Origin of the sequence: Plectonema cf. radiosum LEGE 06105 (assembly GCF_015207665.1) — a bacterium.
GTDB lineage: Bacteria > Cyanobacteriota > Cyanobacteriia > Cyanobacteriales > Nostocaceae > Rivularia > Rivularia radiosa_A.
In genome coordinates, this window is the sequence record NZ_JADEWL010000011.1 from 1 (window position 1) to 99,547 (window position 99,547).

The 99,547-nt window shown below is 36.8% G+C and carries 91 protein-coding genes and 2 pseudogenes; 40 read left to right on the forward strand and 53 right to left on the reverse strand.

The window, feature by feature from the left end; translation table 11 throughout:
- From cobJ to radC, 3 genes are all read left to right on the forward strand, one after another.
- The coding region (gene cobJ / locus IQ247_RS05285) for a precorrin-3B C(17)-methyltransferase (RefSeq protein ID WP_193917769.1) at positions 1–1,307 on the forward strand (1,307 nt) is incomplete at its 5' end.
- 606 nt (positions 1,308–1,913) lie between these two features.
- On the forward strand, positions 1,914–2,873 hold the full coding sequence (locus tag IQ247_RS05290; protein ID WP_193917771.1) for a phosphoribulokinase: 960 nt from the start codon (positions 1,914–1,916) through the stop codon (positions 2,871–2,873).
- Positions 2,874–3,087: 214 nt separating this feature from the next.
- Entirely contained in the window at positions 3,088–3,819 is a 732-nt protein-coding gene (radC, locus tag IQ247_RS05295) for a RadC family protein (protein ID WP_193917773.1), read from the forward strand.
- A 91-nt stretch (positions 3,820–3,910) separates the two neighbouring features.
- On the opposite strand, the gene IQ247_RS05300 is transcribed toward radC, so the two are convergent.
- Positions 3,911–4,480, reverse strand: coding sequence for an NADPH-dependent FMN reductase (locus tag IQ247_RS05300; protein WP_193917775.1), 570 nt, complete (start codon positions 4,478–4,480; stop codon positions 3,911–3,913).
- A gap of 368 nt (positions 4,481–4,848) precedes the next feature.
- Here IQ247_RS05300 and IQ247_RS05305 point away from each other — a divergent pair, with 368 nt between their 5' ends.
- The 3 genes from IQ247_RS05305 (at position 4,849) to IQ247_RS05315 (ending at position 8,102) form a co-directional block, all read left to right on the forward strand.
- Positions 4,849–5,661, forward strand: a complete 813-nt coding sequence (locus tag IQ247_RS05305) for a carbon-nitrogen hydrolase family protein (RefSeq protein WP_193917777.1) — start codon at positions 4,849–4,851, stop codon at positions 5,659–5,661.
- A 356-nt stretch (positions 5,662–6,017) separates the two neighbouring features.
- A complete protein-coding gene (locus IQ247_RS05310; RefSeq protein WP_193917779.1) occupies positions 6,018–7,163 on the forward strand; it encodes a phosphodiester glycosidase family protein in 1,146 nt (381 codons plus the stop codon).
- A 303-nt stretch (positions 7,164–7,466) separates the two neighbouring features.
- Positions 7,467–8,102, forward strand: a complete 636-nt coding sequence (locus IQ247_RS05315) for a type I restriction enzyme HsdR N-terminal domain-containing protein (RefSeq protein ID WP_193917782.1) — start codon at positions 7,467–7,469, stop codon at positions 8,100–8,102.
- 246 nt (positions 8,103–8,348) lie between these two features.
- On the opposite strand, the gene IQ247_RS05320 is transcribed toward IQ247_RS05315, so the two are convergent.
- From IQ247_RS05320 to IQ247_RS05345, 6 genes are all read right to left on the reverse strand, one after another.
- Positions 8,349–8,732: a type II toxin-antitoxin system RelE/ParE family toxin gene (locus tag IQ247_RS05320; RefSeq protein ID WP_193917784.1), complete on the reverse strand. Its 384-nt coding sequence runs from the start codon at positions 8,730–8,732 to the stop codon at positions 8,349–8,351.
- Complete coding sequence (locus IQ247_RS05325; RefSeq protein WP_322745429.1) at positions 8,725–9,000, reverse strand: type II toxin-antitoxin system RelN family antitoxin; 276 nt, start codon at positions 8,998–9,000, stop codon at positions 8,725–8,727. Before IQ247_RS05325 ends, IQ247_RS05320 begins: the two co-directional genes overlap by 8 nt.
- A gap of 209 nt (positions 9,001–9,209) precedes the next feature.
- Positions 9,210–9,350 carry a hypothetical protein gene (locus IQ247_RS05330; protein WP_193917786.1) on the reverse strand — a complete coding sequence of 47 codons (141 nt, stop codon included), beginning with the start codon at positions 9,348–9,350 and terminating at the stop codon, positions 9,210–9,212.
- An 8-nt stretch (positions 9,351–9,358) separates the two neighbouring features.
- Positions 9,359–9,775 (reverse strand): alternative ribosome rescue aminoacyl-tRNA hydrolase ArfB, encoded by a 417-nt coding sequence (gene arfB / locus IQ247_RS05335; RefSeq protein WP_193917788.1) that lies wholly within the window; start codon positions 9,773–9,775, stop codon positions 9,359–9,361.
- Positions 9,776–9,816: 41 nt separating this feature from the next.
- A complete protein-coding gene (locus IQ247_RS05340) occupies positions 9,817–11,175 on the reverse strand; it encodes a TRAP transporter large permease (protein ID WP_193917790.1) in 1,359 nt (452 codons plus the stop codon).
- Entirely contained in the window at positions 11,168–11,716 is a 549-nt protein-coding gene (locus IQ247_RS05345) for a TRAP transporter small permease subunit (RefSeq protein WP_193917792.1), read from the reverse strand. The genes IQ247_RS05340 and IQ247_RS05345 overlap by 8 nt, the downstream gene beginning before the upstream one ends.
- Before the next feature lie 986 nt (positions 11,717–12,702).
- Between IQ247_RS05345 and IQ247_RS05350 the strand changes: the two genes are divergently transcribed.
- Positions 12,703–13,338, forward strand: coding sequence for a hypothetical protein (locus IQ247_RS05350; RefSeq protein ID WP_193917794.1), 636 nt, complete (start codon positions 12,703–12,705; stop codon positions 13,336–13,338).
- Here IQ247_RS05350 and IQ247_RS05355 read toward each other — a convergent pair.
- Entirely contained in the window at positions 13,325–14,314 is a 990-nt protein-coding gene (locus tag IQ247_RS05355) for a zinc-dependent alcohol dehydrogenase family protein (RefSeq protein ID WP_193917796.1), read from the reverse strand. The two genes, IQ247_RS05350 and IQ247_RS05355, sit on opposite strands and share 14 nt — an antisense overlap.
- A 152-nt stretch (positions 14,315–14,466) precedes the next feature.
- Between IQ247_RS05355 and IQ247_RS05360 the strand changes: the two genes are divergently transcribed.
- From IQ247_RS05360 to IQ247_RS05370, 3 genes are all read left to right on the forward strand, one after another.
- Entirely contained in the window at positions 14,467–14,895 is a 429-nt protein-coding gene (locus IQ247_RS05360) for a winged helix-turn-helix transcriptional regulator (protein WP_193917798.1), read from the forward strand.
- A 311-nt stretch (positions 14,896–15,206) separates the two neighbouring features.
- Positions 15,207–15,404, forward strand: a complete 198-nt coding sequence (locus IQ247_RS05365) for an EamA family transporter (RefSeq protein ID WP_193917800.1) — start codon at positions 15,207–15,209, stop codon at positions 15,402–15,404.
- 82 nt (positions 15,405–15,486) lie between these two features.
- Entirely contained in the window at positions 15,487–17,190 is a 1,704-nt protein-coding gene (locus IQ247_RS05370; RefSeq protein ID WP_228059498.1) for an ankyrin repeat domain-containing protein, read from the forward strand.
- Positions 17,191–17,232: 42 nt separating this feature from the next.
- Here the strand turns inward: IQ247_RS05370 and IQ247_RS05375 are convergent, their stop codons facing one another.
- Positions 17,233–19,500, reverse strand: a complete 2,268-nt coding sequence (locus IQ247_RS05375; protein ID WP_193917802.1) for a slr1591 family oxidoreductase — start codon at positions 19,498–19,500, stop codon at positions 17,233–17,235.
- Positions 19,501–19,871: 371 nt separating this feature from the next.
- On the opposite strand from IQ247_RS05375, the gene IQ247_RS05380 reads away from it, so the two are divergent.
- Both IQ247_RS05380 and IQ247_RS05385 read left to right on the forward strand, forming a co-directional pair.
- A complete protein-coding gene (locus IQ247_RS05380) occupies positions 19,872–20,549 on the forward strand; it encodes a pentapeptide repeat-containing protein (protein ID WP_193917804.1) in 678 nt (225 codons plus the stop codon).
- Positions 20,550–20,791: 242 nt separating this feature from the next.
- Complete coding sequence (locus tag IQ247_RS05385) at positions 20,792–22,129, forward strand: pentapeptide repeat-containing protein (RefSeq protein ID WP_193917805.1); 1,338 nt, start codon at positions 20,792–20,794, stop codon at positions 22,127–22,129.
- Positions 22,130–22,314: 185 nt separating this feature from the next.
- Here the strand turns inward: IQ247_RS05385 and IQ247_RS05390 are convergent, their stop codons facing one another.
- From IQ247_RS05390 to bioD, 3 genes are all read right to left on the reverse strand, one after another.
- Positions 22,315–22,575: a hypothetical protein gene (locus IQ247_RS05390; RefSeq protein ID WP_193917806.1), complete on the reverse strand. Its 261-nt coding sequence runs from the start codon at positions 22,573–22,575 to the stop codon at positions 22,315–22,317.
- A gap of 433 nt (positions 22,576–23,008) precedes the next feature.
- A complete protein-coding gene (locus IQ247_RS05395) occupies positions 23,009–24,238 on the reverse strand; it encodes a M20 family metallopeptidase (protein WP_193917807.1) in 1,230 nt (409 codons plus the stop codon).
- A 149-nt stretch (positions 24,239–24,387) separates the two neighbouring features.
- The gene (bioD, locus tag IQ247_RS05400) at positions 24,388–25,068 is read right to left on the reverse strand and encodes a dethiobiotin synthase (RefSeq protein ID WP_193917808.1); all 681 of its coding nucleotides are present in this window, start codon (positions 25,066–25,068) and stop codon (positions 24,388–24,390) included.
- A gap of 103 nt (positions 25,069–25,171) precedes the next feature.
- Here bioD and IQ247_RS05405 point away from each other — a divergent pair, with 103 nt between their 5' ends.
- Positions 25,172–26,158: a phosphotransferase enzyme family protein gene (locus tag IQ247_RS05405; protein WP_193917809.1), complete on the forward strand. Its 987-nt coding sequence runs from the start codon at positions 25,172–25,174 to the stop codon at positions 26,156–26,158.
- Between the two features lie 817 nt (positions 26,159–26,975).
- On the opposite strand, the gene IQ247_RS05410 is transcribed toward IQ247_RS05405, so the two are convergent.
- Positions 26,976–28,670, reverse strand: a complete 1,695-nt coding sequence (locus IQ247_RS05410) for a serine/threonine-protein kinase (RefSeq protein WP_193917810.1) — start codon at positions 28,668–28,670, stop codon at positions 26,976–26,978.
- 974 nt (positions 28,671–29,644) lie between these two features.
- Here IQ247_RS05410 and IQ247_RS05415 point away from each other — a divergent pair.
- Entirely contained in the window at positions 29,645–30,637 is a 993-nt protein-coding gene (locus tag IQ247_RS05415; RefSeq protein WP_322745440.1) for a ribose-phosphate pyrophosphokinase, read from the forward strand.
- A gap of 167 nt (positions 30,638–30,804) precedes the next feature.
- Here the strand turns inward: IQ247_RS05415 and IQ247_RS05420 are convergent, their stop codons facing one another.
- The 5 genes from IQ247_RS05420 to IQ247_RS05430 all read right to left on the reverse strand — a co-directional run bounded on the left by IQ247_RS05420 (position 30,805) and on the right by IQ247_RS05430 (position 33,513).
- Positions 30,805–30,990, reverse strand: a complete 186-nt coding sequence (locus tag IQ247_RS05420) for a DUF6887 family protein (RefSeq protein ID WP_193917814.1) — start codon at positions 30,988–30,990, stop codon at positions 30,805–30,807.
- On the reverse strand, positions 30,987–31,163 hold the full coding sequence (locus tag IQ247_RS33545; RefSeq protein ID WP_375341214.1) for a DUF6888 family protein: 177 nt from the start codon (positions 31,161–31,163) through the stop codon (positions 30,987–30,989). Before IQ247_RS33545 ends, IQ247_RS05420 begins: the two co-directional genes overlap by 4 nt.
- 125 nt (positions 31,164–31,288) lie before the next feature.
- The gene (locus IQ247_RS05425; protein ID WP_193917816.1) at positions 31,289–31,489 is read right to left on the reverse strand and encodes a DUF6887 family protein; all 201 of its coding nucleotides are present in this window, start codon (positions 31,487–31,489) and stop codon (positions 31,289–31,291) included.
- Positions 31,490–31,850: 361 nt separating this feature from the next.
- The gene (locus IQ247_RS33550) at positions 31,851–31,961 is read right to left on the reverse strand and encodes a DUF6888 family protein (RefSeq protein ID WP_375341215.1); all 111 of its coding nucleotides are present in this window, start codon (positions 31,959–31,961) and stop codon (positions 31,851–31,853) included.
- 133 nt (positions 31,962–32,094) lie between these two features.
- On the reverse strand, positions 32,095–33,513 hold the full coding sequence (locus IQ247_RS05430) for an NADP-dependent isocitrate dehydrogenase (RefSeq protein ID WP_193917818.1): 1,419 nt from the start codon (positions 33,511–33,513) through the stop codon (positions 32,095–32,097).
- Between the two features lie 584 nt (positions 33,514–34,097).
- Between IQ247_RS05430 and IQ247_RS05435 the strand changes: the two genes are divergently transcribed.
- The 4 genes from IQ247_RS05435 (at position 34,098) to IQ247_RS05450 (ending at position 37,774) form a co-directional block, all read left to right on the forward strand.
- Entirely contained in the window at positions 34,098–34,817 is a 720-nt protein-coding gene (locus tag IQ247_RS05435; protein WP_193917820.1) for a GUN4 domain-containing protein, read from the forward strand.
- 302 nt (positions 34,818–35,119) lie between these two features.
- Positions 35,120–35,236 carry a type II toxin-antitoxin system HicB family antitoxin gene (locus IQ247_RS05440; RefSeq protein ID WP_228059500.1) on the forward strand — a complete coding sequence of 39 codons (117 nt, stop codon included), beginning with the start codon at positions 35,120–35,122 and terminating at the stop codon, positions 35,234–35,236.
- A 126-nt stretch (positions 35,237–35,362) separates the two neighbouring features.
- On the forward strand, positions 35,363–36,448 hold the full coding sequence (locus tag IQ247_RS05445) for an ABC transporter ATP-binding protein (RefSeq protein ID WP_193917823.1): 1,086 nt from the start codon (positions 35,363–35,365) through the stop codon (positions 36,446–36,448).
- A 261-nt stretch (positions 36,449–36,709) separates the two neighbouring features.
- A complete protein-coding gene (locus IQ247_RS05450; protein ID WP_193917826.1) occupies positions 36,710–37,774 on the forward strand; it encodes a polysaccharide deacetylase family protein in 1,065 nt (354 codons plus the stop codon).
- Here IQ247_RS05450 and IQ247_RS05455 read toward each other — a convergent pair.
- The 5 genes from IQ247_RS05455 to IQ247_RS05475 all read right to left on the reverse strand — a co-directional run bounded on the left by IQ247_RS05455 (position 37,751) and on the right by IQ247_RS05475 (position 39,937).
- Positions 37,751–38,119 carry a hypothetical protein gene (locus IQ247_RS05455; protein WP_193917829.1) on the reverse strand — a complete coding sequence of 123 codons (369 nt, stop codon included), beginning with the start codon at positions 38,117–38,119 and terminating at the stop codon, positions 37,751–37,753. The genes IQ247_RS05450 and IQ247_RS05455 overlap by 24 nt on opposite strands.
- 229 nt (positions 38,120–38,348) lie before the next feature.
- Complete coding sequence (locus IQ247_RS05460; RefSeq protein ID WP_193917832.1) at positions 38,349–38,684, reverse strand: hypothetical protein; 336 nt, start codon at positions 38,682–38,684, stop codon at positions 38,349–38,351.
- A 243-nt stretch (positions 38,685–38,927) separates the two neighbouring features.
- Entirely contained in the window at positions 38,928–39,239 is a 312-nt protein-coding gene (locus IQ247_RS05465) for a hypothetical protein (protein WP_193917835.1), read from the reverse strand.
- A 2-nt stretch (positions 39,240–39,241) separates the two neighbouring features.
- On the reverse strand, positions 39,242–39,499 hold the full coding sequence (locus IQ247_RS05470) for a hypothetical protein (protein WP_193917837.1): 258 nt from the start codon (positions 39,497–39,499) through the stop codon (positions 39,242–39,244).
- 18 nt (positions 39,500–39,517) lie between these two features.
- Positions 39,518–39,937, reverse strand: a complete 420-nt coding sequence (locus IQ247_RS05475) for a hypothetical protein (protein ID WP_193917839.1) — start codon at positions 39,935–39,937, stop codon at positions 39,518–39,520.
- A 1,387-nt stretch (positions 39,938–41,324) separates the two neighbouring features.
- Between IQ247_RS05475 and cysK the strand changes: the two genes are divergently transcribed.
- Positions 41,325–42,287: a cysteine synthase A gene (gene cysK / locus IQ247_RS05480; RefSeq protein ID WP_193917841.1), complete on the forward strand. Its 963-nt coding sequence runs from the start codon at positions 41,325–41,327 to the stop codon at positions 42,285–42,287.
- A gap of 105 nt (positions 42,288–42,392) precedes the next feature.
- Here cysK and IQ247_RS05485 read toward each other — a convergent pair whose 3' ends face one another.
- From IQ247_RS05485 to IQ247_RS05510, 6 genes are all read right to left on the reverse strand, one after another.
- A complete protein-coding gene (locus IQ247_RS05485; RefSeq protein ID WP_193917844.1) occupies positions 42,393–43,415 on the reverse strand; it encodes a PEP-CTERM sorting domain-containing protein in 1,023 nt (340 codons plus the stop codon).
- A gap of 232 nt (positions 43,416–43,647) precedes the next feature.
- On the reverse strand, positions 43,648–44,799 hold the full coding sequence (locus tag IQ247_RS05490; protein ID WP_193917846.1) for a hypothetical protein: 1,152 nt from the start codon (positions 44,797–44,799) through the stop codon (positions 43,648–43,650).
- Between the two features lie 72 nt (positions 44,800–44,871).
- Positions 44,872–45,885: an endonuclease/exonuclease/phosphatase family protein gene (locus tag IQ247_RS05495; RefSeq protein ID WP_193917848.1), complete on the reverse strand. Its 1,014-nt coding sequence runs from the start codon at positions 45,883–45,885 to the stop codon at positions 44,872–44,874.
- A gap of 78 nt (positions 45,886–45,963) precedes the next feature.
- Positions 45,964–46,227 carry a Txe/YoeB family addiction module toxin gene (locus IQ247_RS05500; protein ID WP_193917850.1) on the reverse strand — a complete coding sequence of 88 codons (264 nt, stop codon included), beginning with the start codon at positions 46,225–46,227 and terminating at the stop codon, positions 45,964–45,966.
- Positions 46,224–46,448, reverse strand: a complete 225-nt coding sequence (locus IQ247_RS05505; RefSeq protein WP_193917852.1) for a type II toxin-antitoxin system Phd/YefM family antitoxin — start codon at positions 46,446–46,448, stop codon at positions 46,224–46,226. Before IQ247_RS05505 ends, IQ247_RS05500 begins: the two co-directional genes overlap by 4 nt.
- Positions 46,449–46,544: 96 nt before the next feature.
- A complete protein-coding gene (locus tag IQ247_RS05510) occupies positions 46,545–47,066 on the reverse strand; it encodes a hypothetical protein (protein ID WP_193917854.1) in 522 nt (173 codons plus the stop codon).
- A 456-nt stretch (positions 47,067–47,522) separates the two neighbouring features.
- On the opposite strand from IQ247_RS05510, the pseudogene IQ247_RS33555 reads away from it, so the two are divergent.
- Positions 47,523–47,735, forward strand: a pseudogene (locus IQ247_RS33555) (type II toxin-antitoxin system Phd/YefM family antitoxin); the annotation flags it as partial.
- Between the two features lie 28 nt (positions 47,736–47,763).
- Here the strand turns inward: IQ247_RS33555 and IQ247_RS05520 are convergent.
- The 12 genes and pseudogenes from IQ247_RS05520 to fdxB form a co-directional block, all read right to left on the reverse strand.
- A complete protein-coding gene (locus tag IQ247_RS05520) occupies positions 47,764–51,198 on the reverse strand; it encodes an acetate and sugar kinases/Hsc70/actin family protein (protein WP_193917855.1) in 3,435 nt (1,144 codons plus the stop codon).
- A gap of 159 nt (positions 51,199–51,357) precedes the next feature.
- Entirely contained in the window at positions 51,358–53,919 is a 2,562-nt protein-coding gene (locus IQ247_RS05525; protein ID WP_193917856.1) for a GTPase family protein, read from the reverse strand.
- A gap of 1,174 nt (positions 53,920–55,093) precedes the next feature.
- A complete protein-coding gene (locus tag IQ247_RS05530) occupies positions 55,094–55,342 on the reverse strand; it encodes a hypothetical protein (RefSeq protein ID WP_193917857.1) in 249 nt (82 codons plus the stop codon).
- A 28-nt stretch (positions 55,343–55,370) separates the two neighbouring features.
- A complete protein-coding gene (locus IQ247_RS05535) occupies positions 55,371–55,811 on the reverse strand; it encodes an ArsC/Spx/MgsR family protein (RefSeq protein WP_193917858.1) in 441 nt (146 codons plus the stop codon).
- Positions 55,812–55,939: 128 nt separating this feature from the next.
- Positions 55,940–56,551 (reverse strand): cysteine dioxygenase family protein, encoded by a 612-nt coding sequence (locus IQ247_RS05540; RefSeq protein ID WP_193917859.1) that lies wholly within the window; start codon positions 56,549–56,551, stop codon positions 55,940–55,942.
- A 133-nt stretch (positions 56,552–56,684) separates the two neighbouring features.
- On the reverse strand, positions 56,685–57,164 hold the full coding sequence (locus IQ247_RS05545; RefSeq protein ID WP_193917860.1) for a hypothetical protein: 480 nt from the start codon (positions 57,162–57,164) through the stop codon (positions 56,685–56,687).
- 224 nt (positions 57,165–57,388) lie between these two features.
- Positions 57,389–57,979 (reverse strand): cytochrome c oxidase subunit 3, encoded by a 591-nt coding sequence (locus IQ247_RS05550; protein ID WP_193917862.1) that lies wholly within the window; start codon positions 57,977–57,979, stop codon positions 57,389–57,391.
- A 182-nt stretch (positions 57,980–58,161) separates the two neighbouring features.
- Positions 58,162–58,920, reverse strand: a pseudogene (locus tag IQ247_RS05555) (cytochrome c oxidase subunit I); the annotation flags it as partial.
- Positions 58,921–59,284: 364 nt separating this feature from the next.
- Positions 59,285–60,679 carry a site-specific integrase gene (locus IQ247_RS05560; RefSeq protein WP_193917864.1) on the reverse strand — a complete coding sequence of 465 codons (1,395 nt, stop codon included), beginning with the start codon at positions 60,677–60,679 and terminating at the stop codon, positions 59,285–59,287.
- 72 nt (positions 60,680–60,751) lie between these two features.
- The gene (locus IQ247_RS05565; protein ID WP_265579666.1) at positions 60,752–61,726 is read right to left on the reverse strand and encodes a cytochrome c oxidase subunit I; all 975 of its coding nucleotides are present in this window, start codon (positions 61,724–61,726) and stop codon (positions 60,752–60,754) included.
- 104 nt (positions 61,727–61,830) lie between these two features.
- Positions 61,831–62,817, reverse strand: coding sequence for a cytochrome c oxidase subunit II (locus IQ247_RS05570; protein WP_193917866.1), 987 nt, complete (start codon positions 62,815–62,817; stop codon positions 61,831–61,833).
- A gap of 320 nt (positions 62,818–63,137) precedes the next feature.
- The gene (gene fdxB, locus IQ247_RS05575; protein WP_193917868.1) at positions 63,138–63,431 is read right to left on the reverse strand and encodes a ferredoxin III, nif-specific; all 294 of its coding nucleotides are present in this window, start codon (positions 63,429–63,431) and stop codon (positions 63,138–63,140) included.
- A gap of 1,160 nt (positions 63,432–64,591) precedes the next feature.
- Between fdxB and IQ247_RS05580 the strand changes: the two genes are divergently transcribed.
- Entirely contained in the window at positions 64,592–66,196 is a 1,605-nt protein-coding gene (locus tag IQ247_RS05580; RefSeq protein WP_322745435.1) for a helix-turn-helix domain-containing protein, read from the forward strand.
- 354 nt (positions 66,197–66,550) lie between these two features.
- Positions 66,551–67,153, forward strand: a complete 603-nt coding sequence (locus IQ247_RS05585; RefSeq protein ID WP_193917870.1) for a hypothetical protein — start codon at positions 66,551–66,553, stop codon at positions 67,151–67,153.
- Positions 67,154–67,196: 43 nt separating this feature from the next.
- Here the strand turns inward: IQ247_RS05585 and IQ247_RS05590 are convergent, their stop codons facing one another.
- The 4 genes from IQ247_RS05590 to IQ247_RS05605 all read right to left on the reverse strand — a co-directional run bounded on the left by IQ247_RS05590 (position 67,197) and on the right by IQ247_RS05605 (position 74,736).
- Positions 67,197–67,874 (reverse strand): Uma2 family endonuclease, encoded by a 678-nt coding sequence (locus tag IQ247_RS05590; protein ID WP_193917873.1) that lies wholly within the window; start codon positions 67,872–67,874, stop codon positions 67,197–67,199.
- Positions 67,875–68,180: 306 nt separating this feature from the next.
- Complete coding sequence (locus IQ247_RS05595) at positions 68,181–69,827, reverse strand: TolC family protein (RefSeq protein ID WP_322745436.1); 1,647 nt, start codon at positions 69,825–69,827, stop codon at positions 68,181–68,183.
- Between the two features lie 72 nt (positions 69,828–69,899).
- Positions 69,900–73,040, reverse strand: a complete 3,141-nt coding sequence (locus IQ247_RS05600; protein WP_265579667.1) for an efflux RND transporter permease subunit — start codon at positions 73,038–73,040, stop codon at positions 69,900–69,902.
- A gap of 304 nt (positions 73,041–73,344) precedes the next feature.
- Positions 73,345–74,736 (reverse strand): efflux RND transporter periplasmic adaptor subunit, encoded by a 1,392-nt coding sequence (locus IQ247_RS05605; RefSeq protein ID WP_193917879.1) that lies wholly within the window; start codon positions 74,734–74,736, stop codon positions 73,345–73,347.
- A gap of 318 nt (positions 74,737–75,054) precedes the next feature.
- Between IQ247_RS05605 and IQ247_RS05610 the strand changes: the two genes are divergently transcribed.
- The 4 genes from IQ247_RS05610 (at position 75,055) to typA (ending at position 78,848) form a co-directional block, all read left to right on the forward strand.
- Positions 75,055–75,681: a TetR/AcrR family transcriptional regulator gene (locus tag IQ247_RS05610; RefSeq protein WP_193917881.1), complete on the forward strand. Its 627-nt coding sequence runs from the start codon at positions 75,055–75,057 to the stop codon at positions 75,679–75,681.
- Between the two features lie 186 nt (positions 75,682–75,867).
- Positions 75,868–76,431, forward strand: a complete 564-nt coding sequence (locus IQ247_RS05615; protein ID WP_193917884.1) for a DUF411 domain-containing protein — start codon at positions 75,868–75,870, stop codon at positions 76,429–76,431.
- Positions 76,432–76,684: 253 nt separating this feature from the next.
- Complete coding sequence (locus tag IQ247_RS05620) at positions 76,685–76,864, forward strand: DUF2887 domain-containing protein (RefSeq protein ID WP_322745441.1); 180 nt, start codon at positions 76,685–76,687, stop codon at positions 76,862–76,864.
- A 193-nt stretch (positions 76,865–77,057) separates the two neighbouring features.
- Positions 77,058–78,848, forward strand: coding sequence for a translational GTPase TypA (typA, locus tag IQ247_RS05625; protein ID WP_193917886.1), 1,791 nt, complete (start codon positions 77,058–77,060; stop codon positions 78,846–78,848).
- A 218-nt stretch (positions 78,849–79,066) separates the two neighbouring features.
- Here the strand turns inward: typA and IQ247_RS05630 are convergent, their stop codons facing one another.
- From IQ247_RS05630 to IQ247_RS05640, 3 genes are all read right to left on the reverse strand, one after another.
- Positions 79,067–79,360 (reverse strand): hypothetical protein, encoded by a 294-nt coding sequence (locus tag IQ247_RS05630; protein WP_193917889.1) that lies wholly within the window; start codon positions 79,358–79,360, stop codon positions 79,067–79,069.
- Positions 79,361–79,502: 142 nt separating this feature from the next.
- Entirely contained in the window at positions 79,503–80,870 is a 1,368-nt protein-coding gene (locus IQ247_RS05635; protein WP_193917891.1) for a DUF2330 domain-containing protein, read from the reverse strand.
- A 57-nt stretch (positions 80,871–80,927) separates the two neighbouring features.
- Entirely contained in the window at positions 80,928–81,767 is an 840-nt protein-coding gene (locus IQ247_RS05640) for an RnfABCDGE type electron transport complex subunit D (RefSeq protein WP_193917893.1), read from the reverse strand.
- A gap of 186 nt (positions 81,768–81,953) precedes the next feature.
- Here IQ247_RS05640 and IQ247_RS05645 point away from each other — a divergent pair, with 186 nt between their 5' ends.
- On the forward strand, positions 81,954–82,643 hold the full coding sequence (locus IQ247_RS05645; protein WP_193917896.1) for a polysaccharide deacetylase family protein: 690 nt from the start codon (positions 81,954–81,956) through the stop codon (positions 82,641–82,643).
- Between the two features lie 25 nt (positions 82,644–82,668).
- On the opposite strand, the gene IQ247_RS05650 is transcribed toward IQ247_RS05645, so the two are convergent.
- The gene (locus tag IQ247_RS05650) at positions 82,669–83,007 is read right to left on the reverse strand and encodes a helix-turn-helix transcriptional regulator (RefSeq protein ID WP_193917897.1); all 339 of its coding nucleotides are present in this window, start codon (positions 83,005–83,007) and stop codon (positions 82,669–82,671) included.
- Between the two features lie 435 nt (positions 83,008–83,442).
- Here IQ247_RS05650 and IQ247_RS05655 point away from each other — a divergent pair, with 435 nt between their 5' ends.
- The 9 genes from IQ247_RS05655 (at position 83,443) to IQ247_RS05695 (ending at position 88,134) form a co-directional block, all read left to right on the forward strand.
- A complete protein-coding gene (locus tag IQ247_RS05655; protein WP_193917900.1) occupies positions 83,443–83,826 on the forward strand; it encodes a hypothetical protein in 384 nt (127 codons plus the stop codon).
- Positions 83,827–83,943: 117 nt separating this feature from the next.
- Positions 83,944–84,327: a hypothetical protein gene (locus IQ247_RS05660; RefSeq protein ID WP_193917902.1), complete on the forward strand. Its 384-nt coding sequence runs from the start codon at positions 83,944–83,946 to the stop codon at positions 84,325–84,327.
- 117 nt (positions 84,328–84,444) lie between these two features.
- The gene (locus IQ247_RS05665) at positions 84,445–84,828 is read left to right on the forward strand and encodes a hypothetical protein (RefSeq protein WP_193917904.1); all 384 of its coding nucleotides are present in this window, start codon (positions 84,445–84,447) and stop codon (positions 84,826–84,828) included.
- A 103-nt stretch (positions 84,829–84,931) separates the two neighbouring features.
- A complete protein-coding gene (locus tag IQ247_RS05670; RefSeq protein ID WP_193917906.1) occupies positions 84,932–85,306 on the forward strand; it encodes a hypothetical protein in 375 nt (124 codons plus the stop codon).
- Between the two features lie 128 nt (positions 85,307–85,434).
- Positions 85,435–85,776, forward strand: a complete 342-nt coding sequence (locus IQ247_RS05675; RefSeq protein WP_193917908.1) for a hypothetical protein — start codon at positions 85,435–85,437, stop codon at positions 85,774–85,776.
- A 207-nt stretch (positions 85,777–85,983) separates the two neighbouring features.
- Positions 85,984–86,325 carry a hypothetical protein gene (locus IQ247_RS05680; protein ID WP_193917910.1) on the forward strand — a complete coding sequence of 114 codons (342 nt, stop codon included), beginning with the start codon at positions 85,984–85,986 and terminating at the stop codon, positions 86,323–86,325.
- Between the two features lie 12 nt (positions 86,326–86,337).
- Positions 86,338–86,736 carry a hypothetical protein gene (locus IQ247_RS05685; protein ID WP_193917912.1) on the forward strand — a complete coding sequence of 133 codons (399 nt, stop codon included), beginning with the start codon at positions 86,338–86,340 and terminating at the stop codon, positions 86,734–86,736.
- Positions 86,737–87,060: 324 nt separating this feature from the next.
- Positions 87,061–87,549 carry a hypothetical protein gene (locus IQ247_RS05690; protein ID WP_193917914.1) on the forward strand — a complete coding sequence of 163 codons (489 nt, stop codon included), beginning with the start codon at positions 87,061–87,063 and terminating at the stop codon, positions 87,547–87,549.
- A gap of 57 nt (positions 87,550–87,606) precedes the next feature.
- Positions 87,607–88,134 (forward strand): hypothetical protein, encoded by a 528-nt coding sequence (locus tag IQ247_RS05695; protein ID WP_193917916.1) that lies wholly within the window; start codon positions 87,607–87,609, stop codon positions 88,132–88,134.
- Position 88,135: 1 nt separating this feature from the next.
- Here the strand turns inward: IQ247_RS05695 and IQ247_RS05700 are convergent, their stop codons facing one another.
- The 3 genes from IQ247_RS05700 to IQ247_RS05710 all read right to left on the reverse strand — a co-directional run bounded on the left by IQ247_RS05700 (position 88,136) and on the right by IQ247_RS05710 (position 91,965).
- The gene (locus tag IQ247_RS05700; protein WP_193917918.1) at positions 88,136–88,582 is read right to left on the reverse strand and encodes a PIN domain-containing protein; all 447 of its coding nucleotides are present in this window, start codon (positions 88,580–88,582) and stop codon (positions 88,136–88,138) included.
- Positions 88,583–88,994: 412 nt separating this feature from the next.
- Positions 88,995–90,263 (reverse strand): murein transglycosylase A, encoded by a 1,269-nt coding sequence (gene mltA, locus IQ247_RS05705; protein ID WP_193917920.1) that lies wholly within the window; start codon positions 90,261–90,263, stop codon positions 88,995–88,997.
- A gap of 355 nt (positions 90,264–90,618) precedes the next feature.
- Complete coding sequence (locus tag IQ247_RS05710; protein ID WP_193917923.1) at positions 90,619–91,965, reverse strand: proton extrusion protein PcxA; 1,347 nt, start codon at positions 91,963–91,965, stop codon at positions 90,619–90,621.
- An 88-nt stretch (positions 91,966–92,053) separates the two neighbouring features.
- Between IQ247_RS05710 and IQ247_RS05715 the strand changes: the two genes are divergently transcribed.
- Positions 92,054–94,234 carry a PD-(D/E)XK nuclease family protein gene (locus IQ247_RS05715; RefSeq protein ID WP_193917926.1) on the forward strand — a complete coding sequence of 727 codons (2,181 nt, stop codon included), beginning with the start codon at positions 92,054–92,056 and terminating at the stop codon, positions 94,232–94,234.
- 66 nt (positions 94,235–94,300) lie between these two features.
- Positions 94,301–94,948: a class I SAM-dependent methyltransferase gene (locus IQ247_RS05720; protein ID WP_193917929.1), complete on the forward strand. Its 648-nt coding sequence runs from the start codon at positions 94,301–94,303 to the stop codon at positions 94,946–94,948.
- A gap of 855 nt (positions 94,949–95,803) precedes the next feature.
- On the opposite strand, the gene IQ247_RS05725 is transcribed toward IQ247_RS05720, so the two are convergent.
- A complete protein-coding gene (locus tag IQ247_RS05725) occupies positions 95,804–96,547 on the reverse strand; it encodes an SDR family oxidoreductase (protein ID WP_193917932.1) in 744 nt (247 codons plus the stop codon).
- Between the two features lie 93 nt (positions 96,548–96,640).
- On the opposite strand from IQ247_RS05725, the gene IQ247_RS05730 reads away from it, so the two are divergent.
- A complete protein-coding gene (locus IQ247_RS05730; protein WP_193917935.1) occupies positions 96,641–97,567 on the forward strand; it encodes a LysR family transcriptional regulator in 927 nt (308 codons plus the stop codon).
- Between the two features lie 1,124 nt (positions 97,568–98,691).
- Entirely contained in the window at positions 98,692–99,297 is a 606-nt protein-coding gene (locus tag IQ247_RS05735; protein ID WP_193917937.1) for a hypothetical protein, read from the forward strand.
- The last annotated feature ends 250 nt before the right edge of the window (positions 99,298–99,547 follow it).

Genomic DNA, 99,547 nt, shown 5'->3' on the forward strand with positions numbered 1-99,547 from the left:
CCCCTCTCCCCATCCCTTCCATCACCTGGCACCCCCGAATACTCTGGGTAGGAATTGGTTGTGAAAGAGGTACATCAAAACAGGTAATTGCACAAGCGATTGATCAAGTATTTCAAGAAAATCAATTTGCACTTGCTGCCATAGCAGGTATTGCCACAATTGATATTAAGAGTAATGAAGTTGGTTTAATAGAACTTTGTCACGAGCGAAATTTACCTTTAAAAACCTTTTCATCAGAAATTCTCCGCACCGTAACAGTTCCCAATCCTTCCCAAGTTGTGGAAAAAGAAGTAGGAACCCCCAGCGTTGCTGAAGCTGCTGCAATTATCGCTGCTAGTCAAATACCCAATGTAGAGACGTTATATATAACGTCTCCCCAGGATATCCCGTCTCTAAAAGTGCCCAAACAAATTTACCGTCCTTCAATCCAAAATCCGTCTTGGAAAGTTTGCTGGGACGGAAACCGACCCCAGCAACTTTCCGCAAAATCTAAAATCCAAAATCTAAAAGGTGCTGTCACAGTTGCAGTTGCCGCTTCGGAAAAAGAATACATCGGTAGAGTAGGTAAATTACTGCTTGTGGGAACCGGACCTGGAAACCTCGACCAAATGACCCCAGCTGCCCAAACAGCGGTAGCTAGCGCCGATGCAGTCATTGGTTATAGTTTATATATTGATTTGATTGCTCCTATCCTCCAGAAACACCAAATTATCGAAGCTTTACCCATTACCAAAGAACGCGATCGCGCTACTCGTGCAATTGAGTTAGCACATTGGGGTTTGAGTGTAGCGGTTATATCTTCGGGAGACTGTGGAATTTACGGTATGGCGGGCTTAGTCATGGAAGATTTACAAGCTAGCGGTTGGGATGGTAAAAGCCCCAGTGTTGAGGTATTTCCGGGAGTAAGCGCCTTTCAATCGGCTGCTGCACGGGTGGGTACACCATTGATGCATGATTTTTGTGCTGTGAGTTTAAGCGATTTGCTTACCCCTTGGGAAGTCATCGTTAAGCGTTTGACAGCAGCAGCAGCAGCGGATTTTGTCACCGCTTTATACAATCCTAAATCCCAAACCCGTACTCAGCAGTTAGTTGCAGCTAGAGAAATTTTTCTGAAATACCGTAACCCCGATACTCCAGTAGCAGTAGTGCGATCGGTTTACCGCGAAGATGAACAAATTATTTTAACTACTTTAGAAAAATTATTAGATGCACCAGTTGATATGTTAACCACCGTTTTAATCGGTAATCAAAGCACCCGTAGTTATGGTGAGTGGATGATAACTCCAAGGGGATATAAAAGATTTTAGATTTTGGATTTTGGATTTTGGATTACTCCTATTCCGCTCCTGATTGTCATCTCTTTTTACCTCTTTGCTCTGCGCTAAGAGCGCCAAGCATCGGTTTTTTTTTATCGGTAATCTTCTGCCGGGAAGGGATTAAGTAGGTAGGCATAATTAAATGTAAGATAGAACCTCACCCCCTTCCCCTCTCCTTGGCAAGGAGAGGGGTGGCTTTAGCCGGGGTGAGGTTTTATATTTAATTTGACCTATTTACTTAATAAGTAGTTACGCAAAATTATATAATTACTCGTGAGTTATGTAACACGAACCCCCAACCCTATTCCCTATTCCCTCCTCAAACAAAATGTTTAATTTATTTTGCACGAGTACTTAATTTATGAGTTTTCCAATTCCCAATTCTCAATTCCCATTACTAATTAATTAATTTACACAATTCGATAACAATCTTTGCACACCATAAATAAGCTTAATAGCGAACGATTTGAGTATTAAGTAAGTGCTTTTCAGCCCAAGTATTTCTTAATGGTTATTGAGTTCTTTCTCATTCATCTCTACAATTAGTAAATTAGTACACAATTTTAAGTTACATTTTCTGCTAATTGAGGGGGTAAAATGGATCGTCCGATTATATTGGGTATTGTCGGTGACAGTGCTGCGGGTAAAACAACTTTAACTAAGGGTATAGCACAGGTATTAGGACCGGAAAACGTCACTGTTATTTGTACGGACGATTATCATCGGTATGACCGCAAGCAGCGTGCGGAAATTGGTATTACCGCTCTTCATCCAGATTGTAACTATTTGGATATTATGCAGCAACAACTTTTACAACTGCGTAATGGGCTACCAATTCTCAAACCAGTTTATAATCATGCAACTGGTAATTTAGATGCACCTCAATACATCAAGCCCAATAAATTTGTGATTATAGAAGGGCTACTGGGTTATTCGACTCGTAAAGCCAGACAGTGTTACGATGTTAAAGTTTATCTAGCTCCTCCTGAATCTCTGCGTGCAAAGTGGAAAGTGAAGCGTGATACTCAAAAGCGTGGTTATACCGAAGAGCAAGTTTTAAGTCAGCTTCAAAAACGCGAACCAGACTCAGAACAGTTTATCCGTCCCCAACGTCAATGGTCAGATATTGTCATTAGTTTCTATCCTCCCAATGATGATTCCGAGCAAAGTAACGGACATTTGAATGTACGGTTAATATTACGTCCCACAATTCCTCACCCAGATTTTATCGAAATTGTCAACTCTGGTAATGGCAATTCCATGTCAGCAATTCGCTTAGATTTAGATCGAGATATGGGTAAACCCGTTGATGTTTTAGAAGTCGATGGACACGCTACATTAGAGCAGGTAAATAGATTAGAACAGATAATCTGTTCCGATATGCCCCATTTGAAAAACGTTTGCGATCGCCAAAGTAATCCAGATTTAGGTAAAGTTGCTGGTACCACCGGAGAAAGTATTCAAAGTTATCCGTTAGCGTTGACTCAGTTGCTGATTACTTACCATATGCTCAAAGCAACACAAACTTCCCAAGAAGGTTTGCAAGTTAAGGTTTAGTTAGTAAGCAGGTGGGTGGAAAATTTATCGTTATGACTTTCTGAGTAGGGAGCAGGGGTTAGGAATAAGCACTCGCAAAATTAATTGTAATTTATTTGTAATTAAAGAAAATTCAATAAAATTAAATATTTTCTGCCATTTAGGTCAATTTTCAGGTTTAAACTGGGATAACTAAAGATAGGTACACCTATCATCGTTATTCCCTATTTTATCTATGACATACTGCCTGAGAATTGCCGATATGGCTGAAAATGAACGTCCGCGAGAACGTTTATTAACCCATGGTGCAAAAGTGTTAGCAACTGCTGAATTAATTGCAATCCTATTAGGTACAGGTCAAGGTCATGGGAAGTTATCCGCTGTAGGTTTGGGACAATATATATTACAGGAATTAGGCAAGCATCAGCGCGAGCCTTTAGCAGTTTTACGAGATATCACCGCTGCTGAATTGATCAAAATTCCCGGAATTGGGCCAGCAAAAGCAACAGCGATTTTAGCAGCCATAGAATTAGGTAAGCGTGCTTTTCAAGCTCGTCCGGGAGAAGGTACATTAATCGATAGTCCAGCTGCTGCTGCTGCTGCATTAAGTCAAGATTTAATGTGGCAACAAAAGGAAAGATTTGCCGTAGTATTACTAGACGTAAAAAATCGTTTACTGGGAACCCAAGTAATTACAATTGGAACCGCAACAGAAACTTTAGCTCCTCCTCGCGATATATTTCGGGAAGTCATACGTCAAGGTGCAACCCGTTTGATAGTCGCACACAACCACCCTTCAGCAAGTCTTGAACCTAGTTGTGAAGATATCGAATTAACCCGTCAATTATTAGCTGGAGCGCAATTTTTGGACATTCCTTTGATTGACCACTTAATACTTGGTGATGGAGAGTTCCAAAGCTTGCGTGAAATTACGACTCTGTGGGATGAGTATCCCCAAGGAGTTTAGTCTAATTCCTAAATTATTTATTATTCTCTATTTCCTAGAAGTTAAATTTAATTATTCACAACTTTTTCTGAGAACGCTTGATTGTCGCAACTTAATTTTCATCGATAGAAACTTCTAATCTTCCATGACGCAATACTGTTGACATCCAAACTAGTTCTTTCATAAATCTTTCAAACCTACGGATATAATTTTCTGCTTCTAATAATTCTCCGGAATCGCTAAATAAATTATTCACATTACTGAAATTCAAATCATAAAAAGTCGTTACCAAACCCAATTCTCGCATTACAGGAAGCAAACTTTGAATTACCCTTGTACCACCGAAAGCTCCTGCTGATACACCGCAAATTCCTACGGCTTTATGAATATATTCTTTTAAATTAGTATCGAGAACGTGTTTAAGTAAACCGGGAAAACTATGATTGTATTCAGGAACTACAATAATAAATCCGTCGGCACGTTCGCAAGTTGTAGAAAATTCTGCATCCTTGATTGATTCTCCAGCGTCATCAATGGGAAATTTTAGTTGACGAATATCAATTAATTCGGTTTCAACATTATGCCATTTTTTAACTTGTTCATAAACAAAATTAGCTACTGGTTCGCTCATTCTACCTTGGCGAGTGGTGCCAAGGATAACCGGGATAAAAATATTACTCATACTTACTTGTTGTGATTGGCGGATATTAAAAAAATATACTTAAATCAATCAAATTGAAATATTTTTTGATTTATGTTCATGTTTTAATATCTGTTTTACTGCAATTATAAATATGATTACTTTTGTTCGGATAAACACTTGGGGTATTTGCCTATGGCTATCGGGAAATATCATACTCACTTTCTCTACCTTCAGGAAGCAATTGCCAAAAAATATTGGATATATTGTATATATTTATAAACAAGAGTTGCTTTTAGTTAGAATAAGTGCAATTAAAAAAAAGACTTTGGATTGAGTTTTACACCAAATGTATTTTATGTTTTGATTTGTAAAAACGTCCGTAAATTCTCTATAAGGTTAATACAACGATGAGTTCTTATTTAGCAGCAGCTATTCAGATGACAAGTGTACCGGATTTACATAAAAATTTGGCACAGGCTGAGGAATTGATAGATGTAGCGGTACATAAAGGTGCAAAATTAGTGGGTTTACCGGAAAATTTTTCTTTTATGGGAGAAGAAAAAGATAAACTTGCACAAGCTGGAGTTATTGCTAAGGAAACTCAAGTTTTTCTCAAAACAATGGCTCAACGTTACCAAGTTAATCTGATTGGTGGTGGTTTCCCTGTTCCTTCCGATGAAAATGATAAGGTTTATAATACTGCTTCGCTGATCGATTCCAACGGTGAGGAATTGTTATGTTATCGTAAGATTCATTTATTTGATGTCAATGTTCCTGACGGTAATACTTATCGAGAATCGAGTACCGTAATGGCTGGGAAAGAACTACCTAGCGTCTACTTCTCGAAAACACTGGGACATATCGGACTTTCAGTTTGTTATGATGTTCGGTTTCCTGAAGTTTATCGGCATCTATCAAAGAAAGGTGCTGATGTGATGTTTGTTCCTGCGGCTTTTACTGCTTTTACTGGTAAAGACCATTGGCAGATATTACTACAAGCCCGTGCTATTGAAAATACCTGTTATATTATCGCTCCAGCCCAGACAGGAATACATTACGATCGTCGTCAAACACATGGACACGCGATGATTATTGACCCTTGGGGTATGATTTTAGCTGATGCTGGTGAACAACCGGGTGTTGCGATCGCAGAAATTAATCCCGCTAGAATTGAGCAAGTTCGTCGTCAAATGCCGAGTTTACAACATCGAGTATTTTAATCGTTATCAACAAAACTATATAGCTAAATTAATTAATATCATGTCCGGATGATTAGTTATTATTCGCTGTTGACTGCTAATTGCTAATTGGTAATTGGTAATTGGTAATTGGTAATGGGTAATTGGTAATTGTTCCCGAACCAACTTTATTACAAGTGTTTAATCGGACATGATATAACCCGGTATCTCTAAGATATGGGTTTTTTTGTTTTTAATACCAATAATTTGTATCAACAAAACAATATTTAAAGAAGCGTTTATTTATTCTTAACTTGAGAGTTTTACTGTATTAATGCCATCGCTTTAAATCAGGGTAATTACGACAACAAGTCCGAATTCTTCTGAGACAAAGAAGTATGAGGTTAATACCTAAAAATCCCGTCCTCGGCTACAGATTTCTAACTTTGATTTGCCCAGATAAATCTCACAAAGTTGTTACTAAGCTGATGCTGGTAATGATTTGTGTGTTTGGTTTTCTAGAATTATTTCCGACTACACAAACTATTGCTCAAGCTGCTAATAATCGCAATGCTTGTATTCAAAATAACGGTTTGAATCAGCAAATTTCTAATTTGCTCAAAACGACTATAAATGTATCCAACTTAGTCAGTAATTCGGATCAGGGTGTGAAAGTTGCGATGCAGACATTTGCTTCACCTTTATCAAGTTATCTCAATAGTAGTGACTTCGATCGAGGTGCATTAGATGTATTTTCCACTATACCATCACCTTTACAGGCAGTGGTTCCTGTTGGTAGGGCGATCGCAATTTCCCTAGAGCCAGGTTTTAACTTCAGCAGTCCGATCCAACGTGTTAGTACTAAAATCGATGACGTTCCCTTGGTGTTGATTTCCGGTGGTAAACCTGTAACTATTCACGCTGATAGTCGCTATCAGTTGGAAGAAGTTGTTGCTAGAAGTGGAATCAATCCTGTTGCTGCGGTTGATGGGACTTTCTTTTCTTTGAAATTCCTCGACTCCAATGTGATGATTGGACCAGTTTACAGTTATTCAACCAAGAAGTTTATCCCTGGAAATAAAAGTGAAAATAAAAAATTAGCAGGTCGTCCTTTGGTTTTAATTAGTCCCTATGCAGTAAGTTACATACCCTTTGAACCTGATAAACATAATACTTTAGAAGGTATACAAGCAGAAATGTCGGGAGTTACCGATGCTTTTGTGGGTGCTGCTTGGCTGGTTAAAAACGGGGAAGCAAAACCCGCGAATTATTTTAATTTTCTCCAAGGAGCCGATGCTACACGCTTCCGGGCTTTTTGGGGGATGAATAAATCGGGTGTTCCTGTAATTGGTATTTCAGCAAAAAGACTTGATTCTGCAAGCCTTGGTAAAGCCTTGGTTAAAGCCGGATTTCAAGATGCTGTAATGCTTGATTCGGGTGCGAGTACCTCTTTAGTTTATAAAGGACAATCTTTGGTAGGTTATGTACCTCGTCCGGTACCTCATGCAGTTGCTTTAATTGGAAACGAATCTGATTGTAATTAAGTTAATTATTTGATTATTGTTGATTTTTATGAGACAGGTCGTAAATGGTCTGTCTTTATTTATGGTGATTTTTTTCTTAATAATTGTTTTGGCATAAACAAATTGACTCATACGTACTAATAAATGAGAAAAGTTTTACTATTGTTTGGGGAAGAGAAGCGAGAAAATATCCAATCGTTGGAAAGAAAATTATCCTTTTGAAAATCTCTTGTATAAATAGTCATATCCCACGCATGAATTATCTTAATGATTATTGGTTTATTTGAATTATCCTAATGTTAATTAGGTCTTATAAAGGGAATTATGATCACAAGTATCGCCATTGCGGAAAATATTACGACACTTCGACAAGTTGAGGAGAAACTGGGGTTAAGCCTCAGTAATGATAGTCAATTTTTTACTGAGTGGATGGCGGATTTACCTATACTAGATCAAGCAGAAGTTTCCAGATTAGAGCAAGTTCGACAAAACTACCTTTACCAAATTTCTGATGGAAGTCTTTTAGAAGAAACTATTAAAATGGTGGTTCTTTCTCCATTACTTGAACTTGCAGGCTTTTATCAGGCTCCATACAGGTTTAAGACTGAGGTATCGGTGGAAATTGCAGCGCAAGGGGATAATGAGGAGATTTTACGGGGAAGGATTGATGCTTTAATTTTACAAGGGCAATTATGGATTGTTTTAATAGAATCTAAAAAAACGACTTTTGATGTGGAATTGGCGATTCCGCAAACTTTGGCTTATATGGCAGCGAATCCCCAATCAGAACGACCTTTGTACGGAATGATAACTAATGGTAGTAGCTATTTGTTTGTGAAAACTTTGGGTCGTTTATACGCTGTTTCTGATTTGTTTTCTACTAGGTCGCAGTATCGTAATAATTTGCATGAAGTATTAAAAATTCTTAAGTGTTTGGGAGGGGTGATTACGCAAGATTAAAATTAATGACTGGGGTGTCGGTCGAGGTATGATCGCCTATTCCTCTGCTTCCTCTGGTGTGGGTGGGCATCATAGTGGTGATAGCTCCGTTAACACTTCGGGCGATCGCACTAATGAAACGATTATTTCACTGTAGCTGTTGGGATTGAGAGAAGATGAAAAGCTTTTGATTGCGATCGCTGTCAATTTTTACCATATTCCCGTACTCAAAAATCTGTGCGATCGTCTTTATATTTTGCTTTTAAACTAGATATTTTCTTTCGTTTCTATATTTTCAACTGATGATTGTTCGTAATCGGCAATAATATCTTTAATTTCCGCAGCCGCAATATCAACTTGTTCGGATTTTGTATAAATAGTGAGCAAAATAATCCCTGTTGCTGTTTTGAGATAGTAAATTAGACGATACCCGCCACTTTTTCCTTTCTGAATATCGCTATTGCGAACCCTTAGTTTAAAAACAGTATAGTTGGTTTCTTGAATTTGGTCTCCTGGTAATTCTCCACTTTCGAGTTGCTCGATAATCGGTTGTACATCACTGCGAATACTGCGATATTTTTTGGCAAGGGTACGTATATTTCGGTTAAAAGTTGGTGATGCGACAACTTCTATTAACTTTTTTTTACTCATCCTCGATTCCATCCCAAATTTGAGAAACAGGGATGGTTTTTCCAGTCATTGCTTCATGCCAAGCTTGACGAAAATCTGCGATAATTTCCTCTTTAGATTTATCCTTTTCGTTGTTTTCTTCCTCTGGGATTAAAACGATTACTTTCACGCGACTCTTTTTATCTAGGGTTAGAGGAGTATCTAAAGCTAGTTGTCCTTGCTCGTCAACAGTTCCCATCACTTCGATCGCTTTCATCAAAATCCTCGCATAAATCTTGGAAATATCCATTGTGCAGATAATTCCTCAATAGATTTTACTTACATTTTATCGCAACGTATAGCGATGTCTAGCGACAAGCATTACGGCTACGCAGCTTTGAAGCTGGTTGTGAGATGGGAATCGCCTATTCCCTTACCAATACCGTAAAAAAGTTGAAGCTTACATCCGTAACAACGAAAACCACATTGCGATCGCTAAACTCAAACATAACCATCCCCTCACCTACACAGACTTACAAGCTCTAGAAACAATGCTATTTTCTGGGGATGCGATCGATCGCAAGCCGCGAACAATTTGAAACCGTCTACGGCAAAGACATCAGCCCATCTAGCTTCGCTAATCGCAATTCTCAGATTCAATCAACAATCTACTCATCACTAACCTTTCCCCGATTAAATTTAATCTGACTGCGCTTCTTTTTAGCATCAACACGTCTTTTTTGCGAACTTGTTGAAGGTTTGGTCGGTTTACGTTTTTTCTTAACGACTACAGCACTTTTAATTAGTTGTTTTAACCTCGATATGGCATCTTCTTTATTTTTTAACTGACTTCTATATTCTTGAGCTTTAATTATAATAATTCCATCTTGAGTAATTCGGTTATCACTTAACTTCAAAAGCTGCTGTTTATAAAAATCCGGTAACGAAGAAGCCTTAATATCAAAACGTAAATGGATTGCTGTAGCAACCTTATTCACATTTTGACCACCAGCACCTTGAGAACGAATGGCACTAATTTCAATTTCGCTATCGGAAATAATCACATTTCTAGAAATTTGCAGCATGAACAGTTATCAGTTATCAGTTATCAGTTATCAGTTATCAGTTATAAATTCTCAACTGGTTTCATCAAAGAAGGTAAAAAGGTGACAATTCCCGGAAACACGATAATTAATCCCAATACAAATAACTGAATCAAAATAAACGGAATCACACCTTTATAAATATCTGTTGTGCTTACTTCTTTGGGTGCAACTCCACGAAGATAAAATAAAGCAAAACCAAAAGGAGGTGTTAAAAATGAAGTTTGTAAATTCGCTCCCAAAAGAACCCCGTACCAAACTAAATCAATACCCAATTGTTGCGCTACCGGAACAAATAACGGTACAACAATAAAAGCAATCTCGAAGAAGTCGATAAAGAATCCTAATAGCAACACTACTGACATACTCACAATTAAAAATCCAATTTGACCACCAGGTAAATTACTTAAAACGGATTCCATAAATATATCGCCGTTCAGTCCACGAAACACTAAACTAAAGGCAGTTGAACCAAATAAGATAAATATCACCATGCTGGTAATTCGCATCGTCGAATCACAAACTTGACTCAATGCTGATAAAGTAAGTTGGCGATTTGTAGCAGCTAAAATTATCGTTGCAACACAGCCTACCGCTCCCGCTTCCGTTGGTGTCGCGAATCCAAAAAAAATGCTTCCTAATACTAATAATATTAAAATTAAAGGCGGTAACATCACCTGAAAAATTTGCCCTGTTAATGCCTTTGCACCAATATTTCTAACTTCTGCGGGTAAAGCTGGAGCAATTTCCGGTTTTAAAAAAGCAATTATTAAAACGTATACAGCAAAAGCACCAGCCATCATCAAACCAGGAATTATCGAACCGATAAATAAATCTCCTACCGAAATATTGCGATCGCCGATTCGTAATTGATCGGCAAGTACTATCAATACAACAGATGGAGGAATTATTTGTCCTAAAGTTCCCGATGCAGCAATCACTCCTGTGGCTAACTTTTTATCGTAACCGTAGCGCAACATAATCGGTAAGGATATCAAACCCATGGCGACTACTGTTGCTGCAACAACTCCCGTTGTGGCTGCCAATAAAGCCCCAACAATTACCACAGCCAAAGCTAAACCACCCCGCAAACGTCCCAAGATAATTCCCATGGTTTCTAAAAGACGTTCGGCAATACCCGTTTTTTCTAACATCGACCCCATAAAAATAAAATAAGGAATAGCTAATAGGGTGTAATTATTCATGATGCTAAAAATCCGCAACGGCATTAAACCAAATAATTGCAGGTCAAAAATTCCTAATACAGTTCCTAATAAAGCGAAAATAATCGCCACCCCACCCAAGGAAAACGCTACCGGATACCCCAAAGATAATAAAACCAAAGCACCGGCAAACATTAATGGTCCAAGCCAATCAATCATTATGATGTTCCTCAGAAACTTGTATATAACCTTTGAAAATGGCGAAGTTTTTGATAACTTGAGAAATTCCCTGCAATATCAACAATGCAAAAGAAATAATTATTGTCGTTTTAATCGGATAGCGGGGCAAACCATCCGGGTCTGAAGAACCTTCCCAAATTGACCAGGAATTAACAACCGCTTCCCAAGAATAGAAAATCACTAAAATACAAAACGGAATTAAAAAAAATAGAGTACCTAAAATTTCTATCACTGCTTTACGACGGGGATTCCATCTACTGTAGAATACGTCAACTCGCACGTGTTCATTATGTTTGAGCGCATAAGCAGCAGCAAAGAAGAATATTAAACTAAAAATGTACCATTGAGCTTCAATATAAGCATTAGAACTTAAACTCCTACCAGTTAATCGTCCTAGATATCTACCGATAACGTTCCATCCACCAATAATTACCATGACTAATACTAGCCAACTGGTAACTTTACCAATGATTTCGTTACAGGCATCAATTACTCGCGACACCTTTAATAAATTCTCCAACACCCACTACCTCAATCAATCTGCGTAAAAGTAGTTTACATCTGATAGGGGAAGATTTATGTTAACTAGTTCGCAATTCTCAACCATGTTAATCTCTGCCTCACCCACTAATCTCCTTCCCTTTGCGATCACGTAGTGCAAGCTCGTTGCTATCGCGCTATTAATCTACTACTACAGCCAATACAAAATCAACAAGGTATTCAATACCTAGCTCAAAAACACATTCCTAAATATCTTCAAGTTCAAATATTTTTTTAATCCTATTTTTATCGAAAGTTAATTTATAAAAAAATAACCGTAAATAAATTAAGTAATTCAAATTAATTTTTATGATATCAAGAAAATAATAAAGTTAAAATAGGTCCAAACAGATTATATATAATTTTTATTTTACATAAAAAGTGATTTAGATAACGTCTAATAAACAAGTTAACTTGGTTAAATAAATGAAAATTTTTGCATTATTAATGACCTTATTCTTAATAAAGGCATTTTTTGTTAATTTTCATTGCAAAATACTGATTTTTTTTCGTGTTCATATGTAGATTCATAACTTTTTCTCAGTGATAGAGGTATTTCATATCACTTTCAAAAGAATGCAACCGTATTTTAACGGAGAGGAATCTCATATTGGATAAATTGGATTTGAAAAAATTGCCCTAAAGAGTTTTATTTAAGAATTAGATATAAATTTGTTGAATTGAGTCCAAAATAAAAGTATTTTATATCACAGAATAAACGATAAAACCGTATTTTTATTGAGAAAAAGCGGGTGTTATATAATTCGTGATTGCCAAAATTGCAACATTGATTACGGAAAAGTATCCGGAGAAAAAAACTATATCTATATTTATGAATCAAACTTAAACCGAAATCAAGCTTTGAGAATATTCTCTGTTGAAAAGATAAAATTATCGCCTGGTGGTATAGAGAAGGGAATTTTATCGGCTATAACCGATTGGTAAATACTATAGATATAAAAGTAAATGAAATTGGGATTAATGTTCAAAGGGCTATTTTTAATAATAATTATGGCGGTAATTGGAGTTTGCTTAAAATTTATCTTTGATAATCAATTAAAAGAAGGGAAAAGGGCTGAATATTGTCGTCAAAGGAAACCACTGATTGAAATCAAGGAAAAAAAATTCGATAAAAACGGAGTAATGAAGCGTGAAGGAACATTTTATAGACAAGTTGCTTTGAAAAATAAATTTGTAGTTTCAGTAGTAATATTTCCGCAAGCATTAAACAGTGAAACTTGGTCAAAAGTGCCACAATCATCAATTAAATATCTTGGAAAGGGAGGAGATGGTGATAGTTTGCGAGAATGGTTAAGTCCGGATTATTTTTATTTACTCGAAGTTCCTGAAAACGCTAAGGGTTTGGCTTTTGCTAGACTCTGTTATCAGAATGGTGATGCAACGGTTTACTCTATCAAAAATTGGAAACAAACAGCAAGTAATAAGATATTAATCAACGGTAACATTCATCTCGAACATACTACTCCCTTACCTAAAATCAATCCTGTTGATATCTTAGTGAATACGGGAAGTAATAAAAAAGATAGTTTGGGGGATGTAACGGAGGTTTATTTTACAAAGGAGAAAATTATAATTCTATAGTTACTTTACCAATAGCTTGTCCGGATTGAGCATAATCATGGGCTGCTGCAACTTCAGAAAAACTAAATGATTTTGGGTCTAGTAGAGGACGAATTTGACCTCGCTCTACTAGTTGAGCTAATTGAGTTAAAATTTTGCCGTGGTGATTTCTATCAATATTATGCAGCATGGGAATTAACATAAATACCAAATGCAGTGATAAACCCTTTGCATGGAGAAGGGTTAAATCTTGAGTTGAAAGAGACACGATAGAAACAACAATTCCATTTAAAGCTGCTGCTTGGAAAGCATTTTGGAGATTATCATTACCTACCGTATCAAAAACAATATCAAATCCTTTGCCATTAGTATGTTGATTGACGAAACTTTCCACAGATTGTTGACGATAATTAATCACTTCATCAGCACCCAACTGATGAACTATTGCAGCTTTTTCTAAATTGGAAACCGTTGTATATACCTTTGCACCACAAGACTTTGCCAATTGTACAGCTATATGTCCGACACCGCCCGTACCACCATAAATTAAAACAGTTTGTCCGCTACGAATTTTAGCCCTTTCAATTAATCCTGACCAAGCAGTAATTGAGACCAAAGGTAAAGCAGCAGTTTCTCGCATACTAAGGGATTTGGGTTTTCTTGCTATTAATGCAGCATCAGCCAATATATATTCTGCAAGCGCTCCTCCCATACCTTTGATACCACCAGCACAACCATAAACTTCATCACCAGGTTGAAAACTATTTACACCTTCACCTACTTTTTCAATTACACCTGCAACATCCCCATGTAAAACCGCAGGAAAATTAGGAGCGATATCCGGGATAATCCCACCACGAATTTTATAATCAACTGGATTAACGCTAGTTGCTAACACTCGAATTAACACATGATTGGGAATAACTTTTGGTATTGGTAAATCTACAACTTTAAATTCTGTTGCTTTTCCAAATTTTTCAATTACTTGAGCTTTCATCGTGGTTCAAAAATATATTACAAAGATTTGTGATTGCTATTTAACTAATTAACATCAAAATTTTTTGAAATAGAAGTATTTACTTAAAAGTGATATACTTACCATTTAGTTAAAATTGAATTATTATACAAATTCGATTAAATATTGCTGTAATGACATCAGAAAATAATTACTCGGCTCTTGCTGCTCTTGAACGTATCGCTAATATAGATATTTTTGATGAAAGTTGTGAAGGACATCAAGCACTTGAGAAAATTGCCAATAAATGGACGATTCTGATTATTTATGCATTAACGCAAGGTACGAAACGTTATGGTGAATTAAAGCAGCAAATTAAAGGTATATCTCCAAAAATGCTGATCCAAAATTTGCGTAATTTAGAACGATGTGGATTAGTTGAGCGTAAAGTTTTTCCGGTTGTACCACCCAAAGTTGATTATTCATTAACTCCTCTGGGTAAATCATTAGTTGAACCGTTGGCTATTTTTGGTGAATGGAGTTATATACATATTCATGAAGTGAAAGCAGCCTGTAGTCGCTATGAGAGTCAACCGGATTCAATAGAATTAAAATTAAAGTAAATAAATTTTGTTTTTCTAGTTTAAGAATTACTTGCGATCGCGATACCATACTTGAGGGCAATTCATAGTTGGTGCGTGAGTATAATTCGTAATTCGTAATTCGTAATTCGTAATTAATGCCCCATAAATTGAATTTAGGGGCTTCGTGCATGGCATAATCCACGGATAAATCCGGGGGCTATGTCCTGACGGACACGCTACGCTAACGGACCTTAAAAATTTACCCGGTGACGCTAACAACTTTAATTCTCTTTACAGTATTTATCTCTCGCGTCACACACCCTACAATTAATTAAGACCAATTATTCTATTTGAGTACAGCTTTAGCATATATCCTTTATTTTCGATTGATTCAAAATATTGGTGTCACAAAAAGCTTAACAGTTACCTATTTAATACCTATCTTTGCTATGCTTTGGGGTATGCTTTTTCTTAAAGAACCGATAACTACATCGATGATTATAGGCTGTTTTTTAATTTTATCCGGAGTGGCGATCGCCAATAATTGATTTATCAAATTACTTAATTGACGTATGTAAAATAAGTAATTAATATTAGTGGATATTTATTATTTATCAATTCTACAAAATCATGAAGATTCACGACTATGTAAGACAGGGAGATATAAACGAAGTTAGACGGTTAATCAGAAAAGGGATTGAGATTAATTGTGTAGATGAAGATTCCGATCACACACCGTTGATGGTAGCTGTAAGTAGTTTGAATGCAAATGTTGATATGGTACGCTTGCTTGTAGAAAATGGAGCCGATATTAATGGGGTGGAAAGTCAATTTCAAGATACCGTACTCGGTTTAGCAGTCAAAGCCGGAAATTTCGATAAAATCCGATTTTTATTAGATGTTGGTGTTGATATTAATTATCGAACACCAAGTGGTTATGATGTTTTGATAGATGTGATGCATGGTAGAGATATTACTCAAGATGAATATCTCATACCAATTTTAAATTTACTAATTGAAAGAGGTGCAGAAGTAGATGGGATGAGTAATTATGGAGAAACTGCACTCAAGGTTGCTTTTTATAATGCCAGATTTGATGCTGTGAAATTACTATTAGATGCTGGAGCGGAAGAAAAACAATTAAAATGGACGCATTTAATGGAAGCGGTTGTTTCTGGAAGTTTAGCAGAGGTGCAAAGTTTACTTGAACAAGGTGCTGATATTTATGATGTGGATTGTTGGAATAGAAATGCTTTTATTTTAAGTTTGGAAATAGGTGATTTATTCAAGGCTAAATTAATATTACGTTTTACACCAACTCGTGATGATTTATTATTCTGGTGGAAATCTCCGCTATTTTATCCGATAAAAAATCATAATAGTAAAATTCTAGAATGGTTAATTGCAGAAGGATTTGATATTGAAGCAACTGACGAATATTTGAATACTCCTTTAATGTTCGCTGCTGAATGTGGTGCTACCGATTGCGTAAAAATTTTACTGGAAGCTGGTGCTGATACAAGTAAAGTTAATAATTACCAAGAAAATGCTTTGAATAAAGCAGCTAATTTAGAAATCGTTAAAATGCTTGTGGTTAAAGGAGAAGATACGAGCGATATTAACAACGAGATGCGAGTATTGTTAACAGGTGTTGGTAATCAAGAATTACAGCTTGAAGAAATCAAGGATAAAACACAAAGAATTCCTCGATATGGAATTAATAACCCAGAAATTATTCAAAACGAATTTTGGGAAGCAATGGTACGTAGCGGTGTAGATGCTTATTCTGGTAGAAGTGATGAGGAGAAGAGGAGTTTTGTTGATGCTCCCCTATGGTGTTATCAAAGATTCGGCAGAAGTATTACAATATTACCCGACGGTAGAATTGTAGAAATTGCTGGAGAACATGAGGATTTTTACGACCCAGATTTTTGTATATATAATGATGTAGTTGTCTTTGATGGTAAAGGTAATTTTCAAATTTATGGTTATCCCAAAGAGATTTTCCCTCCCACCGATTTTCATTCGGCAACATTAATAGATAATTACATCTACATTATCGGCAGTTTGGGTTATCAAAATCAAAGAAACCCTAACCAAACCCCAGTTTACCGATTAAATTGCAATACATTTAAAATCGAAAAAATCAAAACCACTGGAGATAAACCCGGTTGGATAAGCAGACACAAAGCCAAATATCATCCACCATCCCAAATTTCTATAACTGGTGGTAAATTATGGACGATAGTTGATGGTGAAAAAGATTATGTTGATAACTCTTTAAATTACATTTTAGATTTAACCAACTTTAAATGGAATTCCATCATCCCTTAACCTCAGCGAAACTCCGCGTTTCCTTCGCGACACTCTGCGTTTCTAAACTAATCTTATCCCTTCTTCCCCTCCAACCCTACCAATAATCCTAGCTTGCTCATAACCCAACTCCTTTAACTTCCTCAAACAATTATCAGCTTGCTCAGGAGAAACCGCAGCTAATAAACCTCCGGAAGTTTGTGGGTCATATAATAAAGGATAATTAGGATGAAATACCCATTCTTCTAAATTCTTAATATAACTTGCAGCTTTGAGATTTTCCGGATAAAGGGAACTAAAAATTCTTTTTTCTACAGTTTCCCTAGCACCATGCAAAATTGGAATATCATCAAACTTCAAGGTAACTCCAATTTGAGAAGCTTTGACCATTTCTAATAAATGACCAATTAAACCAAAACCCGTGATATCAGTACAAGCAGTTGCACCATATTCTAAAAAACATCCAGATGCAGCTCGATTTGATAACAACATTGATTTTATCGCATTATCAATCCAAACTGCTTTCACTTCCCGACGCATTTGGGCAGCAAATAAAGTTCCTGTACCCACAGCTTTCGTTAAAATTAAAACGTCATTAACTAACATTCCGCTTTTACGTAAAAGTTGATTTTGCTCCGCTAAACCGTTACAAGATAAACCAAACGCTAATTGATTACCTTGAATAGTATGTCCACCAATTAAAGATACTCCAGCTTGATTTAACTGTTTTACAGCACCCGATAATAATTGAAAAAGAGTTTCCTCAATTGTGGAAGATGTACCATAGGGAATAGTAGCTAAAGCTAAAGCACTAGTGGGAATTGCTCCCATTGCCAAAATATCGCTTAAACAATGATTGACAGCGATTTGTCCAAAAATATAAGAGTCATTAATTAAACTAGTAAAATAATCAATCGTCTGCACCATCAACTTTCCCGTAGGAACTTTGACCACAGCAGCATCATCCGGATACCTTAAACCAATAATAATATCTTCTTGTTCCTGAATCGGTTGTGATTCTTGAATTCGCTGTAAAACCCTTTCTAAAACATTACCACCAACCTTAGAACCACATCCAGAGCATTGTAGAGGCGTAGCAATGCTACGTCTGTACGTTAAGTACGTTAAGGAATTTTGGATTGTCAATCTATCATTGCTCATTTCCGGTAAATCACTAAACCGTTTCATAAACTTCCGATCAATGTAATCCTTCCACAGCCATAATAATTTGTGGGGTGGTAAAGTCAACCATCCACGAGTTGCGATCGCCATTCCATCCCCAGTACCGATTAAACTTAAATAATCTTGTTGTGGTTGATAATTTTTCAGAGCTTTTCCTAATAAACTGCGGCGTAAATTCTCAAATAAGGGTTTCCCTTGACGTACTGCAAAAACCCCTGCTTTTGGGCGGGGATAATTTTTCATCGTCGCAATGTCTCCAGCAGCAAACACTTGGGGATGAGATACCGACTGTAAATTATCGTTAACTAAAATAAATCCTCGTTGATCGGTGGTAATTCCCGTTGCTGCTAACCATTGCGGTGCAGAAGCTTGAGTTACCCAAAATATATAATTGCATTTTACCTCCAACCCGGATTCACATATAACATTAAATCTTTCTATATGCTCCGAAGGTGCAACTTGACATACTGTCTCACCCAAATGCAATTTCACATCACGTTGAATTAAAAGCCTCCTCAACCAATTCCCTACAGAAGCATGATGATTAGATAATAAATTGCGATTATTGCGACTAAATAAATGAATTTGCAAATTAGTAGGATGATATCGTCTTAAATTCCCCCACATTGACAGGGCTAATTCTACACCCCCAGCACCACCACCAACAATCCCGATATTCACAGATTTTTGGGGATTGTGCTGAATTTCTTCAACTAACTCATACCACTTTTCCAACAACTTTCCTACAGGTTTCGCAGGAATAGCATATTCTGTCGCACCGGGTACAGAAATTGTTGCGGGAGTAGAACCAATATCAATAGATAATAAATCAAAACTGATATGGGGACGATTTGCACAAATAACTTGATTTTTCTGTAAATCAATACCAATTACAGAATCTATATATAGTTGTGCTTGAGCAAAATTCGCTAACTTGCGTAAATCGATATGACATTGTTCATGAGTATAAAATCCAGCAATATGTCCAGGTAACATCCCGGAATAAGGAGTATCGCTATAATCGGTAATCAAAGTTATCCGAACTCCCGGTAAAGCTTTCATAGCAAACATTTTCAGCGCGATAACATGAGAATGTCCCCCACCAACTAATACCAGGTCTTTAAATAAAGGCTGTATATTATGCTGCATTTTTTTGATTTGAGATTTTGGATTAAAAGCTGATATTTATTAAGTTAAGTAAGTAGATACAAATAAATCGTACTATGTAACAAAATATAAACTCTTCTCAAGGACTTATTTCTACTCCCTAGTGATAACGATCAATTTTTCTACCCACGTACTTAGCAATTTTTCACCCCTTTGTGCAATTTTTTTATATTATCGAATCAAACCGAATTAAACATTTTTGTATTTATCATCATATAGCTAAATAATGATGGTAGCAAAGTGACAGTTAATTCAGTCTAAATCATGTATTCTATAAAATATTCGATAAAAATGTATCAAAAGCAAACCTTGTTACGAAAACTTTGTGATTATATACTTACTCAATATTAATAATGAGAGCATCAGATAACAAAAGTATCAAAAAACGCTTAAAAATCGCCGCAAAAAAAATAAGTAATCCTCAAATAGAAGATAGATTAATCGCTATCCAAGATTTAAAAGAAATAGGTGAAGAACATCCCCTAGAATACGACAATATTATTCAAATTTTGACTAAATTAATTCATATAAATAGGTCATTAAAATTATTTAATCATGATGAAATCAATCCGATAACCGAAATTAGCAGTGATATTCAAATTGCTTTAAAAATCATCACTAATCCGGATATTGATAAATACTTGTGTAGAAATAAGATTGACTTAAGTTATGTAGATATTAGAGGCGCAAATCTTCCGGGAGCTAACTTAGAAAAAATTAACTTACGGCAATCAATTCTTTACCGAGCCAATCTAATTGACGCAAATCTAGAAAATGCTAACTTAAATGGTGCATTACTAAGTGCAGCTAATCTTTGTCATGCAAATTTTACTCGCGCTAACTTATGTGGTGCTATATTAAATGCAGCTAATCTTTGTGGAGCAAATCTTACCCATGCTGATTTGCGTAATGCTAATTTGTTTTTAGCTAATTTGCAGGGAGCGAACTTCGACGGTACAAACTTGGATGGAGCTAACTTAAGAGAAGCTGAGTTTTGCGGTAACAAAGCTACTCATGACGCTCAAAATTGAAAAAAATATTCGTAAAGTTATCAATTAGCGATGTTTCCACAACAATCGCTTATCAGCTATCTACGTAATTTTACCGTGCCAGAGAATATCATTAGGGCATTATATTAGAGACAATCTACTAGCTGTCCAACAGCTATAGCAATTGCAACTTTCGACAGATATTGCATTTTTAGGACAAATGATATACTCTTTAATCCCACTCCTTTCGGTAAGAATTCTGTGTTGTGAGGAATACTGTTTCTATGTCTGCTAAAAAGACAGACGCTCTAACGAATTGGTTGATAGGAATTACAATCTTTTTTTCCGTTTCACCAATTGTTATTTTCACAGCGATTTCAAAAATAGAAGGATTGTCAAATGAAGAAAAAATCGAATATAAAAGTCAGGCTTTAATGACTTCTACCGGATTTTTTCTGGGATTGGCAATAATTATTAATGCTTATTATGGAGCTAAACGCACCATAATCATGGAAAAAAGCTTACTAGCAGCTTACAAAGATAACCAAATAAATCAACAAAATATAGAACTTAAGCAACAAAAGCTGTTAGCAGAGCGTTTTATGAGCGCAATTACTCAACTTGGACACGATAGTGTTGCTACTCGCACTGGAGCTATTTATGCTTTAGAAAGAGTTGCTCAAGAATCGTCTCAAGAGTATTGGACAATTATGGAAATTCTGACAGCTTTTGTCAGAGAAAATCGTATTACTAGCTTTACAAAATTTAAGGCAAGCACTGAAGTCACAAAAATTCCTACAGACATTCAAGCAGCACTCACTGTTATTGGTAGACGAAATGCAAATCAAGATCCTGAAAATAAAAGACTGAATTTAAGGAATGCTCAAATTAGGGGAGTTGACTTGAGTAATGCAAACCTACAACGAGCAGATTTACGCAATGCCGATTTATCTGGAGCTTGTTTACAAGGAACTGATCTGTATCGTGCAAACCTCGATGGTGCTACAATATCGCAATCTAACCTTTATCAAGTCAATTTGCAACAAGCAAGCTTAAAAGGTGCTAATTTAGCCGGTTCAATTATAAATAAAGGTTTGCTCTATGGTGCTAATCTCCGAGATGCTAACCTTTGTGGAGCTTCTTTACGGGCAGCTAATTTAATCGGGGCTAATCTTTATAAAGCTAATTTGATGGGAGCTAATCTCAAAGCTGCTAATTTAGCGGGAGCAAAATTATTTTTAGCTAACCTGCAATCAGCAAAACTCGATAAAGCCAAAATGTATGAAACTGGTTTAATTGGAGCCAATTTACAGCAAGCAAATCTAAGTGGGGCTGATTTGCGACAAGCAAACCTGAATGCAGCTAAACTTCAACAAGCAGAAGTTTATTTTGCCAACTTTTCTAAAGCTTCCTTGAGAGAAGCGAATTTTTCAGGAGCAAATCTAATGGGAACCGATTTTCAGTCATGCATTTTGTACGAAACCAATTTTAGTGGTGCTAATTTAACTGCTGCAAATCTTTCTTACACAGACTGTTACGATGTAAACCTTGAAGGAACAATCCTCAAGGGAGCCAAAAATTTTCAACCCCAGTTACACAAAATGGCTATTGGTGAATATTGACCAATAGGTATTTTACCAAAACTATCCATCAAGAGTAACGTCAAAGATTATTTTTTATTACCAGGGTGCTTGCCACCACTTGTGCTTACCAGTTAACATCTTAAATTAATATTAATTTCCATCTTTTTTTGACTTTCTCTTCATAAAAGTTATGATAATTATTTGTAATAATCCAAAGTTCAAAATCAAAAAGTCATATCATGTTCATAATCCCAACATTTACCATCTTGCCATGTTCTATTAGTATGCTTGCATTCAGATTCGCTATGAATCCAAGGAATTGATGTCGGAAATACCGCAACAGGTTTAATAAATAAAGACATTACAGAGTATATAGTGCAATAACCAGACACTATTAATAAACTCATAATTGTAGTACTAAAGATAATTCTACTAGGAGTCCAAAAAGTAATTTTTGCTCTGGGAGCTTCAAGTCTAGAGCGCATAATTATTCCTTATTTAAATATGATAATGTTTTAAATGGCGTAATATAAACCGCTTTTTAAAAACTTTTTTAATGTCACAATCATTTTTTAATCATGTGCAAACCAATTTTTAAACAACTATTGTAAAACCAATGTTGTCTTTAAATAAAAGGGTTAATTACTTCCCAATATTGACATAAGAATTTCCGGAATTAAAAGCTCTTATCCGTAGTTTTTACTAAATAAAAATACTTGTTATTCTTTTTTTAAAGATTAATCGGTAGACTCTGCACAATCAAGTTATAAATATGTTATACAAAAACTTTTCTCAATTTACAGCCGCATAACTACGGTTTTTAAGTAGATAATTATTACTTACCAGTATAGTATATATCATTAAAAACTACGTATTGGAAATTTTAAGGGGAGATGGGGAGAAATTAACTGTCAACTGTCAACTGTTAAAATATTTTTCTACACAACGGACGAAAATTTCTACTCCCATAGCTAATGCTGTTTCGTCAAAGTTGAAACGGGGATGATGATGGGGATAAGCTAAACCTTTTTGGGGATTTGCTGAACCCAAGAAGAAGTAACAACCGGGAACTTCCTGTAAAAAGAATGACATATCCTCACCACCCATTGTTTGACATTCTGGTACTATCCCCACATCTGTTTCCACAACTTGTTCTGCTACACTGCGGACTAATTCAGCCATGTGGATATCGTTAATTGTGGGTGGGTAAAGTTCCCAATATTCTAAGTCATAACTAGCACCATTAATCTGACAAATCCCCGCAATTATTTCCTGGACTCGCTGCTGAATAAATCCTTTAAAATCAAGATTAAAATATCTTACTGTACCGCTCATTCTAGCAGTGTCAGCGATAACATTCCCTTTAGTTCCTGCGTGAAATTCTCCTACCGTCACCACAGCCGAATCAATGGGGTTGATATTACGAGCGACAATAGTTTGTAAAGCATTGACAACTTGAGCAGCAACAACTACTGAATCAACAGTTTGGTGAGGCATTGCACCATGTCCACCTTTGCCCAAAATTGTACAATGGAATGATTCAACAGCCGCCATCAAGGCACCGGCACGAACACCCACTGTTCCTAAAGGTAGATTATTCCATAGATGTAGACCAATAATTGCATCGACATCGGGATTTTTTAATACCCCAGCTTCAATCATCGGTTTAGCACCACCAGGCCCTTCTTCAGCAGGTTGAAAGATGATTTTAATAGTACCAGAAAAACTATCTCGATGTTGTTGTAAATATTTTGTTGTACCAAGGGCGATCGCAGTGTGTCCATCATGTCCACAAGCGTGCATTATTCCCTGGTGTTGTGAGCAGTAAGACACCTCGTTAAGCTCTTGAATGGGTAAAGCATCCATATCGGCACGAATTGCCAATACTCGATGATTTTGATGGGATTCTACTGGTTTACTACCATTAATAGTAGCAACAATACCCGTTTGAGCAATACCTGTTTGATGTTCAATTCCCCATTCTGTTAACTTTTGGGAAATAAACTTGCTAGTAATTTGCTCGGCAAAACCCAACTCCGGCTTTTGATGAATTAACCTGCGCCATTCGATAATTTGTGGATGTAACGAACGAATATCAAGTCTAACGCTAGATAAATTGGCAGATGCACTTGGAAAGGTAGAAACCATAATAATTTTAGATTTTAGATTTTAGATTTTAGATTTTAGATTAAAAATCTTTAAATATAAATAGAGTAGAAAGTTAAGCATTTTAATTTTTTAATTATTTTTCCCACTAACCTCGTCTCCCCATTCCCAAAGTTCAATTATTAATTAAATTAATTAAATAATTTTTCTAATTGTAAATCGGATGCGACTCGTGCTAATTCGTCTAAATCTAAAGGATTTTCTAAATAGGGTAAACAACCTAAAACGGGGATATTTGTCAAGGATTCAATCAAATCTACTGGTGTCCAATCGCTAATTTGTGCGGGTGTCAAGGGCTGCTGACAATTTAAGATAATTCCTAAAAGCTGTACTTTTGCCTGTTTTGCTAAAGCTACATTTGCGACTGCTTGAGAAATCGCACCCAATTTTACGGGTACAACTAATACTGTAGGTAAACGCCATTCTCCGGCTAAATCGGCGACTGTAAATTCATCCGTAACCGGAGAACCCAAACCTCCTAAACCTTCTACTAAGACGAATTTGTACCTTTGTTGTAATTGAGTAAAAGTTTGCCAAACTATACCTAAATCTACCTCTCTATTTTCTTTTGCTGCGGCTATTGGTGGGGCTAATGGCGCTTGAAAATACAATGGTGTAATCTCAGTGTCAGATTGCGATAGTGAAAATAACCTTTGATAGATTTCGCGATCGCCAATTCCCGATTGAATTGGTTTCATGATTGCTAAACTTAGCTCTTGACGATATTTTTCTAAATAAGCAGCTAAGGCTGTGGTAAAAACGGTTTTACCTGCGTCAGTATCAGTTCCAGTAATAAATAATGTTTTTAGCAATTTTAGATTTTGGATTAATTAAAACGATTAACTATTGTTTCTTCCTTCGTATTAAGTTACTATCACTTACTATCTATTTATCAACATCGTTTTTTTGATAAAGATGCCACAAATTGAAGTTTACGAACGCATCGCCAAAACTGTACTCAATCAATATGCTTTAGTTGACGAAAAAATACAATTTCTAGGTCATAGTGAAAACGTCACCTTTTTTGTCGAAACCGCAACAGAAAACTTCCTTCTTCGTATTCACCAACCAATCTCAGCGTCAACCGATAAGCAATGGCAACGACCAGATATTATCGAATCAGAACTTTTATGGCTTACTGCTTTGTATCGTGATACCGATATAGTAGTGCAAGAGCCGGTACAAAATCAACAAGGTAAATGGATAACACAACTTATAGAAAATGATACTCGAAATATTTTGTATTGCTCGTTATTACATTGGATTGATGGCAATATTAGTGAAACTCAACGAACATCGCAACAAGCTTACCAACTCGGCTTACTAATGGCTCAATTGCATCAACATAGCACTCAGTGGGAATTACCACAAAATTTTGTCCGTCCAATCTATGATCAAAATCGTCTTAATACAGCACTCCAAGCACTTTACCCAGCAGTATCTAATGGCTTGATTTCGATAGAGCATTACCATCTACTGACAACAGCAACTCAGAAGATTAAAAAGGTGATGCAAAGCTTGGAAACAGTTCAAAATTGGGGATTAATCCATGCTGACTTACATGAAGCTAACTATTTATTTCACAACGAGCAAATTCGACCAATTGATTTTTCTCGTTGTGGCTTCGGATATTATCTTTATGATATTGCTCAGTCAATTGACCATCTAATTCCTCAAGTGAGAACCTCATTTTTTGAGGGTTATCAAACAATTCGTAATTTACCCGCAAATTATCTACAGATAACAGAGGGATTTTCGATCATGGCATCCCTAGAGGTTTTTGCTTTTCATGCCAACAATCCCCAACAACATCAATGGCTTTCAGATACCGTTCAATATGTAGCTCAGAAACACGTTCCTAAATATCTTGAAGATAATTCGTTTTTGCTTGATATTTATTAAACTATTTTGTAAATCATTTTACTTAGATTTTAATTTTATCTAAATCTAATTTGCAAAATATTAAAAAGCAAAAATACGTCCAAACAGATTATATATAAATTTTATTTTACATGAAAAGTGACTTAGGCGACATCTAAAAAACCAGGTAATTTGGTTAGATAAATGAAAATACTCTCATTAATAATGGCTTTATTCTCAACAGAATGATTTTTGCTTAAGTTTTATTGCGAAATACTGAACTTTTTTGGTGTTTATATGTAGAGTTGTATCTTTTTCTCGGTAATAAAGGTGTTTTGTGTAACTTCAAAAATAATAAAGCCGTATTTTGACTGAGAAAAACTGAATTTGTTGTAGATTGTGGATATAGCTTGTTGAAGATTAACTAGATTTTAAAAGTTATCAGTTATACAATGGGGTTTAAATAGAACACCATAGTCCGCCCGGTTTGCTGTTCACTGATTTAAGTATTATATTTTACTATCAAAGTAAAAAAATAGTATTTACATTGAGAAAAAGCTGGGATTATATAACTGCCGGATGTCAAAATTGCTGCAAATAAATTTATTTGGAGTTTATTTGGGGATATTGGCGATCGCCAAGCTGACGTTAAGAAAATTAATCTCAAACATTCTACTCCCTTACCACTTTTCCTAATTGTTTCATAATCTTACTGCACTAATAGTCACCTGAATAAATATTGCTGTTGTTTATGAGTTTAGCAATAGAGTGAACCAAATTCGATGGAACTTAAGTTAAAGAAAATCAACCCTGTTTTATTGCTTGAGAATTGATTTTTTTATCGAAAGTACTTTCCATTTCAAGGAGTTGTTGAATCCGACTCAGATTCCGGAGTGGGTTCCACAGTTGGGTTAATTGTTTCGTCTCCGGAAGGAGTTGGTTTGAGTATAGAGGGAACTTTAATTGGTGGTAGACTTAGACCGGGGGAGTCGGAATTTGGAACGTTGTCATCTGATGGTGTCGGTGTTTCTTCTGTTGGTGTTGGAGTCTCTTCTGTCGGTGTTGGTGTTGGTGTTGGTGTTGGTGTTGGTAATTCTGGTTCTCTCAATCGGACTCTCAAGATATATTCAGCTTCTTGAATATCTGGCAGATTGTTTAACTCAATAGTATATTTACCAGTAAAAGGTAACTTCCCTTCATAAAAACTTACCTGTCGGGCAGCATTATCAATTAACTCTTGATTTGGACCTAATACTGATAAAGATACACCATTTTCTTCAACTAATATTGCTGTAAAACTTTGTTCTTCTTGACCGTCAAAAGTGTACTGAATAGTTTGATTAGCTTTCAATGTACCTCTGATAGTCGCTGTATTAGAAAGTCCTAGATTCAAGCGTTTGCTAAAAACAATCGGTTGATTATTAGGTGTTGGTGTCGGTGTGAGAAAAGGAGAAGCAAATGTTTGTGGGGGAGGTGATTGTGTTTGAGAAAGTAATGCATTGCGAATAGTTCTGACCAAAGCCCAAGAACCCAACCCCGCAAATGCTACTACAAGCGCAGCGATTGCTCCTACAGCCAACGGATTATCTACAAGCGAATTTTGTCGTGGTGGTGGAATTACCGGGTCAGGTTGACGACGAGGTGGCTGTACTGGGTCAAGTCTACCACCAACAGCGACCGTCCGCATTCCCGATAAGTCGGGTTTGGCTGCGGTAGGTTGATTTAAAGAATTGAATGCTTCCAAAACTTCCATTACACTTTGATAACGACCACCAGGTTTGTTGCTTAACATTCGATTCAAAATTTGAGCAAATCGGGGATTAACACTCACCCAGCGCTGCCAATTCCAACTTAAAAGGTTGTCATCAAATAATTCCGTGGGTTCCTTCCCAGTCAGTAAAACTATTGCACTTACAGCTAAAGCATACAAATCGCTACTAGGATAAGCTTGACCCGTTTGAATTTGCTCGCTGGGGCAATAACCTGGTTTCCCAACATAAGTTTCAGGAGTAGTAGATCGCGAGCGCAATCGGGTAGCTAATTCTTTTACCACCCCAAAATCAATTAAAACCGGCAATTTATCACTTTCACGCATGATAATATTATCTGGTGAAATATCGCGGTGAATGATTCCCTTACCGTGAATATAATCTAATACTGGCAGTAAAGAACGTATCAACCGCAATACTTCAGCTTCCGTAAAAGCACCACCTACAGCTTTACGTTCTGTGAGTAAATCGTAGTAAGTTTTTCCCTCAACGTAATCCTGTACCAAAAATAAGCGCTGGTCTTGTTCAAACTTTTCGCGAAACTGCGGAATTTGAGGATGTTTAATTTGATACAAAATAGCCGCTTCTCTAGCAAAAAGCTCCTGTGCTTTTTCCCAAGCAGAGGTTCCTGTAGCATTGGGAATTAACTCTTTAATGGCGCAAAGTTCATTAAAACGTCTTTGGTCTTCCGCTAAATAGGTTCTACCGAATCCCCCTTGACCCAAAATTTTAATAATTTTATAACGATTTTGTAATACAGTGTCGGCGCTAATTGGTGGTTGCATAATCGAATGATTTTTATGTCGTTTAAATAGAGAGTAGGGAATTATAACCTTTAATCTTTAACCATTTTGTCTAATTTCCCAATGGGTCAAAAGATAAATCAGCTACCTTTAAGAAAAAATTAAATTTAAGGGAATTAGAGGTAAAGATAATCACTTGTTATTTTTAAAATAGAATATAGATGTATATTTTAGACAGACAATATACATTTAGAAGTATTTTTGTCAATTAATTCGACTCAAGTTAAGTTGGTATGGGTTCCCTTAAATATTGGCTGTAATGCGAGTATTCATGAAAAATCCTCAAATTTACTTTTGTTGGCAAGTAGTTGTAAAGAGCTAAATCGACAAGATTGAAAACTGAGTAAAATCGAGCAATTAGGGTATACACGTACTTGTTTGCCATATATTTGTCGGATTTAGAACATTAAAGCCGATATGCTAGGTTATCAACAAGAGCATTAATATTCTAAAATATTTAATTGGTGTACAATTTAGACGATATAAGTACTTATACTCAAAAATACAAATAGGTTCAGATATTAATACATTAGTTGAGAATTAAGTGAATTAACCAACCATTAAAAGCCTCATGGGATTTAAAGTTATAAATAATTACGAGTCAGAAAAATATAAATTCAAGAAAAATATACTTTAAATGCGATTTTTTGAGTTTTGTAAAATCTGTAAAGATAGGAGGTTAAAGCTCAATTAATATTCATATATAATTTTTCTTTGCAAAAAAAAAACTATAAATAGGTCTGGTTAAACTAGTTGATATCAGTTAAGCTGACAATGGTTTATTTATCATCGATGAGAAGGAAAATTTATAGAAATGGATAGTTTGATGGAGGGATGTCTGAGGATATAAATCAAAGTTTTTGCAGAAATAACAATCAATAATGGGTGACTATTTAAGTTCAGTAAGTAAAATCTCTAATCATAGGATTGCCATGAATGCACAACAAGGGGCTGCTGTGCTGAGTACTGCCACTTTAAAAATGCAACCAGCAGCAAGCGGACCTACAGATAATCATCGTCTGCGACTGTTCTCTGGTTCTGCCAATGTACCATTATCTCAAGAAATTGCCCGTTATTTGGGTATGGACTTGGGACCAATGATTCGTAAAAGATTCGCGGATGGCGAACTTTACGTGCAAATACAAGAATCGATTCGGGGCTGCGATGTTTATTTAATTCAGCCCTCTTGTCATCCGGTGAACGACAATTTAATGGAATTGTTAGTGATGATTGATGCTTGTCGTCGAGCATCTGCGAGACAGGTGACAGCAGTGATTCCCTACTACGGTTATGCTCGTGCAGATCGGAAAACTGCGGGACGAGAATCAATTACAGCCAAACTGGTAGCAAACCTGATTACCCAAGCAGGTGCAAACCGGATTTTGGCGATGGATTTACATTCGGCACAAATACAGGGTTATTTCGATATTCCCTTAGATCATGTTTATAGCGTACCAGTAATTCTCGAATATTTGGCGAGTAAAAACTTGTCCGATATTGTGGTTGTTTCCCCCGATGTGGGTGGTGTCGCCAGAGCTAGGTCATTTGCGAAAAAGCTGAATGATGCACCCTTGGCAATTATCGATAAACGTCGTCAAGCCCATAATGTCGCTGAAGTCTTGAATGTCATTGGTGACGTTGAGGGCAAAACAGCAATAATCGTAGACGACATGATTGATACTGCTGGAACTATCACTCAGGGAGCGCGTTTACTGCGTGAAGAAGGGGCGCGTCAGGTGTATGCTTGTGCGACTCATCCTGTCTTCTCTCCACCCGCAATTGAGAGACTTTCTAGCGGTTTATTTGAAGAAGTAATTGTGACTAATACAATTCCTTTAGATGAGAGTAAACGCTTTCCTCAATTAGTAACACTTTCAGTTGCTAATCTGATTGGAGAAACTATTTGGCGGATTCACGAAGATAGTTCTGTCAGCAGTATGTTCCGTTGAGGAATCAATTTTAAGTGATCAAATATCAAGGATGAAGTTAACGGTTGGTAATCTTCATCCTTTATTTTTTGATTTATTAGGGAAGAGCGAAGAGGGAAAAGTATTTATAATTAAGTTTGTTCTTGAATCTTGACATACCGTACTAGAAGCACGGGGCTTGTATCCCATTATTTTTCGGTCAATCTTTGTTTTAATTCGGCTTCTAATTGTTCATCCGTGCTAACTACTACTCTATTGGGTTTTGCTCTAATAATTGAAAGATAATGTTGAAATGCATCTTCGTCTTGAGGATGGGATTTTATGTATTCTCGCAATTCTGCCTCGGTTAATTGCTTGTAATCGAAATTACTCATTGTAAAATTATTTCTCCATTAGTTAAAATTTCTACTTGGATTGTTTCTCCTATTAGCACCACTATTCTTTGAGTTCTGATGTCAAATCTGGTTAATTCAACGGTTTTAAACAGGTTACTTGTTCTTACGCATAATCTATAGAAAGATTTTAATTGTTCCGGAGTTGGTTCCACTGGCTTAAACTACTCCTTTACCTTTTATACTAAATGCCTGTAATCTAGTTTTCTCATTAATTTTGCATAAAATCTCAAAAATTCTGCTTAAAAAAGTGCGTTATTACAAAAATGACTACTTATGTTTATTTATCCGCTATATGTTGTCGAAAAATTTTCTGCAAATAACTCATATCTTCTAATGATTGAGGTGCTGGATAAATCGGACTATTTGGGTTTCTAAATTTATCTAAATAAAATTCAAAAGCTGTTTTATCATCTCGATTATCCAACATATATTGGCGTAATTCTTCTCTGCTCATTGAGTCAAAATCTGGGGTATTCACTATACAAAACGACCTTCACCATTTTCTAAAATTACTTATTCTATTTCTTCACCAGCTAGAAAATAAATTACTTTTGTCCTTTCATCAAAACTCCTGGGTCTGAAACCCCGTCTTTGAAAGACGGCTTTTTAAAATGCTGGTTTTTAAATGGATATAATCCCAAGAACCAGCAAACTTGTTTAAGTCCCTTCGCCCAACACAACCAAGATGTCCTGTCTAACAGCATCTAACCAATTAGATTTACAGATAGTCCGAACTAGGGAAATATTCAGAAGTGTTTGCCGGGTTGCGTCTCAATGGGCTATTCACCGCTTACGTTGCCCGAATTGGTTCGGACAATCCCCGCACTTTTAGGGCGGGGTTAGTGAACTATCCGAATTAGATTTATAGCTCTATACATACTAGTTATAGAAGTACTAAGAACAAAACAAGTTTTTAGCTGTTCCGCTGTTGGTAGTCCTACTATATTCATGGTAAATATATCCCGAAAATTTAGCCACTATTTTTATTATCCGATACCATTTATAACCTGCAAAGCTTCACAAAAAAGGTGCGTTACGTGCTTACGCACTAACACACCCTACAAGAAAAATAACTCTTAACTCCTAAAACCGTTTAATAATCGCTTCGGCAAACTCGGAACATTTTAAAGGTTCAACTTTCGGTTCCATTAATCTTGCTAAATCGTAGGTAACTTGTTGATTGGCGATCGCCTCTCCTAAACCTTTCTTAATTAGGTGTGCGGCTTCTTGCCAACCCATGAATTCCAACATCATGACACCGGATAATATCACAGAACCGGGGTTAATTCGGTCTAATCCGGCGTGTTTGGGTGCTGTACCATGGGTAGCTTCAAATATCGCTGCATCATCGCCAATATTCGCTCCTGGCCCCATTCCTAAACCCCCAACGATGGCGGCAGCAGCATCTGATAAATAATCGCCGTTGAGGTTCATTGTTGCCAAAATTGAATACTCATCAGGACGGGTTTGAATTTGTTGGAAAATACTATCGGCAATGCGGTCATTAACCATAATTTTCTCTTTCCATTTACCGTTACCATGAGTTTCCCAAATTGAGTTAAGAACTGTTTCCACTTCCTTGACAATTTGCTCTTTCTTGTCTTGTGTCAGGGAATCGTAACCGGGGTCAATCATCCGAGCATTTTCTTCGGGAGAAATATCAGATTTATTTTCCTTGTTGCTCAAAATCCAAGATTCCCGTTCGGTAACGCATTCGTCACGAAATTCTGAAGTTACTAATTCGTAGCCCCAATCGCGGAAAGCACCCTCGGTATACTTCATAATGTTGCCTTTATGCACCAAAGTCACCTGCTGTTTTTCCTTGGGCAATTGCAAAGCTTGTTTGATAGCACGACGTACCAAACGTTGGGAACCAGTTTTACTAATAGGTTTAATCCCAATCCCGGAATCTAGAGGAATTTGTTTTTTACCATGTTCGGGAGTAGCAGGAATCAATTCTTCATTCAACAGCTTAATGAGTTTGTTGGCAATTTCATCACCTTGTTTCCATTCAATCCCTAAATAAATATCCTCAGTATTTTCCCGATAAACTATCACATCAAGTTTTTCCGGATTTTTGTGAGGAGAAGGAGTACCGGGGTAGTAACGACAAGGACGTACACAGGCATAAAGTTGAAAAATTTGTCGTAAAGCTACATTTAAAGAACGAATTCCACCACCGATCGGAGTTGTCAAAGGACCTTTGATAGCAACACCATACTCTTTAATTGCCGTTAAAGTATCTTCGGGTAAATACTGGTAAGTACCGTATAAATCACACGCTTCATCCCCAGCGTAAACTTTAAACCAGCTAATTTTGCGCTTATCGTTATAAGCTTTAGATACAGCAGCATCCAGCACTTTTTGTGTAGCGGGCCAAATATCAATACCCGTACCATCACCGCGAATAAAAGGAATAATGGGGTTATCGGGAACTTGTGGTTCACCGTTCACAAAAGTAATCTTTTCTCCGCTTGTGGGGGGTTTAATTTTTTCGTACATGACACATTCCTTTGGGATTAAACAACAAGATTTTTAGCTTAGTCAATTTCTACCTGAAAAGAAAATTTAGAGTTAGAAAGACTAGCAAATTTTGTTTGATCTTGCTTTTATTAAACTAAGATGCAATTTTTGATGCAATTTTTAAGTTCTGTGTTACTGCAATCATGTAGAGGTGCATTTCTTGAATATACAGCAAAATTGTCAAATAGCTCAACAAAAAGCTAGGCTGGAAAAAAGTTAAGTACTCAGACAAAATTAATTGCATACCAAGATTTTCTTTTCCCTATTCCCTCTTAAGAGTTCCCTGTCTCAACGTCCGCGCCAGCGTCTCCTCCCCAGACAGGAGAGATGAACTTAATTTTGTCCAACTACTTATGAGCATAATTTATCAGTTCGTGAGAAAATATTTTACTAGAAGGGAAAGATACAGGTAAGCTATAGCAGCAGAATATTTTTTAAAGAGGTGTGATTATCCCTCCTTAAACTGGCTATCAGTCCAAAACTGTCTTTGCTTTATAAAAATAGCCGTTTCTAACCCTAAAACTTCTTCATTATTAATTGAATTGCGTTTCACGACAAAAAGCATGACAGACCCAATGATTCAAAACAGTACTAGTAACAGCGATTTCGACTTTCTTCTGAAGCAGTTAATCGCAGGGTCTGAAAAAAAACAGCAGGAATTAGTGGAAAAACTCGCGATTCCTGGAACAGAAGGATTAAAAGTGCTGATGGAGTTTTTATCGAACCGTCGGGATGTTCCAGCAAATGTAGTAGACGGTAAGGTCTATCAAATTCTTTATCAATCGGATTTTACCGAAACTAAAGAATTTTTACAAATTAATTTTCCTCAAGGAATTGTACCGCTGAAATCGGATTGCAATATCGATTACACCCAACTGCAAAAATTATTAGCAAACCAAGAGTTTCAAGAAGCCGACCGTTTGACTCTACAAAAAATGTGTGAACTTTCCGGAGAAGAAGCATTAAAAAGAAAATGGCTATATTTTACCGAAGTAGAAAAATTTCCCATCACCGATTTACAAACAATTAATAATTTGTGGTTAATTCATTCTCAAGGTAAATTTGGTTTTTCCGTACAGCGGGAAATCTGGTTGGGTTTGAGGAAAAATTGGGAAAATCTTTGGGTAAAAATTGGTTGGAAAAACGGTAACAATTGGACTCGTTATCCCAATGAATTTATCTGGAATTTAGATGCACCTAAAGGTCATTTACCTTTGTCAAATCAGTTGCGTGGTGTAAGAGCAATTTCCTCTTTATTGTCTCATCCGGCTTGGGAAAAATGATTAAAGGTTAAAGGTTAAAGGTTAAAGGTTAAAGGTTAGAGGTGTAAGTTGGGGAATATAAGTTTTTCTGGGAATATTTTTACGTATTTATTGTCTAGAAAAGCTGTGTTTTGTAAAGTTTATTAGTATTGTTGCTTGAGCAAAATGGTATCAGAAATTAGCAGTTAGGAATGGTAAATATAAGAATTATAATTAAAATTTGAATTATAGGGCAGTACGCCTAACTGTTAAGTGTTGCCTAGACTTGATAAATTGTTTAAAAATCAAACAGAATTCTTATACATTAGTTGGAGAAAAATATCATGATAAATGCAAGTAAGCAAGAATTTTATGTAATTATTGAGCGGGATGAAGATGGATACTATGTTGGGGAAGTTCCGCAACTCAAAGCTTGTTATTCGATTCGGAGAAACAATTGATGAGTTGATGGAAAATATTAAAGAAGTTATAGAAATGTGTTTAGAACAGCCATAATTTTTTTATAAATTTAATTACCCATTACCCATTACCCATTACCAATTACCCATTCCCAATCCAAAATTCACATGGCAAACGTTACTTTAGAAAGTATCAAGCGTAAATTTAACAACGTCACGGCTATCGATGACATTACATTCACTATTCCTGATGGTGAGTTTTGGGTTTTGGTAGGTCCTTCCGGATGCGGGAAATCTACTATTTTACGGACTATTGCAGGTTTAGAATCTGCTACATCCGGTAAACTTTTTATTGGGGATAAGTTGATGAATAATGTCCCCGCAAGACAGCGAGATGTGGCGATGGTATTTCAAAATTATGCCCTCTACCCCCATATGAGTGTGGCGGAAAATATCGCTTTTGGGTTAAAAATGCGGAAATTTGACTCGAAATTGATTCGAGAAAGAGTCGATACTGTAGCGCGATCGCTATCCTTGGAACATCTACTCGATCGTAAACCCAAACAACTCTCCGGGGGACAACAACAACGGGTAGCTTTAGGAAGGGCGATCGCACGTCAACCCCAGGTATTTTTACTAGATGAACCCTTGTCCAATTTAGACGCGCAATTACGAGATGATACGCGGGCTGAGTTAAAAGAGCTACATCAAAACATTGGTATTACTACGGTATATGTCACCCATGACCAAGTGGAAGCAATGACCTTGGCGGATAAAATTGTAGTGTTGAGTGGGGGACGTATTCAGCAAATTGGTGAACCACAAAGTATTTACGCTCATCCCATTAATCGAATGGTGGCAACTTTCTTAGGAAATCCACCAATGAATATTATACCGGCGAAGTATACCGCTGCGGGTTTTGATATCAACGGACAAATTTTAACTATTCCCAGTGATTTAAAAGAAAAATTACGTTTACCAGAAGGACAAACTTTTGATTTAGGTATTCGTCCAGAAGATATCCAAATTCAGAATGAATCTCAAGGGGAGATTTTACAAGTAGAAGTGAAATTAGTCGAACCATTGGGAAGAGAAACCTTGATTCGCGTCACCGTACTCGGTACTGGGATAATATTAAACGTGCAAACGAGTGGAAATATCCGTTTTCACGTCGGTGATAAATTGAATTTACAATTAGATTTGCAAAAATTATTTTTATTTGATTCCGCTACCGGAGATAAGTTGTATCCGTAAATTAGTTGACAGTTGACAGTTGACAGTTAATTGAGTTATTGGTAATGGTCGTATTCACTTTAACCTTTAACCTTGATATTTGTATTTTACGGACTTGTATTTAATAAGTCCTAAATTTAAGCTTTCTGTATTCAGCTATTAAAAAATACCTTCAACCCGCCTTACTGCGGGTTTTGCTTGTGTAGCCGCGATTTCAATCGCCAGGTGGTGCATATCTAATCATTAATTAATTAATAATACAAAATACTCATATTAACTTCCATGCAGCCCAAATCAAATAATTTACTCAAATTTATTCCTTTAATCGGGAGTATTCTTGTAATTTTTACTGGTTTATTAGCTTTAAATTTTTATTCTAAAAGCGAAAATAAAGGTGATTCTCCAGTTTCTATGGAAAAAACAGTATCTCCTTTAAATTTAGAGCAATTTTGTCAAAAATATCAAGCTGTAGATAGAAATTTACAACCTTGGAATGAGGAAAGTTTATCTCAACAAAAAGTGTTGGTAAAAACACAAACTGATGCGGATGTTCCTCTTTCTTTAGATGCTGTAACTTTACCAGAAATTAACGCTTCTGCGAGAAAAGCTAAAGTACCGATAGCAATGTATCACGATATTTTGCCGAAAAAAGAAGTATTTTTTGATGTTACCCCAGAAGAATTAGAATCTCATTTTGAATTAATCAAATCTAAAGGTGTAACTCCAATTAGTTTAGACCAATTAATTATTCATTTACGCACCGGAAGTCCATTACCAGAAAAGCCTATTTTACTATCATTTGATGATGGTTATGGGGGTCATTATGAATACGTTTACCCATTACTTAAAAAGTACAATTATCCGGCAATTTTCTCAGTTTATACCAAAAATATGGGTATTAATACAGGTCGCTCCCATGTGACATGGGAGCAACTGAAAATTATGGCTGCTGACTCTTTGGTAACTATAGCCGCTCATAGTAAAACTCATCCACCAGATTTAACTAAGTTATCTGATGAAGAACTTGTTCCAGAAATAGTAGAGTCTAAGGAATTACTAGAGAAAAATTTGGGTATATCAATCCGCTACTTTACCTATCCTACTGGTAAAAATGACGAGCGAGTGAGAAAATTGGTACAAGAAGCTGGATATATCGCAGCTTTAGCAATGAACGACTTAGATGAAATGTTTGCTGGAGAGTCGGAGAATTTGTTAACTATTGGACGCTTTGGGCAGTCTCGTTTGCAAGAAATGGTTGATCAAGCTTCGGGAGGAAAAGCGATTTCTTGTTCGGAATATTTACAGCCAAAATCACAGCCAAAATCACAACCAATCCCGGAAAGCTGATACTTCATCGACACCAATTTCAAAGGATGTTGCTTTTCCAGGAGGTGGATTTACTCGAATTATCGCACTGGAAGCAAGGGGTTGAAGTTTCATGCCTAATTGCACAATATTGCTCACTATATGCCAGTAAGTTATTATATCTGGACAGTGAATCACTAATGTTAGATATTCGGTGTCAATGGTCAGATACCAAAAACAATTTGATAGTAATGCTTGGGTAATACTGTCACAAGTTTCGTAGAAACATTTCCCGGTACTTCTTTCTAGTTCTAGAAGTAACATTTTGTCGCTTTTTGTTACCTCATTCGGTGGTAAATCATCCGCATGAATGAAGGATTTATTCATAATAATACAAGCCCTTTGTATCTAATCTGAGTTAGGTTAATTGGGCAATAAACTCTTGGTTTTACGTTCAGTTGAAAACGGTTTTGAGTTAGAGAGATAATTATTCCTAGCGAATAAATCGGGTCATTTGATAGACACAATATCGCCAATACTCGCCAATTATTAATTGATAAAGGAATAATTTACTATTACCATTACCCTGAAGTACAATTTTCAACACCAAATTATTCTATTTAGAAACCCATTGTAAATCCAGCCACATACGCGGATCGGATTCTTTTATCTTTGACATTGGATCACGCAGTAAACGTGAAGCGTTGCGAAATACAACCTGGACTAATCCCATATTTTCCGCAACATCCATTAGTATTTGTTTATGACTTTGTACATAAGATATGATGTCTTCTGGACAATAAATCCCTAAGTGTCGTAAACGTTTAGGAGGTCGTCCCCAGTAAGTTGTGATTACTTTCACATAACAGCCATCAAGGACTTCTCCTACTCTTGGATAATACTCATTGATGACTCGAATATATTCCTTAGCAAGAGTCTCTTCGCTAATCATTTGACTACATATTTCTGTAGGTTATAAGACATTATTAATATAACATAACATGATTTGCAAAAAATACGACTATTGAAGGATTTATTATTTATTAAAAATTGTTTTTTGTGATTTTATTTAGTAATAATAATCAGAAAACAGTCAACTGAAAGATTTATTATTTATTAAAAGTTGATTTTTTATAGTTTTATTTAGTGATAATAATTAGGAAACAGTCAACTGTCAACTGTCAACTGTTATAAATTATCGAGAATTGCGTTCGCAAACTAAAACTTCTGCAATTAATTCAGGTAAACTAGTAAGGTCGGTATATCCTTCACAACCGCGAATTGGCGAAATAAATGTGTAGTTGGGGTCGCATTCTGCGGTATCGTAAACTTGAAAGTACCACCTATCAGGAAATCCTGCGACAGCAACTTCAACAATATACCAATTTTGACCAATGAGGCGACAATCAATTACTATAAACCAGTCTCTATATTCATCTGATATATTCCACTCGCTAATCAGAAATTCTAAAGCAATTTGTTGCGCCTCATCTACCGTCAATAGCATTTTTACTCCTTCTTTGGAACTTGAGGATAAAAACCTAATTGTTTAGATAATTCTCGTGCAATATAGATTAAAAATTTGGCTCCGTCTTCATTTCCATTATGAGCAAATGATGTTGCGACTTGCATCATTAATTTGATAAATTCTGCATCTAATAGTTCAGAATTAGCTTCGATAAGTTCTGGTTCCTTACCATTAGGACATTTTAATAATTCCTCAATTAAACCGTAATACTGATTTTGACGTTGTTCTGAAGACATCATATTTTTTAACTCTTATTACTACTTTTCTAGACTTTGTTGCCATAATTTCTCCAACATTTGTACTTGTTGTTGATGTATATGAGCGCGGTAAACTAAATATCTGTCATATAAATAAATTGCAAAAACCATACAGAATGGTATCAATAAAAAAAGCCATCTCCACAAACGGCGATTTTGGTAGTTATGAAATAAATTTAGTTTTGTTTCATCAGCATCTATATATAAGTTAGAAAAATCATTGTTTGCCAGGGAATTAGGTTGTATTCCAGATAAAGAACATTCGCTTTCTATACTTTGATTGTATGAATGTATATTCTGCTGAGTTTCCACAAACTTGAGATGTTTTCCCCATACCATACCAAATACCGCTAAACTGGGAAAAAGTATCGTTAGAGTAATTAAACAAACAGCAAATACATTTATAAGTTTTAATTTCATCGTGGCTTTTTCTAATTGCGTAACGTGAAGCCAGTGAAACAGTATGTAGCAATCCTAAATCAGTTGTAAAAAATCATGGTGATAAAAAGGTAATGGGTGTAGTGCGAGCTTCTAGCTTGTTACACTAGCGAGCTAGAAGCTCGCACTACTTAAAATTTCACAAATCATTTAGAACTGCTATGTAACTGTAGATTTCCTATACTGTCGTAAGTTTTAATGTTTAACTAATATCTAAATCTAAAATTGTGTAGAAAAATCATTGACACCCAGTCTTCTTACTAGTACTCCGCCACATAAGTTATGAGGGGCTAAGATGCCTCTTGGTAGGTTGGGTGTCGCTGCGCGCAACCCAACATCAGCGTTGGGCTTCACTCCGTTTTGCTTCGCAACGCTTGCGCGAACAGCCCAACCTACAATATTACATTAATTACCCATCAAAATTAATGTGGTGGAGTACTAGTACTTGATTGCATTAGTTTTGCTGGGTTAAATATTTGTAGTGGGAGCGTCTCGCTCCCTGGTAGTAGCTAGCGAGCAAAATGCCACCAGCGAGCTAGAAGTATGCCCCTCCGGGGCAGGCTACGCCAACGCACTACGAATTTCTTACCCATGATAATTAATGAAAAGGACTACTAGAGGGTTTAAGAAGCCCCCCCGAAAAGACGGGGGGGTAGAGGGGAATCTCTGCGTAAATCCTATAGCTGTTATATCAGTCAGTCTCCAGGTGAGGACTCATGGCGATCGCCCTTGGATTTATTAACTTAATTAGGGTTGTACTCAAACAGTTACAATCCAATTATGGTAAGGATTGAATATTTTTTTAGGGTATAGGTTCTAGTCTTTTTAGGTAGGGGTGCTAGTATTTATGAAGTCGGGTTCGATGATTTTTGTACTCATTTGAGTTGCAATGGGCTAGATATGCAAAAAGCTCTCACAGTTCTAGTATTAAGAGTTTTGAAAATCAATTGTTGATTTGATAGCACAAAATGTATTTGTTTTAGCAGAAATTTAAATAATTGTAAAATAGCAAGAGGTTCGGTTTGCGCTTCGCCTAAATACTCGCTCCCTAGTAGCCGAAGTGGGAGCTAGAAGCAAAGGGCTACGCAAACGCACTACTCTCGCCCGCGATCATTAATGTGGCGGACTAATACTTGAAAATAGTTATAATTGGGAATTTTGCTCGAAATCACATAAAATATAGATAAAAGTATTTCTTAAGCATGATTCCAAATAAACTGATTAAATGTTTAAAATTGATTTATAAGAACTAAAATTTTTATCGGATTGCTTTAAAATTATTCAGTTAATGTAATTTTCCAGATTTTTAAATAAGTATAAAAAAAACAACTTTATCTACAATAAAAAATACAGAAAAGGGTTGAAAAAGATGCGAATTGCTCACGATGTGACAGAACTTATCGGTAGAACACCATTAGTAGAATTGAACAAAATTCCTCAACAAGCGGGATGTGTCGCCAGAATTGTGGTGAAATTAGAGGGAATGAATCCAGCAGCTTCAGTAAAAGACCGGATTGCAGCGAATATGGTCAAAAAAGCAGAAGAACAAGGATTAATTGCACCAGGAAAAAGCATTTTAGTAGAACCGACATCCGGTAATACCGGAATTGGTTTAGCAATGGTAGCAGCAGCCCTTGGCTACCGTTTGATTTTGACAATGCCCGAAAGTATGAGTTTAGAAAGACGAGCGATGCTCAAAGCTTACGGTGCTTCTTTAGAGTTAACACCAGCCCAAGAGGGAATGCGCGGAGCAATTAAGACAGCAGAAGAAATTGTTGCTAATACTCCTAATGCTTATATGTTGCAGCAATTCAGCAATCCAGCGAATCCCCAAATTCACCGCGAAACCACCGCCGAAGAGATTTGGCAAGATACCGATGGAGAAGTTGATTTTGTGATTGCTGGTGTTGGTACCGGCGGAACAATTACCGGGATTGCCGAAGTAATTAAGCAACGCAAGCCCAGTTTTCAAGTAATTGCAGTAGAACCTAAAAACAGTCCCGTACTCGCTGGTGGACAAGCGGGACCTCATAAAATTCAAGGTATAGGTGCCGGATTTATCCCAGAAGTTTTACGTAAGGATTTGATTGATGAAGTAGTTGCTGTGAGTGATGAAGATGCGATCGCGATGGGAAGACGTTTAGCAAAAGAGGAAGGAATACTATCGGGTATTTCTTCTGGTGCGGCTTTGTGTGCAGCAATTGAAATTGGTAAGCGTGCGGAAAATAAGGGACGTTTGATTGTGATGATTCAGCCTTCCTTCGGGGAAAGATATTTGAGTACCCCAATGTTTCAAGATTTAGGTAGAGAGGTGGCTGCGGTTGGGCAATGATTCAACTCAGTTAACAGTAAACAGTTATCAGTACGTACAAGTTAAGGATTATTGGTGGGAATTATAGATGTTGTAGAGACGCGATATATGGCGTCTCTTAGGTTATTAGCTGTTTGAACAGTTGTGCTTACGCTTTAGGGAAGAAGCAACAACTGCACCGACTGCAACTAAGCCTAAAATAGAAGTGGGTTCTGGTACTTTTCTTCTCACCGTTTTCAAAGTCTTCTCTTGGCGATAGTAATTTAATCCAGTAACTGCACCACTTCCAGGTAAAGTTATATTAAATTGTGTAACTCTTTTCTCGCCGAAATCGAAATTGTATTCTCTGAGTGAGTTGTCACCTGTAACATACTGGTTTCCGTTCCAATTAGTACTCAAAAGTTTCATTTCACTAATATAAGTACTATTTGCGTTACTCTCTTTGACAACAAATTTATTGTCAGCCTTCTTATCGTTTATTCCTGCGATTTTATCATTGTTTTCTACATCTATCTCTGAGAAAAAGTTCGCATTATAAATAAAGTTACCAGTACTAGTACCATCAGCAAAAATAGCGCTGAAGATTGGGTCACCAGGGTCATCAAAGTCTAATAAACTAATACTATTGAATAAAACCCCAACCCCCTTTGTAAATTCGTTGAAATCAAATTTTATTGTACCGGGATTATTGCGGTTTGCATAATCATCTGGTTCTAAATCATTTTTTCCATTATCTTCTTGAATAATCAGGACTTTACCTTGGTTGGGAGATTTATATTTAAGATTACCATTTTGACCTTTTCCGGTAGCTAAATCTGGATCATCACCAGTACAAGTTTTTCCTTCACAATTACTGTCGTAAAGCCACAATTCGCTTTTGCCACCTTTTTTGAGGCTAGAATCTAATTTTAAGCCGTAATCAGACCACAAATTATCAAGTTGCGTTCCACCGTATAATGGGTTATTACCAACACCAACCTTTTCATCAAAGGTTATGTTGACTTTTTTCTCTTCCGTTACCAATTTTTCAAATTCTACATATTGATCATTTGCCGTATTTGCAGCTTGAGCGGGATTTGCAGCAATCGTAATTACAGTAGTTAATAATGCACCAGTACTCAATTTAGAAAATAATCTATTAATTCTCATTTATTTATTTCCTTCTCTTAAATTTTGATATTTATTGACTGCCATATCAGTTTTAAGAAATTAAAGGAATAAATGGGTTAGCGAGGAGTAAACACCCTCTAAAAGTTAAAAGTATTTTATTCAAAGCTAAGGTAAAGCTGCTAAGTTTAAATACTGTTGTTTTAATAAATATCCATATATTTACGTAAGTATTTAATTTTAGCTGGAATCTACAACCGAATAAACTAATATTTCAAGATGAACGAAATAATACCCTTCCCGGAAGGGTTTCATCGTTAATTTTGGCATAAACTCGCAGACAAGCGGAAACTTCTCCGGGTATACCACCGATATCTATTTGTAAATCGTCTTTGGAGAAGGGGTAAACATCAGCATAAGTTCCCCATAAAGGACGAATCTGAACTTGATATCCCGCTTGACGCGCTTGCTGTACTGCGACTTCCAAAGTGTGACGGGCTTCTTGTTGCAGTTTTCCCCACCAGGAAAAGCGGTCAACACATGGTAAATAAACTAATGAATGTATGGCTTCATCTAAGTCCAATCTCGCACGCAGGGCGATTGATTTATCGGTGTTAAAAGTTACCTTAACTCTGTGAAAACGTTCGATTAATGCGGTGATATACTTAGGTTTATCTACTGAACTTAACGAGCGAACGCCGAATCTATCGACACTTCTTAAAGTATGGTGTAAATACGGGTCTATTTCGATAAATTTGAGATAAGTAGAAACAATCGCAGCCAGAATATCGAGTTCAGTACCGCTTTTTTGAGTTTCTAATCGTTCGTCGAAATTAACCATATTGGAAAAGCACAACCCCGAAGCTTGGATATTACCTTTCAAACCAGAGTAAATATGTTCATGGATGGGAAATGCAAGTTGTCGTAAAGAAACTTTATCTTCCATTCCACCCAACCTATTTACTTGTTTGAGGATTTGCGATCGCAATATATCAGCTTGTTTTTGAGGAATCCGCAACAGCAATCGTTGAATTTCGTTCCACAATTGAGCATCATCGGTACAGTTAAACTGATATTCGCCGATATATTGAGATAATTCTTGATGAGCAAGTAAAGTTTGGGTAATTGGTTTTAATTTGACTTGGGTAGTAGTTTGCGGTAATTGTAGGTTATTATCAACTTGATTTGAAATTGGTTCTAAGACATCTTCCCAAGAAGGAATTTTTTCAGTATTATTACTTTGATATTGAGATTCTAAAATTACATTTAATTCTTGTAAAAGTTCTTGACAAATATCGCTTCCTGGGTCAGAAACTTCTGTTTTCAAAGCTTCCTCTAACTCGGTTCGCAGCCCTAACAGTTTTAACCGCAGTAACCAAGCTAACTTTGAATTTTTAGTATTTAATAACTTATTTAAATTAATCATGTGAGTAAAAAATACTTTGCGTTCCTCCGCGTTAACCTCTGTGTTCCTCTGCGTTAAAAAATGTTACTATTCCTAATCCTTAAATCGAAACTTCATCATCACGGGTAAATGGTCAGAAGCTTGTTTTACTTGATCAATTATTCGCCATTCTATTACTTCTATATTTTTAGGAGTATAGAAGACGTAATCGAATTTTACAATGGGTTTATCTGAAGGAAAAGTTGCAATTTGGGGATTATTTAAAGCTTCGGGTGGAAAAGCGGATTTAATTGCAGCAGTTTTTAATAAAATATCAACAGTTGGTTGGGGATTTTCGGGTATGGGAGGAACTGTACTATTAAAATCACCGATTAACAGTACCGGATATTTATCAACATATTCCGAGAGCAGTTTTTGAATATATTCGGTTTGTTTACGACGAGTGGGTACATCGAAAGCTTCTAAATGTACGTTGATGATAATAACGGAACGATTATTAACTTTAATTTCGCTGACTTGTGCGACTCTATCTAAGTAAAGAGCGTTGTAGAAAAAAGGTTTACTAGCAACTTTATCTAATACAATACGTTTGTTATTGGTGATAGGATAACGACTTAATATAGCTTGTCCTGATAATACTCTGCCAAAGTGAGCCGAAAATGGCAGGTAGGGAAATGGAACGTAATTTTTATCCCAATTAATTGCTATTCCGGCTTGGTTAAATGAAAGTTGCTCTGCTAATTCATCAACTTGATTGATGTTAAAGGAACGTTTAGATTCTAAATCAATTTCTTGAATACCGATAAAATCAGCATTTAATGGCTTAAGCGCATCAACAACAGTTTTAAGGTTATCATCAAACAGCTTTTTCTTTCTACTCACAGCTTGATTGTTAGTTAATCCAGAAAGATAACCAATATTGTAAGTAATAATCGTAAATTCATTTTTATTAGCTGGTGGTGAAGCTGGGTAATCTAGAATTTCCGCATACTTGTTACGAGGATAACTACCTGAGCTTGCCCAGAAATAGAAGATAATTATCGTGAAGATTACTACCGAGAAAGTAATTCCGCCGATTTTCAGTAGCCTTGGGAGAAGATTTTTCATTGAATCAAACATCAATTGTCAATGAACAATTATCACCTAAAAGTTGCGAATCATCAATTGTGATTTGTCACTTTTTTATTATTCATAGTGATATTTACACGCAGCAATAATTATCTCTGTATCGTTAATGATATAAATTAAACGATGTTCTTCATTAATTCTCCTTGACCAAAAACCAGCTAATTCATGTTTTAATGGTTCAGGTTTTCCTAAACCAGTGAAAGGAGAACGGTCAATATCTTTAATTAGTTCAACAATTTTTTTATATAGCTTTTTATCTAATTTCGACCACTCGTTAAAATCCTCAAATGCACCCGGTTCAAATACAATTCTTCTATTCATTCGAGATTTTCTATATCTACTTCAACCAAATTAGATTTATGTTTAACATTTTCTATAGCTTTTAACAAATGTTTCTTATTTGCTTCAGAAGATAAAAGGTAAGCAGTTTCGTCAACTTCGTATACAATAATCTCAATTTCTTTATCGGGATAACTTACTTTCAATGCATCAATAAAGCTACGGTCTAACTCTTTGGTATTTATACGATAAATTGAATGCATAGCTGAACTCTATTTATTTATTGATTTATTTAAGTTTATTATAGTCTTTCTTTGTATTTAATTTTTATACCCGATGCTCAAATAAATAGCATCATTTTACGTATAATCGCGTCGAATTTGATTAATCGCTGTATCTAATCCTTTGCTGTGAATCCATCCGACGAATCCACCGTAAAGCAGGATTCCGTCTTTATCTGCTAAAAATATATGGTCAACTTCAAAGGGATTTTTCCAAATTCTTACAGTTGAATCATTTCTAAGTCGTATAACTATTTTAGAACTGTTAAAATCTCTATGATGTGCGGGAGTTATTCCCGGTACTTTTTCTAATATTACAATTACTTCTTTTATAATATCTTGTTGATAGTTACAATTATTGGGAAGAGATTCTGGTTTATATTGAAGATAATTATTAGTAAATAATCCTATAATAATTAAAAACGTAACTCCTCCCAACATTTTCGTAAAACCACCCAAAAAAGTTAAACCTGTAAGAATCGCAGTTTCACCATCAGTAATTGCGATCGCAAATAGTAAAATTAGACTTGGCAATCCTAAAGCGGCTATTTTTGTGAAAAACTTATTTTTATATTCTTGGTTGAAAAATTTCTTAAACATGAATCTTATGAGTAATTAAGCGGCAGGAAAAAACAACTTAATATAATTTATTGGAAATTTATTAATAATACCTGCGTGTATTCAACAACTTTATTTTGATTCTAGATTACCAACGCATTTCTCCTACTTTAAATGTAGGGTGTGTTACGGCACGAGTAAGTATGATTATAAGGCTACAAATTAAAATTATTTATATAACCGCGATCGCCCCAAATCAACTTATATACAAAATTTTTAATACATGAGTACTAGTTAATCATGTAAGATGTTTTTGGTATTCACCGAAGGTGCGGCTCATCACACGCGGACAAGATTTTTGCTTGTTCGCCTTTCTTCTCATGTAATCGTATCATTCTGTTCATAGAGCCTGCTCTAATCTTTCAAATATTGCGGTACGATATAAGGAAATATCTAGACTAGCTAGATAAAAACAGCAAACATGGAAAACAATGGCAGTTACAAGAAGCAAAGAACAAATTTAGCGAAGTTGTAGACAAAGCAATTAATGAAGGAGCGCAAGTTATTACTAGAAGGGGTGTTGAGGTAGCAATAGTTTTATCTTATACAGAATATCGTCAAATGATAGCGTCGCAAAAGAAGATATCTGAGTTTTTTCGGGAGTCTCCGTTAGCTGAGGATTTTACGAAAACGGCTAATACACCGTCATGATAACTGATAACTGCTAACTGATAACTGATTAATGTATACCACAAAAAGGGTCGCGTTCGGCTTCTACATTGGTAGATTGTGGTTGTAAGGTATCTCTAAAAATACATCCTTCCTGTTTGAGAAATTCGGGATTATTAGATGTCCAATAAGGTACTTCAAAGGGATGTACTCGTAATATTCCTTTAAAGTCTAAGGTGACGTAGTAACGACAAGGATATTCGCTATTAACTGGTGGTTGTGGTAGCTCTCCAATTAACTCCCATTTGTTGGATTGGGGGTTGCGAAATTGAAAGTAAAATGTGTGTTTTCCACTGGCTGGAAATGGTGGAAGTTCAGCTATTAAACCGATAGTTTGCGGTTGATTTGTGTCGTTTTCGTAGCGGAATACTCTTAATTCTTTACTGTAATCTTTACCGGCTTTAAATAATACTGTATGTGCATCTGTTTTTAATGCATTTGCGGCTTCGACTACGTTAACTGCAATATCACAGATTACTTGAGATTCGTCGGTAATTAATTCTTGGTTTCCAATGGCTTTTGCTGCGTCTATACTGGGGATATTTATAGGTATTAAATAATGGGGAATTCCTCGACAAAGTAGTAAATCAATATCCAATTTTTGATTGATTTCAAATTGAACTTTGATATTATTTTTAAAGTCGTCTTCGGTGATTCCTAATTTTTTCATTAAAGCGTCACCATTATAACTTCCCCATAACTGTAACTTCATTTTTTCAAAGTCTTGTCGTCTGATATTATTAGTTAACTGCATCCCCAACCAATCGCTGCGTAATTTAGCCATTCCTTCTTCAGCTTTGAGTTGATAAAGTTCTTGCCCAGCGTGAAAAATAGGAACGGGACTTCCTCCGATAACTTCTCGAACGAAGGAGCAAGGTAGGAAGTAAAATAAATTTTTGACATCTATATAAAGTTGATTTGCTCCCTTTCTCAACAAGTCTTTGGATTCTTGAGGAGAAAAGCTTAATTGACGGAGTTTTTCCGCAAAACAGGCTCCGGCAGATGTTGCTAATTTAGTGTATTCTGGTTCAAAAGTGACTCTTTCTTCATTCCAGACAAAGTAATCTGATTTACTAAATACTCGATAAAGTTCCCGTTCTACCAATTCTAAATTACAAGTTTTACCTGATAAAATTAACCAGTCTACCTGTTCTTTCTTTACTTGCTCTTCATCTGTTCTAACTAAATTTATATCACTAATAAACTTGGATTTAAAAGCATTTTCAATTAATCCAGAAGCGATACCAATTGCTTCTTGAATTACCGGAGATGCGGCTTTATCAAATTGTTCTCCCGTTAAGGTGACGCTAATTTTATCAATGACATCTGTAGGTAATTGAATATCATTTTGAGCAAGTAATTCCGCTATTTGTCGTCCATCTAAAACAAATATTGTTTCTGGTGCATCTACTACAGAACCTTTTTGTCCTAAAGCAAGTTTAGCGTTTTCCGCGTGTTCCCAGAGGTCGTAAAATGTTTGAGAACGGGATGAACGATTTTTCCATCGGGTAGGCAAGATTTTTTCAGCGTCGTTTAAAGCTTCCTTGTAGGTATCACCTTCGCGAATTTCTTGATCGACACAAGCTAAAAGCGAACCTTGACGATATTTACCGTTATTTAAAAACCGTTCGTTTAACTCTTCAGGCTGGACTTTCAAAACATCTTTTGGTAAAATATCACCCGCAACCGCACTTAAGAGAGAATCCGCGATCGCAACTTTCAACAACAAAAATAATCGTAGCGAAATCAGTTCACCACCCAACTGTAAATGACCGGAGGAACCCAACAATTTTGGTGTAAGTTTATAATAACGACCACCGTCACCTTTATCTTCAGTAGGTTCAAAGGGGTCAATTTCTTCTAATGTCAATCTAATTAAAGCTAAATCGGTAGTTCCCCCACCAATATCCAAGACTAAAACATTTTGCCACCATTTATGACCATCCCGACGACAGCGGCTTTTAAAAGATTCTATCCCTAAATTCAAATCCCCACCAAATTCTTGCCATAAAAAGAAAATAGCTGCCGATACTGCTTCATCGTAAGCCATTTGTACATCTTCAATACCCAACTTCTTAACTAAACTTTCGATTTCCCGACGGATAAATGGAGAAGCAATTGTCGGATATGTCAACACAGCACGATAAAATTCACCATCGCTACATTTACCAGGATAACGCTGACGATATTTCTGGGTTAACTCAATCAACTGAGCGTAAGCAGCCTGTAAAAGCTGGTTAACAGGAATAGTATCTTCCTTACCATCCAAACTTATATCAAAACTGCGTTCTTGACCAAAATAACGTTTAGGAGAATGCAAAAAACGACCATCAATACTTTCCCCTTGTTTGATAGCATCTAATCTGTGTTGATATGCTTGTTCTCCCAACATTACTTTAACCTTTCCTGGGTCTTGAGTTGGTAAGGAAGGTTCTAAATTAGTCACCTCCAACTCCGAAGGAATTTCATTTAACCGTCGATCTTTATCCAACTCCACTGGTAACAAACTTTGCCACTCCAAAGCTGGAACCCGAAATACTTGATGATAAATCTGATTTAATCGCTTACTCGCAGCCCGACGGAACCATCCCAAACGCTTACTCAGACAGATTTCTATTTCCTTAATCGCTTCTAAAAGTGGTTCACCCCGTAAAAGCTGTAAATTTGCCGGATTAAAATCCTCCAAGTTTTTACTGAGATGAGAAAATAACTTTTGCCACTCACCTTCCCAAACATCACGACTGATACCCGGTATTTCATCCACCGGACGTTCTGTCAACCAAAACGCTAATTTTTCGCTTAACCTTTCCTCTTGTTCGCTGGGTAAAGTATGGGGAGTCACAATTACCTTGGGGTCATAAAGCGTCACAGTCGAATTAGAAGTACCGAAATCAATTGCAAACCAACCAGGATAAGTTATATCAGATTTTGGCGAAACAACAGATGAAGAATGATTAAGAATAGGAGTTTCGCTAATTATATCTTGATGGCGATCGCCTTGTTCTTCGGAAGCTGACAAATTTCGCAAACGAGCATTTTCCACAGCAAAAGTCCAAATACTACAATCAGCCGTAGCGGTTTTCTTGACAGATAAAATAGCTTTATCAGTATCATCGGAATCGAAATACTCTACAGTTACCCGCAAAGTTAAATTAATCCCTTGTGGTAAAGATTCATTCCAGATACAATCACTTTGTCTCAACCGCTGTGGTGAATTTAATTTAAGTAATCTATTAGTACTAAAACTGACACTTTTATAAGCCGATTCTATTTCTTTGCCTAACTCTTCAGGTTCTCCCAAAACGGTAATTTCAATCGAAGAAATAAACGGGAAATTAGGGCTATCAGCCGGTTTTATTTCAATCACCGGCAATAATAAAAGTGAAGAATCTGTTTCTTTATGACGTAATTGATAACGACTAAAAAGTTCTATTTTTACTGGCATTTTGCAATTTTGGATTTGAGATTTTGGATTTTGGATTGAAGTTTAAGAGTTAGGAGTAGTAATGTAGAGACGTAGCACTGCTACGTCTATCAGGATTTATGATTTCCAACCTATTAATTACTAATTATTATTGTTTATTGTTTATTGTTCATTGATTGACTATTCCGGATAAGAAATAACAGTAATCCGCTTCATAGTTTCCAACCAAGCTGGAGTTGATGCAGAAGTTGTTTCTTCCGCCGAAGCAATATATCTTAATAAAGGTTCGTGTTTAGATTTTAAAAGTTCTTGTAAACTATCGATAATTTCCTTCAAAGCCATTGAAAAAGAACCTTTAACTTGTTTAGTCAATTCGCTAACATATTGAATTAAATGTAACCCTGCACTTGCAGTAATTTCATCCCGTAATCGTAAAACCGCGATTTGATGATTAAATGGTCTTGGGGGTGCAGGAAATTGCTTATTAGGACTCCAATCGAATATTTGTCCTTTTTGATGTTGTGCATCTTTCCTAGCTAAAGGAAATAAATTATCAGCATTAATAGGTGCTACACTACTAGCCAAACCACTATGCTGAATAATTAAATTTTGCCATTTATTAGTTGGGTCAATTGCACGTAATAAATATCTATATAAACGGGTTTCTCGCTTGCCAAATTTTTCCTCAATCCGCTGTTCCATTTGTGCTTGAACAATTTCTTTAATTTTGTTCCGCTCTAACTGTACTTCAACAGATAACTTATTAAATAAATCCTTCACCGTTTCCGCAGTTCGCTCGTGAGCAAAAGACTGCATTTCATTGATAGTTTTGACAAAAGAATTATAGAAATCATCACTTTGAGTAGGAATTGCATCTTCTTCTTCATCTTCCTCAAAGATACTTTCACTCTTAGTAAAACTAATAGTACCGTTTTTAGTGCGGTCAAATAATAAAGTCCACTCACTCCACTCAAAAAATATCTTATTAGTTAACTCATCCTTAACAACATCACTCAAAGTTAACCCAGTCCGATTTTTTAACATCGGCTGTTTTTCTAAATCTTCCTGAAAATGCCGATATGTCGTCACCAAATTTTCAATTTTTTCCCGTAACTCTAAAAATGCCGGATTTTCCACCACCGGAATATAAGCGGGAATCTCTTCCAACACAGCTTTCAAATTATTTTGCTCCTTTAACACAGTTTCCGCAGCTCTTTGAGTATCTTCCACCAACTGCTTCATACCATGTTGTCCTAAATGTTCTTTCAATAGCGATCGCAATCTATTGATTCCCCCATCTTCAGCATAATCGCTTAATTGTTTGTGTAAAGGACTCGAAGTCGGTAACATCTCCCCCAAACGTCCCCACTTCTCCCTTAAGTTAACTTCATCAACTGTTAAGGGCTTTTCTAAATCCGGTAAAAACTCCGGGGAACAAACTTGTATCAATGAAGAATATTCCGCTTGTTTTGTCAATCCGTAAAGCTGCGATAATAAAACGATATTTTTCTTCTCAGTAGTCAAATTACTGGCACTAGCAAGAGTCAGATGTAAAATTCTCAACTTTTCTAAAACCGCTTCTTGTGATAATAAAGGTTCCTCTAAAACCTCATCCATGGCGATAATATCCCGACTCGTCAAAGGAAGCTGATTAAACCTTCCCACACCAACAATAATCCTATCCCTTAAATCTTGTCCCTTATCCCTTTCCAACATACTGCGAATTTTTGCAGCAGTAGCTCCCCCAGGATATCTACCGTTGAGTAACAGTAAAATCGTTTGTACTTCCGTCAATTCTCGCAGCGATAAAAAAGTATCTCTGATACCCGAATCAGCCGCACCTAAACCGGGAAAATCCAATAATACAAACTGATTCGTCCCCTGTAACCCCGATAAATCCCATATCTGTTTTGCTACCTCAACCGTAATATCTATCCGTCGAATCAACGAGAAACTATTGTGTAAATCCCTTGCAGAAGGCTGAACGTAAGTTTCCCAACGCTTCGGAGATTGGGGTAAATCCCGAAACTTCAACTCCAAAATATTCATCGGGGGTTCAGATAACCTCAACCCCTTATTTGCTGTTAAATGGTCAATTTCGTAACTTTTACCGCAGATATCTTTACCATAAGCCGCATAAGTACGGACAAATACCACAACTTCCCGTAATAGCGATCGCAATTCCAAACTTTGGCTTTGATTCCAAGCTTGCTCACACCAAGTTAAAATCCCGTTACTATCAACAAAAGTGGTAGGATACAAACTTCTCAAAGTAGCTAAAGGAGCTGCGGGAACCTCCGCTAACTTTGCTCTACCTTCCACCACCTTGAGCATAAAACCCAAACATTCCTTTACCCCTTCATGGGAAAGGTATTCCACCGTAAACTTACTCACCTTCGTCGTCTGTAATTCCGGTTGCTGCACCAAATGAATTGCAGTCACATTACCCGTAGAAGGAGTTTCGCTAACTGGTAAAGCATCCGCGAAACCAATTAAACTACCAATTAGCAGAGTTTTACCGCTACTAAACTCCCCCATCACCCCGATTTTTACCGGAGAAGCAGCCAATTCCACCGTCGAACGAGCGGACTGTACCAAGCGTTGAATGTTGTCATGAATACTAGAGGGTACCCAATCTTCTTGAGGTGGTGGATTCTCCGAAACCAACTCCAGACTTTGAAGAACAGATTCCGCATACTCCTTATAGCGGCGTAATTTCTCTACTGCTATGTCACTTTTCATACTTGCTCCCAAACCCGCAGAGATTATTTTGTTACCAGATTTTTGGTAGATGGCTGTGATGGAATAATGCCAGTAAATTAGCCGGTAAATTATTTGATTAAAATTGATAATTTTGACCGATTACCAGGGATTTTGGCCTTATTTACCACAATAGTTACACTCTTAATAATTTAAAAAATAAATTAACGTTTCAAATAGATTAATACCATTATTTGGTACTCAAATCATCACTCTTTAAGTTGTTGTTCGATTTTAACAATATAAATTCATTAATTAGTTTAACCTTGGTTAGAGGTGCAAGTTTCCTGTAATTAGTAAGTGGTGTAAGTCATCGTCCGGATAGTTACGAATTATTTTGATTCCTCCCTTGGCTGAAAATAAGAATTTCACTTGGATTATAGTATGTTTTAATACATATGTCAGGATTTAGATTATAGGCTTAATAAGGATTAGCAGTAATTATAAGTACTAAAAGCAGGATTTTATCATTATTGACACTAAATTAACTGCCAAATTGGCAAAATTATCTTGTAGGTTGGTTTCGATGGACGAATAATATTTGTTGTTGACGAAAAATAAAGAAGCGTCGTAACCCAACATTGATTTTTGGTTTAAGCGTATTGTTTGATTAAATATTGAATTTGTTGAAATTATTTTGTTTATTCTTCTAGATAATGTTGGGTTTCGTTCCTCAACCCAACCTACTAACTTTTGAGGATTGGGGAAAAAGTTGAATTTTGTAGGTTGGGTTAGACGCACGAATAATATTTGTTGTTGACGAAAAATAAAGAAGCGTCGTAACCCAACATTGATTTTTGGTTTAAGCGTATTGTTTGATTAAATATTGAATTTGTTGAAATTATTTTGTTTATTCTTCTAGATAATGTTGGGTTTCGTTCCTCAACCCAACCTACTAACTTTTGAGGATTGGGGAAAAAGTTGAATTTTGTAGGTTGGGTTAGACGCACGAATAATATTTGTTGTTGACGAAAAATAAAGAAGCGTCGTAACCCAACATTGATTTTTGGTTTAAGCGTATTGTTTGATTAAATATTGAATTTGTTGAAATTATTTTGTTTATTCTTCTAGATAATGTTGGGTTTCGTTCCTCAACCCAACCTACTAACTAACTGTTCTAGTCGAACAATCTGTAATTATTATTACTTGTGCTTTATCAGGTGCAAGATGTGACTTGAGAAATTTGCCGGGGAATGAAATTCCCCGTCTGATAGCGAAAGTCCTCTAAAGAGGACTGGTGAAAAAGCAATAAAATACGTTTAGCGACAAAGTTAGCAGCAAATGTACCAACAATTAATAAACCAACTATAGAAACAAGTTCTGGTACAGATTTTGTTGGAGTAACCCAAAAAAACCGGACATCTTTACGACATCCGGGTTCAAAATACCCATTACCAATTACCAATTACCTATTCCCTATTCCCTATTCAACATCAATGATGATGCTGATGATTATTAGGACAACCTTGTAAATCCTGACTCATCAACTTTTGACTGACTTCTTGTAAAGTTTCATCTTTTGGTGTTAAACCAATCCAATTATCAATAACTTGAGTATCGAAACCAACTTCTCCACGATAACCAACTTGAATTAAAGGACGGCGAATAAACAACGGTTCCTCTAACATTAAATTAATCGCAGTTTCAGCGTCTAATTGTTGCGGATTTATCTCACCAGATTTAATTTTAGGTGCAGAGGGATTGAACCATTCTGCTACTGGACGATTTCCAAAAAACCAGAGCAAACGCTGTTTAGTCCATTTTTCTTCTAATATATTATGTGCTTCAACTTGATGTCCCGCTGCGGTTAACAGAGTTTTTTGTTTAGTATTATTTCGACAGCCAGTTTTTTCGTAAAATATTACCTTTACCATAAAAATCTCCAAGTTTAGTTGATAGTTGACAGTTGACAGTTGTTAGTGGTTAGTTGATAGTTGATGGTGGTTAAGAGTTTACTTTTTACAACCTTTAACCTTTAACCTTTAACCTTTAACCTTTAACCTTAAAAATTCTTCGCAGTATGATGAACAATATCAAATGCAAAACGTTCTTTTGATTTAGTTTCACCGTATAAATTAAAAGTTACAGTTGGTTCCTCACTGATTGCTTCTACACTATGAATTGCACCAGGAGCGAAACTAATAATATCGCCAGGATTTAAAATAATTTCTGCTGCGGGTTCAATTTTATCTGGATATTCTGCGGTAGGATTTCGCTTCCAAATCGTATTTTTTTCGTTTCCTTTTAATACCGCGACAATTCCCCAAATTCCATGATTATGGATATTAGATTGCGTTCCTGGTGTAAACGTTACAGTTTGAATTGTAAAAGGAAAACCCAACTCATCATATAAAAGTTTAACAGAAGTTCCAGTCTTATAATCGGCTTCCGGATGTTGAGTTTTTATCCAATAAGAATTAACCAGCAATCGTCTTACTAGTTGCCTAATTTCTGCTAAATAAACGCTTTCATCTGATTCTTTGATTAGAATATCTTCTAGTTGAGTGAGAAACCGATAAAGACGATAATTTTCAGTAATTAAATCCCATATTCTTACAGATTTGCAAGCTTGATATTCACCATCTGCGGTTACAAGCCAATCTTTTCCTTGCATAAATCAGTTAACAGTTATCAGTTATCAGTGAAGAATATTCAATATATAAATTCATCTTAATTTTTCATTTCTCACTTTTGTCCTCAATAATAGACGTAGCAATGCTACGTCTCTACAACAAACTCCTAACTTTTCATTCCTCTTCTTCTGGTGGACGTGTTAAAATATCAAACAATATGCCAGTGCCAAAGTCGTTTTTATCATCTATTTCTTTTACTTTATTACATATATTTTTAGCTTCTTCTGCTTTTCCTAAAATAGCTAAAATTAATCCTGTACCAGCATAAGAATTTAAATATAACCGAATAATTTGTTCTTCTTTACGTTTAATAAGTACTGGTTTTAATTGTTGCCAATCATCCGGTAAGTTCTCGATTGTTTTAACTTGATTTATTACTTTATTAGCTGTTTCTAGCGCCATTTGATAGTTTTGTTTGTAATAAAAATATCTATAAGCTGAGATTAAAACGTCTAGATTATTTTCTGTTTTAGCTAAAGCTTGATTAATATATTTTTCTGACTCTGAAGTATTTTCCCAATTGTCTGCGGCTAATATCAATAACTGTTTGACATCTTCGGGTACCTGGTACCAGGAGAATTCTTTGTTTTGCATGGTTTTTTAGTCGTAATAGGTAATAGGTAATGGGTAATGGGTAATGGGTAATGGGTATGAATAACTGTGAGCAATAAATTTATTACTTCTTACGAATTACATAGATTAACTCTTTCCTAATTCCCCATTTTAATCAAGGATTAAAAAAGCTTACACGGATTTTTATTACCAATCCCCAATTACCAATTACCAATCCCCAATTACCAATTCCCAATTCCCAATTTTCAAAATTTGGTAAGAATATAAAGTAGTGTGAAGAGTATAATCCAGATGATATCTACAAAGTGCCAGTAGATTTCTGCCATCTCGATTCCGGTGTGTTTGTGTTCGTTATAATGTCCGGGACGACGGGAGCGCCACAATACACCTAAAATTAATAGGACTCCGATAAATACGTGTAAACCGTGGAATCCTGTCATGAGGTAAAAACAGTTCGAGAATAAATTGGTACTCAATCCATACCCTAAAGTCAGATACTCATAAACTTGACCGAGTAAAAAAATTACTCCCATGATTGCAGTAATTCTGTACCATTTCCGCATTCCTTGAACATCATTCTTTTTAATTGCAGAATCGCCGAAATGAATCACGAAACTGCTGGATACTAGAATGATGGTGTTAATAGTCGGTAACAATAACTCTACCTCGGTTCCTTCAGGAGGCCAAGTTTGAGTAGTTCCACGATAGAACAAGTAAGTAGCAAAAAATCCGCCAAACATCAAGGATTCTGAAATTAGGAAAGTTATTAATCCTAAAACTCGTAAATCTGCGTGTTCTTCATGGTGTGCTGGACTTTTTTCTGTTGCGATCGCCATTTTTTATCACCTGTTAAATTTTGGATTTTATTGGATTTTAGATTTTTAGATTATCCCTACATACAAATGAATTGGCTCGGATGCTGAGATGATTACCTTCTTGATTAATCACAGCTTGGATAAATCCAAATATGTCCTATCGGACACGCTTCGCTAACGCAAATCTAAAATCCAAAATTGATTTAAGCAGTTGCTTCTGCTTCTGTTGAGGTTGTTAAAGGTTCACCTTCTGTCACCACACCGTAATCGTAAGGGCCGTGAGTAACAATAGGTAATTGTTCCCAGTTTTCAATAGCAGGTGGAGAAGAGGTTGTCCATTCCAATGTCAAAGCATTCCAAGGATTATCACCGGCTTTTGCACCAGCATTCCAACTCCAAAGAATATTCAGAGTGAACGGAATTACCGATATTGCTAATAGATAAGCACCGTAGGTACAAAGCTGATTGATAGCCTCAAATTGCGGATCGTACATGGCAACTCGACGCGGCATTCCTTGTAAACCCAGTTCGTGCATGGGTAGGAAGGTTAAATTGGTGCCGATAAAGGTGAGGACAAAGTGAATTTTACCCAAGGTTTCATTCATCATCCTTCCCGTCATTTTAGGGAACCAATGGTAAATCGCAGCATAAATACCAAATACAGAACCGCCAAATAAGACGTAGTGGAAGTGCGCGACTACATAATAAGTATCGTGAACGTGTCCGTCAAATGGTGCGGTTCCTAAAGTCACGCCGCCAATACCACCCAAAACGAACATCATTAATAAGCCAATGGCAAACAGCATTGCGCTAGTATAGCGGATTTTCCCTTGCCAAAGAGTTGCTACCCAACTAAATATTTTAATTCCTGTAGGAACAGCAACTATCAGGGTGGAGATGGTAAAAAACATCCGCATCCAACCGGGAGTACCGCTGGTAAACATATGATGAACAGTTAAAATCTTTAATTAGCAAAAGTTCAACGTCTATTTTTAAAACTATTCTCTATATATTCCTTAAGTTTATATTTCAATGTTGTCTGTTCTCAGTTAAATAACGTTACTAATTGATGATTTGATTCACTATTTATTCCTTATAAATAGATATTATTTGTGTTCTGTATTAATATAAACAAAAAATCTGAAAATTATGATTGTTTTCAAGCCTTGTATAGTATATTTTAGAAGATTACGGATTTAAAAACCGCAGAGACAAGACAGTGCGTTGCGGGGGTTCCCCCCGTTGTAGCAACTGTCGCGCTGAGAGCGCAAAGAAAAGATAAGAGAGAGGAAACTTTAGAACGGGAAGGGAATAGTTTGATGTTGGTTATATAATAATTTTATTTAACTTATATTTTTCTAGTTCTAAAGTCAGAGATTCTACTTTCTTCTGTAAAGAAATATTTTTTTCTTGAAGCATTTCCATTTCTTGTTTTTCATTTAAAGCTGTATTCATGGCTTTCTTACGATTTTCTAAGGAAAACCATCTTTGATAAACTTTAGTGTGCATTTCGATAGAATGCCCTAAATTATCTGCTGCTGCTTTAAGAGGTATCCCTTGTAAATGCGCTCTGATAGCACAAGCATGGCGTAAATCATAAGGCTTAAATTCTAACCCAATTCTTTTAAACCATTGTGAATTTTTATCTACTATAATAGTCAATTGTGAAAAAGATTTTATTTTATCAGTTCTTTGTTTAAGCATTTCCAGTGCTTTTTTACTTTTTAAATCAAATAGTTCAATCCATTCTGGCATAAAGGGTAATACTTCTCTGGCTCCAGTTTTATTGTCATTATGAACTTTCCAAGTATTATCTTTGTTATCTTCACTTATAAACCAATCAATATCAGGTTGGTTGAATACTTCTCTAGGACGCAATCCGTAATTAGCAATTAAACCGTAAGCCAATCTATATATTAAATAAGTACTGCAATAAGGATTTTTTTTGTGTTTGTTTAATTCGTAATATTTTTCAAATGTATAAAAACCATCTATAATTACTTTATCTTGGGGAATGTCTCTTTTTTGAGGTATAACAGGAAGTTTTAACTTTTTCAAGTCAATATCTATTTCTAAATATTTACATATAATACTAGCTACTTTTATCGCTTGAAATCTTTTGCTGCTAGAATCAATTTTGCTCAATGAAATTTCTATATTGTTTTTATTCACAATTAAATCAGAGTTAAATTCTCTTTTAAAGACTTTTTTGTATTCAGTAAAGGTATGTTCGCTTTTAATATCTCTTTTTCTTGTTTTAAAAAAAATATCCTCAAATTTGTCATATATTTCTCCAAAATTTATATCAATATTTTGAGAAGCTTTGCATCCTAAATATTTATCATTCCATTCAAAACACTTTCTTGATATTAATCTACTTAATTCATAAGCTTCTTCTTCTGCTGTTTTTAATCCGTCTAGGTTTGCTGGAATATTTAGGGATATTTGATACTGCTTTGTTTGTCTACCTTTTATATTCGTATCATTTGGTTTAAGTGGTAGTGTAGCCCGTAACTGTATTGCATTACCTTTCATTGTTAAGGAAACCTTTGCTTTCATTTCCTTAAGTCGCAAATTAGCTTCTTTTAGTTGTTCTTGTACTTTCATTCTCATATGTGCTTCTTGTTCTTTGGCTGCTTTGTTTATACCTAAGTAGCTACCGTCTGTAGTTGCTGATGACTTGAAATCTTTAAATGCTTCTTGGTAGATGTCTGCTTTCATTTGCTTTGATTCCCTAATTCTTCCCTAAATATATGTTTCAAGCAAACATTGTTTATTGCTTACAATGTTTACTCAATAATAATTTATGATTATTAAGGAGTTGAAGTCAATCAGAAACATATGATGAACCCAAACGAACAAACCCACAACGCAAATTGCTAAACTAGAGTAAGCAATTGCTTTATATCCAAATATTGGTTTACGTGCATGAACCGGAATCACTTCGGAAAGAATGCCAAAAATAGGCAGAATCATCAAATAAACTGCCGGATGAGAATAAAACCAGAATAAATGCTGATAAATAACTACATTACCACCTGCATCTGGCTTAAAGAAAGAAGTACCGAAGTTGATATCAAATAACAACAATACTAAACCAGCAGCTAGTACTGGTGTAGAAACTAATGCCAATAATGAAGTAGCTAAAATTGCCCAGCAAAATAAGGGTAATTCATCCCACTTCATCGAAGGAACTTTCATCTTCCAAATGGTAACAACAAAGTTTAACGAACCCAAGATAGAAGAACTTCCCACCAACACAATGGCAAGAATCCACATACTTTGAGCGGTATTCGCTGTCACCAAACTTAAGGGTGGATAGGCTGTCCAACCTGACTGAGAACCACCGAAAAAGAAACTACCTAAAACCAAAGCACCAGCGGGTGGATTTAACCAAAATGCTACAGCATTCAGCTTCGGGAAAGCCATATCCCTAGCACCAACCATCAGTGGTATCAAATAGTTACCAAAGCCACCAATCGCACTGGGGACAATCCATAAAAAAATCATGATTGTTCCGTGATTGGTCAGAAAAGCATTATACAAATTGGGGTCGAGTAAATCTGCATCCGGTGTCGCTAATTCGGCACGCATGGCTACAGCCATCAATCCACCGATGAGATAAAAAATAAACGATGTCACTAGGTATTGGATACCAATTACCTTGTGGTCTACATTAAACGTGAAATAATGATACCACTTCCATGCTTGGGGATGAGCATGAGTAGCCACTTGAGTTGTATTTTGTGGATGTTCTAATTGCGTCATTCGATTTTGGATTTTAGATTTTAGATTTTGGATTGAGGAGGAGATGATGGGGTTTGGGAGTGAAACAACTATCAACTAACCACTAACTCCTAACTATTTACAATTTATTTCTCAATTTGAGCAAGAGTTGTTGAGTTAATACCGATATCGGAACTGTAAGCAGCAAGGTATTCAGATGGTGATAATTCTACGGAGTTTACTGCAATAATTTTCTCATTATTTTGTTGTGCAATCCGGTTTTCTTGCAACCAACTTTGATATTCTTCGGGAGTCTCAACGATTACTTGACTCCTCATTGAACCATGATAACCGCCGCACAATTCTGTACAAACTATAGGGTAAGTTCCTAGTCTAGTCGCGACAAATCTCAGTTCGGTAGCCATACCGGGAATTGCGTCTTGCTTCAAGCGGAATTGCGGTACCCAGAATGAGTGAATTACGTCTGTTGCTGCAATGTTCAATTGTACGTCAGCACCAACTGGAACGTGTAACTCACCGGATGTGATGTTATCTTCGGGATAATTAAAAATCCATGCAAATTGCATTCCCGTAACATCTACAGTTACTTCTGCGGCTTGATTCTGCTGTAGAGGTGAACCTTTAATCCCAATCTTTTGATTGACAAACGGTGCTGTATCTGATGATATGCTCGGAGCTTCGCTAATAGTAGCTGCAATTGCACTTCCAGAATCAGAATTGTTCTGAGTCTCAATTATTGCAGGATTAGCTGACGGGAATCCTCCCATTTGCTTGTAAACATCGACGCTATAGATACCCAAAGCAAAAACTATTATCGTCGGAATTGCAGTCCAAAATATCTCTAAGGGTACATTACCTTCAATGGGTGGCCCGTCTGTATTATCGCCTTTACGTTGACGAAAATTAATCGCGAAAAACAAGATAGTTCCTTCAACCACCAAAAATAAAGCAATGGCGATCGCGAACATGACATTAAAGAATCCGTCTACTAAAGGTGCTTGTTCGGATGCTTGTATTGGTAATAGATTATGAGTTTGACTAACCCAGATACCTACAATTGTGACCAAAGCTCCAGCAACTAAAGTTAATAACGAAACAGGAATTTGTTGCATAGTGACCTGCTGTATAAAACCGATAGTGTAATCTAATGATGAATGCCGTTGTATGGAATTTTTAATTTACTTATTGCATTCATTTTACTTTGCAATACTTGTAGGATTTTTGACAATTGAATAACTATAAATTCTCCAATATATTAATGAGGCTATATTAATCATCAATCTAAATTTGTTCAATTTAGACAATTTGAAATTTACAATTTTGTTCTTCTGCGAACTTATTGTTCGCCGGTAGGATATAAGAGATTCCCCTCTACTAATTTATTCACTGCTATTTACTAGTTACTCGTCTAGCAAAACTTGATTTTTAACAACTAATTGTCTATTGCAACGTGGGTATAGCAGTTTTTTGGACAAATTTTAGAACAAGATTCGCAACCAATACAGTTATCTGCTTGAGCAACAACCATTACTTTCTTTTCAATTTCATCGTCGTCTTCGTCTTCGACAAATTCACCTTCTTCGTTCATTGCCATTAAAGACAATACGTTGTGTCCGCAGACTTTAAAACATCTACCGCAACCGATGCATTTGTCTTTATCAATTTCTTGCACAAATTTGGGTGTCCATGTTTTACCACCTGCTGTCAAACCTGTTAGTACTGCCATAATTGAACCTGTTAATAATAGATATGCTTACATTGCTTGTAGCGTTATTCTTAATCTTAAACCAAATTTATCTATTTTCATATGGCGATAATTAAATGCTTTAAATCATAGATATTACTTTTAATCTTAAAAAATCAAAGTATCAATTTTGATGTTATATTATTTTTCTCTTGCAATTAATTACTAAGTTTTTTGGGTCTGTCAAGAGGTTACAATATTGCTATCTAATCTTTTGAGCGATTTATAATTTTTTGCGTAGCTACAAAATATAAATTTATTTTTAAACCAATTATCTTATTGATTATCAACAATCAGAAGCAAAAAAAACTTCCTATACGCAATTTAATCTATGATAAATATTGAAATCAATGACATTATTTTTCAATTAATCACAAAAATAAATTAAAAAAAAATCGTATATATATATACAAAATATATTTTTGAACTTTCATCACTACAACAAAAGTGGTCAAATTATATTTATCGCTCTTTTTACTAGTTATATTAACTACACTTAAGTATATATAATCAAGTTCAAATTAAACTTGAATGTTTTCTTATTTTTTTTGATTAACTATCTCAACTAGTATGTTCATTTGCTACACAAATAATTGTAGAAAATACTGTTAATCAACAAATATTTGTAAGTAGTTATGATCTAAAAAATGAAAAAAAACAAAAATCATGAAAATTATATGAAGAGTATGTTAAGATAATGAATAGACAAAAATATTTTTGAACATAGCTTTGAAAAACCCTTGGTATTATTAGTAATTGGTTTGTTCTTAGAGAACAGTTTAAAAGGCATGAAAATTTGAATATAAAAAGTATGCATTAATCTTTTATTAATAATAGAAAAAACATTCATAGCTCATTACGAACAAAACTTTTTAATAACTTTATGAAAACTATAAATAGGGAAGTTTGAAATATAGGCTCTGGTTAAATACTTTTAATTAAGAGGCCTATTCTTAATTGGAAGTACATATATAGATGTGAGTCGTCAGTACTCCGCCTTTCTTCGGCGGAGCCTGCGACGACCGGGGTTCCCCGGTCAGGATTGCGATAAAAAGCCTTTATTTTTATCGTCAAGTGTGTTAGTGAGCATATCTAAAAAACACATCTAGGTAAGACTTGAGCCAAACATCGCAAGAAGTTAAGTGGCACATAGCCTTATGCCTTATACAATTTCTAATAACAGTTGCGCTGGATGCGATAAATGTCGTTTTCAGTGTCCAACAGGTGCTATCAAAATCGACAATGGTGAATATTGGATTGACCCTCATTTATGTAACAACTGTGAGGGTTATTATTCCGAACCCCAATGTGTATCAGCTTGTCCGAGTAAGTCCCCAATTCCATTACAGGTAAAAAAAGGAAGGTGTAAAATTGATGATCGAGAATTGACTAGTTCAGATTTATTTTTCAATGGTAAGAGTAATCCATTTGCATCGGGTATTCCCATTTGGGAAGCTTGTAACGTGCTGTCTCAACGGACATCTTTAGCTTGGGAAATCGATGAAAACGAGAAAGTGCGCTATAGCAAACAGATAAATCAGGGACGAGGAAAAATTGCTTTTCACATCAATTCTTCTTCTGAAGCATACGAACTTGCAACAGACTTGGAAGCAGTTGAAGAACTTGATATTCGATCTGCTTGCGTACATCTAATTTTTGCAGCTTACGCGACTTTCTCAGAAAAGGCTTGGGAAGAAGAGTTTGTTGTAGATGATAAGCAAATAGAAAAATATTTGGGATTAGAGAAACGCAAAGATTTGAACAAAACGACAAAATTAGCTTTGATGAAAAGATTAGTCCAGCAAGTTTGTTCCTTAATTATTTCCATTGATCTACCACAACAAGGACGTTTAGAGCCAATTTCATTTGAAAAAACTTGCTTGTGGGATTTGATGGGAATACAGCATCATTTTCAACAAGACGAACTAGGGTGTAAATATCTGATTGGTTTGACATTTAGAATTAAAGCTGGTGTTTGGGCGAAATATTTCTTAAATAAACAAGCCTGTAAAGAGCGTACAGCCTTTTATCAGTATGGTAACTTGCCTAAATCTTTGCTAACTACAGTGATGAGTATCTGGCAGCAGCATGAAGGTGCAGCACGGTTGATGATGTGGTTGATGTTCAAAACTAAAATGGGTAAACAACAACGCATTACAATACCCACATTAATGCGCGTTGCATATGGCGATCGCAAAGTGGCGATTGCTTGCAGACAAAGGGAAGAACGTAAACGGTTGCTGCGAACATTTGAGAGCGATTTAGAAACACTATCACATTATGGAATGAAACCGATTTTCGATCCGGTGAGTTATCCAGCAGAAATTCAACCCTTATGGGCTAAGTTAGCGGACATTCCCGAAGATCCAGACGAAGCCATAGAATTTTGGATTAACGATGGAGATCAAGGAAGAAGGTTAACCGATGTCAGTCCCCGTGGAAAATGGAAAATGTTGATGAATGCGCGAATTTTATGCTTTGAACTTGCACCGCAATGGGACCAACCAAATCTCACAGCAAAGAAAAAACAACAGCAAACCACTAAAAAAAGCCGAAATATTAAAACAGCAGGTAGTTTGCTTGGAGAACAGATACGTTTAGCCAGAAAAAATTTAAGTATTTCTCAAAGGGAATTAGCAAAGTTGATGGGTAAAAGTCAAAGTTGGATTCGGGACATAGAAAACGGTCGTCTAAAAGTTAAATCAGAAGACCAGTTAGTTTTACGTAGACTGCTAAGAATCGCTTAAATATTGATATTTTTAGCAAATTTAACTCGGTTTCGTTAAGGAATCGGGTTTTTTGACCTTAAGTTCGCTAATCATACAAGTCGGGGTTTTTTTAAGATATAAATATCAGTAATATCATGTCCGGTTAAACACTCCTACTCTGTGTGAGGGCACTTAATGGGTAATTGGTAATCGGTAATGGGTTTTGGATAAATGCGTAATCGTCATATAGTAAGCAATTAACCGGACTTCATATAACAGGCTTCTAATTGTGATTAAAACCCGACTTCTTATAAACAGGGAAAATTAAGGATTCGCCATCAAACTCAGGTTAATATTAGAGAAGCCAAAAGCACAGAAATCGGGAGTCTGGTTGTGTCCTACAGTCAATTTAAAACATTGACAAGTGTAAAAGAAGCATTTGGAATTGTCACCGAGGAAGGTGTACGTTTTTTACCGCAATTGGAACCGATTAAACCCTCCGAGACGCTCAATAATTTTTTAGAATATAGTTTACCTGTAGCAACTGCAACGGGAAGCGAAAAAGCTCGCTCGGAATTAATTATTAGTCCGGTTTTGTTAGAGGTACGGCAAATTTTAAACCAACAAATTAGCTTTTTTTCTGGAGAAGATTTTACCGTTGATGAGACACTGGGGCTAAATGGTACTTGTGATTTTCTATTGAGCAAATCCACCGAGCAAATTGAAATTGAAGCACCAGTTTTTATTTTGGTAGAGGCAAAAAAAGCCGATCTCAAAGTTGGTTTGGGGCAATGTGCAGCAGAGATGGTAGCCGCACAAAAGTTTAACCAGATCAAACGACAGATGATTCCGACTATTTATGGTTGTGTGAGTAATGGCACACAATGGCGCTTTATGCAGTTACAAGACAAGTTATTGACCATCGATTTGTATGATTATCCGTTACCTCCAGTCGAACAAATTCTGGCTTTTCTGGTCTGGATTGCTTCTAATTAGTATTTACCACGTTTCTCCAGAATATGACACTAGATAATATTACTTATGCGATCGCATCGGGGTCAACACCCAATTCCCGCAATTTTTCTGCTAACAACCGAGTCCGTTGTGCTTGTTGTTGAATTTGTTCCTGTGGAGTTAAGTAACGCTTACCTGCTTCGTTGTACCAATACAACCATTCCCGCGTGACTCCACTGTAATTACCCCTTTCGCTACCAATTCCTAAGCCAATTTCCGGCAACCAAAGGGGATTTCCTGCTTGTAACTGATACTTATCATTAATTAATTTATGTACCTCTAAACGCGGTTTGCGACGACGACGGGAAGAATAAATCACATAATAAAGTACCCCCATTTGTGCGTAGTCTTCGAGTTTTTTTGTATACTCTTTACGATAATTTTGCGAAACAATTTCTAGTGTCAAAATGGGAACAACATTTTCATCCCAAAGTACATAACTAGGGCGCAATTCCTCATCATAAACCCGCTCTACACCCAAGCAAAGAAAAGCATCTGGGACAATTGGTGGCTCATCTGGGTCTAAATATATACCCATATCAATTGCAAATAACCAGTCCATTCTTTCAGCCCAAAGGATTAATAAAATAGACTTTAATAAACCTGGGATTAATTCTTGCAATTCGTTATCCACGGGTGTTTCGTCGGAGTCAGGAAGCTCATCTGCGGAGGGTAAATATTTTGATAAGTTGTACTCTAACATAATTGCTATCCCAAATCTCACCCAAATTATAGCGATAAATTGAAATTATTTTTCCTGATCAAGTTACTTGAGATTGGTCAAAAAGTAAGAAAAGAGAAAGAGTAAAAAATAATCAAAGTTTATACTTTTACCCTTTCCCCAACTTCTGCAAGAAGTTTGTAAAGTGTGGTGTATCAATCAAACGTTTGATGTAATTAGCAGTAATTGGCGGACTGCGAGCCGCTAGAATTGTTAGACATCCGATCACAAATTTTTCAGCCTATTCTAAAATATAAAAAATTATTTCGAGAAATCGCAGACTATTTTTCATTTCACCAATGCTCTAGATGTAACAGACCGTTGTAAATTTGCTAAAGCACGGTTGTAATCCAAAATCGCTCTAATCCTATTACCTTCAGATGTGGTAAGAGCGTTTTCTGCATCTATTACTTCTAACTGCGTACCTACACCAGCTTGAAAGCGCAAACGAGCTAATCGTAAAGACTCTCTAGCTTGTTCTAGCGCTACATTAGAAGTCTGTACGTTTTCTAAATTAGATTGTAAGCCTGAAAAAGCTTGCTCAACCTGAAAACGAATTTGATTACGAGTATTAGCAAACTGAGTTTCAGCTATTTTGACATTGGCTTTTGCTTGTGCGGCTTGGGCTTTTGCTCTACCACCATCATATAAACTAAAGTTGCTTCGGACTGCGACGCTGTACCCATCGGTAACACTAACACTATCATCGAACTGGTCGAGTAGATTGTAGCTGGCAACTAAAGTAATTTGTGGTTTTCGCACAGAAAGTGCCAAGCGTCTATCAAGTAGATTAATATTGCGTTGCGCTAACTGTTGTTGTAGTTCGGAACGGTTTTGATAAGCCAGCACAATACTATTTTCTAAGCTTAGTTTCCATAACCCTGCTAATTTTACAGGGTCAGCAGCCGCTATATCTACAGACTGGGACAAACTTAAACGAGCTACTAAGCTACGACGAGCAACTTGTTGAGAAGCAATGGTGTTGGTTAATTGTTGTTGAGCATTTGCTAAATTTACCTGAGTTCGCAATACATCAAATTTTGTACCAACTCCGGCTCGTTCCAAAGCTTGAGCATCTCGTAAACTAGCTCGTGCATTCACCACAGCAGCTTGAGCAATCCTGACTTCTTCATCAGATTGTTGTAAGTCAAGGTATTCTGTAGAAACATTCAAACGCACTTCTTCTTCTAATACCTCTACTGCTAACTCTTGAACGCGCAGACGTTCCTCGGCTTGTCCGATTTGAGCATTTCGTCTGCCTCCGGTATAAAGGTCATAATTGAGTTGAAGGCTACCATTGAAAGCTGTATTTGCTTCGTCATTACCAAAATTTGTCCTTTCAATTGCTAACTGATTTTGAGCAGATTGCTGTCGTCCAAACTCAGCACTTAAACCAGCTGATGGTAATAATGACGCTTGAGCTTCCTTGACAGCAGCTAGGAGGCGTTCTAATTCAAGTAATCCCACCTGTAATTCCCGATTATTGCGTCGCGCTAGTTCCAGAGCTTGCTCTAAAGTTATTGCTTGAATTTTCTGAATCTGAACTTCTTCCGGTTTTGTCGGATATTGAAGTGGATTTGCGTTGGGATTGAGAGAATCCAAAACTGATTTAGAGCGAATTGAATTATTTGGAGTGACTTTTTTAGGGGTGTTTTGGGTAGAAGAATTACCAGTTGGATTTGATAACACTTCTACCTGATTATTGTTAATTTCTTTTTGTTTTAATGATGGTTTTTTACTATCATCCGGGGGAATTGGTTCCGAGGGAACGCTTAATTGAAAACGAACCGTAGTCTCCTCCGATGATGGAATTGAATAATTTGGTATTGTGTGGATTTGACTAAAATCAATGCTATTAGCCATAGCAGATTGAGTATTTAATAATCCTACCGTTACACCGAACAAAAAAATAGAAAATATTTGTTGTGTTTTCACCGTATTTCCTGACGATAAATTTTCAAACGTTTAATTGAACGATCGCAATAAATCTCATACCTTTATTCACAGTTAAGAAGCCGCCGGAGGAAGCAGAAGTTGTCGTCGTGGTTTTGCCTTATTCTTACTCGGCTTTTTTACCAACAAATAAGCAGCAGGGGTAAAATAAAGCGCCAGAAACGGAGAACCACCAATCCCACCCGCGATCGCAATTGCTAAAGGTTGCCAAAAGCTACCACCATCAGTAATTAGCGGGATAAAACCAACCATTGTAGTAATAGTTGTAGTTAATACGTGACGAGTTGCTTTAACTACAACTTCCCGCACAGCTTTCACATCACCGTTCCGCGCTGCTTCGTTTTCATTGAAGGCTGACAAGATAATAATCGCACCGTTGATAGCAATTCCAATTAAACCCATTGTGCCGACAATTGCCATAAATCCAAATACCGAACCAAAAGCCCATAAAGCGAATAAAGCGTAACCAACAGAGCCAACACCAACAGCAAAAACAATACCTGTTTGTCGAAATGAACCTAGAGATAATACGAGTGTAATTATCATCACCAATAATAACAATCCTACGGTTGACACAAGACCACCTACTGCATCACTGCGTTCTGCTTGTTCGCCGCCAAACTCGTATTTATACCCTGGGGGAAGTTCGGATTCAAATTTTTTTGCTTCCAGACGTTTTTGTAATTCTTGCAAAACCGTTGACGGTAAAACTCCAGCAGTAATAAAAGCTTGAACGGTGTTGACTCGTTGTTCGTTACGTCGGGAAATTCGAGCTAATTGAGGTACTAAGTTAAAATCCCCCAACGCTGATAAAGGACGCAAATTTGGTTCTGTTGCACCACTTTGTTGATTTGGCTGTAAATTAAGAGAAGCAATTTGAGATAAGTCTCCTCGGTTAGCATTTGCAATCCGAACTCGTACTGGTAAATTTTCTGTCGCTTCGAGAATCGAACCCCCAACGGAACCTTCTAAATAACTTTGTAACTGTTGCGCGATCGCGGTATTATCAAGTCCTACTAATCTTGCTTGTTCTTCATCTACAGTCAATCCCAATTTGGGCAGAACTTCAGTCAAATCATCCCGTACATGAGTCACATTGGGTATCTGCGTTAAAATTTCCCTGACTTGAGCGCCTAATATTCGTAGTTGTTCGATATCAGGTCCATAAATCCGCATTTCCACGGGAGCATTAAATGGAGGTCCTTGCTCTAATTGTTTGACTAAAACCCGTGCTTGGGGAAATGAAACATCTAACTCTTGTTGTAAAGTCCGAATCAGTTGTGTAACGCCTTGATCTGTATTTAGCTGCACCATTGCTTGGGCATAGTAAGCAGCATTTTGTATCCCACCAGTAAAATTGTAGTAGAACTTGGGGGCATTTTCCCCCACAAACCAATGAACTTCTTCTACTTGCGGATACTTGCGAATCAACTGACGAGCGCGGAGTACATCTTCACGGCTTTGAGCAATGGAAGTTTGAGCGGGAAACTCCACTTCAATTTGAAACTGATCGCGATCGAGGGAGGGAAAAAACTGTTCTGGTAGGGAACCTACATTTATAAAACCTATTACGGGCAGTACAAATGTTAAGACAATCGCAATTACAGGTTGCGCTGTAGTCCAACTTAAAGTTTTACGGTAAATTCGACCTAAGAAAGCTGAAGAAAAGCCACCATTCCACCAAGCATCGGGATTTTTCAGTTTTGATAATAGAGATTTACGCGATTTGCGGTTTTGTTGAGAACTTTCTTTTTTGATTCCACTTTGACTCAGAAAACGCCCCGCAAGTGCTGCAATTACTGTTAAAGATATCGCGAAAGAAGAAACCAGCGACATAATTACGCTCCAAGCAATAGAACCAACAAATTCACCCGCTCCTCCCGGCAATAAACCAATTGGTAAAAAGGTAATCATAGTTGTCAAACTTGATGCTATCAGAGGAACTGTTAAATAATTAACTGTTTTTACCACAGCATCTTTAGGTGTTAAACCTGCTTTCAGTTCAACTTGAATCTCATCTACAACTACAATTGCGTTGTCAATTAACAATCCCAAGGCAATAATTAACCCCGAAACTGACATTTGGTGAATAGGAATATTAAATACTTGTAGCTCTCCAAATACCGCAAATACTGTTAATGGTAGTGCAGCACCGACGATAAGAGAAGAGCGCCAACCCATACCCACAAAAGTTACGGCAACTACAAGAATGCCACTAAATATTAAGTTAGATATCAGGTCATCCAAACGTGTTTCCACGTAGCTACTTTGGTCAAAAATCACTTCTAATTTAATTCCATTAGGCAACCGCGTCCGAAAATCATCTAATAAAGAATGAATTTTTTCTGCCCATAAATCAATCCGATTCCCTGATTCCATCAGTACTCCCAAGGCTACCCCTGGCTTACCACCAATCAAAGCCAAATCTGTAACTGGTTGTGTGATACCGCGAGTAACTCGCGCAATGTCTCCCAAGCGGGTAAACTGTGCGTTGGTAGTCGAAGAAATCGGGATTTTACGAATTCGTTCCGTTGAATCAAGTTCGGCTTCTACTTCAATCGCTAAAGTATTATTTGGGCTACGAAGTTGTCCCGCGCTGTTTTTGGCATCACTTTGCTGTATCTGTTGCGATAATTGTTGAGCATTTAATCCTACTGCGGCTAAATCGGATGGATTGATTTCAACAGTTATTTCCTCCGCAGGAAAGCCAAATTTATCTACTTTCTCGGTTCCCCCGACTCCTCGAATTTGCACATCAAGTTCTTCGGCAAAGCGGCGTAAAATTGCATAATTAGGTTCGCTTTCAACGGACCAAACCAAAGATGCAATTACAGCATAAGCTCGTGTTTCTGCTCGCTCTAAATCTGGTGACAACACGCCTGGTGGGAATTGCACCGTTGCATCTGATAATCTATCCCGCACCCGTGTCCAAATTGGTTCGGCATCAATTACAGCATCTTTTAGTTCAACCGAAATTGTAGATAAACCAACCCTTGAATCTGATGTGACAGTTGTAATTTCTTCGATTTCAGATATTTCTGATTCGATAACTTCTGTTACCAAGGCTTCTACGCGTTCTGCACTAGCTCCAGGAAATATAGTTGTAATCACGGCAGTTCGCGCTACTTGCGTTGGGTCTTCTTGACGTGGTAAGGATTGATACGCGGATAAACCCCACACAAGTATTAATACCATACTTAGAATTAGTAGGCGGATGTTACGAAAAAATGGGAGAACCATGTCGATTTTGGATTTTAGATTTTGCGGAAAGTTGCTGGGGTCGGTTTCCGTCCCAGCAAACTTTCCAAGACGGATTTTGGATTAGAATTTACTCTCTTGTTACCGAAAGATTACTGATTTTAAAAAACCGCAGAGGCGCAGAGTACGCAGAGGAAGGAGGTAAAAAGAGATGAGTCGTACCCTCCATGGGTGAAAGGTAATTTTAGAGTGGAATAGGAGTTAGGAGTTAATAAATTTTGGATTTGAGGTTATGTACCTATCATTCCCCAATCGGGCGCACTATTTGACCAGGAACTAAACGATGAATCCCATCGGCAACAATCCTGTCTCCCTCTTGCAAGGTACCACGTACTAAAACTCTGTCACTTTCTTGATGCAATATCTCTATACTGCGTTGTTCAAGCATGAAAGTATTTTGGGAAATGTTAGAATTCGATTTCGGTTTGGTTAAAACATAAGTTGTCCAAAGTCCCCGTAATCCTTGAGTTAAGGCTTTATTGGGCAACCAAAACCCTTCGGTAGGAATTGTATCTGTAAGTTTTAATCTAACTGTTTGACCGGGATTTATTTGAGATATTGTTGAAGATTCTAGTTTTAATACAACTACTTGAGTACGAGTATTGGGATTAACTACTGGCAAAATCGCAGCTACTGTTGCTGAATAATTCCGGTTATTAATCTCTACTGTTTGAGAACTACCAACTCGCAATTTATTTACAACTGTAGTAGGCATTCCAATTCTGGCTTCTGGGCTGGTATTTTCGACCAAACGCACCACAGCTTGTCCTGGATTAACTACGGTTCCTTCATCGATTAAACGAGCAGAAACTATACTTGCAAATGGTGCTTTGATTGTACTTTTAGCAATTGTAATCTGTAAGTCTGATATACTCGCTTCTAATTGTTTGACTACGGCTCGCTGCGCTGCTAACTGCTCGATACGAGTTCCTGCTAAAAGTTCATCTAAATTGCTCTGGGCTTGTTGCAAACGAGCATTTAAGGAATTTTCCCCAAAAGCAATTTCATCAAGTTGTTCTCGCGCGATCGCTCCTTCACCATAAAGATATTCTCTTCTTTTAAGTTTAGTTTTCTGCAATTGCAATTGCTGTTTTGCGTCTTCAACTGCTGCACGAGCCGCTGCAATATCTTGGCTACGGGGACCTGCAATAAATTCATCTAATCTTGCTTGTGCTTGAGCCAGTTGAGCCTCTAACTGCAACTTCTGCATCTGCAAATTACTCACATCCAACTTGGCAATGGGTTGTCCCGATGTAACTTTATCTCCTTCTTTGACAAAAACATCCACTAGCTTCCCACCCCGCTCAAATCCCAATTCGCTAGTCCTAATTGCCGCAATTTCACCTGTATAAGTCCGCAATACTTGGTAAGATTTTACAGGTTCTACTCGTAAAGTAGTTACGGGTATTGGACGAGCGACAGCAACTTCTTTTGTCTGAGATTCTGTCTTGGTTAAATTGTTCGCACCAAATACTGTCCCTACTATCAGCATTAACCCAAGGACTCCCAATATTCCATAACGAAGTAACTTCGGATCATGTTTATCTAGATTCTCTAACTCTTGGGAATCGTACCCTTCATAGGGAGTATCATCCCTTGATATCTCGGAGTGCGGACTAAATTCTGGGTTCATGGTATTTATCTCTAATGTTCTTGTTTATATCTTTATCAATAAGTTTTCTTATACCTAAGATTCAAACACACGTTTTAATTTTAGTCAATCATACGTTTGATACATTAGGCAACGACCGAATTTAATTATTTTTTAACTGAAACCCTTATGCAGAAGTGTCAATTCTACGTCTCTACATTCATTTTCACTAGATGCATATCAGTTAAATTACATACATAGTATTCCCTCAGACAACCCAATATTATTTTGGTTTCGTTTCTAGTTATAATCGAATTATTGCAAAAGTAAGAAAATATTATTCAAACGTTTGATTCAAGCATGAAAAATGCCATAACAGTAATTGATACAAAAGAACAAATACTTAATATTGCCGAGGGGCTATTTGCAGAAAAAGGCTTTGCTGGGACAAGTCTACGTAATGTGATTCGGGAAGCTGGGGTTAATATTGCGGCTGTTCATTACCATTTTGGCTCCAAAGAAGAACTTTTTGTTGCCGTTTTGCGAAGAGTAGCTAGACAGTGTATCGAACTTCAACTTCAGCAGCTGGCGAAATATGAAAATCTGCCGGAGCCGCCATTAGTAGAGAATATTTTGGAAGCCTTTTTCGCTCCTCCTTTGCGAGTGATTTCCCAAATGGGAGAAGCGGGAATGGTTCGCGCTCAATTTATGGGGCGTTGTCGTGGAGAACCTTTACCCATACAGGAACTTGCAAATAAAGAATTTGATGAAAGTACTCAACGCTTTTTAGATATTCTTCAGCGAGCGCTTCCTAATCAAACACGCACAGAACTACAGTGGAAATTAGATATGGCGATCGCCATACTAATCCGTACCTTAAATCAAGTTGGTCAGTCGGGAAAGCTGATAACGGGGGGTTCTGCCGAAGAAGTGGAAACTGCGATCGTGCGTTTAGTGAAATTTGTTGCTCAAGGCATGAAAGCTTAGGTAAAGTTTGCCGTAGGGAGTATAGACAATAGAGAAGCAGTTGTAATTTGATTTTGATTTCATTTTTAGAGGTAACACTTATAGGTAAGCAATTATTTGCTAGATATTTTCCTAAATCAGGATTGACTCGTGAGTTTACTTACGAGTTTAAGATTGAAATTACTATGAGCTATAGGGTAAAAATTTATGTTTAAATCTAATTCCAAATTATTACTTTTTTTAATCGCGGGTGTTGCTGTTGCAGGAGTAAGTGGGACATTTTTCTGGTTTGGGGGAATGGGAAACAATGCTCAAACCGTTGGTAGCAAATCTCAAGCAATAGCTATGACTAGCGTATGGGATAAACAAACAGAGCCAAACTATTCAGGAGTCAAAGAAGTTACCGTTTATCGCAGCCCCAACTGTGGTTGTTGTGGTGAATGGGTAAAACATATGCAGAAGCACGGTTTTAAAATTGCAGATAATAAAACCGACAACATGGAAGCAATTAAACAGAAATATAACGTACCTCAAAATTTGGCATCTTGTCATACCTCAATTATTGCCGGCTATGTAATGGAAGGGCATATTCCTGCCGATGATATCAAACGTTTTGTCGCTTCCAAACCTAAACAAGCAGGATTAGCAGTACCCGCAATGCCATTAGGTACCCCAGGAATGGAAGCCGGAAGCAAAAAACAACCCTTTGCGATCGCAGCTTTCGATAAAGAAGGCAAAATCAAAATTTTCAAAGAATATCAGTCTTACTAAGAAAGTTAGGAGTTAGGAATTAGGAGTGAGAAGTTTCGTTCTGGAGCGGCAGTCGTACCCCATAAATGAATAATGGTGTTTAAACATGGTAAACTCTCAAGTTAACTGTAGAGTCAAGTTGAGATTTAACGCTTTTTGGATATTGGCTCAAAAATGATTGCTTTGATGAGTGTAAACCAGCCATTCGGTTCAGACTTGTTGGCTTCTAGGGTTACTGAAAGCTCCCGCATTCTATGGGTGGGGTAGTTTACAGATTAGATATCAAACAGCAAATGGCGATCGCTATAGCTTTGATTCTGTCGCAGTCAAGGAACCCAAGTTTGAAATCGATGGAGTATTTTTACCACCACAAAGCGATGGCGCTGGGATTGTATATTTTGTAGAGGTACAGTCAAATATATTGTCCTGGGCATGGGGCATTGAGAAGAAGTAAAAATTTAAACGTTTAAATAAATAACTCCGGTGGTTCTAACTTCCTACAATTCATTACCAAAACTCGCTTCAAATGGAAAGAGTAAGATACAATTGTTAAGGGATGTTTACAGAATAACCATTTTTATCCGAATTCTGTTATTACACCCTTCACAAGTTTAAAATATAAAATCCGCAGTTCATCGGACGCACTTATGACGCTCCCAATCCGCAACGTCGCTATTATCGCTCACGTAGACCACGGCAAAACAACTCTCGTTGATTCCCTGCTCAAACAATCTGGCATTTTCCGTGAAGGGGAAGACGTTCCGGATTGCGTCATGGATTCCAACGATTTGGAAAGAGAACGAGGTATCACGATTCTTTCCAAAAATACCGCCGTTCGCTACAAAGAAACTTTAATTAATATTGTTGATACTCCCGGACACGCTGACTTCGGTGGAGAAGTTGAACGGGTATTAGGTATGGTGGACGGTTGTGTCCTCATTGTGGATGCAAATGAAGGTCCCATGCCCCAAACACGCTTTGTGTTAAAGAAAGCTTTGGAAAAAGGATTACGTCCGATTGTTGTAGTCAACAAAATCGACCGTCCGCGAGCAGATCCCCATGTGGCAGTTGATAAAGTATTGGATTTGTTCCTAGAATTAGGGGCAGATGATGACCAATGTGATTTCCCCTATTTATTCGCTTCGGGTTTAGCAGGTTTCGCTAAAAAAGAACTCGAAGATGAATCTAGTGATATGAAGCCTTTGTTTGAGGCAATTTTACGTCACGTTCCACCCCCAGTCGGCGACCCAGAAAAGCCTTTACAATTACAAGTCACAACTCTGGATTATTCTGATTATCTGGGACGAATTGTCATTGGTAGAATTCACAACGGTACCATCAATGCCGGACAACAAGCGGCTTTAGTTAAGGAAGATGGCAAAATTGTCAAATCCAAGATTAGTAAGTTGATGGGTTTTGAAGGTTTAGCGCGAGTTGAATTAGAACAATCATCCGCTGGTAATCTTGTTGCAGTTGCTGGTTTTGCCGATGCCAACATTGGAGAAACCATCACCTGTCCCAACGAACCTCAAGCGCTGCCACTTATTAAAGTGGACGAACCTACTTTACAAATGACCTTTTCTGTGAATGATTCACCGTTTTGCGGTCAGGAAGGTGATTTCGTTACTTCTCGGCAGATTAGAGACCGTTTGATGCGCGAGTTACAAACTAACGTAGCTTTGCGGGTTGAAGAAACTGATTCTCCCGATAGATTTGGAGTTTCTGGACGTGGTGAACTCCACCTAGGTATTTTAATTGAAACCATGCGTCGCGAAGGTTACGAGTTTCAGGTATCCCAGCCACAGGTAATTTACCGCGAAGTCAACGGACAACCTTGTGAACCTTACGAACTTTTGGTTTTAGACGTTCCCGAAGAAGCCGTTGGTGGCTGTATCGAACGACTCGGACAGCGCAAAGGTGAAATGCAGGATATGCAGATGGGTGGAGCAGGGCGATCGCAATTAGAGTTCATCATTCCGGCTCGTGGTTTGATTGGTTTTCGGGGTGAATTCATGCGTCTCACTCGCGGTGACGGTATCATGAACCACAGTTTTCTCGATTATCGTCCAATTATTGGCGAAATTTCTGCTCGTCGTAACGGTGTACTGATATCTTTTGAAGAAGGTGTTGCTACTTTCTACGCTTTGAAAAATGCTGAGGATAGAGGTTCTTACTTTATTACTCCCGGTACCAAAGTTTATAAAGGTATGATTATTGGAGAAAATAATCGTCCTCAAGACTTGGAATTAAACGTTTGTAAAACCAAGCAGTTGACAAACCATCGTGCTGCTAGTGGTGATGAATTGGTTCAATTACAAGCACCCATAGATATGAGTCTGGAAAGAGCTTTAGAATATATTGGACCTGATGAATTGGTGGAAGTTACACCCGAATCAATTCGTTTACGCAAGATGTCAAAGAAATTTGCGAAGCGGTAATTTAGGTCAAAGGTTAAAGGTTAAAGGTCAAAGTTGAAAGTCTCAGAAGTCGGGTTTTTGATGATGATTTTCTGCTATTAACGATATTTATTGTAAAAACCCGACTTCTTAACCCACGTCTCAGAAGTCGGGTTTTTGATGATGATTTTCTGCTATTAACGATATTTATTGTAAAAACCCGACATATACCCCACGAAAAATTCAGGTATAATTATTTCCTATTCCCAAGTTGCGACATCTCGAAACACTTGGGGAATATCTGTAGATTGAGGAAATTCTAATATCGTCTCCCTAACTCCTAAATATCCCGATTCGGTAAAAGACATCAACATCCTCGATAAAGCAAACCAAACCTCACTTTCATACTCCCAATCACTGTAACGTCCAGCTTTACCAGCAATCGATCGCAAAGCCCAAAAATAACTATTTCTCACCACAGAACCGCCTTTTTTGTATTCCGGAACATCTTCGTGGTTGATATATATTACGTCGTTTTCGATTCTGGCTTTCATAATCGGCGATTAAAAGTTAGGAGTTAGGAGTTAGGAGTTAGGAGTTAAGATCACCGGAGTTTCTTGAATATAGCGCTATATTAATCAATTACCAATTACCAATTACCATTGATAACTGATAACTGATAACTGATAACTGATTTTACATTCCCAACCAAGAAAGAAAAGTTTGCCAGAATGAACTGCTTACTTGTCCTTCAATTTTCATCTTTTGGCGAATATCTTGAATATTCCAATTGGTTAATTTAGCAAGAGTTTGCGCTTCTTTTTCAAACCGATTTCGTAAAGACTTTTGATATTGTCTAGCTGCGGAACAGTTAGTTTCACCAGTAAAAGGATGCTGCAAAACATAACGTCCTTGGAAGCTATCACGATTAGAAGTTTCCTGAAACATCAAATCTTCGGGGAATTTATCGCGAGTATAACGAACGTGCAAACGAGTTACAAAGACGTTACTACTCGGAAAACCACCGCGAAATCCGGGAGGTACAATTCCACTTGAATTATCATCTAACCAAAATACACCCGCATCAATAAGCTCTTCTCGATTTAACGGATCAGCAGAACAAGGGTCACAATTACCCATATCCCAAGCATATTCTAAAAATGCAACTTTTTTGTCTTCCTTTGTATAGGAAGTTTGGAACATTGATTTATAAAAGTTACCAAATTCTTCTTTGACATACACGGGAATATTAACCTCTGAGGGAACTTTCACCGTGCGGTAGTTAGTAAGTTCTGTTTGTCCTTTGGATGAAAGAATATAAGCAATTAAATCTTGTTCCGATGTTGAATTAACCATTCCCAAACGAATCGGCAACATAAATTTAGAAGATTCGTAGGCAATTTGTAAAGGACGAAGATTCTGATAACCGTTTTCGTCAAACTTTTCTAAATTTACTTTGGCAACAAAGAACTTCATATTCTGGCGAATATAAGGATTCAACAACTGTTTTGCACCTCTAGGAATTTTATAACCGTTGCCGTGCAGCCATCTTTCTAAACCCCTAGATTCCTTCGCACTCAAGATCACAATATCGTATTCACCGACATTAAATTGCGCTTCCACCGTCACACCCAAATTGCGATCGCTTCTTTTACTTGCTTGAGTTGTTGGTGCTGGAGCAGACATCGGTAGATTGTTCTGTATTTCTCGTTCGTAAGCAGGAGCGCAAGGATCTTCATCAAAATATTCAACTAATCGTGGTGCGCTAAAAGCATCCAATCGTTCAATTATCTTGGGTTTAGCGACGATTACTTGTTCTTCTTTTAAGACTGTAGGAACGGGTACCACCATTGCAAAATCTTTTACATCACCCTGATAATCATTTGCCATAGTCAACACTGTGCGATTATCTTTACGAGCAATAACTACCTGAGAAGCCTTGTTATACAGCTTTGAATCTGCCTTGGCAACATAAAAACCACAAAAAGCCAAAGCAGAAGGAGTAAAACAAATAGCGATTACAAAAGCTAACAATACCGAAATTAACAAACGCTGGAATTTCATAAAATACCTCAATAAGGGATGGGGGGATGGGGAGACAAGGGGATGACTTTGAACTGTTCACTGTTCACTGTTAACTGTTAACTGATTCACTGATTCACCCCATTTAAAACGTGATGCGTTCCAAACCCGATCAAAAATTACAGTCAGCGGTGCGAGGGCAAATAATGCCCAAAAGACTGCTGTGGAAAGATAAAAGTTGTTTCGCAAAATAAAGGTCACAAGGGCAATGCAGGCTGCCCATATTACTCTTCCAATGCGGGAATTAGGAATAGAACGAGGGTCTGTTACCATAAATAAGGCAAATAACACTAAAGAACCACTCATTAAACGATGCCAGTAAACATCCCAAGTCCAATTCAGCCATAAATTGCGTACAGCCTCTAGCAGCCCATAAAACCCCAAAAAAGCTGCCGTAGTATCCCAACGTCCGATACGATGCAAAATCATCCCACCTGTACCGATAAATAACATCCCATACCACCAGTCTTCACCCCACTGTCCCGGAGAAACCCAAGCGTCAGGGGTTAGTACTAGTGCAGAAATAATTCCGAAATTGGCAGGATTAAAAAAATGCTTATCTCCAAACTTGAACACAAATTTACTGGCGATCGCCATTGCAGCTGCAAAAACCATCGTTGTGGAATAATCGGCTCGTAAAAGCAAACTAATTCCCAAAGATGTAATTAAAGGACTGCGAATATTGGTTTTATGTTCTTTATCGTCCGCAAATGACCAATAATTAACGATTAATGTCAAAAGCAATTGTGTCGCTAAACTGGTCGTAATTGTAACTACAATCATCGTCGGTTTTAGAGTCCAATCTCTCGTACCTATACCTAAAATAAGGAATAGAGCAAGATAGAATATTTGATAGTCTCGTATATCTTTAAACAACATCACCCGTTTATTCCGGGATTACTCCTAAATTTATCCCAATCTAAACGAGAAACAAGAAAATTGATTAGATGGTTACGGAATTTGTTACGAAAGCATATCAAAAGTGTAAAGTTACTGGTTTTGACCTATAACCTATAACCTATAACCTTTAACCTATAACCTATAACCTTTAACCTTTAACCTAAAATGCAGCTTTATCCTTTGTTCCCGCTTTTGTACCCAATCCTTAAATCAAGTTTTCCCAAATGTCTTTGGAGGGGTAATCCAAATTCTAAAATTATTGCTCTCACTTTTGATGATGGGCCTCATCCGCAATATACGCAGCAATTACTGCAAGTTCTAGATTATTATCAAGTTCAAGCAAGTTTCTTTTGGCTGGGTATTTGCGTCGAACGTTTCCCTCACATAGCTCAACAAGTTCATTCTCGCGGACATTGGATTGGCTTACACGGCTATTACCATCACAATTTCCCTCTTCTCTCCCCAACGCAACTCAAACAAAGTTTGGAAAAAACCCAAACAGCCATTCACAATGCTTGTAATTTAACACCGGAAAAAGTACGTGATATCCGACCCCCTAATGGTTTATTTCTGCCTCAAACTTTACAACTTTTTCATGAGTGGAATTACCGCCCTGTGATGTGGAGTGTTGTACCAGAAGATTGGGTACGTCCAGGAATAACCAAAGTTGTCAACAGAGTTATGAATAAATTAGAAAATGGTTCTTTGATTGTATTACACGATGGCGTTTGTGGCGGACAAGATGTCGCAGAAATCACAAAAATAATCATCCCTCAATTATTAAAAGAAGGATATTCTTTTGTCACTATAGATACTTTATGGCAGGAGAATCAGGTCAAAGGTCAAAGGTTATAGGTCAAAAGTTAAAAAATAAAATTTTCTACTTTGCCTTTCCGGCTTCTTCTGCTTCCTCTGTTTCCTCTGTTTCCTCTACTTCTTCCTCCTCGGTACCTAATAAATTATGTATTTCTTGCAAAGAAACTGGTTTTGTTGATGCTTCTTCTGGGAAGTCGTTGTCCGATTCGAGCAAATCTTCTACTTGACAATTGAGAGCTTTACAAAATTTTACTATTCTCTGAATGTGGTCTATTCCTGTTCTTCCACTTTCCCAGTTTTGGATGGTGCTTTCTGTCACGCCTACGAGACGAGACAACTCAAGCTGGGTTAAACCCGCCTTTTCACGAAGAAAAGCTATCCTTGGTTTTGGTTTACGTTTCACAACTACACAACTCAAGCACGTCTATAGCGGTACATCCTAACATCAAAAAAAATATTGCGCCCAACTTTTTTAACCAAAGACTTGACACACCCAAGTTCTTTAGTTAAAGTAATTAAGTATAGAGGTTCAACTTTATAAGTTAGTTGTTCGCGGTGGATGATCAAAGCATGAATTATCAGTAATGTTAATTCGCCAGAAATGGTCGCTGATTAAAAGCACGAACATTTATTTTCAAAAAAAAAATTCGGGTAAATCCGGAATAAGCAAACTGAATTCTGTAGCCCCGTATATCCCACAAGAGAAAAATAAAAACTTTAAAAAATCATCAAAGGTTGTTAATAAATACCTGTTGAAATTTTAAAGAAAGTTCATCTTCTGGGCAACAACACACAAGATACAACAAAACACACAACACTATTACACGAGGTTTATAAAATGTTGAAGAAGTATGCTGCTTTTGGTCTATTGGCTGCTGGTTTGATGATTGCACCCGGTGCAGCTTTCGCTAATTCTCAATCACAGAATAGCAATCAAAATACTGTCCAAAATGGTACAGCAATCAACGGTAGCACCAATGCTCAAAGCTCTGAATCTTTGAACATCCAAGAGCAAATTCAGAAAACTCGCGACAGTATTGGTAGAGGTCGTCCTTACGGTCGTCCTGTTTACTGCGCTCCTAGCTATAGCGGACAGTCACAGAACTCTTCACAAGGTACATCTCAAAGCGGTGCGGCTGTAGACGGTTCAGTTAACGCTCAATCTAGCAGCAGTGTTAATGACCAGAAGCAAGTTGCCAATAACACCAAGACTTGCAGATAAAAATCAGTTATCAGTTATCAGTTAACAGTTAACAGATAAATATGGCTTTGCATATATCCATCAAAGCCATTTCAATTCAACAACACAACACACAACTAACTACAAGAGGTTCTGACAATGTTTAACAAATCTTTGGCTTTCGGTTTATTGGCTGCTGGTTTAATGATTGCACCCGGTGCGGCTTTCGCTAATTCTCAATCTCAGAATAGCAATCAAAATACTGTCCAAAATGGTACTGCAATCAACGGTAGCACCAATGCTCAAAGCTCTGAATCTCTCAACATCCAAGAGCAAATCCAGAAAACTCGCGACAGTATTGGTAGAGTTCGTCGTCATGGTCGTCCTGCTTACTGCGCTCCTAGCTATAGCGGACAGTCACAAAATTCTTCCCAGGGTACAAATCAAAGCGGTGCGGCTGTAGATTATTCTGATAACGCTCAATCTAGCAGCAGTGTTAATGACCAGAAGCAAGTTGCCAATAACACCAAGGCTTGCAGATAAAAATCAGTTATCAGTTATCAGTTATCAGTTAACAGATAAATATGGCTTTGCATATATCCATCAAAGCCATTTCAATTCAACAACACAACACACAACTAACTACAAGAGGTTCTGACAATGTTTAACAAATCTTTGGCTTTCGGTTTATTGGCTGCTGGTTTAATGATTGCACCCGGTGCGGCTTTTGCTAATTCTCAATCTCAGAATAGCAATCAAAATACTGTCCAAAATGGTACTGCAATCAACGGTAGTGTAAACGGTCAAAGCTCTGAATCTTTGAACATCCAAGAGCAAATTCAAAACCGCCGCGACAGTATTGGTAGAGGTCGTCCTTACGGTCGTCCTGGTTACTGCGCTCCTAGCTACAGCGGACAGTCACAGAATTCTTCACAGGGTACAAATCAAAGCGGTGCGGCTGTAGATTATTCTGATAACGCTCAATCTAGCAGCAGTGTTAATGACCAGAAGCAAGTTTCCAATAACACCAAGGCTTGCAGATAAAAATCAATTATCAGTTAACAGTTATCAGATAAATATGGCTTTGCATATATCCATCAAAGCCATCTCAATTCCACAACACAACTAACTACAAAAGGTTTAGACAATGTTAAATAAATCTTTGGCTTTCGGCTTATTGGCTGCTGGTTTAATGGTTGCACCCGGCGCAGCTTTTGCTAATTCTCAAAGACAAGAGAGCGTACAAATTACAACTCAGGGAGGTGCAGCAATCAATAGTAGTGTAAACACTCAGAGTTCAGAAGGTTTAAACATTCAAAATCAAATTCGATTGCGTCAGCAAGGTGGTAGTTACCGTTTACGTAGCTACTGTCCTGGAAGCTACAGCACTCAGTCACAAACTTCTACTCAGGCATCTACTCAAAGTGGTGCTGCAATAGATTATTCTGACAATGCTCAAGGTAATAGTAGTGTTAGCGAACAAAAGCAAGTTGTAGTAACTAGCACTGGTTGTTACCGCTAATATTTACAGTGATTACAGATAAATAATAAGTAGTGTCCGCATCTTGCGGACAGCGATTTTTCCGGATCGAACTAACTTTTTAAAACATTACAACACACAACACACAAAACTAATAAGGTCTATTAAAAATGATTAAGAAAATTTCCACCCTCGGTTTATTAGCTGCCGCTTTTCTTATCGTACCAAATGCAGCATTTGCAGAACAAGGTACAACCCAAGAAGCAAACCAAGAAGCTACTGTAATTGGTTCTGGTAGTCGAGTTATTCAACGTGGTAATCAAGTAAGCATCCAGCGTCAAGAAAGATTAGGTCCAGGAAACCGTAGATGTAATGTAGGTTCCCAGTCACAGCAATCAAATCAGCGAATTGACCAAAATGCTGTTGCTATTGATGGTGGGGTTGTCAACCAAAATGCTGACCAAGTAAACATTCAGCGTCAACTTATTTTGGGTTCTCGCCACTGTTACTAAATTACATGGGATGAAAATCTGTGGTTATACCATTTTGGATTTTGGATTATCAAAAATACAAATGAAAAATTCAAAATTTTTGATAAATATCCATTTTTCCGATTATTTTTCAAATTGGTATTAATTCTGGTTTTACCGATTTTCTTAATCGTTTTATCTGTGGTTCATCACTATAAAAATCGGTTTTTTCTATTAAAAGAGGTTCCCATGACTACAAAACAAACGATTTCCATCCTTGCATTATCGGTACTAATAGCATTACCAGCAGGAATTGCTAGTGCTGATAAAATTCAAGTTCAAAACGGTGACACCAGCGTCAAAATCAACGACAACGGTGATATCCAAATACAAAACGCTCGTAGAAGAAGATTCTACCGTCCCCGTATTTATCGTGGTTCTGCAATCCGCGTTCCAACACGTACCATCTACCCCCAGAATATCAGGAATATAAAGAAATTAGGTAATTGCACAACCTCCAACAGCACTCACAAAAGTGGCTCTGGGAGCAATAGTTCTCATGTTCAAACTAGAACAACAACTTGTCAATAAAAGGATGCAACTATGAAGCTAAAATTAATCTCTTTTGGCTTATTCTCGTTAACTACTGTATCTTCAGTATTTATTCCTTCTTTGCAGAATAAAGCATTTGCGGGATGTAACGCCATCGATGTTAACGTTCAAGTGTCAATCGATGATTCACCAAAAGGACGACAAAGAAACGATGTAACTCAAGAATTCGGCGAGAATTGTAAAGGTAGCGTTGGTACTACTGCTGTTACTACATCAACTCAAGTTTGTAATTCTTCCAAGTGTGAACAAGCACGTACCAGCCGACAACGACTTGATGGAGATCCTAATCGTCGTACTGGTGTTAATACTAACAACATTGGCATTAAAGTCGATGTTCCGGTACACGTAAAAAAGCCAAAAAAACCTAATCTTCCTGCTTTTGCACGTTAATATTTTCTGGAAATTTTAGTTTAATTAAAGCTCTTAAATGCCTGGGGATTTTATTCTCAGGCTAATAGTTGTAATAATAAAGGGAATAAAGAATAGGGAGTAGGTATTTTCATGAGGGGCTTTCTTCAACCTTTACATATTAGTAAAAGCTCTGCGTTCCTCTGCGTATACCTTTGCGTCCCTTTGCGTTAAAAAAATATATAATAATGCTTTTATAAGTAAATTTTTGTGATCAATAACGGCTTTATATAACCTCAGCAGTTATTGAATCATTCATAATAAAAAAATAATATAAGCCTACTTAATCACAAGTGAGAATTGAACATGAAAAATTTACTATTTTTGATATGCAGCACGGCTGCGTTAATTACTATTTCCGCAGCTTTTGTAGGTAATTTTATGAATAATCACCAAAGTACTGTTGCACAATCGGATATCAATAATATGAATAGTAATTCGAGTACTTCTACTACATTTACCAGTAATTCTTCAGGATATCAACGTGGTAAAGTTAACTTAAGTAATGCGAATTTATCACAACCACATATTCTGAAGATTGAAACTTCAGCGACTAAATTAAATGGCAAAATAGTTGTGAATGGAAAAGTTGTTAAAAATCTCAACAATAAAACCACAGAGATTGATTTATCGCGTTATTTGTCAGTGGGAGAACATAAAATTGAAATTTCTGCAAATTACTCTCCTGCGATGTCTCCGATAACAGTCCAACTCAATGCTCCCAATAGTAATGTGACTCAGCAAACTAGCGGCAATGGTATTTTAAATTACCAATTAGATATTTCCGTGCAGTAGCTATATAGGGTAAACTGTGTAACAACCCTGAATGATTACATAATCAGTTTTAAGAAGATGAGCAAAGGATTGTTACCGTTAATTTGTCCTGGTTTAGTTGTAGTTGGGTTACAAGTCTTAAATATCCAACCTGGATATTCACAAACAGCAACTAGCAATCAAACAACTAATGTGGGGAATGATGCTAGTTTTAATCAGATACTACAATCTAATCCGCAATTACCTGTTACTAATACAAATAACAACTCAAATAATTTTAATTATCCTAATATTTACCCTCTTAATTACGTTCCTAATGCTCATGTCAATACAGAAAACGACTTCGGTTTTAATTTGTCTGCTGGGGTGAATACTTTAGATGCTTCCAATGTTACAATTTATCTTGGGGTCATTTTTCAACCTGGGCGAACGGAAGATCATAAACTGAGAATGTCTCGTTTGCGAAAAGAAACGGAAGTTCTAGAAACTCAAAAGAAAATCATGGAGGGAAATTTAACATTATTACGTCTTCAAATTGAAGAAGCTTCTATCCGTTTAGAACGTTTACAGAAATCGTCTGGAACTTCTACGAATAATCAGCAATAAACTAAATTAACTGCTCTATTTGTAGTTGATTTTCTAAATTAGCACGTATCCACAATTCTTTCATAGACCAAATCCAAAAATTATCTGATACTTCGGCAAAATCATCATATTTATGAGTGACAATTGCATCTAGTTTTTGATAACTAGCACAGATACTTTCCACAGCGGATTCAAAATCTTTAATCGGTGAGGAACGTGCTTGTTGTAAAATATTTTGGGTTACAGAGCAAATTTGAATTTTTTCTTGCAACCAATTGATTACCATTTCCGCAACTTTTTTGTTTTGTAAATGGCTCAAATAAGTAAATATTTTCTGCCATCCAACATCTGTGATATACATCTGAATCAAAGGATTTACTTTCTCTAATAATTCTCTAACATCTGTTACGGTATTACGGTTCATTAAAGCTTCCAAAATTAGGTCAGCATCAACTAAAATCCGAATCACTTTTAATCTCCCTGATTAACGTTATATCTTACAGTTAATGAGATTGTCGGCGCAATCTCTCACTAATAGGGTATGAATAGTTGTATATACAAATGTGTAATGTTCTATTTCAGATTTGTGCCAAATATTTATCAAAAAAATATTTTTTGTAAAAAAAAGCAAGTTTTAAGATAAAAGTATTGACAAACTTTTTAGTTTGTGAATTCTTTTATACAGACGAAAAATAAAATTAGTAGTTCCATATTTTTAAAGCAATTTATTCAGAAATTATTCCGGATATTTACCCTCTAACCTCTCTAAAAAACAGGGGATTTGTATCAAAAATATTAAATTAAACTTAATATTTTTCATACAAATCATCAGTAATTCAGCTAAATTCATTTAATTATATCTATCAAGAGATAGATGATTTTTATTTAGTTAACAGGTAATAGAGTTGTCCGTTACTAACTGTAACTCCAGCGCGATCGCCAGCAATTTTTCCAGTTCCTAAGAAGTAATCGACTCGACCTGCACCTTTGATAGCACCACCGGCATCTTGGTCTAAAACGTAACGACTAACGGTTCGGTGTTGTAGTTTTTTACCGTCTGTCACAAAGGGAAAATCACCGCGTATCAGAGCTAATGCTCCAGGAGGCATTAAAGATTTATCTGTAGCAATTGAACGTTCTGCACTTAAACTTACTTGGATAGAACCTTGTGCTGGTTCACCTTTATTTTCTTGGAAAAACACAAAACTGGGGTCACGAGGAAGGTAAACATCTAACTTTTTGGGGTACTTTTCAAAGTATTCTAAAATTGTCGGCATGGTAACACCGCTTGATGGTAATTCACCATCGTCAATTAAAGCAGCTCCGATGCTTTTGTAATTATGAGCGACGTTTCCCGCATAACCGACAGTTGTTTGAGTACCATCGAGCAATCGCAATTTAGCAGAACCTTGGATATGAATCATGTAAGCTTCGAGACGGGATTTAAACCAAAATAACTCCAATCCTTTTAATTTTCCTTTTGCACCTTGTAAACCATCAGCCCCTTCTAAATCCACACGTGTAGGATGTGGTTTTTCCCAATCTTTTAAATCTGGAGGTAAACCATAAATGGGATAGCGGTATTCTGTTGTTTGCTCCCGACTTGCTACATAAAGCGGTTCAAAATAAGCAGTAAATAATACTGTTCCTTTTTGATCTTTTCCTACTGATTGATAAAAAACAAACTCTTTGACAACAGCTTGATTTAATTCTGCTGCGGATTTAGATTCTAGCAATAATTGACGAAACCGAATTAAACTTTTGATAACTCGTTCTCTACTAATTCCAGCTATGGAATATTTTTGATAAGCATTTTCAGCCGCAGAAGTTTTTAAATACCTCAAACTATTATCTAGGGAACTCAAAAGAACTTTTTTATCTAAACTTTGACCATTTTCTCCCCATATTTGCTCATCAAAACAAGAAGTATCACCTTCACAACAAGGAAAAGGTGCTTTTTTAATTGGTATCAGTGGTGGTACTGTTGTTGGAGTCGATTTATCCAGCTTTACAGGAGAAAATACTGGTAATTGCCATCTTTTTAATTGACACTGTACTGGACTAAGTAGTAGATCACCCAAAGGCTGTAAAGTAATTAATAACACAGCTACAGGTAACGCGATCGCAATTATGCTTCCTAACTTTTTCATTCGCAATTCTCAATTATGCGACTTTTCAAATATTTTGTCACGATGGTTGTTTAAGTCCATCCCACAAGAATATATCCGATCAACAGGCAAATTACTATCAGCACTGATTTTTTAGATGATACTTAATTTCTTTTTGATTCTATAATTGGCAACTTATATATGAATACGATTAAAAAATGACTTTTTATGCAGCAACTAATATTTATTGTTACATTATTTAATATTTATACCCCATCACTTACCACGGATTCAATAGATTACACGGATTTCACGGATTTAATTACCCAGTTAACAGTTATCAGTTAGCAATTCCCAATTACCCATCACCAATTACCCATTACCAATTAGCCATTCTCTATTCATTCATATTACGATAAGTGGCAACCGCAGAAGGAGAAATGCGATTGAGATAACGGAAAATCCAGTATTTAAAGATAGTATCTAGAATTACTGGAAAAGTCGCAATAAATAGGAAAATAAATTCGTGATTAGCAGGTAAACCCCAATGACGGGATATACCTTCTAGAATTACTTCCCAACCATGAGGAGAGTGGAATCCGACAAATATATCCGTAAATAGAATAATAATAAATGCCTTAGCGCTGTCGCTTAAACCATAAACTACATAATCAAAAAATTCTTTTAAAACAGCTATTTCTCGCTTACTAATTACCAAAAACCAGATAAATGCAAAAACAGAAATAATATCAGCAAAAACATTTTTAATTGCATTACCGCTGATTACCTGATATTTTTCGGCAATCTTCAATGCTTTGTCTTTTACTTGTTCTTCTATCTCTTCTTCCATCTCTTGGCGAGAAAGTGCAGGCGTACTATTAATTAAAGTTTGAAATTTGATTTTTTCTTCAAATCTTTCTAATTCTAATAGCGCTTCTTCTTCCATCTCATAATTAATAAATAATTGAGGTTGTTCGCCGTTTCTAATATAATTAACAATTGGACTAATTAAAATAGCTTTTGATATTTGATGGCTTAAAATAGGGATGATAATTAATAATAATAAAAATCTCACAGAAATAATTGTTCTTCTTTGAGAAGTGCGGAATTTTTCCACAACATCTTGTTCAGCATTTGGATCTAATTCAACTTGTAAACGATTAAATGTATTGAAAATTGAACGCGGTAATACCCCTGTGGTGTTAACTTTACCTTTGGGTTGATTGTTTGATTTATTTTTTGCTAAATCCGCTTTTCTGGTTTGAACTATTTCTGATTCAATTTTTGGTATAACTGTGTCATATTGAGTAGAAGATGGAATTACTGCATCTTGAGTAAAATTTTGTTGTAAAATTGGTGTAGTATATTTAGCAACTATTTGATCAATCAACCTTAACTTTTCTAAAACCAATTCAGAACTAGGATGTTCAACATCAAATTTCTTTGCTGTTTTTAAATTTGATTCATTAAGTAAATAATGACTCGCTTTAAACTCCGTCAACCTCATCCGCACAATTCTTAAAAGTTGTTTGAGGTCAGATTCAAAATAATCCATTACACTGGTGCTATAGGTAGCAGAGTTGATATCTATTTTTTGACCATGAAAATGTTCATCTTCTATAACCTTAATTTGTAATGCTGCTTTATAAGCTTCATCTAAAGAGCGTTCCTGGGTTCGTAAGTACCACTGGTAAGCTTTTACTAAATACAAATAAATTTTTTGACTAACGGAAAAGTTTTTCATTTTAAATAGTCATCTCTATCTTTTTAGTAGTTTTTAAACTTACATTAACGCTGTTCGATATCTTAACAAAATCATCGGGAGACGGTTTGTGTTAAATCATTCTCTTTGGATTGAAGGTTCTAGTCGTAGTGGTAAGACTGAACGTTTGGTAGAGCAATTTTGTATTTGGGTAAACCATCACGATGAGAACAAACAACTATTTTATACTAGTAACTCAATCAAAAAAAATAGTTCTAGCATACCAAAAAGCCTTTACCTGCATAACGAACTGGGAGTTTTAGTCTTTGCTGCAAATGGAGATAATCGCCGAGAATTAGCAGATAAAATTGTGACTGCTACTTGGGGAAAGTATCCGGTGATAGCAAAAACACCTTTAGGATTTTTTCAAGATGAAGTGATTTTGTTTTGGCCTCTTTTGATCGAATCTTTAAAATTAAAAGCCCAATTTCCGGTAAGATTACGTCCAGAAACTGAACAGGAACTAGCAACTAAGTTATGGCATTCTCGACTCAATGAAGAAACTTTGCGTAGTATTGGGATGAATGAGTCTCGTTTAGTACGCCGTATTCTTGACTTAATGCAATTAGCAGCCTTAAGTGGAACACCATTTGAAAATATTCCGCACATTTTAACAACAGTAATATCAACACAAGATAATTTTACTAAGTTAGAACCAGATATGATTGGTTCTTTATTATTAGATTGGCGTAAGTGGTGTTTGGATAAGGGCTTTTTAACTTACGGAATTATTACGGAACTTTACGCTCAAAATTTATTAGCGGATCATAATTATCTTTCCCGACTCAAAAAACGCTATCAAGCAGTTTTAGCGGATGACGTACAGGATTATCCCGCTTTGATGCGTCGTTTATTCGAGTTGATTATTGCTGATGGTGTGGGAGCCTTTAGTTATAATCCCGATGGTATAGTGCGTTTGGGATTGGGAGCAGATCCAAATTATATGTCTGGGTTAGCAGAACATTGTCACAGAGAAATTTTGACTCAACCACCGATGTTATCCTTATCCGATTTGCTCTTGAATTCAATGACGCAATTGATAACACAACCAATGACGCTTTTGAGTTTACCTTTATCGGTACAGTCAATTCAAACAACTTCCCGCGCTTCATTATTACAAGAAACCGCACAAACAATCATCAAAGCAGTCAAATCCGGGATAGTACAACCAAAAGAAATCGCCATAATTGCTCCCGGTTTAGACGCGATCGCACGTTATTCTTTGATCGAAAAGTTTAGCAAAGCCGGGATTGCGGTGAATTCGCTGCAAGATCAACGTCCTTTAATCAGTTCACCGTTGATTCGGGCTTTACTAACTTTATTAACCTTAGTTTATCCGGGTTTGGGACGTTTAGTTGATAGAGACGCGATCGCGTCCATGTTAGTAGTACTCAGTCGCAAACCGAATAACCATCAATTTATTGATCCGGTAAGGGCTGGATTAATCGCAGACTACTGTTTTGAACCCCATCCAGACAACCCCAATTTACTAAATATCGATTCCTATGAAAGGTGGGATAGATTGGGTTACGCTGCGACAACGGCTTATGGAAGAATATTAAACTGGTTAGAGCAACAGCGCTCGAATTACGAAAAGCGTTTAATTCCTACTCCAGTTTCCTTTTTATATAGCGCTATAGAATACTTTATATCTGACGTTGGTTATTCCAATTACGAACAACTAGCGATTTTACGGCAATTACTAGAAACTGCTCAACATTACTGGGAAATTGATACTAGATTAAACCAGTATTCTTCTACTAGGAAATCTTTACAAGAACAGCAGCTAACAGAAGCAGTAGAAAAACCAGATAAAACTAAAACCACAACCATCGCGGAATTTATCGAGTTGCTACGACAGGGAACCATTACTGCGAGTCCTTATCCCATACGTCGCATCGGAAGTCTAGGGAATGCGGTTACATTAGCAACAATATTTCAATATCGTTCCTTACGTCATTCCCATCGCTGGCATTTTTGGTTAGATGCAGGTTCACCATTATGGACAAAAGGAGGAGCAGCAACCTTATTTGGTTCGATGTTCTTTTTACAAGATAGATTTGCTCAACCTTGGACTGCTGAAGATGAAAAATCAGCCGAAGACCAACGATTGCAAAGGATTATAGCGGATTTACTTGCCCGCGTATCCGATAAAATTTATTTATGTCACAGCGAATTAGCAGTAAACGGACAAGAACAACTTGGTTCGTTGTTACCCTTAGTGAATGCTTGTGTGGGAATCGAGAGATAGGGAAACGAGCCATTCACATCTTACTGGGTTTGCTCAAAACTAATCACAATTAATAAATACAAAATTATGACTCAAAACTGGTTTGAAAATCTATACGCTAAAGCTCAAGGTGATTCTAATCAAGTTCCTTGGGCAAATATGACTGTAAATGCCTATCTCAAAGATTGGTTAAATCAAAATCCACAACTTGAGAAAAATTTAAACGGTTTAAAAGCCTTAGTAGTTGGATGTGGATTAGGAGACGATGCCGAAGCTTTAGCTGAATATGGATTTGATGTTACCGCTTTTGATATTTCCCCTACAGCAATCAATTGGTGTATTTCTCGATTTCCTCATTCTTCAGTTAACTACCTCGTCGCCGATTTATTCGATCTAAATCAAGAATGGCAGCAAAATTTTGATTTCGTCTTTGAATCGAGAACTATTCAATCTTTACCTTTAACAGTACGTCAGCAAGCAATGACAGCTATTGCTCAATTAGTCGCCCATAACGGAACATTATTAGTTGTCACAGCTACTCGCGATACTCCAGAAGAACCCAGCGGTCCACCTTATCCCTTATCCTTAGAAGAAATCGACTATTTTACAAAGTTGGGATTACAAGAAATTCGCCGCGATGCTTTCACAGAGAAAAATAATCGACTTCCCAAACGGCTGAGAATTGAATACTCTTTTAAATCAAGAATAAAGATAAGTAGTACTCCACCATATTAATTTTACGGGGTTATTATCGCCAACTGACCGGGAATTTAATTCCCGGTCTAATAGCTTCAGTCCTCTGAAAAGGACTTTAAAAAATCAAAATCTAAGTCCAAATATTTTCCATTCCTTTGTGCTAACCTCTGCACTCCGAGGCTGAAAAATATCATCTTTAGTTTAAAATTCTTCCGCTTCCCCTCTAAAATATTTTCAATATACAACTCATAAAATCAATTGATTGTCAATATCAGTATTTTATTTCCACAAAAATAGTACTTTTAATCACAACAGAATTTACATCCCTTCACATTTACTCGCAGCTTTATTCAAGCTTTATCTAGTGTTGTAGTACGAAAATCATCTAAATATCAAGTTAATTGCTGCTTATTAACTAGCTATTTAAGAAAAAATAGGAAAATTAAACAAACTGCTTCCCTAAGCATAACAATACCATATTACAGTCACACCTCTTGTAATCTCGTGGAATAATTGAGAATTCGGTCAATAAAAAATTTTGTGTAAACTTCGGTAACGGATTTGTAACGGAATATGAATACATAAGTTTAATGAATTGTGCGATTTGAGAAAGTTTTATTTATCAAAGGATAATTTATGATTTTTTGCATTTACGCTCACCTTTTAGCGCTTCTAATCTATTACCCGGTGGAACTTTAATATCATAAGCGGGAAGATGCTGCATTGAGTTGGTCTAACCGAAACCTCTGTAGAGACGTTAGAGTGTAACGTCTCAAAATCTAAATTCATACCCGGATTCTGCAACGTCTCCATTTTTGATCGGGTAGGGTGTGTTAGACACATTTTGTGCATGGTCGTGAGTCTAACACAACGGACAAAAAATTTATATTTTATTTACCAGGATAGCGTCAGTGCACCCCCAAATTTTCTCATTTCTGCAAAAAACTGACCCTGTGGACCACTCTCTGGAAGTGTTGCTAGATACACGGCTGTTTCCGCTCCTTCATCGGCTGTGAACGGTGCATTACTACCTCCCATATCAGTTTGCATCCAGCCAGGAGAATATGCATTCACCAAAATATTAGTACCCTGGAGTTCCTTAGCCCAAAGTACTGTCAATCCATTTAGCCCAACCTTGGAAAGACGATAGGACGGAGCCAATGGATAATAATCCCTGTCCATACAGGTCAGAGAAGCCATTTCAGTAGACACATTCACAATCCGTCCGTAGTTTTGCGCTTTCATTAAAGGTATTAGTGCTTTGGTGATTCGAGCAACCCCCAACACATTAGTTGTAAAGGTAGTCAACATTGTTTCTATCTCAACCGTCAACAGGCTAGATTCTTCTGGCTGCATTGTTGGGTTAATACCTGCATTATTGACCAGAATATCTACTTTGCCATAAGTTTTTTGCAACCAAGTCGTGAACTGCACTACACTTGCATCGCTCGTAATATCGAGAGGATGAAAATCAACTTGAATATTTTCGCTGCATAGACGTTGCTGAGCACTTAGACCATCTTGCTGCTGACGACTTGTCAACACCACCCGAATATTCTCTTGCTGTGCTAACTTCCTAGCAATTGCGTAGCCTAAACCTTTGTGACTCCCGGTGATTACGGCAACTTTCTGCGTCATGGCGATCAAATTCCTGTGAATAAATTAACTATATTGTTACCGTAACAACCATTAAACTATTAAACAATACAATATTTGAGATAGATATTATTAATGAAATCGATAAATTTAGCAGCGATCGACTTGAACCTGTTGGTTGCCTTTGAAGCCCTCCTGGAACAGCGCAACGTTACGAAAGCTGCCGAACAACTTCAAATTGGTCAGCCAGCAATGAGTGCAGCCCTCAATCGTCTGCGTATTTTATTTAAGGATGAATTATTTGTACGCTTGGGGAGACAAATGCAACCAACGCTAAAAGCTCAAGCGATTGCCCCAGGCATTTTAACAGCTTTACAACAAATTCGCCAAACCGTTACTTCTAGTCAGATATTTGAGCCAACTGATAGCGATCGCACTTTTGCCATTGGTAGTTCAGATTACGCTAGCTTTGTGCTGATACCAGCACTGCTGGATTTGACTCATCAAACCGCACCATCTCTAAATTTTCGCATGATTGGATTCGAGAAGGACAGCGTTGGAGATTTACTAGAACAAGGAGCGATCAATGTAGCATTAGGTGTTTTTGCCGATCCACCCCGACAAACCCAATGGGAACCGCTTTTTGAAGAACGATTTGTAGGAATTGTCCGTCAAGGACATCCGGCTCTCAAACAGGGAACTATGAGTTTGGAAACCTTTGCCCAGCTTTCCCATGCTCTGGCAACCCTACGTCGAGATTCCACAGGTGCAATCGACAAGATATTGAATCAGCACAACTTAGAGCGTCGTATTGCATTCACAACTCCCCATATGATGGTTTTACCATTTGCGATCGCATCGAGTGATTTAGTCGCAGCACTTCCCCGTCGTATTGCTCTCAAGTTGGCAACGGTCTGCAATTTGACAATTTTTGAACTGCCACTCAAAACAAAACCGTGGACGGTTTCGATGCTGTGGAGTGCTTTGAGCAATCAAGATCAAGCTAATCGTTGGTTAAGGAACACAATCAAAGCAATTTCTCAACAAATTAAGATAAACTAAGTCTGAATATATTTGATCGCCACAATTAATGCCTCCAGCATCACCTCAGAAGAAATCGATTATTTGCCAAAGTTGGGATTGCAAGAGATTCGCCGTGATGCTTTCATATTATGTCCGGATGATTAGTTATTATTCCCTACTCCTTATCCCGGAACCAACTACTCCCTTTATTACAAGCGTTTAACCGCACATCATATCACACAGAAAAATAATCGACTTCCCAAACGTCTCAGAATTGAATACTGTTTTAAATAAAAATAATTAGTATTCCGCCACATTAATTTTACGGGGTTATTATCGCCAACTGACCGGGAATTTAATTCCCGGTCTAATAGCTTCAGTCCTCTGAAAAGGACTTTAAAAAATCAAAATCTAAGTCCAAATATTTTCCATTCCTTTGTGCTAACCTCTGCACTCCGAGGCTGAAAAATATCATCTTTAGTTTAAAATTCTTCCGCTTCCCCTCTAAAATATTTTTAATATATAACCCATAAAATCAATTGATTGTCAATATCCGTATTTTATCCCCACAAAAATAGTACTTTAAATCACAACAAGATTTACATCCCTTCACATTTACTCGCAGCTTTATTCAAGCTTTATCTAGTGTTGTAGTACGAAAATTATCTAAATATCAAGTTGATTGCTGCTTATTAACTAGCTATTTAAGAAAAAATCGGAAAAAGATTGAAAATTAAATAAACTGCTCCCCTAAGCATAACAATACCATATTACAGTCACACCTCTTGTAATCTCGTGGAATAATTGAGAATTCGGTCAATAAAAAATTTTGTGTAAACTTCGGTAACGGATTTGTAACGGAATATGAATACAGAAGTTTAATGAATTGTGCGATTTGAGAAAGTTTTATTTATCAAAGGATAATTTATGATTTTGTGCAGAAAAAGCAGGTGTTTATTATGAGATAATTAGAAATTTACGTGTGAATGTGTGAGAATAAATAATATTGATTGCCATAGCAACGAGTTTGCACTACGCGATGGCGATTGTGAATTTTGTATTTGATCGGTTTCTTGTACGGACTTATATATATTGATGTTTGGATAAACTGGTTTTACTGCGAAAATCAAGAAAGCTGGTTTTAACTAACTCACAATGTTTTTATGCCTTACAGTCAATTTACGCTTCCTAAAGTAATCCAAGACTTTAACTTGAATCTTATAGAAGGGGTTTCATTCTTATCAAAATCTGAACATACAGTAAAGCCGAGTCCTTACCTTGGGGAATTTTTGCATAAAAATCTACAACTTGCGATCGCGCTGAATACAGAAAAAGCCAGGTCAGAATTGATTATCTGTCCGCTGCTATTGGCAGTCAAAGAAGCTTTAAATAACGAAATCAGCTTGTTTTCTGGGGAGGAATTCAACGTTGAACCTGAAACAGGTTTAACGGGGATATGCGATTTTATTCTTAGCTGTTCCAAGGAGCAATTATTTGTCAAAGCACCCGTAGCAGTAATAGTAGAAGCAAAAAAAGAGAACCTCAAAATCGGTTTAGGACAATGTATCGCAGAAATGATCGCGGCGCAAAAATTTAATCAGCAAGCAAAAAATTCCATCAACACCATTTACGGTACCGTTACCACCGGAACCTTTTGGCGCTTTTTAAAATTGGAAGGCGATACCGTGACCATCGATTTAACAGAATACCCCTTACCGCCAATCGAACCAGTTTTCAATTATTTAATTGCAATGGTTAGCTCTTGTTAGTCGTTAAGTACTTGTGGCAACATTTAATTAAATATTTCTACGTTTAGATAGGCATGGGGGGAAGGGAAGGGCTGTATAGCTGAGCAGTAAATATATAATTTTGCTTGGCTACTTACTTATAAGGATTGACACTCCCCTGGCTATCAAAACTTTGCTGTCGCTCGTTTTGATGTAAAGCCAGGGGATTCTACATTCAACCTAGTTACTTGCTCAACCAGGCTTTCACCTTCTTTGAGTAGAGGTCGCTAGT

Coding starts and splice junctions, on each gene's coding strand:
- IQ247_RS05290 (WP_193917771.1), top strand. CDS start 1,914: ATGGATCGTCCGATTATATTGGGTATTGTCGGTGACAGTGCTGCGGGT.
- radC (WP_193917773.1), top strand. CDS start 3,088: ATGACATACTGCCTGAGAATTGCCGATATGGCTGAAAATGAACGTCCG.
- IQ247_RS05300 (WP_193917775.1), bottom strand. CDS start 4,480: ATGAGTAATATTTTTATCCCGGTTATCCTTGGCACCACTCGCCAAGGT.
- IQ247_RS05305 (WP_193917777.1), top strand. CDS start 4,849: ATGAGTTCTTATTTAGCAGCAGCTATTCAGATGACAAGTGTACCGGAT.
- IQ247_RS05310 (WP_193917779.1), top strand. CDS start 6,018: ATGAGGTTAATACCTAAAAATCCCGTCCTCGGCTACAGATTTCTAACT.
- IQ247_RS05315 (WP_193917782.1), top strand. CDS start 7,467: ATGATCACAAGTATCGCCATTGCGGAAAATATTACGACACTTCGACAA.
- IQ247_RS05320 (WP_193917784.1), bottom strand. CDS start 8,732: ATGAGTAAAAAAAAGTTAATAGAAGTTGTCGCATCACCAACTTTTAAC.
- IQ247_RS05325 (WP_322745429.1), bottom strand. CDS start 9,000: ATGGATATTTCCAAGATTTATGCGAGGATTTTGATGAAAGCGATCGAA.
- arfB (WP_193917788.1), bottom strand. CDS start 9,775: ATGCTGCAAATTTCTAGAAATGTGATTATTTCCGATAGCGAAATTGAA.
- IQ247_RS05340 (WP_193917790.1), bottom strand. CDS start 11,175: ATGATTGATTGGCTTGGACCATTAATGTTTGCCGGTGCTTTGGTTTTA.
- IQ247_RS05350 (WP_193917794.1), top strand. CDS start 12,703: ATGAAATTGGGATTAATGTTCAAAGGGCTATTTTTAATAATAATTATG.
- IQ247_RS05355 (WP_193917796.1), bottom strand. CDS start 14,314: ATGAAAGCTCAAGTAATTGAAAAATTTGGAAAAGCAACAGAATTTAAA.
- IQ247_RS05360 (WP_193917798.1), top strand. CDS start 14,467: ATGACATCAGAAAATAATTACTCGGCTCTTGCTGCTCTTGAACGTATC.
- IQ247_RS05370 (WP_228059498.1), top strand. CDS start 15,487: ATGAAGATTCACGACTATGTAAGACAGGGAGATATAAACGAAGTTAGA.
- IQ247_RS05375 (WP_193917802.1), bottom strand. CDS start 19,500: ATGCAGCATAATATACAGCCTTTATTTAAAGACCTGGTATTAGTTGGT.
- IQ247_RS05380 (WP_193917804.1), top strand. CDS start 19,872: ATGAGAGCATCAGATAACAAAAGTATCAAAAAACGCTTAAAAATCGCC.
- IQ247_RS05385 (WP_193917805.1), top strand. CDS start 20,792: ATGTCTGCTAAAAAGACAGACGCTCTAACGAATTGGTTGATAGGAATT.
- IQ247_RS05390 (WP_193917806.1), bottom strand. CDS start 22,575: ATGCGCTCTAGACTTGAAGCTCCCAGAGCAAAAATTACTTTTTGGACT.
- IQ247_RS05395 (WP_193917807.1), bottom strand. CDS start 24,238: ATGGTTTCTACCTTTCCAAGTGCATCTGCCAATTTATCTAGCGTTAGA.
- IQ247_RS05405 (WP_193917809.1), top strand. CDS start 25,172: ATGCCACAAATTGAAGTTTACGAACGCATCGCCAAAACTGTACTCAAT.
- IQ247_RS05410 (WP_193917810.1), bottom strand. CDS start 28,670: ATGCAACCACCAATTAGCGCCGACACTGTATTACAAAATCGTTATAAA.
- IQ247_RS05420 (WP_193917814.1), bottom strand. CDS start 30,990: ATGAGTAATTTCGATTACAAGCAATTAACCGAGGCAGAATTGCGAGAA.
- IQ247_RS33550 (WP_375341215.1), bottom strand. CDS start 31,961: ATGAATATAGTAGGACTACCAACAGCGGAACAGCTAAAAACTTGTTTT.
- IQ247_RS05430 (WP_193917818.1), bottom strand. CDS start 33,513: ATGTACGAAAAAATTAAACCCCCCACAAGCGGAGAAAAGATTACTTTT.
- IQ247_RS05435 (WP_193917820.1), top strand. CDS start 34,098: ATGACAGACCCAATGATTCAAAACAGTACTAGTAACAGCGATTTCGAC.
- IQ247_RS05440 (WP_228059500.1), top strand. CDS start 35,120: ATGATAAATGCAAGTAAGCAAGAATTTTATGTAATTATTGAGCGGGAT.
- IQ247_RS05445 (WP_193917823.1), top strand. CDS start 35,363: ATGGCAAACGTTACTTTAGAAAGTATCAAGCGTAAATTTAACAACGTC.
- IQ247_RS05450 (WP_193917826.1), top strand. CDS start 36,710: ATGCAGCCCAAATCAAATAATTTACTCAAATTTATTCCTTTAATCGGG.
- IQ247_RS05455 (WP_193917829.1), bottom strand. CDS start 38,119: ATGAATAAATCCTTCATTCATGCGGATGATTTACCACCGAATGAGGTA.
- IQ247_RS05460 (WP_193917832.1), bottom strand. CDS start 38,684: ATGATTAGCGAAGAGACTCTTGCTAAGGAATATATTCGAGTCATCAAT.
- IQ247_RS05465 (WP_193917835.1), bottom strand. CDS start 39,239: ATGCTATTGACGGTAGATGAGGCGCAACAAATTGCTTTAGAATTTCTG.
- IQ247_RS05470 (WP_193917837.1), bottom strand. CDS start 39,499: ATGATGTCTTCAGAACAACGTCAAAATCAGTATTACGGTTTAATTGAG.
- IQ247_RS05475 (WP_193917839.1), bottom strand. CDS start 39,937: ATGAAATTAAAACTTATAAATGTATTTGCTGTTTGTTTAATTACTCTA.
- cysK (WP_193917841.1), top strand. CDS start 41,325: ATGCGAATTGCTCACGATGTGACAGAACTTATCGGTAGAACACCATTA.
- IQ247_RS05485 (WP_193917844.1), bottom strand. CDS start 43,415: ATGAGAATTAATAGATTATTTTCTAAATTGAGTACTGGTGCATTATTA.
- IQ247_RS05490 (WP_193917846.1), bottom strand. CDS start 44,799: ATGATTAATTTAAATAAGTTATTAAATACTAAAAATTCAAAGTTAGCT.
- IQ247_RS05495 (WP_193917848.1), bottom strand. CDS start 45,885: ATGAAAAATCTTCTCCCAAGGCTACTGAAAATCGGCGGAATTACTTTC.
- IQ247_RS05500 (WP_193917850.1), bottom strand. CDS start 46,227: ATGAATAGAAGAATTGTATTTGAACCGGGTGCATTTGAGGATTTTAAC.
- IQ247_RS05505 (WP_193917852.1), bottom strand. CDS start 46,448: ATGCATTCAATTTATCGTATAAATACCAAAGAGTTAGACCGTAGCTTT.
- IQ247_RS05510 (WP_193917854.1), bottom strand. CDS start 47,066: ATGTTTAAGAAATTTTTCAACCAAGAATATAAAAATAAGTTTTTCACA.
- IQ247_RS05520 (WP_193917855.1), bottom strand. CDS start 51,198: ATGCCAGTAAAAATAGAACTTTTTAGTCGTTATCAATTACGTCATAAA.
- IQ247_RS05525 (WP_193917856.1), bottom strand. CDS start 53,919: ATGAAAAGTGACATAGCAGTAGAGAAATTACGCCGCTATAAGGAGTAT.
- IQ247_RS05535 (WP_193917858.1), bottom strand. CDS start 55,811: ATGGTAAAGGTAATATTTTACGAAAAAACTGGCTGTCGAAATAATACT.
- IQ247_RS05540 (WP_193917859.1), bottom strand. CDS start 56,551: ATGCAAGGAAAAGATTGGCTTGTAACCGCAGATGGTGAATATCAAGCT.
- IQ247_RS05545 (WP_193917860.1), bottom strand. CDS start 57,164: ATGCAAAACAAAGAATTCTCCTGGTACCAGGTACCCGAAGATGTCAAA.
- IQ247_RS05550 (WP_193917862.1), bottom strand. CDS start 57,979: ATGGCGATCGCAACAGAAAAAAGTCCAGCACACCATGAAGAACACGCA.
- IQ247_RS05560 (WP_193917864.1), bottom strand. CDS start 60,679: ATGAAAGCAGACATCTACCAAGAAGCATTTAAAGATTTCAAGTCATCA.
- IQ247_RS05565 (WP_265579666.1), bottom strand. CDS start 61,726: ATGACGCAATTAGAACATCCACAAAATACAACTCAAGTGGCTACTCAT.
- IQ247_RS05570 (WP_193917866.1), bottom strand. CDS start 62,817: ATGCAACAAATTCCTGTTTCGTTATTAACTTTAGTTGCTGGAGCTTTG.
- fdxB (WP_193917868.1), bottom strand. CDS start 63,431: ATGGCAGTACTAACAGGTTTGACAGCAGGTGGTAAAACATGGACACCC.
- IQ247_RS05590 (WP_193917873.1), bottom strand. CDS start 67,874: ATGTTAGAGTACAACTTATCAAAATATTTACCCTCCGCAGATGAGCTT.
- IQ247_RS05600 (WP_265579667.1), bottom strand. CDS start 73,040: ATGGTATTAATACTTGTGTGGGGTTTATCCGCGTATCAATCCTTACCA.
- IQ247_RS05605 (WP_193917879.1), bottom strand. CDS start 74,736: ATGAACCCAGAATTTAGTCCGCACTCCGAGATATCAAGGGATGATACT.
- IQ247_RS05610 (WP_193917881.1), top strand. CDS start 75,055: ATGAAAAATGCCATAACAGTAATTGATACAAAAGAACAAATACTTAAT.
- IQ247_RS05615 (WP_193917884.1), top strand. CDS start 75,868: ATGTTTAAATCTAATTCCAAATTATTACTTTTTTTAATCGCGGGTGTT.
- typA (WP_193917886.1), top strand. CDS start 77,058: ATGACGCTCCCAATCCGCAACGTCGCTATTATCGCTCACGTAGACCAC.
- IQ247_RS05630 (WP_193917889.1), bottom strand. CDS start 79,360: ATGAAAGCCAGAATCGAAAACGACGTAATATATATCAACCACGAAGAT.
- IQ247_RS05635 (WP_193917891.1), bottom strand. CDS start 80,870: ATGAAATTCCAGCGTTTGTTAATTTCGGTATTGTTAGCTTTTGTAATC.
- IQ247_RS05640 (WP_193917893.1), bottom strand. CDS start 81,767: ATGTTGTTTAAAGATATACGAGACTATCAAATATTCTATCTTGCTCTA.
- IQ247_RS05645 (WP_193917896.1), top strand. CDS start 81,954: ATGCAGCTTTATCCTTTGTTCCCGCTTTTGTACCCAATCCTTAAATCA.
- IQ247_RS05655 (WP_193917900.1), top strand. CDS start 83,443: ATGTTGAAGAAGTATGCTGCTTTTGGTCTATTGGCTGCTGGTTTGATG.
- IQ247_RS05660 (WP_193917902.1), top strand. CDS start 83,944: ATGTTTAACAAATCTTTGGCTTTCGGTTTATTGGCTGCTGGTTTAATG.
- IQ247_RS05665 (WP_193917904.1), top strand. CDS start 84,445: ATGTTTAACAAATCTTTGGCTTTCGGTTTATTGGCTGCTGGTTTAATG.
- IQ247_RS05670 (WP_193917906.1), top strand. CDS start 84,932: ATGTTAAATAAATCTTTGGCTTTCGGCTTATTGGCTGCTGGTTTAATG.
- IQ247_RS05675 (WP_193917908.1), top strand. CDS start 85,435: ATGATTAAGAAAATTTCCACCCTCGGTTTATTAGCTGCCGCTTTTCTT.
- IQ247_RS05680 (WP_193917910.1), top strand. CDS start 85,984: ATGACTACAAAACAAACGATTTCCATCCTTGCATTATCGGTACTAATA.
- IQ247_RS05685 (WP_193917912.1), top strand. CDS start 86,338: ATGAAGCTAAAATTAATCTCTTTTGGCTTATTCTCGTTAACTACTGTA.
- IQ247_RS05690 (WP_193917914.1), top strand. CDS start 87,061: ATGAAAAATTTACTATTTTTGATATGCAGCACGGCTGCGTTAATTACT.
- IQ247_RS05695 (WP_193917916.1), top strand. CDS start 87,607: ATGAGCAAAGGATTGTTACCGTTAATTTGTCCTGGTTTAGTTGTAGTT.
- mltA (WP_193917920.1), bottom strand. CDS start 90,263: ATGAAAAAGTTAGGAAGCATAATTGCGATCGCGTTACCTGTAGCTGTG.
- IQ247_RS05710 (WP_193917923.1), bottom strand. CDS start 91,965: ATGAAAAACTTTTCCGTTAGTCAAAAAATTTATTTGTATTTAGTAAAA.
- IQ247_RS05720 (WP_193917929.1), top strand. CDS start 94,301: ATGACTCAAAACTGGTTTGAAAATCTATACGCTAAAGCTCAAGGTGAT.
- IQ247_RS05725 (WP_193917932.1), bottom strand. CDS start 96,547: ATGACGCAGAAAGTTGCCGTAATCACCGGGAGTCACAAAGGTTTAGGC.
- IQ247_RS05730 (WP_193917935.1), top strand. CDS start 96,641: ATGAAATCGATAAATTTAGCAGCGATCGACTTGAACCTGTTGGTTGCC.
- IQ247_RS05735 (WP_193917937.1), top strand. CDS start 98,692: ATGCCTTACAGTCAATTTACGCTTCCTAAAGTAATCCAAGACTTTAAC.